Annotated in this window: 104 protein-coding genes, 3 tRNA genes and 1 pseudogene (2 of these 108 running past the window's edge); 62 read left to right on the forward strand and 46 right to left on the reverse strand. The window is 59.3% G+C overall.

Annotated features, from left to right (window positions below):
* On the reverse strand, positions 1–2254 hold the 5' portion of the coding sequence (locus TSACC_RS08535; protein WP_075078915.1) for a response regulator. 254 nt of this gene lie to the left of the window's left edge; the window shows 2254 of its 2508 coding nt (coding positions 1–2254); the start codon lies at positions 2252–2254; the stop codon falls past the left edge of the window.
* Between the two features lie 131 nt (positions 2255–2385).
* On the opposite strand from TSACC_RS08535, the gene TSACC_RS08540 reads away from it, so the two are divergent.
* Complete coding sequence (locus tag TSACC_RS08540) at positions 2386–2784, forward strand: allophanate hydrolase-related protein (protein ID WP_075078916.1); 399 nt, start codon at positions 2386–2388, stop codon at positions 2782–2784.
* Between the two features lie 3 nt (positions 2785–2787).
* On the opposite strand, the gene TSACC_RS08545 is transcribed toward TSACC_RS08540, so the two are convergent.
* Positions 2788–3804: an NAD(P)H-dependent glycerol-3-phosphate dehydrogenase gene (locus TSACC_RS08545; RefSeq protein ID WP_075078917.1), complete on the reverse strand. Its 1017-nt coding sequence runs from the start codon at positions 3802–3804 to the stop codon at positions 2788–2790.
* Between the two features lie 11 nt (positions 3805–3815).
* The gene (plsY, locus tag TSACC_RS08550) at positions 3816–4460 is read right to left on the reverse strand and encodes a glycerol-3-phosphate 1-O-acyltransferase PlsY (RefSeq protein ID WP_075078918.1); all 645 of its coding nucleotides are present in this window, start codon (positions 4458–4460) and stop codon (positions 3816–3818) included.
* Between the two features lie 59 nt (positions 4461–4519).
* On the opposite strand from plsY, the gene msrB reads away from it, so the two are divergent.
* The 3 genes from msrB (at position 4520) to TSACC_RS21230 (ending at position 6395) form a co-directional block, all read left to right on the forward strand.
* Entirely contained in the window at positions 4520–5071 is a 552-nt protein-coding gene (gene msrB / locus TSACC_RS08555) for a peptide-methionine (R)-S-oxide reductase MsrB (RefSeq protein WP_169809582.1), read from the forward strand.
* A gap of 51 nt (positions 5072–5122) precedes the next feature.
* Positions 5123–5380, forward strand: a complete 258-nt coding sequence (locus tag TSACC_RS08560) for a GlsB/YeaQ/YmgE family stress response membrane protein (RefSeq protein ID WP_075078919.1) — start codon at positions 5123–5125, stop codon at positions 5378–5380.
* 91 nt (positions 5381–5471) lie between these two features.
* Positions 5472–6395, forward strand: a complete 924-nt coding sequence (locus TSACC_RS21230) for a DUF5069 domain-containing protein (RefSeq protein WP_084400321.1) — start codon at positions 5472–5474, stop codon at positions 6393–6395.
* Between the two features lie 21 nt (positions 6396–6416).
* On the opposite strand, the gene trpS is transcribed toward TSACC_RS21230, so the two are convergent.
* The 5 genes and pseudogenes from trpS to rplS form a co-directional block, all read right to left on the reverse strand.
* Positions 6417–7379, reverse strand: a complete 963-nt coding sequence (trpS, locus tag TSACC_RS08575) for a tryptophan--tRNA ligase (RefSeq protein ID WP_075078920.1) — start codon at positions 7377–7379, stop codon at positions 6417–6419.
* Between the two features lie 177 nt (positions 7380–7556).
* The gene (locus TSACC_RS08580) at positions 7557–8003 is read right to left on the reverse strand and encodes an ASCH domain-containing protein (protein WP_153811344.1); all 447 of its coding nucleotides are present in this window, start codon (positions 8001–8003) and stop codon (positions 7557–7559) included.
* Positions 8004–8139: 136 nt separating this feature from the next.
* Positions 8140–8490 (reverse strand): annotated as a pseudogene (locus TSACC_RS22685) (YraN family protein); the annotation flags it as partial.
* Positions 8393–9001 (reverse strand): ribonuclease HII, encoded by a 609-nt coding sequence (gene rnhB, locus TSACC_RS08590; protein WP_075078923.1) that lies wholly within the window; start codon positions 8999–9001, stop codon positions 8393–8395. The gene rnhB and the pseudogene TSACC_RS22685, both read right to left, overlap by 98 nt.
* A 16-nt stretch (positions 9002–9017) precedes the next feature.
* Positions 9018–9377 carry a 50S ribosomal protein L19 gene (gene rplS, locus TSACC_RS08595; protein WP_075078924.1) on the reverse strand — a complete coding sequence of 120 codons (360 nt, stop codon included), beginning with the start codon at positions 9375–9377 and terminating at the stop codon, positions 9018–9020.
* Between the two features lie 306 nt (positions 9378–9683).
* Between rplS and fbaA the strand changes: the two genes are divergently transcribed.
* From fbaA to TSACC_RS08640, 9 genes are all read left to right on the forward strand, one after another.
* The gene (gene fbaA / locus TSACC_RS08600) at positions 9684–10757 is read left to right on the forward strand and encodes a class II fructose-bisphosphate aldolase (RefSeq protein ID WP_075080642.1); all 1074 of its coding nucleotides are present in this window, start codon (positions 9684–9686) and stop codon (positions 10755–10757) included.
* A gap of 113 nt (positions 10758–10870) precedes the next feature.
* Positions 10871–12061, forward strand: a complete 1191-nt coding sequence (locus tag TSACC_RS08605) for an efflux RND transporter periplasmic adaptor subunit (protein ID WP_075078925.1) — start codon at positions 10871–10873, stop codon at positions 12059–12061.
* Between the two features lie 17 nt (positions 12062–12078).
* Positions 12079–15252, forward strand: coding sequence for an efflux RND transporter permease subunit (locus TSACC_RS08610; RefSeq protein WP_075078926.1), 3174 nt, complete (start codon positions 12079–12081; stop codon positions 15250–15252).
* A 13-nt stretch (positions 15253–15265) separates the two neighbouring features.
* On the forward strand, positions 15266–16399 hold the full coding sequence (locus TSACC_RS08615) for an efflux RND transporter periplasmic adaptor subunit (protein ID WP_169809583.1): 1134 nt from the start codon (positions 15266–15268) through the stop codon (positions 16397–16399).
* Positions 16400–16411: 12 nt separating this feature from the next.
* On the forward strand, positions 16412–19564 hold the full coding sequence (locus tag TSACC_RS08620) for an efflux RND transporter permease subunit (RefSeq protein WP_075078928.1): 3153 nt from the start codon (positions 16412–16414) through the stop codon (positions 19562–19564).
* A gap of 160 nt (positions 19565–19724) precedes the next feature.
* Positions 19725–20093 (forward strand): RNA recognition motif domain-containing protein, encoded by a 369-nt coding sequence (locus tag TSACC_RS08625; RefSeq protein WP_075078929.1) that lies wholly within the window; start codon positions 19725–19727, stop codon positions 20091–20093.
* A gap of 103 nt (positions 20094–20196) precedes the next feature.
* On the forward strand, positions 20197–21186 hold the full coding sequence (locus TSACC_RS08630) for a phospholipase D-like domain-containing protein (protein WP_075078930.1): 990 nt from the start codon (positions 20197–20199) through the stop codon (positions 21184–21186).
* Positions 21179–21742 carry a chromate transporter gene (locus TSACC_RS08635; RefSeq protein ID WP_075078931.1) on the forward strand — a complete coding sequence of 188 codons (564 nt, stop codon included), beginning with the start codon at positions 21179–21181 and terminating at the stop codon, positions 21740–21742. The genes TSACC_RS08630 and TSACC_RS08635 overlap by 8 nt, the downstream gene beginning before the upstream one ends.
* Complete coding sequence (locus tag TSACC_RS08640) at positions 21739–22266, forward strand: chromate transporter (RefSeq protein ID WP_075078932.1); 528 nt, start codon at positions 21739–21741, stop codon at positions 22264–22266. The genes TSACC_RS08635 and TSACC_RS08640 overlap by 4 nt, the downstream gene beginning before the upstream one ends.
* Here TSACC_RS08640 and TSACC_RS08645 read toward each other — a convergent pair.
* A complete protein-coding gene (locus tag TSACC_RS08645) occupies positions 22199–23914 on the reverse strand; it encodes a hypothetical protein (protein WP_075078933.1) in 1716 nt (571 codons plus the stop codon). The two genes, TSACC_RS08640 and TSACC_RS08645, sit on opposite strands and share 68 nt — an antisense overlap.
* Entirely contained in the window at positions 23911–25449 is a 1539-nt protein-coding gene (locus TSACC_RS08650; protein ID WP_075078934.1) for a flippase activity-associated protein Agl23, read from the reverse strand. Before TSACC_RS08650 ends, TSACC_RS08645 begins: the two co-directional genes overlap by 4 nt.
* Positions 25450–25472: 23 nt before the next feature.
* On the opposite strand from TSACC_RS08650, the gene TSACC_RS08655 reads away from it, so the two are divergent.
* From TSACC_RS08655 to bioF, 3 genes are read left to right on the forward strand one after another with little or no spacing between them, the layout of a single operon-like run.
* Positions 25473–26201: a dolichyl-phosphate beta-glucosyltransferase gene (locus tag TSACC_RS08655; RefSeq protein WP_075078935.1), complete on the forward strand. Its 729-nt coding sequence runs from the start codon at positions 25473–25475 to the stop codon at positions 26199–26201.
* Positions 26202–26207: 6 nt separating this feature from the next.
* Entirely contained in the window at positions 26208–26945 is a 738-nt protein-coding gene (locus TSACC_RS08660; RefSeq protein WP_075078936.1) for a pyridoxine 5'-phosphate synthase, read from the forward strand.
* A complete protein-coding gene (gene bioF, locus TSACC_RS08665; protein WP_075078937.1) occupies positions 26942–28099 on the forward strand; it encodes an 8-amino-7-oxononanoate synthase in 1158 nt (385 codons plus the stop codon). The genes TSACC_RS08660 and bioF overlap by 4 nt, the downstream gene beginning before the upstream one ends.
* A gap of 115 nt (positions 28100–28214) precedes the next feature.
* Here the strand turns inward: bioF and TSACC_RS08670 are convergent.
* Positions 28215–28305: transfer RNA gene (locus TSACC_RS08670), tRNA-Ser, on the reverse strand.
* 141 nt (positions 28306–28446) lie between these two features.
* Here TSACC_RS08670 and TSACC_RS08675 point away from each other — a divergent pair.
* Both TSACC_RS08675 and lpxK read left to right on the forward strand, forming a co-directional pair.
* Positions 28447–29292: a homoserine kinase gene (locus tag TSACC_RS08675; protein WP_075080643.1), complete on the forward strand. Its 846-nt coding sequence runs from the start codon at positions 28447–28449 to the stop codon at positions 29290–29292.
* A gap of 1 nt (position 29293) precedes the next feature.
* Entirely contained in the window at positions 29294–30487 is a 1194-nt protein-coding gene (lpxK, locus tag TSACC_RS08680; RefSeq protein ID WP_075078938.1) for a tetraacyldisaccharide 4'-kinase, read from the forward strand.
* Here the strand turns inward: lpxK and TSACC_RS21235 are convergent.
* On the reverse strand, positions 30484–31188 hold the full coding sequence (locus TSACC_RS21235) for an outer membrane lipoprotein-sorting protein (RefSeq protein ID WP_169809584.1): 705 nt from the start codon (positions 31186–31188) through the stop codon (positions 30484–30486). The genes lpxK and TSACC_RS21235 overlap by 4 nt on opposite strands.
* 24 nt (positions 31189–31212) lie before the next feature.
* On the opposite strand from TSACC_RS21235, the gene TSACC_RS08690 reads away from it, so the two are divergent.
* From TSACC_RS08690 to TSACC_RS08700, 3 genes are read left to right on the forward strand one after another with little or no spacing between them, the layout of a single operon-like run.
* The gene (locus tag TSACC_RS08690) at positions 31213–31860 is read left to right on the forward strand and encodes a phosphatase PAP2 family protein (protein ID WP_075078940.1); all 648 of its coding nucleotides are present in this window, start codon (positions 31213–31215) and stop codon (positions 31858–31860) included.
* Positions 31857–33347 (forward strand): ArnT family glycosyltransferase, encoded by a 1491-nt coding sequence (locus TSACC_RS08695; protein ID WP_075078941.1) that lies wholly within the window; start codon positions 31857–31859, stop codon positions 33345–33347. Before TSACC_RS08690 ends, TSACC_RS08695 begins: the two co-directional genes overlap by 4 nt.
* Positions 33344–34042: a glycosyltransferase family 2 protein gene (locus tag TSACC_RS08700; protein WP_075078942.1), complete on the forward strand. Its 699-nt coding sequence runs from the start codon at positions 33344–33346 to the stop codon at positions 34040–34042. Before TSACC_RS08695 ends, TSACC_RS08700 begins: the two co-directional genes overlap by 4 nt.
* On the opposite strand, the gene TSACC_RS08705 is transcribed toward TSACC_RS08700, so the two are convergent.
* The gene (locus tag TSACC_RS08705; protein ID WP_075078943.1) at positions 34029–35249 is read right to left on the reverse strand and encodes an AI-2E family transporter; all 1221 of its coding nucleotides are present in this window, start codon (positions 35247–35249) and stop codon (positions 34029–34031) included. The two genes, TSACC_RS08700 and TSACC_RS08705, sit on opposite strands and share 14 nt — an antisense overlap.
* A 107-nt stretch (positions 35250–35356) precedes the next feature.
* On the opposite strand from TSACC_RS08705, the gene TSACC_RS08710 reads away from it, so the two are divergent.
* Positions 35357–35611: a hypothetical protein gene (locus TSACC_RS08710; protein WP_075078944.1), complete on the forward strand. Its 255-nt coding sequence runs from the start codon at positions 35357–35359 to the stop codon at positions 35609–35611.
* Here the strand turns inward: TSACC_RS08710 and TSACC_RS08715 are convergent.
* Positions 35608–35988: a hypothetical protein gene (locus tag TSACC_RS08715; RefSeq protein ID WP_075078945.1), complete on the reverse strand. Its 381-nt coding sequence runs from the start codon at positions 35986–35988 to the stop codon at positions 35608–35610. The two genes, TSACC_RS08710 and TSACC_RS08715, sit on opposite strands and share 4 nt — an antisense overlap.
* A 102-nt stretch (positions 35989–36090) precedes the next feature.
* Between TSACC_RS08715 and TSACC_RS08720 the strand changes: the two genes are divergently transcribed.
* Both TSACC_RS08720 and mntR read left to right on the forward strand, forming a co-directional pair.
* Positions 36091–36816 (forward strand): phosphatase PAP2 family protein, encoded by a 726-nt coding sequence (locus TSACC_RS08720; protein WP_084400327.1) that lies wholly within the window; start codon positions 36091–36093, stop codon positions 36814–36816.
* A 62-nt stretch (positions 36817–36878) separates the two neighbouring features.
* Entirely contained in the window at positions 36879–37337 is a 459-nt protein-coding gene (gene mntR / locus TSACC_RS08725) for a manganese-binding transcriptional regulator MntR (RefSeq protein ID WP_075078947.1), read from the forward strand.
* On the opposite strand, the gene TSACC_RS08730 is transcribed toward mntR, so the two are convergent.
* Genes TSACC_RS08730 through TSACC_RS08755 form a run of 6 tightly spaced genes read right to left on the reverse strand, consistent with a single transcriptional unit; the run spans position 37338 to position 43906 of the window.
* The gene (locus TSACC_RS08730) at positions 37338–38051 is read right to left on the reverse strand and encodes a C40 family peptidase (RefSeq protein ID WP_075078948.1); all 714 of its coding nucleotides are present in this window, start codon (positions 38049–38051) and stop codon (positions 37338–37340) included.
* A gap of 7 nt (positions 38052–38058) precedes the next feature.
* Entirely contained in the window at positions 38059–38937 is an 879-nt protein-coding gene (gene folD, locus TSACC_RS08735; protein WP_075078949.1) for a bifunctional methylenetetrahydrofolate dehydrogenase/methenyltetrahydrofolate cyclohydrolase FolD, read from the reverse strand.
* Positions 38924–39556: a lysophospholipid acyltransferase family protein gene (locus tag TSACC_RS08740; protein ID WP_075078950.1), complete on the reverse strand. Its 633-nt coding sequence runs from the start codon at positions 39554–39556 to the stop codon at positions 38924–38926. Before TSACC_RS08740 ends, folD begins: the two co-directional genes overlap by 14 nt.
* Positions 39553–40554, reverse strand: coding sequence for an inositol monophosphatase family protein (locus TSACC_RS08745; protein ID WP_075078951.1), 1002 nt, complete (start codon positions 40552–40554; stop codon positions 39553–39555). The genes TSACC_RS08740 and TSACC_RS08745 overlap by 4 nt, the downstream gene beginning before the upstream one ends.
* Complete coding sequence (locus TSACC_RS22530; protein WP_084400328.1) at positions 40551–42056, reverse strand: glycoside hydrolase family 75 protein; 1506 nt, start codon at positions 42054–42056, stop codon at positions 40551–40553. The genes TSACC_RS08745 and TSACC_RS22530 overlap by 4 nt, the downstream gene beginning before the upstream one ends.
* Positions 42057–42058: 2 nt before the next feature.
* The gene (locus tag TSACC_RS08755; RefSeq protein ID WP_075078953.1) at positions 42059–43906 is read right to left on the reverse strand and encodes an acyl-CoA thioesterase; all 1848 of its coding nucleotides are present in this window, start codon (positions 43904–43906) and stop codon (positions 42059–42061) included.
* 125 nt (positions 43907–44031) lie between these two features.
* On the opposite strand from TSACC_RS08755, the gene TSACC_RS08760 reads away from it, so the two are divergent.
* From TSACC_RS08760 to tsf, 10 genes are all read left to right on the forward strand, one after another.
* Positions 44032–45252, forward strand: a complete 1221-nt coding sequence (locus TSACC_RS08760) for an MFS transporter (protein ID WP_075078954.1) — start codon at positions 44032–44034, stop codon at positions 45250–45252.
* A gap of 77 nt (positions 45253–45329) precedes the next feature.
* A complete protein-coding gene (locus TSACC_RS08765) occupies positions 45330–46439 on the forward strand; it encodes an LptF/LptG family permease (protein WP_084400329.1) in 1110 nt (369 codons plus the stop codon).
* Positions 46440–46515: 76 nt separating this feature from the next.
* Positions 46516–46941 carry a 50S ribosomal protein L11 gene (gene rplK, locus TSACC_RS08770; RefSeq protein ID WP_075078956.1) on the forward strand — a complete coding sequence of 142 codons (426 nt, stop codon included), beginning with the start codon at positions 46516–46518 and terminating at the stop codon, positions 46939–46941.
* A 55-nt stretch (positions 46942–46996) separates the two neighbouring features.
* Positions 46997–47698, forward strand: a complete 702-nt coding sequence (gene rplA, locus TSACC_RS08775; RefSeq protein ID WP_075078957.1) for a 50S ribosomal protein L1 — start codon at positions 46997–46999, stop codon at positions 47696–47698.
* A gap of 12 nt (positions 47699–47710) precedes the next feature.
* Positions 47711–48232, forward strand: coding sequence for a 50S ribosomal protein L10 (gene rplJ, locus TSACC_RS08780; RefSeq protein WP_075078958.1), 522 nt, complete (start codon positions 47711–47713; stop codon positions 48230–48232).
* A 138-nt stretch (positions 48233–48370) separates the two neighbouring features.
* Positions 48371–48748, forward strand: a complete 378-nt coding sequence (gene rplL / locus TSACC_RS08785) for a 50S ribosomal protein L7/L12 (RefSeq protein ID WP_075078959.1) — start codon at positions 48371–48373, stop codon at positions 48746–48748.
* 263 nt (positions 48749–49011) lie between these two features.
* Positions 49012–52806 carry a DNA-directed RNA polymerase subunit beta gene (gene rpoB, locus TSACC_RS08790; RefSeq protein ID WP_075078960.1) on the forward strand — a complete coding sequence of 1265 codons (3795 nt, stop codon included), beginning with the start codon at positions 49012–49014 and terminating at the stop codon, positions 52804–52806.
* Between the two features lie 40 nt (positions 52807–52846).
* Entirely contained in the window at positions 52847–56950 is a 4104-nt protein-coding gene (gene rpoC / locus TSACC_RS08795; RefSeq protein ID WP_075078961.1) for a DNA-directed RNA polymerase subunit beta', read from the forward strand.
* A gap of 9 nt (positions 56951–56959) precedes the next feature.
* Positions 56960–57709 carry a 30S ribosomal protein S2 gene (rpsB, locus tag TSACC_RS08800; RefSeq protein ID WP_075078962.1) on the forward strand — a complete coding sequence of 250 codons (750 nt, stop codon included), beginning with the start codon at positions 56960–56962 and terminating at the stop codon, positions 57707–57709.
* Positions 57710–57814: 105 nt separating this feature from the next.
* Positions 57815–58447, forward strand: a complete 633-nt coding sequence (gene tsf / locus TSACC_RS08805) for a translation elongation factor Ts (protein ID WP_075078963.1) — start codon at positions 57815–57817, stop codon at positions 58445–58447.
* 58 nt (positions 58448–58505) lie between these two features.
* Here the strand turns inward: tsf and TSACC_RS08810 are convergent, their stop codons facing one another.
* On the reverse strand, positions 58506–58943 hold the full coding sequence (locus TSACC_RS08810) for an NYN domain-containing protein (protein WP_075078964.1): 438 nt from the start codon (positions 58941–58943) through the stop codon (positions 58506–58508).
* 112 nt (positions 58944–59055) lie between these two features.
* Here TSACC_RS08810 and TSACC_RS08815 point away from each other — a divergent pair, with 112 nt between their 5' ends.
* From TSACC_RS08815 to TSACC_RS08835, 5 genes are all read left to right on the forward strand, one after another.
* Positions 59056–59478: a hypothetical protein gene (locus TSACC_RS08815; protein ID WP_153811346.1), complete on the forward strand. Its 423-nt coding sequence runs from the start codon at positions 59056–59058 to the stop codon at positions 59476–59478.
* A gap of 75 nt (positions 59479–59553) precedes the next feature.
* Positions 59554–59802 (forward strand): hypothetical protein, encoded by a 249-nt coding sequence (locus TSACC_RS08820; protein ID WP_075078966.1) that lies wholly within the window; start codon positions 59554–59556, stop codon positions 59800–59802.
* Between the two features lie 82 nt (positions 59803–59884).
* Positions 59885–62275: a copper-transporting P-type ATPase gene (locus TSACC_RS08825; RefSeq protein WP_084400330.1), complete on the forward strand. Its 2391-nt coding sequence runs from the start codon at positions 59885–59887 to the stop codon at positions 62273–62275.
* Positions 62272–63909: an efflux RND transporter periplasmic adaptor subunit gene (locus tag TSACC_RS08830; RefSeq protein ID WP_075078968.1), complete on the forward strand. Its 1638-nt coding sequence runs from the start codon at positions 62272–62274 to the stop codon at positions 63907–63909. Before TSACC_RS08825 ends, TSACC_RS08830 begins: the two co-directional genes overlap by 4 nt.
* Positions 63906–67088, forward strand: a complete 3183-nt coding sequence (locus TSACC_RS08835; RefSeq protein ID WP_075078969.1) for an efflux RND transporter permease subunit — start codon at positions 63906–63908, stop codon at positions 67086–67088. The genes TSACC_RS08830 and TSACC_RS08835 overlap by 4 nt, the downstream gene beginning before the upstream one ends.
* On the opposite strand, the gene nadA is transcribed toward TSACC_RS08835, so the two are convergent.
* The 3 genes from nadA to TSACC_RS08850 are packed head-to-tail and all read right to left on the reverse strand — an operon-like array spanning position 67085 to position 70123.
* Complete coding sequence (gene nadA, locus TSACC_RS08840) at positions 67085–68023, reverse strand: quinolinate synthase NadA (RefSeq protein WP_075078970.1); 939 nt, start codon at positions 68021–68023, stop codon at positions 67085–67087. The two genes, TSACC_RS08835 and nadA, sit on opposite strands and share 4 nt — an antisense overlap.
* Positions 68024–68066: 43 nt before the next feature.
* Positions 68067–69002, reverse strand: coding sequence for an ACP S-malonyltransferase (fabD, locus tag TSACC_RS08845; RefSeq protein ID WP_075078971.1), 936 nt, complete (start codon positions 69000–69002; stop codon positions 68067–68069).
* Entirely contained in the window at positions 68999–70123 is a 1125-nt protein-coding gene (locus TSACC_RS08850; RefSeq protein WP_084400331.1) for a glycerate kinase, read from the reverse strand. Before TSACC_RS08850 ends, fabD begins: the two co-directional genes overlap by 4 nt.
* Before the next feature lie 84 nt (positions 70124–70207).
* Between TSACC_RS08850 and TSACC_RS22280 the strand changes: the two genes are divergently transcribed.
* Positions 70208–70591, forward strand: a complete 384-nt coding sequence (locus tag TSACC_RS22280) for a YXWGXW repeat-containing protein (RefSeq protein ID WP_075078972.1) — start codon at positions 70208–70210, stop codon at positions 70589–70591.
* 7 nt (positions 70592–70598) lie between these two features.
* Here TSACC_RS22280 and TSACC_RS08860 read toward each other — a convergent pair whose 3' ends face one another.
* Together TSACC_RS08860 and TSACC_RS08865 are read right to left on the reverse strand one after the other, a co-directional pair.
* The gene (locus tag TSACC_RS08860; protein WP_169809585.1) at positions 70599–71720 is read right to left on the reverse strand and encodes a L,D-transpeptidase; all 1122 of its coding nucleotides are present in this window, start codon (positions 71718–71720) and stop codon (positions 70599–70601) included.
* On the reverse strand, positions 71680–72111 hold the full coding sequence (locus TSACC_RS08865; RefSeq protein ID WP_075080645.1) for a DUF5069 domain-containing protein: 432 nt from the start codon (positions 72109–72111) through the stop codon (positions 71680–71682). The genes TSACC_RS08860 and TSACC_RS08865 overlap by 41 nt, the downstream gene beginning before the upstream one ends.
* A 303-nt stretch (positions 72112–72414) precedes the next feature.
* Here TSACC_RS08865 and gloA2 point away from each other — a divergent pair, with 303 nt between their 5' ends.
* Complete coding sequence (gloA2, locus tag TSACC_RS22690) at positions 72415–72816, forward strand: SMU1112c/YaeR family gloxylase I-like metalloprotein (protein WP_075078974.1); 402 nt, start codon at positions 72415–72417, stop codon at positions 72814–72816.
* Here gloA2 and TSACC_RS21730 read toward each other — a convergent pair.
* From TSACC_RS21730 to TSACC_RS08895, 5 genes are all read right to left on the reverse strand, one after another.
* Positions 72804–73103 carry a hypothetical protein gene (locus TSACC_RS21730; protein WP_075078975.1) on the reverse strand — a complete coding sequence of 100 codons (300 nt, stop codon included), beginning with the start codon at positions 73101–73103 and terminating at the stop codon, positions 72804–72806. The two genes, gloA2 and TSACC_RS21730, sit on opposite strands and share 13 nt — an antisense overlap.
* Before the next feature lie 44 nt (positions 73104–73147).
* A complete protein-coding gene (locus TSACC_RS08880; protein ID WP_101927834.1) occupies positions 73148–74734 on the reverse strand; it encodes an OpgD/OpgG family glucan biosynthesis protein in 1587 nt (528 codons plus the stop codon).
* A complete protein-coding gene (gene serA / locus TSACC_RS08885) occupies positions 74731–76329 on the reverse strand; it encodes a phosphoglycerate dehydrogenase (protein WP_075078976.1) in 1599 nt (532 codons plus the stop codon). The genes TSACC_RS08880 and serA overlap by 4 nt, the downstream gene beginning before the upstream one ends.
* Before the next feature lie 108 nt (positions 76330–76437).
* Positions 76438–77394, reverse strand: coding sequence for an SRPBCC family protein (locus TSACC_RS08890; protein WP_075078977.1), 957 nt, complete (start codon positions 77392–77394; stop codon positions 76438–76440).
* The gene (locus tag TSACC_RS08895; protein WP_075078978.1) at positions 77378–77749 is read right to left on the reverse strand and encodes an ArsR/SmtB family transcription factor; all 372 of its coding nucleotides are present in this window, start codon (positions 77747–77749) and stop codon (positions 77378–77380) included. The genes TSACC_RS08890 and TSACC_RS08895 overlap by 17 nt, the downstream gene beginning before the upstream one ends.
* Positions 77750–77907: 158 nt before the next feature.
* Here TSACC_RS08895 and TSACC_RS08900 point away from each other — a divergent pair, with 158 nt between their 5' ends.
* The 10 genes from TSACC_RS08900 (at position 77908) to TSACC_RS08945 (ending at position 86328) form a co-directional block, all read left to right on the forward strand.
* On the forward strand, positions 77908–78987 hold the full coding sequence (locus TSACC_RS08900) for a site-2 protease family protein (RefSeq protein WP_075078979.1): 1080 nt from the start codon (positions 77908–77910) through the stop codon (positions 78985–78987).
* Positions 78988–79117: 130 nt separating this feature from the next.
* The gene (atpB, locus tag TSACC_RS08905) at positions 79118–79984 is read left to right on the forward strand and encodes a F0F1 ATP synthase subunit A (RefSeq protein WP_084400335.1); all 867 of its coding nucleotides are present in this window, start codon (positions 79118–79120) and stop codon (positions 79982–79984) included.
* A 147-nt stretch (positions 79985–80131) separates the two neighbouring features.
* Positions 80132–80305, forward strand: a complete 174-nt coding sequence (locus TSACC_RS08910; RefSeq protein ID WP_075080648.1) for an ATP synthase F0 subunit C — start codon at positions 80132–80134, stop codon at positions 80303–80305.
* Between the two features lie 63 nt (positions 80306–80368).
* Positions 80369–80878: a F0F1 ATP synthase subunit B gene (gene atpF / locus TSACC_RS08915; RefSeq protein ID WP_075078980.1), complete on the forward strand. Its 510-nt coding sequence runs from the start codon at positions 80369–80371 to the stop codon at positions 80876–80878.
* A 5-nt stretch (positions 80879–80883) separates the two neighbouring features.
* On the forward strand, positions 80884–81276 hold the full coding sequence (gene atpH / locus TSACC_RS08920; RefSeq protein ID WP_075078981.1) for an ATP synthase F1 subunit delta: 393 nt from the start codon (positions 80884–80886) through the stop codon (positions 81274–81276).
* 12 nt (positions 81277–81288) lie between these two features.
* Entirely contained in the window at positions 81289–82824 is a 1536-nt protein-coding gene (gene atpA, locus TSACC_RS08925; protein WP_075078982.1) for a F0F1 ATP synthase subunit alpha, read from the forward strand.
* Between the two features lie 6 nt (positions 82825–82830).
* Entirely contained in the window at positions 82831–83700 is an 870-nt protein-coding gene (gene atpG, locus TSACC_RS08930; protein ID WP_075078983.1) for an ATP synthase F1 subunit gamma, read from the forward strand.
* 13 nt (positions 83701–83713) lie between these two features.
* Entirely contained in the window at positions 83714–85126 is a 1413-nt protein-coding gene (gene atpD, locus TSACC_RS08935; protein ID WP_075078984.1) for a F0F1 ATP synthase subunit beta, read from the forward strand.
* A gap of 73 nt (positions 85127–85199) precedes the next feature.
* Positions 85200–85610 (forward strand): F0F1 ATP synthase subunit epsilon, encoded by a 411-nt coding sequence (locus tag TSACC_RS08940; protein WP_075078985.1) that lies wholly within the window; start codon positions 85200–85202, stop codon positions 85608–85610.
* Between the two features lie 100 nt (positions 85611–85710).
* Positions 85711–86328: a DR2241 family protein gene (locus TSACC_RS08945; RefSeq protein WP_153811347.1), complete on the forward strand. Its 618-nt coding sequence runs from the start codon at positions 85711–85713 to the stop codon at positions 86326–86328.
* Between the two features lie 19 nt (positions 86329–86347).
* Here TSACC_RS08945 and TSACC_RS08950 read toward each other — a convergent pair whose 3' ends face one another.
* From TSACC_RS08950 to argC, 4 genes are all read right to left on the reverse strand, one after another.
* On the reverse strand, positions 86348–89296 hold the full coding sequence (locus TSACC_RS08950; RefSeq protein WP_237763924.1) for a PAS domain S-box protein: 2949 nt from the start codon (positions 89294–89296) through the stop codon (positions 86348–86350).
* A gap of 162 nt (positions 89297–89458) precedes the next feature.
* Positions 89459–90340, reverse strand: a complete 882-nt coding sequence (gene argB / locus TSACC_RS08955; protein ID WP_075078988.1) for an acetylglutamate kinase — start codon at positions 90338–90340, stop codon at positions 89459–89461.
* An 8-nt stretch (positions 90341–90348) separates the two neighbouring features.
* Entirely contained in the window at positions 90349–91530 is a 1182-nt protein-coding gene (gene argJ / locus TSACC_RS08960) for a bifunctional glutamate N-acetyltransferase/amino-acid acetyltransferase ArgJ (RefSeq protein ID WP_075078989.1), read from the reverse strand.
* Entirely contained in the window at positions 91527–92555 is a 1029-nt protein-coding gene (gene argC, locus TSACC_RS08965; RefSeq protein ID WP_075078990.1) for an N-acetyl-gamma-glutamyl-phosphate reductase, read from the reverse strand. The genes argJ and argC overlap by 4 nt, the downstream gene beginning before the upstream one ends.
* 94 nt (positions 92556–92649) lie before the next feature.
* On the opposite strand from argC, the gene TSACC_RS08970 reads away from it, so the two are divergent.
* Positions 92650–92726, forward strand: a tRNA-Pro gene (locus tag TSACC_RS08970).
* Positions 92727–93023: 297 nt separating this feature from the next.
* Positions 93024–94319 carry a class II aldolase/adducin family protein gene (locus TSACC_RS08975; RefSeq protein ID WP_075078991.1) on the forward strand — a complete coding sequence of 432 codons (1296 nt, stop codon included), beginning with the start codon at positions 93024–93026 and terminating at the stop codon, positions 94317–94319.
* A gap of 91 nt (positions 94320–94410) precedes the next feature.
* Here TSACC_RS08975 and TSACC_RS08980 read toward each other — a convergent pair whose 3' ends face one another.
* Positions 94411–94890: a Crp/Fnr family transcriptional regulator gene (locus TSACC_RS08980; RefSeq protein ID WP_146177135.1), complete on the reverse strand. Its 480-nt coding sequence runs from the start codon at positions 94888–94890 to the stop codon at positions 94411–94413.
* Between the two features lie 199 nt (positions 94891–95089).
* Between TSACC_RS08980 and TSACC_RS08985 the strand changes: the two genes are divergently transcribed.
* The 5 genes from TSACC_RS08985 (at position 95090) to TSACC_RS09005 (ending at position 101832) form a co-directional block, all read left to right on the forward strand.
* On the forward strand, positions 95090–96556 hold the full coding sequence (locus TSACC_RS08985) for a sugar porter family MFS transporter (RefSeq protein WP_075078992.1): 1467 nt from the start codon (positions 95090–95092) through the stop codon (positions 96554–96556).
* Between the two features lie 129 nt (positions 96557–96685).
* Positions 96686–98494 (forward strand): DNA primase, encoded by a 1809-nt coding sequence (dnaG, locus tag TSACC_RS22290; RefSeq protein WP_202815935.1) that lies wholly within the window; start codon positions 96686–96688, stop codon positions 98492–98494.
* A gap of 37 nt (positions 98495–98531) precedes the next feature.
* The gene (gene rpoD / locus TSACC_RS08995) at positions 98532–100400 is read left to right on the forward strand and encodes an RNA polymerase sigma factor RpoD (RefSeq protein ID WP_202815936.1); all 1869 of its coding nucleotides are present in this window, start codon (positions 98532–98534) and stop codon (positions 100398–100400) included.
* A 128-nt stretch (positions 100401–100528) separates the two neighbouring features.
* Positions 100529–100855, forward strand: coding sequence for a YbjQ family protein (locus tag TSACC_RS09000; protein WP_075078995.1), 327 nt, complete (start codon positions 100529–100531; stop codon positions 100853–100855).
* A gap of 65 nt (positions 100856–100920) precedes the next feature.
* Positions 100921–101832, forward strand: coding sequence for a PfkB family carbohydrate kinase (locus TSACC_RS09005; protein ID WP_075078996.1), 912 nt, complete (start codon positions 100921–100923; stop codon positions 101830–101832).
* A gap of 171 nt (positions 101833–102003) precedes the next feature.
* Here the strand turns inward: TSACC_RS09005 and TSACC_RS09010 are convergent.
* A tRNA-Ser gene (locus tag TSACC_RS09010) sits at positions 102004–102091 on the reverse strand.
* Between the two features lie 169 nt (positions 102092–102260).
* Here TSACC_RS09010 and TSACC_RS09015 point away from each other — a divergent pair.
* Positions 102261–102785, forward strand: a complete 525-nt coding sequence (locus TSACC_RS09015) for a pyridoxamine 5'-phosphate oxidase family protein (protein WP_075078997.1) — start codon at positions 102261–102263, stop codon at positions 102783–102785.
* Positions 102786–102865: 80 nt separating this feature from the next.
* Here the strand turns inward: TSACC_RS09015 and TSACC_RS09020 are convergent, their stop codons facing one another.
* Positions 102866–104530, reverse strand: coding sequence for a putative transporter (locus TSACC_RS09020; RefSeq protein ID WP_075078998.1), 1665 nt, complete (start codon positions 104528–104530; stop codon positions 102866–102868).
* 153 nt (positions 104531–104683) lie between these two features.
* Between TSACC_RS09020 and TSACC_RS09025 the strand changes: the two genes are divergently transcribed.
* Positions 104684–105565 (forward strand): helix-turn-helix domain-containing protein, encoded by an 882-nt coding sequence (locus TSACC_RS09025; protein WP_075078999.1) that lies wholly within the window; start codon positions 104684–104686, stop codon positions 105563–105565.
* On the opposite strand, the gene TSACC_RS09030 is transcribed toward TSACC_RS09025, so the two are convergent.
* The 3 genes from TSACC_RS09030 to mbfA are packed head-to-tail and all read right to left on the reverse strand — an operon-like array spanning position 105562 to position 107981.
* On the reverse strand, positions 105562–106149 hold the full coding sequence (locus TSACC_RS09030) for a hypothetical protein (protein WP_153811349.1): 588 nt from the start codon (positions 106147–106149) through the stop codon (positions 105562–105564). The two genes, TSACC_RS09025 and TSACC_RS09030, sit on opposite strands and share 4 nt — an antisense overlap.
* Positions 106150–106184: 35 nt before the next feature.
* Entirely contained in the window at positions 106185–107003 is an 819-nt protein-coding gene (locus TSACC_RS09035) for a CbiX/SirB N-terminal domain-containing protein (RefSeq protein ID WP_075079001.1), read from the reverse strand.
* Between the two features lie 15 nt (positions 107004–107018).
* Positions 107019–107981, reverse strand: coding sequence for an iron exporter MbfA (mbfA, locus tag TSACC_RS09040; protein WP_075079002.1), 963 nt, complete (start codon positions 107979–107981; stop codon positions 107019–107021).
* A gap of 288 nt (positions 107982–108269) precedes the next feature.
* Here mbfA and TSACC_RS09045 point away from each other — a divergent pair, with 288 nt between their 5' ends.
* Positions 108270–109076: a sigma-70 family RNA polymerase sigma factor gene (locus TSACC_RS09045; RefSeq protein ID WP_202815937.1), complete on the forward strand. Its 807-nt coding sequence runs from the start codon at positions 108270–108272 to the stop codon at positions 109074–109076.
* Positions 109077–109178: 102 nt separating this feature from the next.
* Entirely contained in the window at positions 109179–110588 is a 1410-nt protein-coding gene (locus TSACC_RS09050; protein ID WP_075079004.1) for a cryptochrome/photolyase family protein, read from the forward strand.
* On the opposite strand, the gene TSACC_RS09055 is transcribed toward TSACC_RS09050, so the two are convergent.
* The 5 genes in view from TSACC_RS09055 to aroF are tightly spaced (at most 40 nt apart) and all read right to left on the reverse strand, a layout consistent with a single transcriptional unit that may run on beyond the window.
* The gene (locus TSACC_RS09055; RefSeq protein WP_075079005.1) at positions 110572–111726 is read right to left on the reverse strand and encodes an aminotransferase class V-fold PLP-dependent enzyme; all 1155 of its coding nucleotides are present in this window, start codon (positions 111724–111726) and stop codon (positions 110572–110574) included. The genes TSACC_RS09050 and TSACC_RS09055 overlap by 17 nt on opposite strands.
* The gene (locus TSACC_RS09060) at positions 111723–112082 is read right to left on the reverse strand and encodes a type II toxin-antitoxin system RelE family toxin (protein WP_075079006.1); all 360 of its coding nucleotides are present in this window, start codon (positions 112080–112082) and stop codon (positions 111723–111725) included. The genes TSACC_RS09055 and TSACC_RS09060 overlap by 4 nt, the downstream gene beginning before the upstream one ends.
* A 40-nt stretch (positions 112083–112122) precedes the next feature.
* Complete coding sequence (locus tag TSACC_RS22535; RefSeq protein ID WP_269084887.1) at positions 112123–112803, reverse strand: C40 family peptidase; 681 nt, start codon at positions 112801–112803, stop codon at positions 112123–112125.
* The gene (locus TSACC_RS22385) at positions 112728–114266 is read right to left on the reverse strand and encodes an ArnT family glycosyltransferase (protein WP_237763925.1); all 1539 of its coding nucleotides are present in this window, start codon (positions 114264–114266) and stop codon (positions 112728–112730) included. Before TSACC_RS22385 ends, TSACC_RS22535 begins: the two co-directional genes overlap by 76 nt.
* Positions 114267–114537, reverse strand: partial view of a 3-deoxy-7-phosphoheptulonate synthase gene (gene aroF / locus TSACC_RS09070; RefSeq protein WP_075079008.1) — the end only. The gene runs 749 nt beyond the window's last position; 271 of the gene's 1020 nt are visible here — the last part of the coding sequence; the start codon falls outside the window, past its right edge; the stop codon is at positions 114267–114269.

Here is a 114537-nt window from a genome sequence, read left to right on the forward strand (position 1 = left end):
CTGCGATCAGGTCGAGCGCCTCGCGACCGTTGGACGCTTCCTGGTAGCGGATTTTTTCCTTCTCGAGGATGCGGCCTATCAGCGTGCGATTGCTCTCCTCATCCTCCACGACGAGGATGTAATCCTTTGGATGTCCTCCGAGCTTTAGCAGCACCTGTCGGAGTTGTTCCTGGTTGACCGGCTTGGTGAGGAACTCCGAAGCACCCAGGCTGAAACCCAGGTTTCGATCTTGAAGCATCGTCACCATGATCACCGGGATGGAGCTTGTTGCCGGGTCGGATTTCAGTTTGCTCAGGACCGACCAGCCATCCATGCCGGGCATCATAACGTCGAGGGTGATCGCGATTGGAGGTTGCTTCCGCACGAGTTCCAGAGCATCCGCACCACTTTGGGCCACGACCACGGAGTATCCGGATTTTTCCAGCGTCCGCTTCAGGATCTCGGCGGAATCCTGGTCGTCATCCACGATCAGGACGTTTTGCTGTTGCTGAGCCTTTGCCGGGGTCGGGGCGGCTCCCGGTGTGGTGAACTCCTGCGGCACCTTGGGAGCTGTGACCGGAAGATCAACCGTGAACTCCGTGCCCTTGCCCGGTTCGCTCGTCACGCGGATGTCCCCCCCGAGCATCGTGCAGAACTTGCGGCTGATGACAAGGCCGAGACCTGTGCCGCCGTATTTACGCGTCGTGGAAGCATCGGCCTGACTAAAGGCCTGAAAGAGCCTGCCGAGCTGTTCCTGGGTCATGCCGATGCCTGTATCCGCCACGGCAAAAAGAATGCGCTCTTCGGGTGCCGGGGTGCGTCGGACGGTCAGGGATATACGACCATTCTCGGTGAACTTTGCCGCATTGCTTAGCAGATTGAAAAGCGTCTGCCGGACCTTTGTTAGGTCGGTATGAATGATCCCGCAGTCGCTGGCGATATCGAGATCGAGCGAGTTGCCATTCTTTTCCACCAGAGGCTGTATGGTGGCCACGACATCTTCCACCATTCCCTGGACCGCAAAATCCTCGAGGAAGAGTGTCATCTTGCCCGCCTCGATCTTCGACAGATCGAGGATGTCGTTAATCAAAGCCAGAAGGTGTTTACCTGCCCCGCGGATTTTTTGCAGATCGGGAGTGAATTCTTTCAGGTCCATGTCCTCCGCCTCTTCGATCAGCATCTCGCTATAGCCGATGATGGCATTCATCGGAGTGCGAAGCTCATGGCTCATATTGGCCAGGAAGGTGCTCTTCGTGCGGTTGGCAGATTCTGCGGAGTCCCGCGCCCGTAGAGCCTCCTGCCGGCTGGCTTCCGTCTGGGTGAGTGCATCGGAAAGCCGGGAGGCCAGCCAGAAGGAGACGATCAACACGCCGAGGATAATGGCGCTCGCGAGCCCGTAGACCTGCCAGATGATGGCGATCGTACGGGCCGAGACGTCAGGCAGATACATCGCCGCCACCACATCGTAGTCCCATGGCTGGAAGGTCGCGATGCGAACATGCCATTGCGACGAGAGCCTTTCGTGTTTGGCGACGCGCTTGGCGAGGGCCGAGACATTCTCACCCGCAGCATTTTGCGTATGAAAAACCACCTCGTCGTCGTGATCGAGCAGTGCGAAGAATCCATTCTCCAGCACTCCCCGGGTCTCCAGCGCATCGCGGATCGTCGAAAGCGTCTCGAGAGCGTAACCGACATAATAAATACCGATGATCTCGCCGTTTGCCGCGCGTATTGGCTCGTACCCGGTGATGTAGGGCTTGCCCAGGATTTCCGTGACTCCGAAAAAGCTCTGCCCCTTGAGAATGGTCTCGATCACAGGACCGGTGGGGTCGAGGACGGTGCCGGTGGCGCGGGTTCCATCCTTGTGCAGGACATTCGTGCTGACACGGACAAACTCATTGCCGCGTTTCTCAAAGATCGTCGCGGTACCGCCCATGATGGCTCGCACCTTGTCCACCAATGAGGTGTCCATGCCGACGAGATGGTCTCCAAAAGACAGTCGGAGTCCCTTTGGGGTTTGTGCCAGGTGGGCCGGTCCCATTTCGGAGCCGAGCAGCTTCAGCAGGCGCATGGAGGAGTGCACCAGCTCGAGGTAAATGCGGTTGATGGCGTCGAGCACATCATCGACATGATCCATCTTGGCCATCATCTGCTCCTCGGCCTCGTGGCGGATGTAATTCGACAATCGCTTGAAACCGACCAAGCCCGCACCCGCGACTGCGAGCGCCACAAAAAGGAACCAAAGGACAACGTTGGTGCGGAGAGAGCGTTGCATGTCAGGTCGTTGCAGACGGCTTCGCCTGCGTGGCGCAACCTTACGAGACGGCTGGGAGGGAACAAGTCGAAATCTTTTTCCGCGTTCGCTCGCCAAGTTGCTATCCTGCGATTATAAGTAAATTAAATATCATGCACGACTCTGAAACGGTACGGCTCGGTGTAGTGGGAGCCCATTTGCGAGGTTTGCCGCTGAATCATCAGCTCCTTGAGCTGGGAGCCCAGTTTGCCGAGCAGACGGTTACTGCACCGGAATATCGATTCTATGCTCTCCCGGGAACTACCCCGCCTAAGCCTGGACTCGTGCGTTCGCTCCAGAATGGCGGTTCAATCGAAATCGAGATCTGGAATCTGGGTTTCACCAGTTTCGGTCGCTTTGTGGCCGCCGTTCCCTCGCCTCTCGTGATCGGCAACGTGAAGCTCGCCTCCGGCGTCTTTGTGAAAGGGTTCCTTTGCGAGGAATACGCCATTGCCGGTGCTCAGGAAATCACGAGCCTCGGTTCCTGGCGGAACTTTGTCGCTGGCTCTTGAGCTTTACCCCTGGCGGTGATCCCGGTCAGATTCCGGCTTGGGAGGGCGGCCCAGCAGTCCCCACATCGCCTCGTGCGGTGGCTTGTTCTCGTAGAGGACGGAATAAATCTCGTAGGTGATCGGGGCCTCGATGCCCAGCTTTTGAGCGACCTGCCAGGCGCTGAGCGCGGTCGGTATTCCCTCCGCCACCATCTGCATGGACTCCTGGATCTGGGCAGGGGATTCCCCCCGGCCGAGACGCTCGCCGACCTTGCGATTGCGGCTATGGCGGCTGAAGCAGGTCACCATGAGGTCGCCCACGCCACTGAGGCCGAAAAACGTCTCCCGGCGACCGCCCATTGCGATACCGAGGCGCATCATCTCGGCGAGCGCACGGGTTACAAGGCCTGCCTTGGCGTTGTCACCCATGTTGAAGCCATCCGACACTCCCGCTCCGATGGCGAAGATGTTTTTCAAAGCACCGCCGAGCTGGATACCCATCACATCATCGCTCGTGTAGGCGCGAAATGTCGGCAGGGAGAATACCCGCTGCAGAGGCTCGAGCAGTTCCGGCGATTTTGAGCCGAGTACACCCGCTGCCGGAATGCGCTGGGCCACCTCCTCGGCATGATTTGGACCGGAAAGCACCGCCACCGGATTCTCGGGAAGGATTTCCTCGATGATCTCGCTCATCAGCTTGCCGGTGTCGTGCTCGAGTCCCTTCGTGCACGAAACGATGACGGCTTCCTTAGGCAGCCCGAGGCCAGCGAGCTTGCCGCATACCTCGCGGAGGGCCTTGGAGGGAGGTACGAGCAGCATCAGGTCGGCATCCAAGGTGTCGGCCAGATTCCCTGTGGCATAGACGTTGGGAGGGAGCCGGACGCCCGGCAAATAGTCCTCATTGGTTCGCTGGGAAACCAGTTCCTTGGTGACCTCGGGGTTATGCGCCCAGAGGCGAACCGCGGTGCGGTTTTCCGCTAGGAGGAGTGCCAGAGCCGTGCCCCAGCCACCTGCTCCAATGATGGAAATCTTTTTGTACATCGTGAACCTCGTCAGGTTTGGGGGCTGGGACGCTTCTTTTCGAACTTTTTCTCCGTTCCGGCCAAAAGTCTTTGAATATTCGGTCGGTGACGCCACAGCGCCATGATGCAAAGAATCCCCGCAACCGAGACGCGCAGCCAGTCACAATGCCCCATCAAAGTCAGCACAGCGGATGCGGTTGGCAGGGTGATCGATGCGCCGATCGAAGCGACCGAGACATACCGGGTGACAAAAAAGAGAATCAACCAGACGGCGAGACCGCTGATGAAGACCATGATCGGGAACAGCCCGAGCATCACTCCGGCGGAAGTCGCGATACCTTTGCCTCCTTCGAAGTTCAGCCAGACGGGGAAATTGTGTCCCACCACGCAAAACGCAGCTGCCACGACCCCCATGGGGATGGCATAGGCCGGGGCGATCGGCTCAACGATGGCCACCGTACCGGCGGTAGCCACGAACCCCTTGAAGGCATCTGCGGCAAAAACCAGGTATCCCCACTTCTTTCCGAGCACTCGTAGCGCATTGGTGGCACCGATATTTCCGCTACCCTCCTTGCGGAGGTCAACCCCCCGGGCTCGGCCTACGAGAAAGCCGCTGGGTATCGAGCCCAGCAGGTATGCACCCACTATGGTGCTGAGTAGCAAGATCCAAAGCATCGGGTGGTAAATGGATGGATGGGCGGTTGCTCTCAAGCAAAAATGATGCACCTTTTCGTATGACCAAGGCCTTCGCGGCGATAATCCTGAGCATCACTCCACTTTTTTCCGCCATGTCATCCAGCATTTCCGATTCTCTTCCCGATCAGGTTACTGTCGTTCTTGCCGACGAAAAAGGGCAGCCTTTGCCACCAAAATCGGTTCCCACCGTGAAAAAGACCGATGAGGAGTGGCTGACGCAACTCGGACCCGAGCGGTACAAGATCCTCCGGGCTCAGGGAACCGAGATTCCTTTCTGTGGGCTCCTGCTCGATAACAAAAAGAAAGGGATATATTTCTGTGCGGGTTGCGACCTTCCGCTTTTCAGCTCGGATGCGAAATTTCATTCCGGCACGGGATGGCCGAGCTTTTTCCAACCGTTTGCAAGGGAGAATGTTCTGGAGTTGCGAGATACCAGTCATGGGATGATCCGCACGGAGATCAGGTGCGCCCGATGTGGCGGCCATCTGGGACATGTCTTTGAGGATGGCCCAAAGCCGACGAATCTGCGGTATTGCTTAAACTCCGAATCCTTGGTTTTCCGCGAGTTTCCGGCCAAGGGAGAGCACTGAGCGACCCATAAGGGAAAGGCCGGGAATGGGGATGCCCGCGAATCTTCGGGCATGGGAATACTCTCTGCAATCATCATTGGGCTGCTCGTCGGAGCGATCGCGAAACTTTTGATGCCGGGTCGTGATCCGGGTGGGTGGATCATCACCATCCTCTTGGGAATAGCCGGTTCCTTCGTGGCGGGATTTCTGGGCCGTTCTCTCGGCTGGTATCAGGACGGCGAACCGGCAGGATTTCTCGCCTCTGTCGGCGGAGCGATCATCATTCTCGTCCTTTACCGTTTGATCGGCGGCCGCCGCCGCTCGGTGTAACGGAGGTTTTCATCAATCCGAAAGCGGGGAGCGTGTCGATCGGCCAGGTTTGGCGATTGACACGCTACAGCGTAGTGGGGATTTACTGGGAATGACGATTATCCCCGAGTTGCGCAGTCCCTCGGACCCCGTGGGTGGACTGGTTTTCTTTGGCCGCACCTGCGACAAAATCCGGCTTCTCGGCGCAGGGAAGCTTCCCGAGCTGTACCTGCCTTTCCTGGGTAAAAACTCCGACCGCGGGATGGACTCTCGGGTCTGCCGCCTGCTTCAGGTAAACTATCGCGATCTGGAGAAGGTTGTTCTCGATGGAGCAAGTGATGAGGCTGCGCTTGCCTGGGCTTTTCAGAACGGCACCAAGCCGACGGATGAGGAGATCGAAATTTTCAACGCGTTCGTTCAAAAGCGCGGCTGGAGGGACGAGGCGACGTCTGTGCTTCGGAAATCCGTAGCCGAGGCAGGCTATCCCGCTGATCAGATTTCCACCTTTGTCGATTACATCGACTACGACGAGGGACGTCCGCTTAAGTTTGCCCCGGACCCAGCCCCGCCGACAAAGCAATTACCCGCAGCGAATCCGTTGCCGGAGTTGATCAGCCCGCATACGAAGCTCGGCGGCGTCGTCTATCTCGCCCGCATGATCAGCAAGATCCGCCTGCACGAGAAGGGCGGGCTGCCGCCAGCCTGGGTGGAAAATCTCGGCGCCAAGGGGAGCTATTTCGACGGCCGCATCTGTCGCTTTCTTGGGGTGGAGTTTGAAGATCTGGCTGCACAGGTCAAAGCCGGAGCCTCGGATGAGGAAGTGCTGGCCTGGACGCGAGCCAATGGTCGCAAGTTTTCCGAGGATGCGCTGACGATCTGGAACGCCTTCATGACGAAGCGCGGCTGGCGCGATGCCGGTACGGCGACGCTGACTCAACGCCTTGAGGAAGCCGGTTACCCGGCTGGCGCGGCGTTGACCATGTTTGACTTCATCGACCTCGATGAAGGACGTCCTCTGGTCTCGCAGGGAGCGTAACGATGAACGTACGCGGTCGGCTTAGGTCAGGCCGACCGCTTTGCGCACCCGCTGCATGACCGGCGTGGCGAGGGCATTGGCCTTCTCCGCGCCTTCCTTGAGGACACGGTCGACATATCCCGGATCGGCGAGAATCTCGGCGCGGCGCTCCCGCATCGGGGCAAAGTACGTCCAGATCGCCTCAAACAGACGCTGCTTGAAGGTGCCATAGCCCACTCCGCCGCTCTGGAACTCGGCGACCATCTGGTCGTAGTCCGCTCCGCTGGCGACGAGCTTGTACAGGGCGAGTATGTTGGAGTTTTCGGTCGGCTTGGGAGCCTCGATGGGCGTGGTGTCTGTCTTGAGGCCCATGATCTTCTTTCGGAGAGGCTTTTCCTCTTCAAACATCCCGATCGTGTTCCCATAGCTCTTGCTCATCTTTTCGCCATTCACCCCAGGAACGACCGCGGCTTCCTCGCGGATGCTGGGCTCGGGGAGCTTGAGGGTATCGCCGTAGGCTTCGTTGAACTTGATGACCAGATCACGCGCGACCTCGATATGCTGCTTCTGGTCCTTGCCCACCGGCACGAGATCGCTGTCGTAGATGAGGATGTCCGCCGCCATCAGCACCGGGTAGGCGAAGAGGCCATGCGAGGGAATGAACCCTTTCGCCAGCTTATCCTTGTAGGAATGGCAGCGCTCGAGGAGGCCCATCGGCGTCAAGACGCTGAGAATCCAAGAGAGTTCGGTTACCGCCGGGACGTGCGATTGACGGAAAAAGCAGGCCTTTTGCGGATCAAGCCCGCAGGCGAGAAAATCGATGGCGACATCGCGAATGTTTTTGCTGAGGTCGGCGGCATTGCGGACCGTCGTCAGTGCATGGTAGTCCGCGATGAAGTACAGGGCCTCGCCCTGATCCTGGAGCTCGATGGCAGGACGCATCATGCCAAAGTAGTTGCCGAGATGCAGGGTGCCCGAGGGCTGGATGCCGGAAAGAATGCGCATGGGAAGAAGGAGAAAAAGTTAAGGTCTCGCGGTAGGCCGAGCGAGAGAAAATTCCGCCCGGTAAATGTCCAGGCAGAACGAATCACTCGCCAGCAATGGCTCGGCAGCGGCGACGGGCGTCCTGGCGCGTCGGTCGCCCGGGCGGTCGAGCGACACAGGCTCGCCTTGCCCCTGCCTTCACGGCTCAGTGGTTGCGTCTTTTTCGAGACCGCTCTGGGATTCCTCGGGATAGACGTAATTGTATGCACCGTCGGGGAGCATGAGGTACTTGGGATTCACTTCGAGTTCGTAAACGCCGAGCCGGGCGGGAACGAATCGATTGTAGGCGGCTGGGCGCACGTTGGTGAGTTCCCAAGCTTGAAAACCATTCTGGTATGTCTCCATGCGCGATTTTTCCAGATCCTCGGGAGTCCAGTCTCGGACGGCGACGATGTCGACCAGTGCCACGATGGCGCCGGCATCATCCGCTGGAGTTTCGTCACTGAGCGGCACGCTGTTCTGGACGATGAGCAGATTGTGCAGGGGCAGGGTGGGGGGCTGCCAGTCGCGTACGTCGATCGTCTTGCGACCGGAGCGAATGAGACTGCCTGCGGGAGAGAGGACCGAGAGTGCCTGGAAAATCATGGAGATCAGTAGATGTAGTTGTCCGGAATCGAAAAGGCATCTCAATATGACGAATCTCCACCGGGTCGGTCATGACGACCTCGATCACATCGAAGCGGTAGGTGATATCGGGCATGTCGAGCATGCGCAGCCAGGCCATCGCGCCGCGCAGGATCAGGCGGCGTTTCTTGCGATCCACTGCGTCCAGCGGGCGGCCTCGCTCTTCGCTCGAGCGGGTCTTGACCTCAATGAAGACGAGCTCGTCGTGCGGGACGTCGCGGGCCACGATATCGACCTCTCCGCCGCCGGGAGCGCGGAAGTTGCGATAAAGGACCTTGTGCCGGTTGCGGCCGAGATGACGGGCGGCGAGGCGCTCACCCTTCCGGCCGAGCAGGATGTGCTCCGGCTGCTCAGAAGAGATACTGCTGCGCCACCGGCTCAAAACTCTGGCGATGGATCGGGCAAGGGCCATGCTCCCGGAGCTTAGCGAGATGCTCGGCGGTCGCATAGCCTTTGTGCTTGGCGAAGCCGTATTGCGGGTAAATCTGGTCCATCTCCTCCATGATCCGGTCGCGCGTGACCTTGGCGATCACGCTGGCGGCGGCGATGGATTTGCTGAGTGAGTCGCCTCCCACCAACGCGGTATGGGGAATGGGAAAGCGGGGAACGGGCAGACCGTCGATGAGCGCATGATGAGCGGGCAGGGCATGCTTCGTCACCGCATCTCGCATCGCTTCGTGGGTCGCGCCCAGGATATTCAGCCGATCGACCTCTTCATGGGTGAAGACAGCCACGGTCCACTCGACCTCCCCGACCAGAAACGAGTAAAGCTCGTCGCGTTTTTTCGCGGCGAGCTTCTTGGAATCGTCGAGTTCCTTGAGTCGGAACTTCTCGGTGAGGATGACGGTGGCTACCACCACCGGGCCGGCGAGGGGACCCCTGCCAGCTTCGTCTATTCCCGCTACTCTCTCGATGCCCTGTTGCCAGAGCGTGCGCTCGTGTTTGAGCGAACAAGGCATCGCAGAGACGGAAATACTAGGAGCGGGACTGCGGAGACTTCTCCTTGACCGTCGTGGCGCTCTTGCCCTTGCGGCTGCGGAGGTAGTTGAGCTTGGCGCGGCGGACTTCGCCGTGGCGCTCGATCTCGATCTTGGCGATACGGGGCGAGTGCAGCGGGAATACTCGCTCGACACCTTCTCCGTAGCTCACGCGGCGCACGGTGAAGTTCGAGTTGATACCGGTGCCTTTGCGGCCGATGACGATACCGCTGTAAACCTGGATACGCTCCTTGTCGCCTTCGATAACGCGCGTGTGGACCTTCACAGTGTCGCCAACATTGAAGGCCGGGATCTCTTTCTTGAGCTGCTCGCTCTCGATTTTGTCAATAATGCTCATGGCGTTAAAAAGTAGAACGGTCCAGATTGCCGCATCGCTCCCGCTCTGGCAAGCAGGGAATGACGAAAATACATCGCAAGTCCTTCCTGGCTCTCTTCGCACCTGCACAAAAGTCGTGAAGGAATCACGCGGGGTCTTCAAGGTTTTTGCAATGTTGCAAAAACTGAAAATCTTCAGGGAATACCAAGAATCCTTACGAATTCTCCGAGGAACGGCGCAAATAATGCTGCCCCTGCCATGCCGATCTATGACAAGATCGGACCGCTGCTCACGCCATGTGAGCTCGTGCAACTCCAACAAACATCTATGCCAACTTCTACTTTCCGTCCCGGCGTTCTCTTCGGGGAAGAGGTCAAGGAACTCCTTGATTACGCCAAAGCCAATGAATTTGCCCTCCCGGCCGTCAATTGTATCAGCACGAACTCCGTGAACGCGGCTTTGGCCGCCGCTCGCGAGGTGAAGTCGCCGATGATGGTCCAGTTCTCCAATGGCGGAGCGCATTTCTTCATCGGCAAGGGCATCTCGAAGGAAGGCCAGAAGGGCGCGATCCTCGGCGGTGTGGCCGGCGCGCATTTCGTCGACGCGGCAGCCAAGGCCTACGGCGTGCCGGTGATTCTCAATACCGACCATTGCGCCAAGAAGCTCCTTCCCTGGGTGGACGGAATGCTCGCCGCCAGCGAGGAGCAGTTTGCCAAGACGGGCAAGCCCCTTTTCAGCTCCCACATGCTCGACCTTTCCGAGGAATCCCTCGACGAAAACCTCGAGACCTGCGCCAAGTACCTCGCCCGCATGGCCAAGATGGGCATGACGCTTGAGATCGAGCTCGGCGTGACTGGCGGTGAGGAGGACGGCGTCGACAACTCCGGCGTGGAAGAGTCCAAGCTCTACACCCAGCCCGAGGAAGTCGCCCAGGCCTATACGACTCTCAACGCGATCAGCCCGAACTTCACGGTCGCTGCCGCCTTCGGCAATGTGCATGGCGTTTACAAGCCGGGCAACGTGAAGCTGAAGCCCTCGATCCTCCGCGATTCGCAGGAGTATATCGAGAAGACGCTCGGCACGGGACCGAAGCCGGTGAACTTCGTGTTCCATGGCGGCTCCGGCTCCTCCCGCGAGGAAATCCGCGAGGCGATCGGGTATGGCGCGATCAAGATGAACCTCGACACCGACCTCCAGTGGGCGTTCTGGGACGGCATCCGCGCCTACGAGGCCAAGAATCACGGGTATCTCCAGGGACAGATCGGCAATCCGGAAGGTCCCGATTCGCCGAACAAGAAGTACTACGATCCGCGCGTGTGGCTCGCCGCCGCCGAGGAGTCCTTCACCAAACGGCTCATTTCTTCGTTCGAGGATCTGAACTGCATCAATCGCAACGCCTAATCCGCTAAGCGGATCGCTATCTTAACGGGCGGATGGTGCGAAAGTGCGCCATCCGCCCGTTTTCGTTTGCGCGCGATTGACAGATGGCTCCGGGCCGCCTACGACCGGGGGCAATGAAGAGTGCGCGTGCATTTGCCGCCCTGGGTCTGGTGGCGCTCCTGGTTTCGTGTGAGAAGAAATCCGAGAAGGGAGCGACTCCCCCGGTTCCGGTGACCGTTACCCCGATCACACAAAAGGATGTCTATGTGTCCCGGACGTGGGTCGGCCTGCTGAATGGTTATCAGAATGCGGATATCCGTGCTCAGGTGAATGGCTATCTGCTGACCCAGAACTATAAGGAAGGTTCTCTGGTCAAAAAGGGTACGATCCTCTTTACCATAGATCCGCGCCCCTTCGAGGCCGCTCTCGCCCAGGCTCAGGCCGACTATGCCAAGGCCGTCGCCCAGGCCACTCTCGCCAAGGTCACTCTTGATCGCCAGACGCAGTTGTATAAGACCAAGGTCATTAGCCAGCAGGAATACGATACCTCCTACCAGCAGGCACAAGCCGACTTCGCTGCCGTGGCTGCACAGCAGGCTCAGGTCGATACCGCACAGATCAATCTGAACTACTGCACGATTACCGCTCCCTTTGACGGTATCGTCGGCCTTGCCCAGGCGCAGATCGGTGATCTCGTTGGCCCCAGTGGCTCTGAGGCTGTGCTTACACAAATGTCGCAGGTCAACCCGATCAAGGTGAACTTCTCGATCACGGAGGAGCAATATCTGGAAGCGGCTCCGCTGCTGAAGAAGTTGCAGGATACCGCTGCGGCCGATCTGGAGGCTCGCATTCAGTTGCGCCTCGCCGACGGGAAGGAGTATCCGCAACTCGGAAAATTTGACTTCGTCAATCGTCAGGTCACCACGAGCACCGGCACGATCCAGATCACGGCGTTGTTTCCCAACGATGATGACGTGCTTCGGCCCGGCCTCTTCGGGCGTATCACGGCTCCGGTGCAGATGATTCCCGACGCGCTGGTCGTCCCGCAAGCATCCCTGGTCGAGTTGCAGGGCAAGTACTTCGTCGGCGTGTTGAAGCCGGACAACACCGTGCAGTTCGTACCCGTCAAGCCCGGTCCCTTGGACGGTGATTATCAGGTGATCGAGCCGGTGGTGAAGCAATTCAAGCTGGCAGCTGGGGACAAGGTCCTGGTTGGCGGCGTCGAGAAAGTGCGCGGAGATGTGACGGTCAGCCCTTCTGCCTGGCAGGCTCCCGCGGCAAGCCCGACACCAGGTGCTTCACCCACGCCCACTCCGGCTTCCTAATCTTCTAAAGGACCAGCATGTCGAATTTCTTCATCCGGCGGCCGATCGTGGCGATGGTCATCGCCATTATCACGGTGATCGTGGGTATTGTCTCGATGCTCGGGCTTCCCGTGGCCCAGTTCCCGAACATCGTTCCTCCCCAGATTCAGGTCCAGACGACCTATGTGGGTGCTGACGCCTTGACTGTCGAAGCCTCGGTGGCGACCCCCATCGAGCAGGAGATGAGCGGTGTCGAGGGCATGGAGTACATGTACTCCATCAATGCCAACAACGGCATGATGACGCTGAATACGATCTTCGGCGTTTCGACCATTCCCACGACAGACCAGATCCTTGCCCAGATGCGGCAGACCCAGGCCTCGCCGCAGCTCCCGAGCGACGTGCGCAACTACGGTGTCACCGTCGAGCAGGCTCTTTCTTCCCCGCTGGGCGTCTTCGTCCTTTACTCGCCCAACGGTACCTACGACCCGACCTTCCTCGCCAACTACGCGTACATCAACATCAATGACCCCATGACCCGCGTGAACGGCGTGGGTAGTGTCACCATCTTCGGTGCGGGTGAATACGCGATGCGCATCTGGGTAAAGCCCGATCGCCTGGCCACGCTCAATATCACGGTCCCGGAGGTCATCCGCGCCGTGCAGACCCAGAATAACGTGAATCCCGCCGGCCAGATCGGTGCCGAGCCGGTTCCGAAAGGCCAGGTCTTTACGTTCACGGTCAATACCACCGGCCGTCTCGTCACCGAAGACGACTTCAAGAACATCGTCATCCGCGCCAACAAGGACGGCTCCATCGTGAAGGTGGGGGATGTCGCCCGTGTCGAGCTCGGCGCCCAGGTCTACAACCTCAAGGGACGCTTTAACGGGCAAAATGCCGCCATTATCGCGGTTTACCAGCTCCCGGGCTCCAATGCCGTCGATACGATGAAGGCGGCTCGCGCGCTGATGGAGCAATCTTCCAAGCTGTTCCCGAGCGATCTCAAGTACGCCGTTGCTCTCGACACGACTCTCGCCGTGACGGAAGGCATGAAGGAAATCGTGAAGACGCTCTTTGAGGCGATGGTGCTCGTTATCATCGTGGTCTTCATCTTCCTGCAAGGCTGGCGCGCCACTCTCATTCCTCTCATCGCCGTGCCGGTTTCGCTCATTGGTACTTTTGCCGTGTTTCCGATGCTCGGTTTCTCGATCAACACACTTTCGCTGTTTGGTCTGGTGCTGGCGATTGGTCTGGTCGTCGACGACGCCATCGTGGTGGTGGAGGCGATCGAGAGTCATATCGAGGAGGGGCTGTCGCCCCGGGATGCTGCCATCAAGGCGATGTCCCAGGTGCAGGGCCCTGTCGTTGCCATCGCGCTCATCCTGGCGGCTGTCTTCATCCCGACGGTGTTCATTCCGGGCATCACCGGCCAGATGTATCAGCAGTTTGCGGTCACGATGGCCGTATCGGTGTTGATTTCGGCCTTTAACGCGCTCACCCTCAGCCCGGCGCTCGGCGCTCTGCTTCTGCGTCCCAAGAAGGAGTCGCACGGCTTGCTGTCGAAATTTTTCGGCGGCTTCAACAAGTTCTTCGGCGTGGCGACCAATGGCTATGTGAGCGTCTGTCACGGCCTCATTCGCAAGCTCGTGATCAGCCTCATCCTGATCGTCGGCATCGGCCTGCTCGGCGGAGGCATTGCTTCCAAGATGCCATCGGGCTTCATTCCCGAGGAAGATCAGGGTTATCTCTTTGGCGTGGTCCAGCTGCCGCGAGCCTCCTCGCTCCAGCAGACCAGCGAGGCGGCGACGGATATCGAGAATATCCTGATGAAGACTCCCGGTGTGGAATCCGTGACCACGATCGTTGGTTTTAACCTCCTCAGCACGGTGCAGAGCACCTACACGGGATTCTTCTTCATCACGCTGAAGCCATGGGCCGAGCGCACGACGCCCGAACTCCAGGTGGATGCCATCCAGCAGCATATCAATCGCGAGGTGGCGGCTTTGCCCAAACCTTCGGCTGCCTTTGCCTTCCCGCCGCCGGCCATTCCGGGTATCGGCACCTCTGGCGGCGTAACCTTCATTCTTGAGGATCGCACCGGCGGGCCGGTGGAGTTAATCGCCAAAAACACACAGACCTTCATGGAGGCTGCGCGCAAGCGGCCCGAACTCGCTTCCCTTTTCACGACGGCTCTATGGGACGTGCCGCAGATTTACCTCGGTGTCGATCAGGCGCAGGCGATGGTGCAGGGTGTCAGCCTGTCGGACGCCTATCAGACGGTACAGACGTTCTTCGGCGGATATTTCGTCAACTATTTCAATCGCTTCGGTCTCCAGTGGCAGGTCTACGTCCAGGCAGAGGGCGACTATCGCACGGATATTTCCAACCTCGGCTTGTTCTACGTCACGAACAAGGATGGTCAGGCTGTGCCGGTGTCGTCCTTTGTGACGCCAAAGAAGACCTACGGACCGGAGTTCACGATGCGTTACAATATGTATCGCTGCTCGCAGATCAGCGCCTCGGTGGCTCCGGGATACAGTACCGGTCAGGCCATGAAGGCGTTGGAGGAGGTCTTTGCGCAGACGATGCCGCAGGGGGCAGGATACGATTACTTCGGTATGTCGTATCAGGAGCAACAGGCTGCACAAGGCGTGCCGCCTGCCGCCATCTTCGGCCTCTCGCTGCTCTTCGTCTTCCTCATTCTCGCTGCGCAATATGAAAGCTGGTCGCTGCCCTTCAGCGTGCTGCTCACGACGCCGATCGCGGTATTCGGAGCATTCGCTGGTCTGGCCGCTCGCGGCATGCAGAACAACCTCTATGCCCAGATCGGTCTTGTCATGCTGATCGGTCTCGCGGCGAAGAACGCGATCCTTATCGTGGAGTTCGCCAAGGATGAGTACGAGAAAGGGAAACCCCTCTTTGAGGCAACGCTGGCAGGCGCCAAGCTCCGTCTGCGTCCCATCCTGATGACTGCCTTTGCGTTCATTCTCGGTACGGTGCCCCTGGCCATTGCCACCGGCTCCGGGGCTGTTTCCCGGCGTATCCTGGGCACCACGGTGATCGGTGGTATGCTTGCAGCCACACTGATCTCGATTTTCCTTATCCCGGCGTCGTTCTACTTCGTTGAGAAATTCTTCGTCGGCAAAAAGTCGGAGGATGAGGGGGGAGAGACCGCACCCAAGGCTCCAGAGGCTCCCGGGGCATCTGCCTGATATCGTCGACGCCATGAAGTGTTGGGAATTACGGACTGTTGCGTCAGTGTTGATCGTGATGGGCCTGGTCGGTTGCGGTCCCAAGCCGGTAGCTACTAAACCACTGCCCCCGGCGACCTACGCGGTCGCTGCGGAGCAGAATGTCCCTCTTACGATCAACACCTTTGGGAATTGCGTCACTGTCGCCGACGTGACGCTTCAGGCGCAGGTGACGGGAACCTTGACCCGCTTTGCCATCCAGCAAGGCGCTCTGGTCAAGGAGGGAGACCTCGTCGCGGAGATCGATCCTTCGCCTTTCCAGGCGGCGTTGCAGGAGGCCAAGGGTAGTCTGGATTCCGCCCAGGCGCAGCTGGCGAATGCCGATGTCACGCTTCAGCGTCAGCAGCAGCTTTACAAAACGAAGACCATCGATCTGGCTGACCTCCAGAGCGCCGAAGCCAATCAGCTTCAAGCCCAGGGCAACGTGCTATCGGCTCAGGGGCAACTGGCCAATGCCCAGATCAATCTCGCGTACTGCACCATCAAGTCGCCGATTACCGGCAAGGCTGGCATTTACATGGTTGATGCAGGGAATCTTGTGACGGCCAGCAAGACCGAGCTGATCAACATCCAGACGATCGATCCGATCTATGTCGATTTCACTGTTTCGGAAAACGACTTCAATACGATCCGGAAGTATTTCACCAATGGAGAACTCCCCATCGAGGTGACCATTCCCGGAGCGCCTGACAAAGTCATCCCCGGCAAACTGACTTTTATTAACAACAGTGTCGCCAGCGACACGGGGACGCTTTCCCTCAGGGGAACTTTTCCGAATGCTGATGCACTCCTCTGGCCGGGGCTCTTCGTCAATGTCAGCCTGATCCTTACGACGGTCGAGAAGGCGGTGACCGTACCCTCGATGTGCGTGATGGTTGGCCAGACCGGCCCGTATGTTTTCAAGGTCAATGCGGATGATACCGTAGCGCTCCAGCCGGTGACTCTCGGCCAGAGGCGCAGTGATTTCGCTGTCGTGACCAAGGGCGTTTCGGCTGGCGACCGGATCATCACGGCGGGACAGCTGGGACTCGTCACCGGCAAGAAGGTGACCCCCACACTCTGGCAGCCCCCGGCTCCGCTGCCCTCCCGGCAGGACGCGGCGAAATAGTCGCCTCATTCGATGAATCTCTCCGAGCCGTTCATTCGCAAGCCGGTGATGACGACGCTTTGCGCGTTTTCCGCCGCGATCTTCGGCATTGCTGCATATTTCCTCCTCCCGGTCAGTGATCTGCCGGATGTGGCGTATCCCGTGATCACGGTGACTACGAACTATCCGGGCGCCAGCCCGGAGATCATGGCCGACAACGTGTCGACCCCCTTGGAGATCCAGATGATGCAGATCGAGGATCTGAATCTCATCACCTCCAAGAACCAGGAGGGTACGAGCACGATCGTTCTGCAGTTTGGCTTGGACAAGCCGATGGGGCAGGCGGAGGCGGAGGTACAGGCGGCCATTCAGCGCGCCATGGGCAATCTCCCCAGCGACCTGCCAGCCCCTCCGGCATTCCAGACGACGAACCCCAACACCCAGCCCATCGTCTACATCGCTCTCGCGACGGACACGCTCACGCTCGGGGATCTGTACGACTACGCAAACACCATGGTCGCGCAGCGCATGATGATGCTCGATGGCGTGTCCAATGCACAGGTCTACGGCTCACCCCGCGCCATTTGCGTCCAGCTTGATCCCAACGCGCTCTCCGCCCGCCAGATGACGGTGACGGATGTTTCCAACGCGATATCCGCGGCCAACGTCTTTACTCCCGGCGGCGAGATTTACGGGAAATCGCTGCAGTTCATCATCAACCCCAAGGGGCAGCTGCTTCATTCGGCGGAGTACAACGATCTGGTGATTTCCTACAAGAATGGCGCTCCGGTGCGTCTGCGCGACATCGGCCATACCGTGGACGGGCTGCAAAAGCAGTACTTGAACATGAAGTTCTGGTCCGCCATCGAGCCTCCTCGCTCTGCCTACACGGTGGTGGCGGTAACGCCCGCTCCGGGGGCCAATGACGTGCAGGTGGCGCAAAGCGTTCGAAAGACGCTGAACTCCCTCAGGTCCTCGCTCCCGGCCTCCATCGACACTTATATCACTTTTGATCGTTCGGTGCAGATCGTCGAGAGCATCAATGACGTGAAGCTGACCATCCTGATCGCTTTTGCTCTGGTGGTGCTCGTCGTGTTTCTCTTCCTCGGTCGGGTGCGGGAGACCGTGGTGCCGGCGGTGGCTCTGCCGCTCGCCCTCCTGATGACCTTTGCGGTCATGTTGCTGCTGGGGTACAGCCTCGACAACCTCTCGCTCATGGCACTCACGCTTGCCGTGGGTCTGCTCGTGGACGATGCTGTTGTCGTCCTGGAGAATACCGTGCGCCACCTTGAGGATGGCAAACCTCCCACGATGGCGGCCCTCCTCGGAGCGAAGGAAATCAGTTTCACCGTGCTCTCGATGACGCTGTCGCTGGCGGCGATCTTCATTCCGATTGTTTTCATGCCGGGAATCATCGGGCGCATGTTTCACGAGATGGCGATCACCATCGTCGTCGCGATCGTGCTCTCGGGCGTGGTGGCTATCGTCGTCTCTCCGATGCTATGCGCTCGCATGCTGCGGAAGGCCGAGAAGGAGACAGGCTATCAGCAATGGTTCAATAAGTATTTCGACGGCTTCAAGCGTCACTACAAGACGTCCCTCGGCTGGATGATGCGTCACAAGCCTGTGGCCATCGGAATCTGGGTTCTCTCGCTGGGTGTCACGATCTACCTCTTCATCACCATTCCCAAGGGCTTTCTCCCGGTAGGTGATAGCGGCATGATACGAGGGGTGTTTTTGACCTCGGAGGGGACGTCGCCTGCCCAGATGCAGGACTATCAGGATCGCCTCATGCAGGTTGCGGAGTCCGTTCCAGGGGTGCGCCAGGCGATCACGGTGACGGGACTGCAAAACAACCAGCTTACTACCTCGATGGGATTGGCGGTGATTTTCTTGAAGCCTGAAAATGAACGGGCACCCATCAATGAAATCACCCGCGAGATTATTGCCAAGGTCCGCAGCTCGATCCCGGGCGTGGTGCCGCTCTTGCAGCCATTTCCGACGCTCAACATTGATACGGGGGCGACCAACAACACCCAGGGCCAGTTTGCCTACCAGTTGACCGGTACCGATCCTGCCCTGCTTTACAAGGCTGCGGGCGACCTTATGGACAAGATGCGCCAGATCCCGGGCTTCGTTGGCGTTTCGAGCGACATGCGTACGAATACGCCCATGCTCGATCTCGAGATCCTGCGGGATCAGGCTTCTTCGTACGGCGTGACAACCCAGCAGATCGAGCAAACCCTGGCCATAGCCTTCACCCAGGGGCAGGCAAGCCAGATCAAGACTCCGCTCAACGTGTACTGGGTCATCGTCGAGCTGCTGGATAAATACCGTGCCCAGCTCGACAACCTCGCTCTCCTTTGGGTGAGAAACTCCGCCGGAGACATGGTCCCGCTCAAGTCCCTGGTCAAGGCCAGCGTCAAGACGGGGCCGGAGTCGATCAACCACATCAACCAGGTGACATCGGTGACCATTTTCTACAACCTGGACCCCAGCTATCCCACGAGCACGGCTACGAGTGACATTCAGACTGCTGCGGCTCAGGTGCTCCCACCTGCCGTGGCCGGAGCTCCCGCTGGCTCCAGCGCGCAGTTTATCCAGACGGTGCGCGCGATGGTTGTTCTCCTCATCATCGCCATCTTTGTCATGTATATCATCCTGGGCGTGCTCTATGAGAGCTACATCCACCCGATCACGGTGCTCTCGACTCTGCCGGTCGCAGGGCTGGGGGGATTGATCACCTTGCGCCTGTTTGACATGACGCTCGATCTCTACGGCTTCATCGGCATCTTCCTCCTGCTGGGCCTGATCAAGAAGAACGGCATCATGCTGGTCGATTTTGCCATCATGCGACGCAAGGACGGCCTCGGCATCGAGGCTGCGGCCGAGGAAGCGGCTATCGAGCGTGTGCGCCCGATCCTTATGACGACATTTGCGGCCATCTTCGGCGCATTGCCGATGGCATTCGGGTTTGGGGCCGACGGAGCCTCCCGCCAGCCGCTGGGACTTTGCATTGTAGGCGGTCTGATCGTGGCTCAGGTTTTGACCCTATTTTGTACTCCGGTGTTCTACGTCTACATGGAGTACTTTCAGGAGCGATTCCTCGATAAAATCTCCTTCTTCAAGAGAGGAGAGGACGAAAAAAATGGGCCTGCGGAAGGCGATTCCAAGGCGATTGCCTAGGGGGAGGCATCATTTGCACTTGTCTGGCGAGCAAAATCGTTCTTATTTACCGCGAAACGCTCAGGTCATTGAACTCTTCGGATAGAAAGCTCGGTTCCCCAGACACAGTCAGGTCCTGCTCCTACCTAGGTTTTTGATCCCTCTGCAAAGCACTCCACATATGAAACTCTACGTAGGCAACCTCTCCTTCAAAACCACTGAACAGGCTCTGGAGGAACTCTTCGCCAGTGTTGGCACTGTTACTGACACCCACCTCGTCATGGATCGTATGACCCAGCGCCCTCGCGGCTTTGGTTTTGTCACCATGAGCACGGAGGAAGAAGGACAGAAAGCCATCGAATCGCTGAACGGAAAGACCTTCGACGGTCGTCCGATCTCGGTGAGCGTAGCCCGTCCCAAGGAAGACCGTCCTCCGCGGCGTGACTTCGGCGGTGAGGGCGGCGGCGGCGGTGGATTCCGTGAGCACCGTGACCGTGATCGCGACCGCGATCGCCGTGGTGGTGGCGGGTACGACCGTCGTCGTAACTGATCCACGATTCCGGACCTGTCTTAAAGAAAGTTACTTGCGAAAGCGCCCGTTGCAAAACGGGCGCTTTTCTTTGTGAAATTATGTGTTAAGCGGAGTGGAAAGAATGTTTCTTCCCATCCCTCACCTCATAGTTGAGCCCGACGATGGAGTCAGTCCCGTTCGGGAGTTCATTCGGACAGCCAAGCACTCGCTGCTGATCAAGCAATTCACCTTTTCCGAGCCATCGCTCCTTCAGGCCGTGGTGGACCGAAAGAACGCAGGCGTCGATGTGCGGGTCATGCTGAACCCGAAGCGGTCGGGTGGGGATCGCGCCAACGACGCCACTTTCGAGTATTTTCAAAACAACGGCGTAAACATTCAGTGGGCCAACCCCAAGTTTTACGTCACGCACGAGAAGTCGATCGTGATCGACAAGGAGGCCGCCCTTATCGCGACCTTCAACCTCTGCGAGAAGTACTTCACCCAGACCCGCGACTACGGTGTCGTCACCCAGGACCCTGAGCGCGTGGCCCAGGTCATCGAGGGCTTTGAGGCCGACTGGGAGCATCGCGACTGGCTGCCGAGCGAGGAGACCGGCTTGCTTTGGAGCAATGCCAACTCCCGCCTGCACATGGCGCGCTTCATCGATGCCACCGAGAAAACGCTGTGCGTACAGCACCCGAAGTTCGTCGATGCCGTAATCCTCGATCGTCTCATCGATGCAGCGGATCGCGGCGTGCATGTGCGCGTGCTCTGCGGCGGTCGCCACGGCATCAGTGACTGGGATATTCTGGATACCTTCTCCTCGCTCCGCGTCCTCAAGCGCTTCGGGGTCAAAGTCCATAAACAGAAGAATCTCCGCCTCCACGCGAAGCTGATCTTGTCTGACAACAAGCACGCGCTGGTCGGATCGATGAATATTGATCGTAGTGCTTTCGACCTTCGCCGCGAACTCGGCACGACCATCACCGATGCCTCGATCGTCTCCCGGTTGAGCGAGGTGTTTGAGTCGGACTGGGATGGATCGCATCACTACGATGCCCCGGACCCGCTCGCGCCGGAGAAACACACGGAGACCGATTTCCCGCACGATCACGATCTGCGTCATGAGTGAGGCCGTGGCCGAGACGCCATCGATCTCCCTGCTTGATCTGGCTTTTACCTTCAACCATATCGCGCTCGCCTCCTTCGGGGGCGGCCTCTCAGCCTGGTCCCGAGAGGTATTGGTGGTTGAGAAAAAGTGGATGGGGGAGGAGGAGTTCCTCAGTGCCGTCACGATGTGCCGCATCCTCCCCGGGGCCAATCAGGTCAACCTGGCGGTTTTTGTCGGCACAAAGATGCGTGGCATCCCGGGAGCCATCTCGGCGATTATCGGGCTGACCACCATACCCGTGGTGCTCATCCTGATCCTTGGTTACGCGTACTTCAAATTTCATGAGGTTCCCGCCTTGCAGGGCGTCCTGCGCGGAGCCACGGCTGCGGCAGTCGCGCTCACGCTTTCGATGGCCGTGAAAACTGGAAAGAAATGCCTGGGCAGCGTGGTGGCCGTTGCTCTTTTCCTGGGAGCGTTTCTGCTCAACGGGCTGATCCGCTTCCCGTTGCTCGGTACCGTGGCGCTCATCGGGCCCCTGGCTCTACTTTGGGCCTGGCCCAAGCCTGCGAAGAAATGAACGTCAAGACCCTCATTCAGATCATCGCCTTGTTCAGCTCGCTCTCCCTGCTGTCCATTGGCGGAGGCAATACAGTCTTGCCCGAGATGCATCGCAAGACGGTGCAGGTTTATCACTGGATGAGCGACTCGCAGTTTGCCGATGTCTTTGCCATCTCGCAGGCTGCACCCGGGCCCAGCATCCTGATCGTGACCCTTATAGGCTACAAGGCAGGGGGCATCCTGGGCGCGATCATCGCAACGATCGCGATGATGCTGCCGGCAGGTTTGCTCGTCTACATGGTGACCCGGTTTTGGCAGAATGCGCAAAACTCTCCGCTTCGTCATGCCATCGAGAAAGGCTTTGCACCCCTCACGGTCGGCCTCGTGCTGGCGAGTGGCTATGTGATGAGCCGTGCCGCCGACCATGGATGGCACGCATACATCCTGACGGGCCTCTGCACGATCATCTTTGTCTTTACCAAGGTAAACCCACTGATCGTGGTGGCTGTGGCTGGCCTGATTGGTTACCTGGGCTTGGTTTGAGATAGGGCGAGAGGTCGTAAAGCATGCCGATGCCCGAGCTGTCGGGAGCGGGCATTGTCCCTGTCACGATCGGATCGAAGCTTCGCCGGGCTAGCCAGTCTGCCTGGAGAAGCGCATTGGCCTCCGCCCACGAGGTCTGGCCGGCAAGAGCTGCCGTGAGCATGGCGTATTTCTTCTCGTATGGGAGTCCATGGCTCCAGAGGTGGCCGTCGTAGCCGCATACCACCTTGCGTCCCAGGAGGATCAGCGGATGGTTGTAATCCGGTGTGATGGCAAATCGTGCGTTGGCCGGCAGGTCGATCGTTGCCATTTTCCAGGCAGCCAGTTCGGACTTGCGGGCGAGAAAGTATCCATGCCGGGAATCCAGCCCTCCGATGAGCGAAATCGCCCCGGAGAAGAATAGCACAAAGCACAGGGCGGAGCGGCCCAGCCAGTGAATCTGCGAAAGGAGGTTGGTCCAGAGATAAGGCGCCACCACCAGCCATGACCAGATCACGAGCTTGAGGTTGTCCCAGGGCCAGACGGCAAAAACCACCACCGAGCCGAGCAGAAAGACGGCGGCTGAACTCCACGCAAAAAAACGGGCCTCGGCATCCTTTTTTCGGGCGACCAACACACAGAGAATGACGACCAGTGGAAGGCTGATCCCAAAGTCGTACCAAAGGACGCGGGCACCTTCCTTCTCCATCATCCAGCCCGGCAACCAGCGCATTGCCGAGGTGGCGGAAAAGAATCCCGTAATCAGCGCCACCAGGATCGAGGCAGGGATTACGGAAGCTGCCACAAGCTGGAAAATGGACATTCTCTGACCAGGACGGAACACAAACAGGCCAAGAAGGATCAGGCTGAGAAAGAGAAACGCATGGATGTTGAAGAGAGGCATCGACGCATACAAAAGCCACTCAACCCAACGGGGCAGGCTGGGGTGAGCACGGAAATAACGGTCGCGCCACGCGCAGAGAAGCACCAAACCGGCGGGGATCGCGATCAGCAAACCTCGCTGCGTGACAAACATGGACAGGAACAGGCTCTTCCACACCAGCTCTGTCTGGAAGTCATCAACCGCAAATGTGCGGAAGAAGACGAAGCCTGCCAGCCCTCCATTGAAAAGAAAGGCCGCAATGGCGAAGGCCCGTCCCCACATCCACAAGGCGCCCGCTGTGAGGGCCGAACCGATCAAGCCGGCCACGATGAGACCGCGGAACGTATCGACTCCCAGCACCTCGCCAATGGCATTTACCAAGTCCGCGCCGATGGGATAAGTCAATGGCACGCCTGTAAGGATAAGACTGTCGGGCCAGAAGGGCACTCCGCTGGCCAGATACCGGATGAGTCCAATGTGAAGGGAAAGGTCTCCGAGGTTATTGGGAGACAGGATGAGGAGGTTGTCTCCTGCGGAATAGATCAGCCAGACGAAGGCGCGTAGAGAAACGAGGGAAAACACTGCGATCATCGCCCAGTCCCAGGCATTGAGCTTGCGCGGCTCCATGGCCGGAGTGGTGATCCATGCGGCGATGCCTGCAGCCAGACCCGCCATCGTCGCGACGATGGCAGGCATATAAAACAGCCCCCCTGCGAGCCAGCCGGCGGCAAGCGCGGTGATGGCGGCGGTAACGATGGCGGCAAGGGAAGCCGAGAGAGTCTTCATCGCGGCGTGATCTCCTTCACCTCAAGCGGCTGGTTCCCGAACCACCTGGAGAAGACCGACCCACGGAAAAATACAGTGCAGAGATCCTGCGAATCTCTCAATCGGAAGTCTCGCCGATAGTAAGGTTCGGTCAGTTTCGATCGCACGGTATCGGCTCGACTCGCCTCCACGACCACGACATCGGCGTCGTGGGTTTCCGGGGAGTTATTTTTGTTGTAGTAGCCGAACTGCGGGAAGTCCCCGAGCATCCAGGGCAGGGGGTAGTAGCTGTCGATGAGGATCTGGCCCGTCACGCCGTAGTAGCGAGGGTCTTCCTTGGCGAGATCGAGCAGGGGTTTTGTGAGCGTCTCCACCTGGCGGTAGGTCTGCACGTAAACGTACGGCTCTTTTGCGTCGGTGAAGTGGTAGAAATTCAGGCGTAGTGACTGGTAAAGACTTGCGCCGAGCACGATCGCCGACATCGAGACGGTCGCGAGGAAGTGGCGCTTGGAAAGCCATGCGATAGCGGCGCCGAAAAGCAGGAGAAACGGCCATTGAATCGAGATGATGCACCAGGGTGTTTTGTAGGGGACGAGCGAGTAGGCGACCAGTGCACCTGCTCCGTAGATGGCGATGAAGCGCAGCCGGGCATCGGAAGGAAACGCCAGTATCACCGCCATGACAAAGCCGATCAGGGCGGGCCACTCGTAACGAGCAAACAGCATGAGCCAGTAGGCGTTGATGACCTTGTGGCCGAAGATGGAGACATCGTAGAGGGGTTTGTCGTGGCCCGCTGCGTCAACGCCAGTGTGTGTCCAGGCGGCGAATGTCTGATAAAGCCCCTTCAGCCCAGGGAAATCGAGGAAGTTCCCCGAGTAGAAAAAGACAATGGCCAGGACAGCGAGCCCCACGCTGGCCCCCAGATCGCGCTGGGTCCAGCTTTGCCTTGCGATGGGATAAGCCGGTCGGGAGGGAGAGATGTATTGCCAGCCCCAAAGGGTGAGCGCCGCAAGGCCAAAGGCGGCGACGTGCATGACATAGGTTTCCTTGGTCAGGATCATGCCGCAGATACCGGCGACGAGGGCAAAGAGGTATTGTCGTGTGCCATCCCTCCAGAGGCCCAGGATGCCCCAGCAGGTCAGCAGAAGGAAAAGGACCAGCCACGACTCATGGATGGTGTAGCGGCCATAAAACACATAGGCAGGGGAAATCGCCATCGCCAGAGCGGCCCAGCGGGTGGCAGGAGCGCCGAGGAATCGCGAGAAACGAAGAGTCATCCATACGCAGGCAATGCTGACCAGGATGATCGGAAGCCGGATGGCCCAGATTTCCCGGCCAAACAGCGTCTGGGCTGCAAAGACAGCGTAAAAATGCAGAGGACCATGGTAATTTGTCGGGTCGTAGTGGTAATACCCGAACTTCGCCATCTGATCGGCGAACCAGCCATTGACTCCTTCATCGAAATGAGGCGGCTTGATGTCGAGCAAAACGAACCGTAGAAGAGCGGCCAACACCAATATGCCAATCTCAACCCAGGGAATTTTCCGTTCGTTCACGCGATTGGGATAATGTCGTTAGGATGACTGTTCAAGCTCAGCGAGTTTCGATCGTCATTCCGTGTCGGAATGAGGAGTCCCGCCTGCCTCGGACCCTTGCGGCTTTAGGCCAGTTTATCGCCCGGGTCAGCTATCCTGTCGAGGTCCTGATCGTGGTCGAGCCGGGTCAGGACGGGACGGCGGATCTGGCCCGTTGGATGGAGGAGCAGAATCCTGCCTTCCGGGCCGTCATCCAGCCCGTTCAGCGCGGGAAGGGATTCGCCGTGAAAACCGGGATGCTTGCTGCCTCGGGCGACATCGTTTTCTTCATGGATGCCGACCTCAGTGTACCTCTGCGGTGTGTGGAGGAGTTTTTACCCTGTTTTAATCAGGCAGACGTCGTTTTTGGCAGCCGTCGGCATCCGCAGAGTGTGATTGGGCAAAGTCAGCCTTTCTTCCGGGTTGCCTCGGGGCGGGCGTTCAATCTCGCCCTGCGCATCTGCGGTGTGACCCGGTTCCGCGATACACAATGCGGGTTCAAGGCTTTCCGGGCCGAGGCGGCCCAGGCTGTTTTTTCCCGGCTGACAGTCGATGGCTTCGGCTTCGACGTCGAGGCGCTGGCCTGGGCCGATGGCCTCGGATACCGCCTGCTGGAACGACCCGTCGAGTGGAACGATGCCCCGGGCACAAAGGTTCGGGCGCTTTCCGACGGGTCCCGTGCCTTTTTTGAAGCCGTGCTTGCCGCGAGGCGGGCTCGGGCGGAGAATATCTGATTCCCCATGATAAAGCTCGGAGTAAACATCGATCATGTCGCCACCCTGCGGCAGGCGCGGTATCGCGACACGCACGCTTCTCCTCTGGCCGAACCCAACCCCATCGATGCCGCGGAGATCGCCGAGGCAGCCGGCGCACATGGCATCACTGCCCACCTGCGCCTGGATCGTCGGCACATTCAGGACAGTGACATTTTTGAACTGCGCCGCCGCATTTCCACGAAACTCAACCTCGAGATGGGAAACTCCCCGGAAATTCTCGAAATCGCTCTCAAGGTAAAGCCCGCCGACGTGTGTCTGGTACCGGAGAATCGCAGGGAGGTCACCACCGAGGGAGGGCTGGACTGTGCGGGGCAGAAAAGCTCGTTGCGCCCGACCATCCAGCGCCTCCACGAGGCGGGGATCGTTGTGAGTCTTTTCATCGATCCCGACGAGGAGCAGATCGATGCGGCGGCGGACCTGGGTGCGGAGTTTATTGAACTTCACACCGGAGCCTTTTCCAACTCGCAGGGCGCAGAACGCGATATGGAAATCGTGCGCCTGATCCACGGAGCGGAGCGTGCTCATGCCGCCGGACTCAAGGTCAACGCGGGACATGGCATCAACTACGAGAACATCTTTGAAGTGTTACGCATCCCGCATCTCCACGAGCTGAACATCGGCCATTCGATTATCTCGCGAGCGGTCTTCACGGGCCTTAGTCAGGCGGTGAAGGACATGCTCAGCCTGATGAAGGGAGCGTGAGCGAGTTTGACGCATACCTCTTCCAGAAACTGGAGGAGGTTGAGCAGGCCGGCCTGCGCCGGTCGCTGCGCGTCCTGGAATCCGCCCAGGGCGCGGAGGTGAAGATCGACGGTCGGTCGCTGTTGAACTTCTCCTCGAATGATTATCTCGGCCTTGCCAATCATCCTGCGCTGGCCAAGGCCGCGGGAGAGGCCCTGGCGACCTTCGGTACAGGGGCCGGAGCCTCGCGATTGATCTGCGGCACCTCCCGGCTGCATGAGGATCTGGAGAGTGCGATCGCCCGCTTCAAGAAGACCGAGGCGGCGCTGAGCTTCTCGACAGGCTACGCTGCCGCCGTGGGAGCCATCCCGGCCATCGTTTCTTCCGAGGATGTAGTGATCCTCGATAAACTCTGCCACGCCTCGCTGGTCGACGGCGCCCGTCTGAGCGGTGCGACGATCCGCGTCTTTCCTCATAACAATCTCGAGAAACTGCGGAGCCACCTGGAGTGGGCACGCCGCGAGCATCCCCAAGGCAGGGTGCTGGTCGTCGTGGAATCCGTCTACAGCATGGATGGCGATCTCGCTCCTCTGGCCGACATCGTCAGCCTCAAGGAACACCATGGAGCTTGGCTCATGGTGGATGAGGCCCATGGGGTCGGGGTGCTGGGGGCAAAGGGGCAGGGATTGGTCGATCTGCTGGGCTTGACCGACCGTGTTGAGATCCAGATGGGGACTCTGGGCAAAGCGCTTGGTTCCGCCGGAGCATACCTCTGTGGCAGTGCCATCTTGCGCGATTATCTGATCAATCGCTCGCGCAGCTTCATCTACTCCACCGCACCTCCGCCTTACGTGGCAGCTGCTGCTCAGGCTGCGGTGGAGCTTCTTGAGACCGAGACAGGACAAGGCCTGGTCACACGCCTGCGCGACAATATCCATCGGTTTGCCGAGGAGGCCGGGTGTGAAAGTCCTACTGCCATCTTCCCGATCGTGATCGGAGATGAGCGTGAGGCGATGGCCGCGGCGGGCGCGCTGCTGGAAGCGGGGTTCCTTGTCCCCGCGATTCGATACCCTACGGTCTCTCGCGGCTCCGCGAGATTGAGGATCGTGGTTACCGCAACTCATTCTGCGGAGCAGATTTCCTTTCTCGCAAAGACTCTGCGCGAGCTGGACTAGGTTCCCGCGATCGGCGGGTATTTCCGGTCCGGATGGAGATGTTGACAGGGAGAAATGGGGTGCGCTTCTGGCGGCGAGAACGGGAAAAAGCCTGCCTGGCGTTTTGGGAAAAAACTGGCGGTGAGGGGGGGATTCGAACCCCCGGAGCCCTTTTGGAGCTCGGAGCTTTAGCAAAGCTCTGCTTTCGACCACTCAGCCACCTCACCGTGGTCAGCGAGTGGGGGAGTATCCGGGGAAGTTGGCGAAACGTCAAATGCGGATTTTCATGAAGTGCGATTTCCTTGCGGCCCGGCGAGCTTCTCCCTTTCCTTCGAGGGGCTTGCCCTTTTATGGTGATTCGCTCATTCATGAAAGAAGTCCGCACGAAAGTACCTGCTACGACGGCCAACCTCGGTCCGGGATTTGACTGCCTGGGAATAGCCCTCCGTATTTACAACGAGGTGATCGTGCGCGCTGCGCCGGGACATCCGGATGGGATGGCGGATCAGGCGGCCGAGGCCTTCTTTACCCGAGCGGACATCGCTCCCTTTGATTTCGACTGGTCGGTGAAGGGGCAGGTGCCGCGTTCGCGCGGGATGGGCAGCAGCGTCACAGTGAGGCTTGGTTTGCTTCATGGGCTCAACGAACTCGCGGACGGCCCTCTGAGTGATGTGGCGCTCTACCAGCTGTGTTGTGATCTCGAGGGCCATCCCGACAACGCCGCGCCAGCGGCTTTCGGCGGGTTTACGGTCGCTCGGAAGGATGCTTCCTTTCAGCGCTACAAGGTTTCCAAGAAGCTGCGCTTCGTACTCCTGGTTCCCGACTTTGAGGTGGAAACCCCGGCCGCGCGGAAGGCCCTGCCCGAGAGGATTCCTTTCAAGGACGCCGTCGTATCCGCCTCCAACGCTGCGGCGATCTCCGCGGCCTTTGCCAGTGAGGAATATGAGAACTTGCGAGGGACCTTTACGGACTATCTGCATCAACCCTACCGCCTTCCCCTGATCCCCTGCCTGAATGATGTCATCGCCGCGGGCGAAAAGGCCGGAGCCATCGGCGGTTGGCTCAGCGGCTCGGGCTCCACAATTGCCTGTGTCACGCTGGCCGATCCTGAGAAGGTGGCCAGAGCCATGCAGGAGGCGAGCGGATTAAAAAACACGAAAGTGTTCATCACCCAGGCGGATAACAAGGGCGCGCGGGTCAAGGTGCGTTCCTGATATGCGGCGCTGGCTGGAAGGTCTCGAAACCTTTGCCATCGACGTCATCCTTGAGCGTCGCTACGGGCGGCGTGCGGATATCCTGCGGTGGTTCCTCTATGGATTGTCGCGGATTTATCTCTCGATCGTCCAGTCGCGCCTGTCACTTTATCGCAGCAGAGTGATGCGTCCGCGCACGGTCGGATGTCTCGTGATCAGTGTCGGCAATCTGAGTGTCGGCGGCACTGGCAAGACGCCGGTGGTTGAGATGCTGGCCCGGGCATTGCACGCCGGGGGGCGCAAGGTGGCCATCCTGAGCCGTGGTTACAAGAGTGTGCCGCGTCCCTTGTTGCTGCGTCTTTGGGACAAACTCGCGAAAAAGAAAGCCGTGTTTGTTCCCCGAGTGGTTTCCGACGGCCAGACTCTGCTGCTGGATTCCCGCACGGCGGGTGACGAACCTTTCATGCTCGCAAACAACCTGCGTGGTGTCGTCGTGCTCGTCGACCGCGACCGCGTGAAGAGCGGTCAATACGCCGTGGAGCATTTCGGTACGGACACGCTTCTGCTGGATGATGGATACCAGTATGTGAGGATGAAGCGGGGGATCGAGGTCGCGTTGGTGGACCGACAGGCTCCGTTCGGCAATGAATACCTGCTTCCGCGTGGTACGCTCCGCGAGCCTCCGGAGAATCTCCGACGTGCCACCCATATCTTTATCACAAAGTGCACCGGCGCTGATAATGCCGACCTCATCGATCGCATCCGGAGTTACAACCGGACGGCGGATATTATCGAGTGTTCGCACCGGCCGACCCATGTGACCAATGTCTTCACCGGGGAGAATGAACCGCTGGATTTTCTCAAGGGCATGACCGTTGGATCGATCTGCGGCATTGCGATGCCGACGAGCTTCGAGGACGCCTTGCGAAAGCTCGGCGCGAAGATCGAAATCGCCAAATCCTTTACGGATCACCACCGCTATACCAAGAGGGAGATCGAACAGTTCATTCGTCGCTGTGCGCGCCGCGACATCCAGGCCATCCTGACGACGGAAAAGGATGCCGTACGTATTCCCCGTATCATCGACCCCGAGGTGCCGATGTATTACCTGCGCGTCGAGATCGAGATATTGGCCGGGCAGGCAAACTGGGAGCGATTCGTCAACCGGCTCACCACGCAGCAGCCGGTGATGGCTCCGCAGCGGTTCTTTGCCTAGGAGTCGGCGGCCTTCCCGAGCACCTCGAGGTAGGTGCGGTCGGTGACTTTCCTCGTGTCCGGGTTGAGAGCCTCAAAACGCATCTGCTTGAGCATCCACTGGCCGTCGATTTTCTGGGCGGATACGACTTCAAACCGGCGGATCATTTTGCCCGACATATCGTAGCCTTCCACACGGACGAGGGCACCGGAGTCCTTGTCGATCCACATGCGGGCGACGCCGTACTGTGAGGCTCCACGCGGAGCCTGCGCCTCGATTTTCCACGCTGGACGGGCGTTGATCCGGTCTTCCCCGATCAGTTTGGGGTTCTTCCAGTAGAGAAACTGGAGGGAGAGATCCTCATAGGTCACTCCCGAGCCACGGATCTTCTCGTCGAATCGAGCGGGTTTGACTGCCGCTGCCTTGCCTCCAATGCGCTCTGTGAGCTTCGGGGCATCATCCCCGAGCTGCAGGATGATCTCCTGGTCGGGGGCCTTGAATTGAAAACGGACCGCGCCATCGACAACGATGGTGAATGGGGTGGACTTTGACTCACGGCGGAGTTGGGCGTCCAAGGCGATCTGGTTGCCCAGGGGATTCACCCGGGCCGCCTCGAGGATTTCCTGGGCGGTGGGATCGGCCGCGCTGGCGGTCCCGATGAGGCAAAGAATCCCCAATCCTGCAGCAACTAGCTTGCGTAAATGGCCCGAACGGAAAATCATACGCCACGCTACTTGCCTTTCAGGATGGATCAACAGCTTCTTTTTCTCATCAATCGCAGCTGGACGCATCCTGTCCTCGACCGGGTGATGACCATCGCTTCCAGTTTTGATTTCTGGCTGCCATTTCTTGTGGCGGGAGGGATTCTGGCAGCGATCTTCGGGGGATGGCGGGCGAGGGCGATGCTGTTGGCCATTGGGCTGGCAGTCGGCGTTACCGATGCGCTTGTGGTGGATACGATCAAAGGCCTGGTAGGCCGCCCCCGGCCTCATGATATGGTGGCAGGTGTGCGCACTCTCGACCTGGCCAGAGCCAAGCCGCGCTTCCTTGCCGCCGTACAACCCTTGCAGGAGGAGATTTCCGTCGCAAAAATTCGCGGGTCTTCCGGGAACTCATTTCCGTCCGGGCATTCCTCGAATAACTTTGCCGTGGCGGTGGTGATTTTCTGCTTTTACCGGCGATGGGGCTGGGTCGCATTTCTCCCGGCGGCCTTGGTTTCCTACAGTCGTATCTATGTCGGGGCGCATTGGCCGCTTGATGTCATCACATCGTGCCTCATTGGAGCGGGAATCGGTTTTCTCACAGTGGCATTGCTGGAAGCGATCTGGCGGCGCTGGTCCGGAAGGTTCCTGCCCCGTTTTTCTGCGCAACACCCCTCTCTGCTCACCGCATGAAATCTGCACGGCTCGTCCTTTTTTTTGTCATCGCGTTGACGCTCGTGCGAGTAGCGATGGTTTGGCTGCAAAACCCATCGCCTGATGAGGCTTATTACTACCTTTGTGCGCAACACCCGGCGCCAGCCTACTTTGACGGGCCACCGGCCACGGCATTTCAGGTCGGTCTGATCAATGGCGTGAGCGCGGGGGATTTCCTCTGGAGGGCGGCTGCGCCGGCTTGGGCGATGGCCGCGTCGATTCTTTGTTTTCTCTTCGTGCGTCGGCTCTCCAATGAGTCCGTTGCCTCCATTTCGGTGGTGGTGCTCAATCTGCTGCCGGGATTCAATGTGCAGGCCTTGCGTGTCGGCCCGCAACTTCCGGCCCTGGCACTGTTGATTCTATGCCTGCTCTGGGTCTGGATGGCTTTTGAAGCAGAAAAAAACTCGCTTCTCTGGTGGGCGCTCTCGGGTATCGCGCTGGGTGGGGCGTGCCTGTATTCCTATGCGGCGGTTTTTGTGATTCCGCTGGTGATCATCTTTGTCCTGTCGAGCGCCAGGCACCGCCGGGGTCGGGATTTTGGCGGGCTGGTGATCTGGATCGTCCTGCCCGCAGCATTTCTGTTCCCTGCTTTGATCTGGAACGCCAGACAGGAATGGATTCCCATGATGCCCGGCACCCTTCGCAGTCTGTGGCATTTCGATAGTGGAGGCTTCCTGGCGTCGCTCGTATCGCTGCTTTACTTCATTTCTCCACTCGTGGCCGTCACATTGCTCGGGACGTGGGCGATGCTGGCCGGGGGAGCGCACTCCCACATCCGCGCCCGATTCCTGTTTCTCGCGGCCATGCCGTTTGTGTTACTGAGCTTTTACATGCTGTATCATGGTGGCGACGCCGCGTTTTTCTTCCTGCTTGCGGTGCCACTCCTTTTGGTGAGAGCTCGGGACTTTCTCGATCTCATCCCGGCAGGTCGCTGGGCGGGAGGCACGGCGATTGCCCTGGCTCTCGGGTTTTCCCTCCACGCGGCAGCGGCATCGATGGACGACGGCCGGGCTTGGGACGCGGCGGCGGCTCATGCTCGGAATGTCTTCACGGAGGAGTTGAAGAAGGGAAATGAAAGCCTCTTCCTCGTGGCCGAGAATCCCGCTCTCGCCTCGGTGCTCGGCTACTATCTCAAGGACAGCCTCATCCCACCATCCGGCCATCCCGTGGTCTACGTGGGAGAGTCGCAGGATATTTCCAGTCAATACGCACTCTGGCCGACGTATGCCGACTTCGTCGACAGCACGCGTGTCGCTGACGAGTACTATACCGAGCAGAAGGGGGAGAATCCCTTCATTGGTCGGAGCGCCCTGTACATCACCGAGGAAAAAGCCGACGAGGTGCCGCAAACGATCAAGGCGGCGTTTGAGTCGGTGACCCTTCTTGAGGAGTACCCCTTGCGTGGCGCCCACCGAAACCCGCTATACATCTATCTTTGCAAGAACTACCAGACGTTGCCTTTGTGAATACCCCTGACTTTTCCGTGGTTATCCCGCTTTTCAACGAGGAGGATAACGTCGCCATCCTCCAGCGGGAGATCGGCGAGGCCCTGGCCGGGCGCAATTACGAACTCATTCTCGTCGATGATGGGTCTTCGGACGCCACCGTGGCGCGTATCAATCGCAAGCCCGAGGTGAGGGTGCTGGAGTTTGAAAAGAATGCCGGTCAAAGCGCCGCGATGATCGCAGGGATAACGGCGGTGCGGGGGAGCGTGATCGTTCTCCTCGATGGCGATCTGCAAAATGACCCGAAGGACATTCCCCGCTTGCTCGATGAGATCACAAAGGGGGCCGACCTCGTATGCGGTTACCGGGCCAAGCGTCGAGATACCGTGGTGAAAAAGATCACGAGCCGGGTGGCAAATTTCGTCCGTAGCCGCTTCGTCGGAGACGGTGTTCGCGATACGGGCTGTACGCTCAAAGCCATGCGGCGCGAGTGCGCTACAGCGCTTGTCCCCTTCAAGGGCGTCCACCGGTTCATTCCCGCGCTCGTGAAGAACGCAGGCTTTCGGATTGTGGAGATTCCCGTCAACCATCGCGCCCGCCAATACGGCGTGAGCAAATACGGGTTGGGGAATCGCGCCATCAAGGCGACCACCGACATGCTCGGGGTGCGCTGGCTGCAATCCCGCTATATCGATTACCGCGTCAAGCAGGGCTAGCCGGAGGCGCTTCAGGAGTCTCGGGCTCAAGCTGCCAGGTCTCAGGCGCGGCCGGGCGATCCCAGAAGTAACGCTTCAGCAGCACCTTGATCGAGGCAGTCAGAGGTACCGCGAGCAGAGCGCCGAGCAAGCCGCCGAGAATCAAGCTCCAGGCCAGCACGGAGATGATGACCGTGAGCGGGTGAAGCCCCACGGATTCGCCGACGATCTTCGGGGCGATAAACAGGCCATCCAGCTGATTCACCGTGATGAAAATGATCGTCACGGCGAGCGGATGCCCCCAATCGCCAAACTGGGCCGCGGCGATGATGACGGCAGGAATCCAGCAAATGATCACCCCGAGATACGGGATGAGCCCGAGGATTCCCACGAAAAGGCCGATGACCAGGGCAAACTCCAGCCGAACCACCAGCAGGCAAATCGCAATGAGCGCTCCATCGATCAGACTGACGAGCAACTGGCCTCGGAAGAAGTTGATGAGATAGCGGTTGATCTCGGTGAAAAGAGAAACGATCTCGCTCTTCAGTGGCGATGCGCGGAGGGGAAGGTAATTGCTCCAGTTTTTTGAAATGGCGCGGCCCTCCTTGAGGAAGAAAAAGAGGAATATCGGCACCAGCACAAGGCTGAGGAGGAATCCGAAGACGCCGAGAAATCCGCCCACGCTGCGATGGAGGAATCCTCCCGTCGCCACCGCCATGTTGGGAACCTCCTTTTGTAGCCAGCCGATGCCATTGTCGACGGTGGTCGAGATGTAGCTGGTGATCGGGTCCACCGGCGTTTCGGGATCCGTCTGTTTTTGCAGCCAGGGTTTTTCGCTAAGGCGCTTGACCTGCTCGAGCGTCTGGTTGAAGAGCGCCTGGGCTTTCGCCGTATAGGCAGGCATGTTTTTCGCCAGGACCCCGGCCTGGTGCGATACCGTGGGAACGATGCCGAGAATAACGGTGGCGCCGATAAGGACAAAGGCGAAGAAAACCGTCAATACCGCCCAGGTGCGTGAGAAGCGCCACTTCTCCAGCAACCGTACCACCGGATCGAGGAGAAAGGCCAGGATTGCCGAGATGGCGATCGGAATCAACACAGGCTGCAGATAGGAGATGGCACTGACGATCAGCCATCCGGCAAAGGCGATGACCGCAAAGATCACTACGCAGGAAAATGCGGTGATGGCAGCCCACAGGGTTTTTTTCTGAAACAGGGACGGAACCACGGCTCATTCCTAGTGAGGGACTCCCAGTCTGGAAAGGCCAAACAGAGTGAATCCTTCAGGCGAATTCGACTTTGCGATTCGACAGCTCACGCGTACGGTGTGCGAGGATGTCGAGCGCGATCATCGATTTCTTCCGCAGCAAGTTTGGTGCACCTCCCCCTGTGGCTCCCATCGAGCGAATGATGGCCAAGCGCTGGGTAAAGGAGCGCCTGAAGCATATGTATCCCGAGCTGAGGCACGACCCAAAGGCGCTGGAGGAGGTTTATCAATCCTTGAGCCTGGAGCCTCGTCCGGGTCTGGGCAAAGGCGGCGAGATGATGTTTGAAGTCGTTCTTCCCGGCCGACTGGATTCCGACTCCTAGTAGGCCACGTAGCTCATTCCCATCGGCTGGATCAGATGGTAGACCGAGAAAACCGTCACCGATAGCCCGAGGGAGACATAGGCGCTCGGTAGGGAGTTTCGCCGAACCGCATGGACTGCGAGCACGATGGCCGCGACGAGCATGGCTATGGGGATCACGCAAAAAGCATGGCCGATCAAAGGCTGGCGAAACATGGCGGTGACCAGCCAATGGTTGAAGGGATCGGGGAGTAGCCTCACATAGATCAGCGGAGAGAGCATCCAGGTGCCGAAACTCTCAAAAGCAAACCGTTCCGGCCCGATGAACAGGATGTAGATACCGATGAGGGCTGCAGTAAATACAACGACTCGCCGAGCAGTGACGAAGCCGGGGGACATGCTTCAAGAGTCGTTCTTTGGCGATGATTTGGCAAGGCGTAATCAGGAGTGTCCCCCAGCTTGACCTGTCATGCGGGATGCTGTTAGCAGGGCGGGAGCCATATGTCTGGTTTTACCCCCCTCCATGCATTTCTTTGTTGTCTGGCGCTGACCACGGCCTCGTCCATTGGCGCTCCGCCCTCGGCTACTCCGTCTCCCACACCCCAGTGGCATTTGCCTGCGCTCGAGTATTTCATTGAGAAACTGCCGGCTCCGCCCCGTGAGGGATCGTTCCGCGACCGGCTCGACCTGCAGGATGCCCGTGCCCGGCAGGCAAGTATGTCGCCAGAGCAGCTGGCTCATGCCCGGGTGACCTTTCGGCTGACGGTCTTTACCTTTTCCGAGGCCATGGGAGATGGGTTCAATCCGACGAACTATCCCCAGACCGCCGCCTTTTTTGCCAGGGTGGCAAACGATGCCAATCTCATCATTACCGGCCTGAAAAACCACTATAAACGGGTCCGTCCCTTCCAGGCTCATCCCGGCAAGGTCTCGATCTATGTCCCAGCCGAGGCGGGATACTCTTACCCCAGCGGGCACAGCACACGGAGCCGACTTTACGCGATGCTGTTGGCCGAGCTGGACCCATCGAAGAAACGAGAGATCTCCCTCTGCGCCCAGAAAGTGGCTACCGACCGCATCCTGGCTGGAGAGCATTACCTGACCGACCTGGAGGCAGGTCGCAAGCTGGGTAAGTTGATCTTTCAAAGCCTCATGCGAGACCCCAGTTTCCATGCGTCTCTGGAGGCGGTTCGTCAGGCGGAATGGACGAATAGTCCGCAAAAATAGACCCCGTACAGCCGTCAGCATCGGATTTGTCAACGTTCCGATCTTGTGGCACAAGAAGAAGGATGCCCGTGCAGAAAACGAAGTCCTCGACCGCGCTGGTTCCTCAGAGCGACGAGAGCGCCCTCCATCAACGCCGCACTCGTCAGCAGCACGCCCAGGAACGAGCGCAGGACTACGTGGAAGCCATTGCCGATCTGCTCGCGACTCGGGGAGAGGCGAGGGCGACCGACCTGGCTCGTAATCTCGGGGTGACCCATGTCACCGTCATTCGCACGGTACAGCGGTTGCAACGTGACGGTTTGGTGACGACCCAGCCTTACCGTTCGATTTTTCTTACGGATGCAGGGAAGCGGCTTGCCATCAAGGCCAAGGCGCGGCATCAGACCGTGGTTGCGTTTCTGGAAGCGCTGGGTGTGTCTTCCGCCACGGCGCGAGCGGATGCCGAAGGCATCGAGCACCATGTGAGCGCGGAAACATTGGCTGCCTTTGAGCGATTCGTCGCGGAGCGGACGGGCAGGTAGCTAGAAGCCGACTCGTCGCGCGATGATGCATGGAGTCGATAACCACACATCCGGCTGGCGTTTATTCAGGACGAGGACCTTGTCTTGAGCTGGATCGGCTTCGATCCAATCTCCGTCCCCCAGATAAACCAGGCAGTGAACGCCGGAACTCGTCACTGCGAGATCGCCTGGTTGCAGTTGTTCATAAGGCAGCTTGGCGAGCGGGCCTTTGATGTCCAGTCGACAGTAGTCTGCCGAAATCGGCAGGTCTCGCGCTGCCGCGTCATTCCACCAAGAGAGAAAGGATTGCCGGATCAATGCCGGATTCATCGTGCGTAGCCCCTCCTCGAAGAGTGTTTTCCTCCAGGCTGTTCGTGGAAGCCCAGAGCAGTCGATGCCCAGGCGACCTTCTCCTCCCCAGACGTAGGGGGTACCCTCAAATGTTCTTAAATTGGCGACGTAAGCGGCACGCAAGTTTTCCGGCGAAGCCGGAGACCAGAGAGCGATCGCTGTAATGAGGATCAGCCCCATGCCAATTACGCACTGGAACCAGCGGCGGCGCCAGAAAATCGCGGCACCGGAGATCAGAGAAAGCAGGACGAAGGCGCAGGCGGCATAACGCACCAGACCAGAGTTGATCGGCTGTATCAGCAGCCCGATCAACATCGCCAAGGAGAAAAGAAAGAGCGACGTGAAGCTCAGCGGAATGAGCCGCCGGAGGTTCAGTCGCTCCATAAACGAGCTACTTCGTAAGCTGCTCGCAGGCCTGCACGGTATTGGCCATGAGCATGGCGATCGTCATCGGGCCTACGCCTCCGGGGACGGGCGTGATGGCGGCGCATCTTTCTGCCACCGCGTCATAATCCACATCGCCGACGAGGCGGGTGCCCTTGGGGGAGGTGGGGTCGTCAATACGGTTGATGCCCACGTCAATAACGACGGCGCCGTCGCCGATGTGTTCGGCTCCGAGAAAATGCGGGCGGCCCACGGCGGCAATCACGATTTCTGCCTGGCGCGTGATGGCGGCAAGGTTCTTCGAGCGTGAGTGCGCCACGGTGACCGTGGCGTCGCCGCCCTTGCCGCGACGCATGAGGAGCAGCGCCATGGGTTTGCCCACGATCATGCTGCGGCCCACGACGACGGCATTGGCTCCAGCGGTGGAGACTCCGGCTTCCTCCAGCAGGCGGATGCAGCCCAGTGGGGTGCAGGGCACAAAGCCCGTCGGATCTTCCAATGCGAGCTTGGCGACATTTACGGGATGAAAGCCGTCGACGTCCTTGTTGGGATCGATGGCGCGCACAATGGCGGCCTCGTCGATTTGTTTTGGCGGAGGAGACTGGACGAGGATGCCGTGAATAGCCGGGTCATGGTTCAGTTCACGGACCACCGCGAGGAGCTCCTCCTGGGATGTCGTGGCGGGCAGCTCTCTTTTGACCGAGTGAAAGCCGAGTTCTGCGGCGCGCTTGTCCTTGGAACGAACGTAGGCGCGGGAGGCCGGGTCATCCCCAACCAGCACGACGGCGAGGCCCGGCTGGATGCCGCGGGCGGCAAGCGCCTCAATGCGCTGGCGCGTTTCCTGATGAACCTTCTGGGCTACGGCTGCTCCGTCAATCTGCTTCATTTTTTAAAGTGTTTTCCAAATCAAGGCGTACCTTCTCGAACTCCTCGGCGGTGAGTTCGGAGGGCACGGAAATCGGTTCGCCTACTTTGATCGAGATGGTCGAGAAGGGCAATGGGATGATGAAGCGATCCCAGCTTTTCAGCCGGACGCATCGGGAAAACTTTGCATGCAGTGGCAGGATGCGCGTTCCGGTGGTCTGCGCGAGGAAGACGACGCCAGGGCCGAGTTTGTAGCACGGGCCTCGCGGTCCATCGGGCGTGACCGCAATGTCAATGCCCTGCTCGACAGCGCGAACGAGTTCGCGCATGGCCTGGGAACCTCGACGCGAACTGGAACCGCGGATGGCTCCCATGCGAAATCCTGCCATGATCTGGGCAAGAATCTCGCCATCCTTGCTCGGGCTGGTGAGTACAGTGACGCCCTTGCGCTGTTTGGGATATCGCCGCAGAAACGAAACCGTGATGCCCAGGATGCGATTGTGCCAAAAGCACAGAATGATCGATTTTCCCGACATGTCGTTCTTGATGATCGAGTCATCGTCCACCTTGAGTCGGATGGTGCAGAAAAGGAGGCGGAGTATGGCTACGGCGATGCCGGCCAGCAGGGATTCCCGGGTCATGCGAGGAATTGATTCAGGAGCTTTTGCAGCACGGGCCTGGCCTTGGCGGCTATGGTGGGATTGGCGTAGATCACCCAGGCCATCGGGTGCGTCGTGTTCAATGGCGCATCCGGGAATCCACCGAGGGGGTGCTCGTAGATGATTCCGGCCTCGGAAAGGACCAGCGCGGCGGAAACATCGTAGGGATGACAGACGAGGGCGGCATCGAGCCCGAGTCGAGCGAAGACCAGCGGGCGGATGTCGCCGCCAAACCGGTCATGCCCGGAGAGCATTTCATAAAACGCCCCTCCGGTGCTGATGTATTGGTCGTCAAAAACCTGGAGGGGAGCGGTGCCCTTGTAATCCGTCAACTCCTCCCAGAGGGCCTCCTCGATCTGCGCGGTGAGTGTACGGCCCTCAGGCAGGTACTTTGCCAGCCAGGAGAAGCCGTGTTCAAACTGCGTGGCTTGCGATGCCTGGAGAAAAAGCGGAGCAGTGCTCCCGTCGAGCACATTGCGGGAGGTGAAGACGCAGCCGCCTCCCCGGGTCGCGCTGATTTGATCTGCCCGCCATTGTTTGGTGACGGGTAGCTCAGTCATCGCGGCGGCGATGATGCCGGAGAGACGAGTATCGTCTCCTCTCTGTGGAGCGACGCCTGCGAGCGTCCATGCGCTACGCTTGTCATGCATGATTCCCCGTGTTCCATCAATCGGGTCGATGATGCACTTCCAGCGGGTGGCGGAAACGTCGGTACCTGCTGGAAAGCACAGGGGATGGTCGTCCTCGATGCCTTCCATCACGACCTGCACAGGTTCGTCGTGAGGCCAATGTGCGGAGAACCACTCTGAGATGGCGTCTTCGCTCAGGCGGTCGATCTGATAGATCGTGTCCGCCGCAGTCTCGGCAGCGATGCCCGAGAGATCCTCGATCGATCTGGATGCTCTTCCGCTCAGGAAACGCGACTGGATGTGGTCACCCAGCGCGCAAAGAAGCTGGCGGATATCTTCGGGTGCGATCACGGATTTGAGGGGGGCGCCGACGCGTCGGCGGGCGTAATAACGGCTGGCTGCGGAGCGGTTGGACTCGGGCTGGGCGATGCCGCAGGAGTCGGCGAGCCTGACGGCATGGGAGTCGCGGAGGGTTGGGGAGTTTCGATGATAAAGTTGGGATTAACCGTTGCTGCCGGGGATGCTCCCGCAGCCGGAGAACCTTCCGGTGATGAACTCGGAGCGGGGCTTGGCGAAGGTTCGGGCGTGGGGGTAGGCGTAGGTGTCGGGGTGGGAGTTGGCCATGGAGGCACGATGTCCGGCCAGGAGAAAAGCTCCGGTGCGGTGCCGCCGATTTCGTCGAGATACTTTTTACACTTGGCCCGCCAATCCGCCAGATTCGGCTGCGTGGCGGGATCCGCCGTTCCTGGGAACACAAGATATGCCACCTTGATGTTGCTGACCGGGCGCGCGATGGAGGAAGCCTTTGGATTGATCTCCCTGGCCAGGCGGATCGATGCCTCACCGATTTTGGCGGAAGGCCCTGCATCTCCGACGATAGCAGGGTAGACCACACCGTTGTAGATCACGGCCGCGTAGTCTCCGACCTTGGGGGCAAACGGATCTTCCTTGTCATTAATCATGAATGTCGGGATCACGATCGAGGGGTCGGTGGACGAGATCAGAAAACTGTAGGTCTTGAGATCGTTGATCGTCCGGGTGGTCTGGTCGATGGCCTGCTGGAGTTCCTTGTTGCGGGCGGCGGTGAGGCCGGGTACGGCATACTCACGCTTGAAATCCGCCAGCTTTTGCTGATAGCGCGGCAGCAGAGGATTGATCCGGTCGGTGGTGCGTTTCCAGCGATAGCTCGTTTGTGGCTGAAAGAACCGACCGGAGTCATCGACCGGGACGTTGCGATCGCCGTCAGTGCCATCGACATTGACGTCCATGTCACCAATGAGAAGCAGGGCTTTCCGTCCTGTATCGGGCGACGTGAGCTCCAGCATTGTCTCGCAGTCGTAGAAGTTGTGGCGTGAGAGCACTTCGTCCAGCTGGAAGAGCTGGCTGCGGATTGACTCAATCTTGTTGCTATAGAGCTTCTCGAAGAACGGGGATACCTTCGCATTTTCGACCAGCGACGGCATCTGATTCAGCACATGAGGGAGCTTGGGGTCATTTTTCGCCAGATCTTCCAGGCTCTTGCTAGCCCGTGGGAGCCTGGCTGTGAAGGTAACCTGTACCTCGTAGGCGTTGTCCTGGGTGCGTTCGATGGAGGCGAGTTCGTCGCTGGCGGGAGTGGCGAATTTTGTCTGGAAGGTGATGCCGTTGAACATCCGGCCGAGTTCCACCGGTTTGCGAGGCAGCGCGGGCACGGGGATCGGCGTAGGGGATGGAGTCGATGTCGCGACTACTGGGGTGACCTCCGGGGTCGGAGCAGGAGTCTCCTTTGGAAGGACAGGCTTGGTGCTCGGTGGTTGGCATCCAGCCAGGACAGCCATCGCACCGGCTCCGGCCAGTAGTCGGACTCGCTTCATTCCTATGTGTAGACCATGAAGGCCGCTGTCACCTCGGCCGGGAGATCAATGAGCTTGTAGTCGGTGGAGGCTACGAAAAGCAGCGACTGTTTGCCGTGTCCGAGGAGCTTCTGGGCGGAGTCGTAGATCTCGTGCTCGAGGATCACGAACTTGCGATTGTAACTCGCAATGCGAATGCGAACGCTCACCGTCTCGAACTCGCGCGTCTCGCGTACGAACTTGTGCTCGAACGAACGGGTGAGAATGTAGAACGGCGTGTTCTTCAGGTCGAACTTTGGCATGACCTGGTTGAAGAACAGTTCGCGGGTCTTGCCGACCCACATGGCGTACATGCCGAAGTAGACGTTACCCACCGAGTTCGTATCCGCGTAGGTCGCGACGAAGGAGTGGATGAACCACTTGCCCTCGAAATGTCCGCCGACCGGATAGCCGCCGGTGACGGGAGCGGCTCCTGTGGCGGCAGGCATCACCGCAGCCGTGGCGGGGCCGATATCCTGCGACGGCGCAGCGAGTTCCTCGGAGTCGCTGACAAACTCCTGCGGGGAGCCCGGCTTCAGCAGCAGCCATACGACATAGGCCAGAGGCAGAAGTGATCCAATGATCTGGAAAAGCGGGAGGCGCAGGAAATACCCGTAAGCAAAGATGACCACGGCGAGGCTGCCGATACAGAACATCTTGACCTGCGGAATGGCATTGGCCGGGGTGATGACGTAGCAGCGGGCGATCGAGAGGACGGAATACCCGACGAAGAACGTCGCATAGAAGATCATGAAGTACTCGAGCTCCAGCCTGAGCACAGCCGCGATGAGGGCGATCACACCGGCAAAGATGAAGATCGGGATGGGCGATGTGATGAGCCGCTTCGGGATGAGTGCAAAGAGCGGATTGTTTGACAGCGCGGCATTGTCCTGAAGGAACCAGCGGAGCGAGATGTAGCCACTATCCAGCGTCGTCAGGATGCAGACACAGATCCACACCGCGTAAGCGCCAAACACCCATGGCGAGGCGTGCTCGAAGAACTGGAGAACCAGCGTCTCGTGCCCGTAGGTGTAATGTCCTATACCCTGGCGCAGGTAGTGGCTGGCTCCATGGCTCAGCGCCCACAATGTCATCGTCCCATGGAAAATCAGCATCAGGGTGAACTGGATCGATCCCACCCAATATGCCGCAGCGATGGAAACCCGCTCGCGATGCATCTGGATGGCTCGCTGCCACTGCTGGAGGTCGAGCCATGGGCCGACGAGGAAGCCGATGATGATGGGGATGACATAGCCCCAGAAATCCCAGTCGGGAGCAAGCATCTTGGGCTCGCCCTGGGCGGTGGCTGGTCCCGATTGGATCGCGTTGACGATTAGCACTGCGACCGCAGCAGCGAGGATGAGGCCCAGTACGCCGTGGCTGTACTTGATCCTTTTGATGTCAAACTCCTCGCCAAACAGGATTGCCGCTGCCAGCACGATCAGAAGGGTGAGGGGGAGGTAAAGCAGCCACGGCTGCATGCCGAGCGAGAGCCATCCGTACCGAATAAAGGCAAAAATCGTAAGGGTGATCGCCAGGAGTTGATACAGGAAGAAGACCAGTCGAAACGGTCTGGACCACGTCGTAAAGAAACGGGCGAGCGATTCCGACCCCGGCTCACGACGCGCGATATGATGCGTGACCAAGCCAAAACACAACAGCCCGAGGCCGTTGGTGATGGCGAAAATCAGGAGACCAAACAGCCCAAACTGGGTGGAAAATTGGACGGAAAAGAACAAACCGAGGCCCCACATCCAGGAGAGCGCCACGGAGTTGCCCCAGAGGAGAGTTGGAAACCAGCGAGTCGGAGTCGAATTCGGGGATGAGGCCATGAACAAATAGTGAAGATAAACTTTTCAGATTTTCGCGCAATGTGCAACGCCAGCGCAACCATCCGACAAATCATGTCGCGCCCTTGCTTTTGCGCAGGAAGTCCTGTTGATTGTGATCCTCTCTCATGGACAGACGTCCGCTGCAATACCTCGCGATCTTTTTTACCGTATTTATCGACATTCTCGGCTTCGGGATTGTCATTCCGGTATTGCCTCTCTACGCCGAGCACTTCGGCGCCACCCCGTGGCAGATTGGCTGGCTGGTAGGGGTTTTTTCCCTGGCCCAGTTCTTCTTTGCGCCTATCTGGGGCAAAGTGTCCGACCGTATCGGGCGCAAGCCCGTCCTGTTGCTTGGAGTCATCGGGACGATTGCGGGATATCTTCTCATGGGCATGGCTGGATCGGTCCTCATGCTATTTGTGGCCCGGTTAATCGACGGAATTGCTGGAGCCAATATCGGCGCGGCGCAGGCATACCTGGCCGATATATCGTCGCCGGAGAATCGGGCAAAGGCGATGGGTCTCCTTGGCGCTGCTTTTGGACTGGGGTTTGTTTTTGGGCCAGCCCTGGGCGGATGGGCCGGGGTGAAGTTTAACTATTCCGCTCCCATGTTCATCGCGGCCGGGCTCGCTGCCGTAAATTTCCTCTTTATCGTCTTTTTCCTGCCCGAGTCCCGCAAAACCGGGGCTGCCGCTCCGGAGGCAAAGCGTATTTTTCCTGATCTCTTCCAGCATGTGCGGGTCCAGCAGTATGTCGCGAGCCTCGTGTGCTACTTTCTGGTGATTGCGGGTTTTTCGATGATGACGGCGCTCTTTGCGCTCTACCTGAAACACCGCTTCGACCTCGACGCCCTCCATACCGGCTACATCCTGGCGGGAATCGGTATCCTCGGAGTGATCATTCAGGGAGGACTCATCGGACGACTGGTAAAGCGATTTGGAGAGGGCCTGCTCGCGGTTGCCGGGAGTTCTCTGGTATTCGTCGGTTTGGTGGCGCTGGCGTTTGCCGGTACGTTTGGATTGATGCTCGCGGCCTCGGCCCTGGTTGGCATCGGTAATAGCCTGCTCATGCCCACGCTTTCTGCGCTGGCGTCCCGCAGTGCGTCGGCGGAGTGGCAGGGGAGGGCTCTGGGGGTCGTCCAATCTGCCGGCAGCCTGGCGCGCTTTGCCGGTCCGCTGACTGCGGGATGGTTGCTCGGGATGTCCGAGGCGGGCCACCGTTGGCCGTATGCCGCTCTACCCTTTGCCGTGGCGGCGGGATTCCTTGCCGTCGCGACGATTGCCGCAGTTGCCCTGGAGATACGGCGGGAGCGTCCGGAAGAAACTGCGTTGGGGCAAAACGCTTGATCGTACATGCCTCATCGCCTATTTGAAGGGATTCACCCCGCGCCCGGGCTTCCGCTCGTGCAGGGGCTTTTTAGTTCATGAAGATTATTGATCGTTATGTCGGGATGAGCGTGGTGGCGACCGCCTTTTTTGGCGTCGTGGTGCTCAGTCTGGTGCTTGTTCTCGGCAACCTGTTCAAGGAACTCCTGGATGTCATCATCAACAACCCGGATGTCCCCATTCTCACTGTCGTGTCCTTCATGGCGCTGGTGCTGCCGTTTTCCATGACTTTCACCATTCCGTGGGGATTCCTTACAGCGCTCCTCCTGGTTTTTGGTCGTATTTCTGCAGATAATGAACTAATCGCCCTGCGCGCCAACGGCGTGAGCGTTCCCCGCCTTTGTATTCCGGTTTTCCTCCTCGCCATCGTCCTGACGGCGATTTGCTTCTGGATCAATGTTGATGTTGCTCCGCGCGCGGAGCAAAAAATGAGCAAGGCGATCGTCGAAATCGCAACGAGCAATCCGGCCGCAGTGTTCCGGGCCGACGAGGTGGTCGACCAGTTTCCCGACCGACGCATTTACGTGGGCGGCAAGAACGGCGACAAGCTCGAGAATCTTATCGTTTTTGAGATCAATGACGATGGGGAGCCGACCAAGATGGTCTATGCCAGCGAGGGCATCCTCACCCCGGACATTCCCAACAAGCAGCTGATCCTGAAGCTTTTCGACGCCCGATTTGAACAGCGCGACGAAAAAGCTCCCCGGGATATTTCGAAAATTCACCAGGGCATCGTCGTGGCAGAGGGAGACTTTCCCATCTCTCTGCAGCAATTTTACGATGAATTTCTCACCGGCCGCCGCTTGAGCTCGTACACGTTGCCGGAGTTGCTCAACTTCATGTCCCAAGGGGCTGATGGCAAGATGCTTGAGGCGTCGGTGGAACTGAACAAGCGCTTTTCGGCCTCCTTGGCCTGCCTGGCATTTGCCCTTATTGCGGTGCCACTCGGTATCACCACACACCGCAAGGAAACGTCGGTCGGTTTCGGGCTGAGTCTGGTCGTTGCGTTTACCTACTTTTTCTTCATTATCATGGCCGACACCTTCCGGGGAAATGCCGGAGCGCATCCCGCCTTGTTAATCTGGATCCCGAACATCCTTTTCATCACTCTGGGGGCGGTGCTCTTCTACAGGCTCTCCAAAAAGTAAAGTTTCTTCTTGCCCGATTGGGCAATTCGTGGTTGCTTCTTGACCCTTTCCGCCCGAGCGGCGGCTCTCTCATTTTATGGCAAAAGAAATCGTCGGACAGATCAAATTGCAGATTCCCGCCGGGCAAGCGAATCCCGCGCCTCCGGTCGGTCCTGCCCTCGGCCAGCAGGGTGTCAACATCATGGCCTTCTGCAAGGAATTCAACGCCGCCACGCAGAAGCAGGCGGGTGATATCCTTCCCGTAGTCATCACCGTCTACAAGGACAAGAGCTTCACCTTCATCACGAAGTCGCCCCCGGCCTCGATCCTCCTCAAGAAAGCTGCTGGTCTCGCCGCTGGTTCCAAGGAGCCGAACAAGACCAAGGTCGCCAAGCTCACGAAGAAGCAGGTCCTCGACATCGTCAAGATCAAGATCAAGGACATGAATGCGCGCACCGAAGAAGCCGCATACCGCTCGATCTGTGGTACCGCCCGTCAGATGGGCATCGAAATCACCGAATAAACCCAAACCGCAGGAGATTTGCCGTGAGGCGGATCGTCTGTACTGCAAACCCTAAATGGCTAACAAACGCAGCAAACGTTATCGTGCCGCCGCCGAGCAGGTGGATGGCAATCGCAAGTATCCGCTTTCCGAAGCGATCAAGACTCTCAAGGGTCTTCCTGCCCCGAAGTTTGACCAGACGGTCACGCTTTCCTTCAAGCTGGGTGTGGATCCCAAGCAGAGCGACCAGATGGTTCGCGGCACCTGCCCGCTCCCGCACGGCAGCGGCAAAAATGTCCGAGTCCTCGTTTTCGCGACCGGCGCAGCCGCTGAGGCCGCCCGCGAGGCTGGTGCGGAATTCGTTGGTTATGACGACCTCCTCAAGAAGGTCACCGGCGGTTTCTCCGACTTCGATGTCGCCATCGCCACTCCGGCCGCCATGGCTGAGGTCAAGAAGCTTGGTAAGGTCCTCGGACCGCGCGGCCTCATGCCGAACCCCAAGACAGGCACCGTCACCGACGACACCGCCAAGGCTGTCAAGGAAGTGAAGGCAGGCCGCGTGGAGTTCAAGCTCGACAAGAACGCCAACATCGCCGTCCCGGTCGGCAAGTTCTCTTTCGACGAGACTGCTCTCGTGGAGAATGGCAGCGCCGTCATCGACGCCGTCGTCAAAGCCCGCCCGGCAACCGCCAAGGGCGCGTTTGTTGAAAACATCACCCTCAGCGCCACCATGAGCCCTGGTGTTACGGTGGACGCTGCTCCGTTCCTTAAAAACTAACCTGCACCTGCAATGAGACCCGAAAAAACCACTATCGTCGCCGACATCGAAGCCAAGCTTCAGAAGTCGCCGTTTCTCCTCGTTGCCGACTACTCCGGCATGCAGGTCAAGCATTTCGAGGAACTCCGCACCCGCCTCGCTGGCGTGGGCGCGACCTTCCAGGTCGTCAAAAACTCCTTCGTCAAGCGCGCCATCAAGGATCTCGGTCTTCCCGAGCTCAATGGTGCCCTCAGTGGCCAGACCGCGATCGTCACAGGCGAGAGCGACATCTGCGCTGCTGCCAAGGTCCTCAAGACCTTCGTTTCCGAGTTTGAGCGTCCTCCGGTCAAGGTTGGTATCCTCGATAACGCCCTTCTGACCGCCGATCAGGTCAAGGCCCTCGCTGACCTTCCTTCCAAGGAAGTTCTCCAGGCCAAGCTCCTCGGTCTGCTCCAGACCCCGGCCAGCCAGTTTGTCCGCATCCTCAACGAGCCCGGCGCCAGCCTGGCCCGCCTCCTCAAGGCCAAGGCCGAGAAGGACGAACAGGGAGCCTAAAGAAAAAAGACTTTCCCAAGGCGTTAGAAGCCGCGCCATGGGATACCCAAAAACACAACGGTTCCTCGTCGGGTCGACGGCTGTCGGCCTCAAATGCCCTGAGGCTTCTGGGCGCGACGACACCAAAAAATACATACCATGGCAGATACACAAGCATTGGTCGATCAGCTCAGCGGACTCACTGTCCTCGAAATCGCTGATCTCGTTAAGCAGCTCGAAGACAAGTGGGGCGTGAGCGCCGCTGCTCCGGTGGCAGTCGCCGCCGCAGGCCCGGCTGTCGCTGCAGCTCCGGTTGAGGAAAAGACCTCGTTCGACGTCATCCTCGCTGACGCTGGCGGCAACAAGATCGCCGTCATTAAGGAAGTGCGCGCCGCTGTTGCCGGCCTCGGCCTCGCCGAAGCCAAGGCCCTCGTCGAGAGCGCTCCGAAGGCCCTCAAGGAAGGTGTCACCAAGGAAGAAGCCGAAGAGATCAAGAAGAAGATCGAAGCGGCTGGCGCCAAAGTCGAGATCAAGTAGTTCCTTTCCCCGCCAAGTGCGGGAACGCGGCCAAAAGTTTACCAAAACTTTTGGCTTGCGTTCCCGGGGCGGGCGATCAAAATTAAAAATTCCGCCGAATTTCGTCCCACTTATCTGCGTCGACTGGAAAAGCTTTAACATTTTGCGTCCCCGCACGAGCCAAGAGATGACTCTTGCCTCGCGTGAGGGCGTTTTGCTTTTCCCGTATCTCGCCGCAGGAGCTGGACGTTAACTCGGCTCCCCATACTGAATCTATAACCGCCATGTCTGAACGCATTCACTTCGGCAAACTCAAGGAGGCCATCGAGCCGCCAAATCTCATCGAACTCCAGATCAACTCGTACAACGAGTTCTTCCAAAAGGACGTAGATCCGTCGAAGCGTAAGAATGTCGGCCTCCAGGCGGTCTTTCGCGAGTTTTTCCCGATCTTCGGTTTCGAGGAGAAATCCAGCCTCGATTTCGTCAGCTACGAGCTGGGCGATCCGAAGATGTCTGCGATGGAGTGCCAGCGTGAAGGGCAGACCTTCAGCGCGCCGCTCTATGTGACCTTCCGTTACAAGGACGAGAAGAGCACCAAGGAAGAAAAGGTGTACATGGGCGAAATCCCGCTCATGACCCCGCAAGGCACGTTTGTCATCAACGGTGCCGAGCGCGTCGTCGTCAGCCAGCTGCATCGTTCGCCTGGCATCTGCTTTGAGACGAGCGTTCACCTCAATGGCAAGCTTCTCCACGGCTTCCGCATCATCCCGGATCGCGGTTCCTGGATCGAAGTTCAGTTCGACACCAGTGATCTGCTTTACGTCTACCTCGATCGTCGCAAGCGCCGCCGCAAGTTCCTTGCCACCACGTTCCTGCGTGCTCTCGGCTATCCGTCCGACGAGGACATCATCAAGCTTTTCTACAATATCGTTGACCTCAAGCTCGCCGAAAACCTCGACGAGGAGGAGATCGCGACCAAGGTTCTCATCGAGGACATCCGCGATGGCGAAATCACTGTGGCACGCGCATTCGAGCCGTTGAACGCCGCCACCATCCGCCAGCTCATTTCCCTCGGCCACAAGACCGTCAAGGTGGTCGACACGAAGGACGACGACACGATCATCAAGTCCCTCAAGAAGGACCCTGCCCACGACGAGGAGGAGGCCCTCAAGGACATCTACCGCAAGCTGCGCCCTGGCGATCCGCCGACCGTTCAGAACGCCCGCAGCATGCTCAAGCGTCTGTTCTTCGATCCCAAGCGCTACGATCTCGGTCGTGTGGGTCGTCACAAGATCAACCAGAAGCTCAACCTCGGCGTCAACGACGAGGAGCGTATCCTGACCAAGGACGACTTCATCGCCGCGATGAAGTACCTCGTGGAACTCCGCCGCGGGGAGGGGATGACCGACGATATCGATCACCTCGGCAGCCGCCGTGTCCGTACCGTGGGCGAACTTCTCGCCAACCAGTGCCGTGTGGGCCTGGCTCGCACGGAGCGTCTCGTCCGCGAGCGCATGACGCTGTTTGATGCCGGTGTCGACCAGATCACGCCGCAGAAGCTCATCAACCCGAAATCGCTGAGCGCGGTTGTGCGCGACTTCTTTGGTCGTTCACAGCTGAGCCAGTTCATGGATCAGACGAACCCGCTTTCCGAGCTCACCCACAAGCGCCGTCTCTCGGCCCTTGGGCCTGGAGGTCTGAGCCGTGATCGCGCTGGATTCGAGGTTCGTGACGTGCATCCTTCGCACTACGGTCGTATCTGCCCGATTGAGACGCCGGAAGGTCCGAACATCGGTCTGATCAGCTCGCTGAGCACCTTTGCCCGCGTCAACGAATTCGGTTTCATCGAAACCCCGTATCGCAAGGTCGTCGACGGTCGCGTGACCGATATCGTCGAGTACCTCAGCGGTGATCGCGACGAGAACTTCTGGATCGCCCAGGCGAATTCGCCGGTCGATGCCAATGGCGCCTTCACTGGCGAGAAGGTTTCCTCCCGCTATCGCGGTGACTTCGTGGAAGTCGAGCCCGAGAAGGTCCAGTACATGGACGTCTCGCCGAAGCAGCTCGTCTCCGTGGCCGCTGGCCTCATCCCGTTCCTCGAGCATGACGACGCAAACCGTGCGCTCATGGGCTCGAACATGCAACGCCAGGGTGTGCCGCTCCTCGTTTCCGACGCTCCGCTCGTCGGCACCGGCCTGGAAGGCCGCGTCGCCCGCGATTCGCGCGCTGTGATTTGCTCGGAGTCCGAAGGCGTCGTCGCCTCCGTGACCGGCAGCCACATCATCATCACGAATGATGGTGAGCTTCCCGAAGGCAAGAAGAAGATCAAGACCGACTCCGCCAATGGCGTGTGGGTGTACGAACTGCGCAAGTTCATGCGCTCGAATGCGAGCACCTGCATCAACCAAAAGCCCATCGTCAAGAAGGGGCAGGCGATCAAGAAGGGCGACGTCATCGCTGACGGCCCGAACACCGAAAAGGGCGAACTCGCTCTCGGCCGCAACGTGCTCGTCGCGTTCATGCCGTGGAACGGTTACAACTTCGAGGACGCCATCCTGATCTCCGAGCGCGTTGTGAAGGAGGACATCTACACCTCCATCCACATCGATGAGTTCGAAATCGGCGCCCGCGACACGAAGCTCGGCCCGGAAGAAATCACCCGCGATATTCCCAACGTCTCCGAGGAGGCTCTGCAGAACCTCGGACCCGACGGCGTCATCCGCATCGGTGCGGAGGTCAAGCCCGGCGACATCCTCGTCGGCAAGATCACGCCGAAGAGCGAGACGGAACTCGCCCCTGAAGAGCGCCTCCTGCGCGCCATCTTCGGTGAGAAGGCCGCCGACGTTAAAGACACCTCGCTCACCGTGCCCTCCGGCACCTACGGCATCGTCATGGATGTGAAGGTCTCCTCCAAGAAGGAAGTGACCCGCAACAAGATGACGCCGACCGAGTCGAAGCGTCAGCAGAAGATGATCCTCGAGGATTACAAGAAGCGCAAAGACGACCTGCACGAGCAGCTCACCGCCGCGCTCTCCAACATCCTCCTCAACGAGAAGATCCCGCTCGACGTGGTGAACGCCCAGACCGGTGAGATCATCATCCCGGCGAACCGCAAGATCACCAAGCAGCTCCTGCGCAAGCTGGCTGCCGTGTACGATCACGTCGAAATCGACCCGAGCCCGATCCGCAACAAGATCCGCGAGATCATCGGCCAGTACGAGCATCGCTTCGAAGACCTCGAGCGCGAGAAGGAGCAGAACCTCGGCCGCATCGAGAGCGGTGATGACGTCGATCCCGGCATCATCAAGCAGGTGAAGGTCTACATCGCCAGCAAGCGCAAGCTTTCCGTCGGTGACAAGATGGCCGGACGCCACGGTAACAAGGGCGTCGTCGCCAAGATCGTGCCTGAGGAAGACATGCCGTTCCTTTCGGACGGTACCCCGGTGGACATCGTGCTCAACCCGCTCGGCGTGCCGAGCCGAATGAACGTGGGTCAGGTGCTTGAGACGCACCTTGGCGTTGCCGCCAAGGCGCTCGGCTTCAAGGTTGCCACCCCGGTCTTCGACGGTATCCCGGAAGAGAAAATCAAAGAGTATCTCCGCGACGCCAAGAGCCAGGAGAATTTCACCTGGGTCACCGAGACGGGCAAGTCGACCGTTTACGACGGACGCACCGGTGATGCCTTCGATCAACAGGTCGTGGTGGGTTACATTTACATGCTCAAGCTCGGCCACCTGGTTGCCGACAAGATCCACGCTCGTGCGGTCGGACCATACAGCCTGGTCACCCAACAGCCACTGGGCGGCAAAGCCCAGTACGGTGGTCAGCGCTTCGGAGAAATGGAAGTGTGGGCGCTCGAAGCTTACGGCGCCGCCTACACGCTCCAGGAGCTCCTCACGGTCAAGTCCGACGACGTGCAAGGCCGCACCCGTATTTACGAGTCCATCGTCAAGGGCGACAATTCGCTCGAGGCGGGGACCCCGGAATCCTTCAACGTTCTTATCAAGGAAATGAAGGGCCTGGGCCTCGATGTACGAGTCGGTGGAAGCGAACCTTCCCTCGAAGAATCCGCTGCCTAAGAGACAGCTGAAGTAACGTAGAAAGAATACGAAAGTTACTATGAAAGAAGTCAATATCGGTGAAATCTTCGGCGAGCAGAGGGAGCTTGGGTTCGACGAAGTCGGTATTACCGTCGCCTCTCCGGAAAGCGTTCGCAGCTGGAGCAAGGGCGAGGTCAAGAACCCGGAGACGATCAACTATCGTACGTTCAAGCCGGAAAAAGGCGGCTTGTTCTGCGAGCGTATCTTTGGCCCGACCCGCGACTGGGAGTGCTCGTGCGGCAAGTACAAGCGCATCAAGCACAAGGGCGTGGTCTGCGATCGTTGCGGCGTTGAGGTCACCCTGAGCCGCGTGCGCCGCGAGCGCATGGGCCATATCGATCTCGCCGTGCCGGTTTCGCACATCTGGTTCTACAAGTGCATGCCTTCGCGCATCGGCCTCATGCTCGACATGACCAGCCGCCAGCTCGAGCGCGTCATCTATTACGAGGATTACATCGTCATCGACCCGGGCAGCACGCCGCTCCAGCGTTGCCAGCTGCTCACCGAGGGAGAATTCCGCGAGGCTGAGGACCAGTACGGTGACGACTTCGTCGCCGGCATGGGTGCCGAGGCCATCCAGAAGCTCCTCGAGCAGACCGATCTGCAGAATCTCCACGACGAGATCGAGCAGCAGATGACGGCCACGCGCAGCAAGCAGCTCCGCAAGAAGCTCGCCAAGCGCCTGAAGCTCGTTCAGGGCTTCATGAACTCGAAGACCCGTCCCGAGTGGATGATCCTGAACGTGCTCCCGGTGATCCCTCCGGATCTCCGCCCGCTCGTTCCGCTCGAGGGTGGTCGCTTCGCCACATCCGATCTCAACGATCTTTATCGCCGCGTCATCAACCGCAACAACCGTCTCAAGACCCTGTTGCAGCTCAAGACACCCGAGGTCATCATCCGCAACGAAAAGCGCATGCTCCAGGAGGCCGTCGACGCTCTGTTCGACAATGGCCGCCATGGTCGCGCCGTCACCGGTGCGGCGAACCGTCCGCTCAAGTCCCTCAGCGACATGCTCAAGGGCAAGGGTGGCCGTTTCCGCCAGAACCTCCTCGGCAAGCGTGTCGACTACTCCGGTCGTTCGGTCATCGTCATCGGTCCTGAGCTCAAGCTCAACCAGTGCGGTCTGCCGAAGAAGATGGCGCTCGTTCTTTTCGAGCCTTTCATCATTCGTCGCCTCAAGGAGCAGGGACACGTCCATACGGTCCGCAGCGCCAAGAAGCTCATCGAGCGCCAGACACCGGAAGTGTGGGACATCCTCGAAGAGGTGACCAAGGGACACCCGGTGCTCCTGAACCGCGCTCCGACCCTGCACCGTCTTTCGATCCAGGCTTTCGAGCCGCAGCTCATCGAAGGAGAAGCCATCCGTATTCACCCGCTCGTTTGTACCGCCTACAACGCGGACTTCGACGGTGACCAGATGGCCGTGCACGTTCCGCTCTCGGTTGAGGCCCAGATGGAAGCGCGCATGCTCATGCTTGCGCCGAACAACATCTTTTCGCCGTCCAGCGGCAAGCCGATCACGACGCCTTCGCAGGACATTCCGCTCGGCTGCTACTACCTCACGCAGAATCCGCGTGGTGAGAAGGGTGACAAGCGTCTCCCGCTCTTTGCCAGCGCTGCCGAGGTGGAACTCGCCCTCGCCGAGGGTGCAGTCGTCACCCATACCCGCATCCGCTACAAGAACCCGAACTTCGGTGGCAAGCCGACCGTTTACGGTAACACGGAGACCAAGGTTCTGGAAACCACCGCTGGCCGCGTGATCTTCAACGAGATCTGGCCGCCGGAACTCGGTTTCTACAACAAGGTCTGCGGCAAGAAGCAGCTTTCCGACATCATCTGGCGTTGCTACAAGGCCGTGGGCCAGCAGCGCACGGTCGAGACTCTCGATCGCCTGAAGGAGATGGGCTTCCGCTCCGCCACGAAGGCCGGTATCTCGATCGGTATCACCGACATGATCATCCCGAAGGAAAAGTCTGCTCAGCTTGAGAAGGCTTACCGGGAAATCGCCGAGGTCGAGAAGCAGTACCGCCGCGGTATCATCACCGACGGTGAGCGAAAGAACAAGGTGCAGGATATCTGGACCCACACGGGTGAAGAGTTGGCCAACGCCCTCTTCCGCACGCTGGAGTTCAACGACGGCCGCAAGGACATGAACCCCGTCTTCATGATGGTGGATTCCGGCGCTCGTGGTAACCGCACCCAGGTCAAGCAACTCGCCGGTATGCGCGGTCTCATGGCCAAGCCCTCGGGCGAAATCATCGAGACGCCGATTATCTCGAACTTCCGTGAAGGTCTCTCCGTGCTCGAGTACTTCATCTCGACCCACGGCGCCCGCAAGGGTCTGGCCGATACGGCACTCAAGACGGCTGACTCGGGTTACCTGACCCGCAAGCTCGTTGACGCCGCTCAGGATGTGATCATCACCCAGGATGATTGCGGTACCATCAATGGTATCATCGTCCGCCCGATCTACGAGGGTGACGAAGAGGTGGTCAGCCTGTCCACTCGCATCATCGGACGCACCAGCTGCGAAACCGTCAAGGACCCCGTCTCCGGCCAGTCGATTCTCAAGTCGGGCCAGATCATCGACGAAGAAACTGCGGCCGCTCTGGAAAAGATCGGTCTCGAGCAGCTCAAGATCCGCTCGGCCCTGACCTGCGAATCCCGTCGCGGTATCTGCGCAAAGTGCTACGGCCGCAATCTGGCCACTGGCAACATCGTCAAGCTCGGCGAGGCTGTCGGCATCATTGCCGCCCAGTCGATCGGCGAGCCCGGCACCCAGCTCACGATGCGTACGTTCCACGTCGGTGGTACGGCCAGCCAGACCTTCAAGCAGCCCATCATCAAGGCGAAGAACGACGGTACGGTTCGCTTCAACGAACTCAAGGTCGTGGAAACGACCGAGAACAACTACGTCGTTCTCAACAAGAACGGTACGGTCAGCGTGCACAGCAAGGACGGTCGGGAACTCGAGAGCTACAACATCGTTGTCGGTTCCGTGATCGCCATCGCCGACGGCGCCTCGGTCAAGAAGGGCGAGACCTTCATCCAGTGGGATCCGTACAACGTGCCGATCATCACCGAGAAGGGTGGCAAGGTGGAATTCCGCGACATGATCCCGGGCGTCACCGTCCGCAAGGAGGTCGACGAAGCCACCGGCGTCATGGGCACCGTGGTCATCGAACACAAGGAAGACCTGCACCCGCAGATCGTCATCGTGGACGATGCCAAGGAAGTCCTGGCCAGCTACTCGATCCCGGCCGGCGCTCACATCGAAGTGAAGGAGAGCAGCAAAATCTCCGCCGGTACCCGTCTTGCGCGTACTCCGCGTAAGATCGCCAAGACCAAAGACATTACGGGTGGTCTCCCGCGCGTGGCCGAGCTATTCGAGGCCCGCCGTCCGAAGGACGCAGCGGAGATCGCCAAGATTGACGGTATCGTCGACATCGGCGGCACCGTCCGCGGCAAGCGCCGCCTGCTCGTTCGCGATCAGGCGACTGGCGCCGAAGAGGAACATCTGATTCCTCTCGCCAAGCACATCATCGTCTTCAAGGGCGATTTTGTGAAGAAAGGCCAGCAGCTTACCGAGGGGCCTGTCGTGCCCCACGAAATCCTCGAGGTCTGTGGACCCCAGGAACTCCAGGAGCATCTGCTCAACGAGGTCCAGGAGGTTTACCGTCTCCAGGGTGTCGAAATTAACGACAAACACATCGAAATCATCGTTCGCCAGATGCTTCGCAAGGTGAAGATCACCGATCCCGGTGATACCAGCCTGCTGTGGGGCGATCAGGTCGACCGCCTTGAGTTCGATGCTGAGAACGAGCGCGTCGTCGAGAAGGGCGGTAAACCCGCCGAAGCCAGCCCGGTGCTCCTTGGTATCACCAAGGCCTCGCTGGAGACCGACAGCTTCATCTCGGCAGCCTCCTTCCAGGATACGACCCGGGTACTCACCGAAGCCGCTACACTCGGCAAGGTGGACCGTCTGCGCGGGTTCAAAGAAAATGTCATCATGGGCCATCTCATTCCGGCTGGTACGGGCTTCCCAACCAACCGCGAAATCGATATCGTCCATCTCGGGGATGCTCTGCAGACAGACCCCGAACCGCAGCAAGCCGCGAGCTAACCCAAAACCATGCCCTCTCCTAACGTCGAATCAATGACCGAACTCCTGGAAGCCGGGGTCCATTACGGACACCAGACCAAACGATGGAATCCCAAAATGAAGGATTTCATCCTCGAAGAGAAAAACTCCATTTACATCATCGACCTGTCGATCACGGTGGATCAGCTCGCGAAAGCGGCTACCTTCCTCGGCGACATCGTGAAGGGAAATGGCAAGGTCCTCTTCGTCGGAACCAAGAAGCAGGCCCAGGAAGCTGTCAAGGAAGCCGCTGAGGCGACCGGTCAGTTCTTCGTCAACCAGCGCTGGCTGGGTGGCACGCTCACCAACCTGCAGACCATCCGTCGCAGCGTCGGCCGTCTCCGCGAGTTCCAGGAACTCGAGAAGACCCAGACCTTTGCCCGCATGAACAAGGCAGAGGCCTCCGCCCTCCGTCGCGAAGCCACCAAGCTTCATCGCAACCTCGAAGGCGTGCTCAACATGGAGCGCCTCCCGGACGCGATCGTCATCATCGACACCAACCGCGAAAGCATCGCCGTGGCCGAGGCCGCGCGCCTGAAGATCCCGGTGGTGGCCATCGTTGATACGAACTGCGACCCCGAGAAGATCGACTACCCGATCGCTGGCAACGACGACGCCATCCGCTCGATCCGCGTGATCCTGCAGAAGCTCGTGGACGCCATCGTCCAGGCCAAGGGTGTTCGTGGCAAGGTTGCCGCTCCGGCAGCTCCGGCCGCCGAGCTCGAAGCCGTCTCGGAATAATCCAGGTTCCAACTCCGATTTCACGCAGGGCCGGAAAAAGAACTTTTCCGGCCCTCTTGATTTCGGCACTCTCTCCGTTCCTCTTTATACATACATTTTTGACTCATGGCTGATATATCTCCCGCACTCGTAAAAGAACTCCGCGAAAAGACCAACGCGGGGATGATGGATTGTAAGAAAGCGCTCACCGAGACGGCGGGCGATCTGGTCAAGGCTGAGGAATACCTCCGCAAAAAGGGCATCGCCAGCGCCGGCAAGAAGGCCTCGCGCGTGGCCAAGGAAGGCATCGTCGCCTCCTACATCCACCTTCAGGGCAAGGTCGGCGTGCTCGTCGAGATCAACTGCGAAACCGACTTTGTCGCCAAGAACGAGATCTTCCGCGAGTTCGTGAAGGACATCACGCTGCACATCGCTGCCGCCAGCCCGCTTTACGTCTCCCGTGACCAGGTCCCTGGCACCCTCATCGAGACCGAGCGTCGCATCTATGCCGCGCAGGTGGTTGGCAAGCCCGAGAACATCGTGGAGAAGATCGTCGACGGCAAGATCGACAAGTTCTACGGCACGCTTTGCCTCCTCGAGCAGGCTTTCATCAAGAACCCCGACCTCACGATCAAGGACTATGTGAACTCCAAGATCGCCGAGCTCGGCGAGAACATCGTCATCCGCCGCTTCACCCGTTACATGGTGGGCGAGGAACTCTCGGGCGAGGCTCAGGCCGAAACTCCGGCAGAAGCCTAAGACTCGAAGTTGTCTTTCAAAAGCGCTTCCTGATTCGTCGGGAAGCGCTTTTTGTTTTTCAGGATCGGCGCAACTTTTTCAGGCGCTGGTCTAGCTCGCGCCCGGCGAAGTCAATTTCTTCGCGCAGTTGATGGGCGGACATGGAAATCGCGCCGAAGCTCTCGACGGTTGTTCGCTCGAGGATGTCGTCGGTGGCTACCGTGACGTCGTATTGCTGCGCGTACTTGGCCGTGAGACGCTCGATGATGGAGTCAGCCGTCTGGTCGGCCTTGGAGTAAAAGACCTGGATGCCATCGCCCTTGGATTCCTCGGAAGCTTTGACGCCTGTTCCGTCGAAGACAACGGCGACGTGCCAGTCGCTATTGTCCTGCAGGCCTGTCAGCATCTTTACCAGCGTCTCCCGCGCGACGACGCCGCGCTTGGCATGCTGGAGAGTCAGGTCAGGCCATTGAAAAATCATGCTATGACCGTCGACAATGAGGACACGCGGTTTCATAGGAGGAAAAGGGTTCAGGGAGAACCTACCTTCAAATGATTCGAGGCGAAAGGCCTGAGCGTCAAAAAATCTCGCCGTTGCAAAAGATGCCGGGGTGGGGTACAAAAGAAAGGTGAACGCAATCCGACAGTCGCGGCTGATCAAGCTGACGGCGTTTTGTTGTCTCGGATTGGCGTGGCTCGTGGCGAGTAATCACTGCGCCTGGGCGGCAATCATCGATTCTGCCGCCAAGCATCATGAACAGCGCGTTTGCTGCTCGCATAATACCGGCTCCAAGAAGACTCCTGTTCAAGAATCGACCGCCTGCTGCACGGCGCTGATCGCGCCGGTTCCTGGCTCCGTACACGCTACGGATGCACTTTTGCTCGCGGGCCCCGTGGACTTTGGGCCGACGATTTCCTTTGTCCATGCGGAGATCGTCACGGCTCCTACTGCGCTCGAGTATTCCTCTGGTCCGCCTGGCCTGTCTCTCTGGACCAGTCTGGTTTTTAAACGGAGCATGCCTGCGCATGCGCCGCCTCATGTCGTTGCCTGAAGCGATCCCTCGCAGAACGCAACTGTATCCAACCGGCAAGACCGGTTTTTCCAAACACATACACAAGACAACGACATGAAATTTCTGACTTTACTCGCAACGATCCTCGCTCCGCTCGGCCTCAAGGCCGCAGACGCCAAGCCTGCCTATCCCCTGACGACCTGCGTCGTCTCGGGCGAAAAGCTCGGCGGCATGGGAGACGCCTATGTCTTCACCTACGAAGGCAGGGAAATCCAGCTTTGCTGCCAGCACTGCAAAGCCATGTTCGACAAGGACCCGGCGAAGTACCTGAAGGTGCTCGATAACGCGGGAAAGACGCACTAGCACGTCGTCCGACGGCAATCTGTATCATTGCGTACCCGGCGTGTAATGACGCGCCGGGACGCCTACTTACGAGGATTTGAGGATGAGCGATCACCAGCATCATTGCTGCGGTCACAAGGAATCGTCGCGCCCGGCGCAGACCGAACCTTCCCACGCAGCACCCGACAGAAAGAACGAGCACGAGCCAGAGCACAAAGAGGCGCATAGTTGCTGTGGCGCGCACAAGGCACACCATGCTCCCGTGCAGTCGTCGACTGCGGCATACATCTGCCCGATGTGCCCGGGCGTGGAATCAGACAAGCCCGGAGCCTGTCCGAAATGCGGAATGGCCCTGGAGCGAAACCTGGCTGTTCCGCTTCCCGGAGCGAAGGCGGGATATACCTGTCCCATGCACCCCGAGGTGCATAGCGATACGCCGGGCAGTTGCCCCATCTGCGGGATGGCTCTGGAGCCTGTGGCGGCGTCTGCGGCGGAAGAGGAGGACCCGGAGCTACGCGATATGCGTCGCAGATTCTGGTTCGGCCTGCCGCTGGCGGCGATCGTTTTCCTGCTGGCGATGAGCGAGCATATCCCGGGTTTTCATCCTCTATCCGGGACGGTGTCCGCGTGGGTGCAATTCATCCTCAGCACCCCGGTCGTGCTCTGGTGTGGCTGGCCGTTCTTTGAACGCGGTGCGAGGTCGCTGGTTTCGCGGCATTTCAACATGTTCACCCTTATTGCCCTGGGAACCGGAGCCGCGTGGATCTTTAGCGTGGCTTCCTTGCTTCTGCCGGGATTGTTGCCCGGTCATGCGGGACATGGCGGCGCGCCGATCGTGTATTTCGAGGCGGCGGCGGTGATCATCATCCTGGTGCTGCTCGGGCAGGTGCTGGAACTGCGCGCGCGGGCGGGGACAGGCGAGGCGATCCGGGCCTTGCTCAAGCTCGCTCCCAAGACGGCCCATCGCGTGACTGAAGAGGGGGAGGAGGATATTGACTTGTCCCTCGTTCATGCCGGAGACCGCTTGCGGGTGAGGCCTGGCGAAAGTGTCCCGGTTGATGGTGTTGTCCTTGAGGGTTCTTCTTCGGTGGACGAGTCCATGATTACCGGCGAGTCGCTGCCGGTAGAGAAATCCGCAGGGGCATCCGTAACCGGCGGTACGATCAACGGCAGCGGCAGTCTGCTGATGGAGGCAAAGCATGTCGGTAATGAAACCGTGCTCGCCCGCATCGTGCAGATGGTGGCGGAGGCGCAGCGCAGCCGCGCACCGATCCAGCGTCTGGCCGACCAGGTGGCGGGCTGGTTTGTTCCCGCAGTTCTCGCGGTTTCCGCGGTGACGTTTCTCGTCTGGTGGCTCCTGGGGCCAGCTCCCGCGCTGGCCTTTGCCGTGGTGAATGCGGTCGCTGTGCTGATCATCGCCTGCCCATGCGCGCTTGGACTCGCCACGCCCATGTCGATCATGGTCGCGGTGGGGCGAGGAGCCGGGATGGGCGTGCTCATCAAGGATGCCGAGGCTCTGGAGACCTTGAGCAAGGTGGACTACCTCGTCCTCGACAAGACCGGAACGATTACCGAAGGAAAGCCCGCGGTGGTCGCTGTAAGGGCGGTGCCAGGGCAATCGGAGGAAGACGTCCTGAAACTGGCGGCGATCTTGGAGGGCCGGAGCGAACATCCCCTGGGACGAGCGGTGGTCGACGCGGCCAGGAGTCGCAAACTGATTATCGGAGAGCCGGAAGATTTCTCGGCCATTACGGGAGGAGGCGTAAAGGGGCGATGGAACAGCCAGGAGGTCGCCGTGGGCTCTCGCGAGTTCATGGAATCCGTTGGGGCGAAATTCGACGCTACTCTCGATCCGGAAGCTGCCTCTTTGCGTAAGACAGGCAGCACCGTGGTCTGGGTGGCATTAGGAGACCAGATTCTCGGTTTCCTCGCCATCGCGGACCAGGTAAAGGCCACCAGTGCCGAAGCCATCGCCCGGCTGCACGAGCTTGGCCTGAAGATCGTCATGTTGACCGGCGACCATGCCGATACGGCCAGCCATATCGCTGGTCAGGTCAGGATCGACACGGTCATTGCCGAGGTCACGCCGGAGAAAAAGCGCGATGCGATCTCGAAGCTCCAGGCTGAAGGCCATCGCGTGGCCATGGCTGGTGACGGCGTCAACGATGCGCCGGGTCTGGCTGCGGCCGATGTGGGCATCGCCATGGGCACAGGCGCCGATGTGGCGATCGCCAGTGCGGGAATTACCCTGGTGAAGGGCGACCTCCTCGGAATCGTCAATGCCATCTCGCTAAGCAAGGCGACTCTGTCGAACATCCGGCAGAATCTCGCATTTGCCTTCCTTTACAACACACTGGGCGTGCCGATCGCTGCGGGCGTGCTTTATCCCGTCTTCGGCCTGCTGCTGAGTCCCATTGTGGCCAGTGCGGCGATGTCCCTCAGCAGCGTGTCTGTCATCACCAACGCCCTGCGTTTGCGGAGGGTCAAACTATGAGAACGCTTGCTCTTCTTTTATGCGCCGTACTGCTGGCCGCCTGCAACAAGGCTCCTCAGGAGACGCGCAAGATCAAGATGTATCAGAGTCCTATGCATCCGTGGATCACCTCGGACAAGCCCGGCAATTGCACGATCTGTGGCATGAAGCTCGTTCCTGTCTACGAGGGCGACGAGGTGATGAGCGGCGATAAAAACCTGATCAGCCTGCATGATTCCTCGGTGGCGGCCCTGAGTGTTGCCACTGCGCCGGTACAGCGGGAGATGATGACGAAGAACCTGCGGTTCACCGGCATCCTGGAGGACGATGAGAATATCCACCGTGTCATTGCCGCTTTCTATGACGGCCGCATCGATCGCGTGTATGTCCACCATGTCGGCGAGTACATCGAGAAGGGCCAACCTCTGGCAGCCATCTACAGCCCGGAGCTGCTCTACATCGTCCGGGAATACCAGACCGCCATGCGGGGAGGAGATCAGGCCGTAGCCAGAAACTCCGCCCAGCGCCTTGTGCAGTATGGACTCAGCCCAGAACAGCTGGCCGGTCTGGCCAAGACACCCGAGGCCGTCTACACGATTGACCTCCTCGCCCCGATCAGCGGCACGGTAGTGACGAAAAAAGCCTACCTGGGACAGTTCATCAAGACCGGCGAGCCATTGTTTGAAATGGGCGACCTTTCCAAGCTCTGGTTCCACGCCGAGGTCTATGAACGCGATCTGCCGGATATCCGGATCGGCGAAAAGGCGATCATTCGCACGCCGACCGTGCCGGGGAGGGAATTCCCGGGTGTGGTGACATTCATCGATCCGAATTTTGATGCCGCGACGCGCAGCACCAAGGTGCGCATCGAGGTGGAGAATCCGCTGGCCGATGGCGATCAGAAGGGACTGCGCCGCTTGCTCCCGCATCGAGCCTATGCCGAGGCCGACCTGATCGCGGATCTTGGCGAACGTCTCGTGGTGCCGCGATCTGCGGTGCTGCGGGATGGACGCCGGGAGGTCGTCTATGTGGAGGAGGCTCCCGGCAAATACATTCAACGATCCGTGAAAACCGGGCGCGTGGCTGGAGATCGGGTGGAGATCCTCGCGGGCGTGAATGCTGGCGACAAGGTCGTCTCCAATGGCAACCTCATGATTGACGCCGAGGCGCAACTGCGCGGTGGAGACACTCCGCCGGTCGCGGTGCCGAAGAGCGCATTGCAGGCTGCGCCAGCCGAGATTACGGCTTTTCTACAAGGGCTGGCGAAGGTCTCCGATGCGCTCGCAGCAGATAATCCGACGCAGGCTGTCGCGGCGGGGCAGGCACTGCCTGAGCTGGCGAAAGCGCTACCCGTCGAGCATGCCATGATGGCGGAAATCCAGGCGGTTCAGTCGGTGCCGACGGCACTGGCTGGCACGACTCTGGATGAGGCGCGGAAAACCTTTCTCCCATGGAGCCAGGCAGGTTCGGCACTCGCGCTGGCGGTGGCCAAAGCGGGCTTGGACCCGGGCGTGCAGGTGCTGGAATGCCCAATGACGGGGGGCAGCTTCCCCGGAGCGCCGAACAAGGCGCAGTGGGTGCAGTCTGGTGCGGATACGCGCAACCCTTATCTCGGAGCGGCGATGCTAAGTTGCGGCGTTCCGGCCAAGCCATGAGCACGCACGAATCTCGCGGCGGTATTGGCTGGCTCATTGACTGGTCGCTGAACAATCGCTTCATCGTCGCCTGCGCCGTGCTCATCGTGGTCGCGCTGGGCTTTCGCGCGTTGCGCACCACACCTGTCGACGCCATCCCCGACCTGAGCGAAAACCAGGTCATCGTCACGGCGGACTGGGCGGGACGCAGTCCGCAGGAGGTCGAGGATCAGGTGACTTATCCGCTCTCGACAAACCTCCAGGGGCTGGCCGGAGTCAAGGAGGTACGGGCGCAGTCGATGTTTGGCTTTTCGCTGCTCACCGTCGTCTTCGAGGATGGGGTGGATAATTACTTTGCCCGCACCCGTGTGCTGGAGCGACTGAGTTTTCTTCAGGAACTTCTGCCTCCGGGTGTAACGCCGCGGCTCGGCCCCGACGCAACCGGGCTGGGGTGGGTGTATCAGTATTATCTGAAGGTCGATCCCGCCAAGGCTCCCGACGGGGGCTACGATCTCGGTGCCCTCCGCGCGGTACAGGATTTCTTTGTCCGTTATCAACTCGCTGCCGTCGATGGCGTGGCCGAGGTGGCGAGCGTGGGCGGGTTCGTGCGCCAGTATCAGGTCACTGCGGATTCCGGGAAGATGCGTGCGGCGGGCGTGAGTCTGCGGGAAGTGATGGATGCGTTGACGAACAGCAACCTCAATGTCGGTGGCAAGGTCGTGGAGGAGAACGGCATGGAGTTTGTCGTGCGTGGCATCGGGCTCGTGCATTCCGTCGATGACCTGAAGCAGATCGCCGTGCGTACGGTAAACAGGCTGCCGATCACACTCCAGGACATTGCCGAGGTTTCGCTCGGGGGAGATTTCCGCCGGGGCGCTCTCGATGTCGATGGAAAGGAGGTCGTCGGCGGCATTGTCATCATGCGTACGGGCGAGAATGCGATGCGAGTCATCGAGCGCGTAAAGGAGAAGATCGCGCAGATATCTCCGTCGCTTCCAAAGGGCGTCAGCATTGTGCCGTTTTACGATCGCAGTGGATTGATCGAGCGCACCATCGACACGCTGAAGCATGCGCTCGTGGAGGAGATCATCCTGGTCACGCTGGCGCATATCATCTTCCTCTGGCACTTCCGCAGCATCCTGATCGTCACTCTGCCGCTGCCGATTTCGATCCTGATCTCGTTTATCCTGATGAAGGAATTTGGGATCAGCTCAAACATCATGTCGCTGGCAGGCATCGCCATCGCCATCGGCGTGCTGGTCGATGCGGGCATCGTGATGACTGAAAACGTCCTGCGCCATTGCGAGGAGGCGGAGCGCAAGAAAGGCTCTCGTTTGACGGCGCTGGAAACGCTGGAGGTCACGCGCACTGCAGCGCACCAGGTGGGCCGCCCCATCTTCTTTGCCATGGCGGTGATCATTCTCGCGTTCCTTCCGGTCTTTGCGCTGACCGGACAGGAGGGAAAGCTCTTCCATCCGCTGGCGTTCACGAAAACCTTCGCCATGGTTGGCGCGACCATCCTGGGTGTGACGCTCGTGCCGGTGCTCTGTACGTGGCTGGTCAGGGGGCCATTCCATGCCGAGAAGGAAAATATCGTTATGCGGTTCCTGATGGGGCTGTATCGCCCTGTGCTCGGGTGGGCGCTCCATCATGGGAAAACCGTGATGATGCTGGCCTTTGCACTGTTGGTCGGGGCGCTGTTTCTCGCTTCGCGCATCGGCAGCGAATTCATGCCTCCGCTCAAGGAGGGCAGTCTGCTATTCATGCCCGTCCTGCTGCCGAGCACTTCGCTGACCGAGGTGAAGCGCGTGATGTCGTGGCAGGATCGCGTGATCAAGTCTGTTCCCGAGGTGGAATCCGCCGCAGGCAAGCTGGGCCGCGCCGAATCGGCGACCGATCCCGCGCCGGTGGAAATGATCGAGACAACCATCATCCTCAAGCCGCAGGAGCAATGGCGGCCGGGAATGACAAAGGACAAAATCGTCGCCGAGCTTAGTGAAAAACTCAGCGTCATTCCTGGCTATGTTCCCGGCTTTCTCCAACCCATTGAAAATCGCATCCTGATGCTCAGCACGGGCATCAGGGCTCAGGTCGGAATCAAGATTCTCGGCTCCGATCTCGATGTGTTGCAACGCACTGCCTTCCAGGTGGAGGAGCTTGTGCGAAAAATTCCGGGCGCGGTTGGAGTGGCGGCGTCGCGGGTGCAAGGCAAACCGTACGTCGAGGTCATTCCCGACCGCTTCGCCATGGCGCGATATGGACTCAATATTCGCGAGGTGATGGATGTGGTCGAGATCGGCATCGGCGGTCTCAATGTCAGTACGACCATTGAAGGTCGCGAGCGGTATCCGATTCAGCTCCGGCTGGATCGCGGAGAGCGCGACGATATTGAGAATCTCGGCAACATCCTCGTTCCTCGCCCCGGTGGAGGCAGCGTGCCATTGGGGCAGGTGGCGCAGATTGTGCGCGCCTCAGGTCCGAGCGAAATCGCCAGCGAAGACGGTCTGCTGCGGGTCTTTGTGCAGACCAACGTGCAGGGGCGCGACCTGGGCGGATTCGTCAAGGAGGTGCAGCAACGGATCGCGGAGAAGATCCAACTCCCGCCGGGAGTGACGATTAAATGGAGCGGGCAATACGAAAATCAGCTCAGCGCCCAGCGTACGCTGATCATGATCGTCCCGGTCGTCCTGCTAATCATCTTCATGCTCCTCACGGTCGTGTTTCGTTCAGCGTTGGAAGCCTCGCACGTATTGCTCGCCGTGCCATTCGCTCTCACGGGTGGCGTGTTACTCCAGTACCTGCTGGGCTATAACTTCAGCGTGGCTGTGTGGATCGGTTACATTGCGCTTTTTGGCACGGCGATTCAGACCGGCGTGGTGATGGTCGTTTACCTGGAAGAGGCTTTGAAGCGCCGCATGGAGGAGAGGGGAGCTAGCTTCTCGCTCCGCGATCTCAAGGAGTCCGTGCTGGAAGGCGCGATGCTGCGCCTGCGTCCCAAGGTGATGACTGTTGCGACGGTGGTGGCGAGTCTGCTGCCCATCATGTGGAGCGCGAAGACGGGAGCCGAGGTGATGAAGCCGCTGGCTACGCCCGTGATCGGCGGCATGGTGAGCAGCCTGCTCCACGTGCTCGTGGTTACGCCGGTGATCTTCTATTGGATTCGCCGACGGGAACTGAAAGGCCGGATGATCGAGGATTAACAACTCAGCTCCAGCATGCGCCGCACGGAGCGCTCCGCCTTTACGCGGATGTCTTCCGGGATGATGATCTCCGGCGAGCGGTAGTCGAGGCAATCCCTCAGCTTCTCGAGAGTGTTGAGCTTCATGTACCGGCAGTCGTTGCAGGCGCAGAGTTCGGTAGGGCCGGGGATGAAGGTCTTGCCCGGCACCTCGCGCCGCAGGCGGTGCAGCATGCCGCTCTCAGTGACGATGATGAAGCTGTCTGCCTTGCTGTCGCGGCAGTAAGAGAGCATCTTCTCCGTCGAGCAGACCTCGTCGGCGAGCATGCGCACGGCGTAGGTGCATTCCGGATGCGCCACGACTTCGGCTCCGGGATACTCCGCGCGGATCTTGTTGATGCTGTCGCGGGTGAACTCGACATGGACGTAGCAGTTACCCTGCCAGAGATCCATTTTGCGGCCCGTCTTTTCCATCACCCACGCGCCGAGGTTTTGATCGGGGACGAAGAGAATATTGCGGTCCTTGGGCGCGCTCTCGACGATCTTGAGCGCGTTGCCGCTGGTGACGATCACGTCGGCCAGGGCCTTCACGCCCGCGCTGCAGTTGATGTACGCGATGACGTAGTAGTTCTTCTCCCGATGCTCCTGGAGGAAGGCGTCGAGCTTGTCGGCGGGGCAGGAGTCCGAGAGCGAACATCCTGCCTCCATATCGGGAATGACCACGGTCTTCGTGGGATTGACGATCTTGGCCGTCTCTCCCATGAAGTGGACGCCGCAGAAGACGATCAGCTCGGCATCCGTCTCCGCCGCGTGGTAGCTCAATCCCAGCGAGTCCCCGACATAGTCGGCCAGATCCTGGATTTCACCCACCTGGTAGTTGTGGGCCAGGATGACGGCGTTGCGCTCTTTTTTGAGGGCAAGGATCTCTTCAACGATGTCGGTCGCGACAGTAACCATCGGTAAACAATCGGTGGAACGCTGGGATTTGGCAAGCGGACGCCTAGGCCGAAAGGGCGGCCACCGCGTCGTTGAGCGAGGCGGCGTTGGAGATCGAAATCACCGGAGTGCCCTTGCGGATGCGGCCCACGAGACCAGCGAGAACGCCGCCGGGTCCGAGTTCGATGAACTGCGTGATGTGCAGATGGTCGATCATGTACTCGATGCTCTGCGTCCAGAGCACGCTGCCCGTCACCTGGTCGGCGAGGGAACGGCGGATCGTGTCGGCATCGGAAACCGTGCAGGCATCGACGTTGCAAACCACCGGAACGGCGGGTTGCTTGATCTCGGTCTCGGCGAGCGCGATCGAGAGCTTTTCGTAGGCGCTCTCCATCAGGCGGGAATGAAATGCTCCGGCGACCTGAAGCTCCACGGCCTTGCGCGCGCCGTATTCCTTGGCGAGGGAGACTGAGAGGGCGATCTTGGCGGCTTCGCCGGAGAGAACGATCTGGCCGGGGCTGTTGAGGTTCGCCACGTCCACATCGGCGGCGGCGGCGAGCTGGCGGATGTCGTTTTCCTCACCGCCGATGATGGCAGCCATGCCACCCTCCGTGCTTTCACAGGCTTCCTGCATGGCCTGGGAGCGCTTGGCGACGAGACGCAGGCCGGTTTCAAAGTCAAACGTGCCCGCTGCGGCGTGCGCGGTGAATTCACCAAGCGACAAACCCGCCGTGGCATGGAACACCAGACCCGGAACGCGTTCCTTGAGCGCGCCGAGCAGGGCGAGGCCATGCACGTAGAGCGCGGGCTGGCAGACTGATGTCTTGGTCAACTCCTCCGCCGGGCCATTGAAGGCGACATTGGAAAGGGAAAAGCCCAGAATCTCATCCGCCTTCTGAAACAGGCTGGAGGCGGAGGGATATTCAGCGGCCAAATCATGGCCCATGCCGACGGCTTGAGCTCCCTGACCGGAAAACAACAGTGCGATTTTTTTACTCATAGGGAAATGTGTATCAGGCGGGCTGCCCGGGCAGCCGCGGATTCCAGTAGTTGTGACGCACGGGACCGGCTTTCATCAAGCGTCAATGGCCGGTCGGCGATCGGAATGCATGCGGTAAATACCTCCGACTCGTCTTCGAGGCAACCGGTAAAGGCGAGGATGGGCTTCCCCTGGCTCCGGGCGAGTTCGGCAAGGGCGGCTGGGCCTTTGCCATGGGCGGTCTGGGTATCGAGGCGACCCTCGCCAGTAACGACCAGATCGGCTGAAGCGACACGCTCGCCGAGTTTCAGCATCCGGGCGATGGTGGCGAAACCGGGTTCCAGCCGACCGCCTGCAAAGGTGAGCAGGCCGAATCCGAGCCCGCCTGCCGCGCCTGCGCCGGGATGCTCGCGATGGTCGACACCGAGGGTTCGCGCACAAACATCCGCGAGATGGCGCAAGGAAGCTTCCATGAGGGGCTGCAATTCCCCGGTCACCCCCTTTTGCGGGCCGTAAACAGCCGTTGCGCCTTCGCGTCCCAGCAAGGGATTACGCACGTCGCAAAGCCCGGAAATTTCCGGAATAGATGTGTCGGGGGGGCGAATCTCGGAAATCTCCCGGAATTTCCCGGGAAGGGCCACGATTGGGTTGCCGCTCTCATCGAGGAACTGCCAGCCCAGGGCGCTCGCCATACCCGCCCCCCCGTCGTTTGTCGCACTGCCGCCGAGTCCGACGATGATCTTTTCCGCGCCCCGGTGGATGGCGTCACGCATCAGCTCGCCTGTGCCGAACGTCGAGGCGCTGGCCGGGGACAACTCGCTCTCTGCGATACGCCACAATCCGGAGGCTGAACTCATGTCGATCACAGCGGTGCGGGTTTCGGGCAGCCAGGTGTAGGCGGCCGAAATCGGGCGTCCGAGAGCATCGTGGGCTGGCGCGGTGATTTCGTCGCCCGCGAAATCGTGACGAAACACCTCGGCGGTTCCTTCGCCGCCATCGGCGATGGGAGCGGAGTCGAAGGTGGCGGTTGGCCAGACCTTGAGGAATCCTCTCTGAAGCGACTCAGACACCTCGGCGGCAGAAAGAGAGCCTTTGAATTTATCAGGAGCCAGGAGGATGCGCATCAGGGGATGCGCGAGCATGGCAGAACCCGGGGTGCATCGCAATGGCGGCGCGGGGGGACAGGCAACCTCCGCAACGGTTTCTTACGTTGTTTTTATATATATATGAAAAAGTCCCTCCTGCTTTCCCTCGGCGTGGCTCTCGGCCTCGTCGGGTGCACAGACCAGTACGGCAATTTCGTTCCTCCCGATCCGATCGGACAAGCCTTGTTCGGGCGGACGAGTTCTCCGCCGCCGAGTTATTCTTCCCAGCAATACTACGTCACCCGTGACATGCCGCCGCAAAGGTATAACCAGCGTCGGCCTCCTTCTCCGCGCCGATACGCCGACCCGGTGTGGGTCGACGGCTACTGGGCGTGGAGCCGAGGCGACTGGGTCTGGGTGCCGGGACGCTGGGTCGAGCGGCCGCGGCAGAATGCGTATTGGATGAACAGCCAGTACTACACCACGCCGCAGGGTCGGGTGTGGAACTCCGGCTACTGGCGGTAACTCCTGCTCAACGCACCTCCACCTGGGTGCCTTTCTCGATCATTTGACTCAAGAGGAAGGCATCCCAGTTGGCGGTGCGAATGCAGCCGTGGCTTTCGTTACGTCCAATCTGGTCGGGCGAGGTGGTGCCATGGATGCCGACGCTTGGGCGATTGATCCCCATCCAGACGATGCCGACCGGGTTGTTCGGTCCCGGCGGCAGGTTGAAGGAATTGTCGCTGCGCTTGCCGCTTTCCAGGACGGATTTGTCCCAACGGTAGTAGGGCATCAGGATATTGGAGGTCACCTTCCATGTTCCGGTCGGCACCGGAACGTCTTTTGAACCCGGAGTGCAGGGGACGCAGGCAACCATCTTGTCGCCTTCGTACACCTCAATCAGCCGTTCGGGGCGGAGGAGGATCAGGTGATAACGCGGCGGAGCCGGAGTGGGAGTCGGACTCGGAACGGGCGTTGGTGTGGCCGAAGCATCCGGGGAGGCCGACGGCGAAGCGGAAGCTGCAGCTGCATCTTTGGCGGCCTGTTCCTTTTGCTTCTTCTCGTCGCGGCGCTGCTTTTCCAAGGCCACGACATCCGCCATGGCAAACTCGGGCGCATCCGGCACCTTGACCGTGTCGCCGACCTTCAGATCCGAAGGCTGCGGGTTCAGCTCGTGAAGGAAATTCAGACTGCAATGGAACTTCTCCGCGACCAACTCCCAGAGATCTGAGTACGGCAGAGCCTTGAGCTTTTCCTGCTCGGCGGGAGATTTCGCCAGGGGACCGACCCATTTGGCGTCCTCCTCGGTAATGACATACTCGCGATAGGCATTCGCAACGCTCGCGAGATCCGGGAGTTCACCCTGCGGCTTACCGTTGACCTGGTTGTACCGGTCGAGCGCCTTTTGGGTAAACTCACCGCCGAGGCCATCGATCTTGCCCGGACGGAAGTTCGCACGATCCAGAAAGATCTGGAGACGCGTCATCGTCGTGCGCTCTGCGGAATCCGGCGGACCTTTATCCGGCGGTACGGCGTTGACCTCCCTCGGCTGGGCACAGACGAGGGAGCAGGAGACGAGAAGTGATGCCAGGGCGAGAAGCCCCCGGCCTGGATTATTTGAACGACGCGGTGTCGTCAGCTTCGAGATAATCAAAAAGAGTCGTTGTTGCGGGATCGAGTCCCAGCTTCCTGCATTCACCCTCAAACCATTCCTTTCTATCGGCGTCAAGGGAGGGATTGTATTCTTCTAGGTCATTGCTCCAGTCGGCAATTTCGTGCGGAGTGCGATGGATGCCAGCCTGGTCGACCCAGAGCGCGATCGGATCATCCGTGTCGTTGGAGGAAACCGTCAGCTTGAAATCTTCCGGATCGATGCCCTTGAAGGAAAAGAGCTCCTGATCCAGCGGGCAGTTGAAATGATACTCGCCTTCCGTGCCCGCCAGATGCGCACGGCATTTGTCGATGGCACGAGCCAGAATGGCGTAGTCGCGAAGACGAACGCGAGGGCTGCGTGGGGGCTCCTTGGAGAGGTCGTAGGTTTTCATTGGAGATATTCGTGGAGGTAACGAACTGATGGTCCAGTTCGGTTGCATCACAAGATAAACCCACCTGGGACGGAAGCCAAATTCGGCGAAAAGCGAAGAATCATTCATCCCGGAAATGATGCAGGCCACCGCGACGAGTGCCACGGTGGCCTGCTGTTCCCCCCAGAACAGTTTCAACATTGCCATATCTCTCTGGCTTGGCAACAGAAATCTGCGTTTTTTTTGAAAAATGTCGGATTCCCCCTCTGTTTTCCCTCTGGAGGAGAGGGTTGCCCGGGCGGAAGCTGCCGTCTAGAAGGAGGTATGTTTGCCGGAACTCATCACGTGGCCGTGATCTGCTCGGACTATCCACGTTCAAAGAGATTTTACACGGAAGTCCTTGGCTTCAAAATTGTTGCAGAAACATATCGCGAGGAGAGACGCTCGTATAAACTCGATCTTGCAATTCCGGGAGGCGTGCAGATCGAACTGTTTTCGTTTCCGGATACTCCGGCTAGACCGAGCAGGCCGGAGGCTTGCGGTTTGCGTCATCTGGCTTTTGCTTCCGATGATTTCGATGCGGATGTCGCCCGTTTATTGGCGGCGGGCATCGCGGTGGAGCCCGTGCGGATCGACCCGGTTACCGGGCGGAAGTACACATTTTTCCAAGACCCCGACGGGTTACCCCTGGAAATCTGCGAGGGCTTTCCGGTTCAGGCCGCGTAGGCCTTGCAGCGGAACCCAGTGGGCCGCTTGCGGATCCATGCGATAAACCGGCTGAGTTCCGGATGGGACCGGAGTTTCTCAATGGTGTTCCATTCGCGTTCGAGTTCCTTCTCGGTGAGAAGGGCATGGACCTGCTTGTGGCAGGGCGGGCAGAGGCCGATGGTCTCGTAGGCTTGTTCGCGAGGAACATCGCGTTTGTTGCGGCGATTATGGTGCCGGCAACGGGGAATGAGGTGATGACGAGTCAATACCTCCTCGCGTTCGCACAGACTGCACCGGCCTTGCATGGGCTGGAATATCTTCCAGCCCGTTCCGATGTGCAATAGCCCCGCTACTTGCTCCCGACGAACTCGGGGAAGAACTGATAGAGCCAGGTCTCGGAGATTTGCTTGCCGTCCTTTTGCAGGGTCAGGCGCAGCTCCGTGGGCTGATCCTTCGGGAAATCCTCCAGCGTGAACTGGACGCGGTACCAGTTCTTCCCGGCGGCGGGCAGCGGCAGGATCGATGTGCCGAAGATCTTGCCCTTGGATGACCAGACGTCGACCTGCGGAAGCTCGCCTGCCTTTAGGTCAGCCAGCGGACCACCTTGGAACTCCACGATGAAGCGCTGCTGATTCTCGGGCCAGCGTTTTTGCGGTTCGCGGACGAGGCGGGTCGCGACGCAGCGGGCGAGGTTGGGGTGATTCGGCTCCTCGGCCGCCCAGGTGAGGCGGTACTTGAGGTCAAATTCCGCGCCGGGTTCGGCGGGTTGTTCCGGCACCCAGAAGGCGACGATGTTGTCTTCGTCCTCGGCATCGGTCGGGAGTTCCAGCAACTGCACGGCGCCCTTGCCCCAGTTGCCATCGATGTCGACCCACAGGCTCGGTCGGCGTTCGTAGGCTCCGTCTTCCAGGTAGTTGTGGAAGTTGCGGTCGCGCTGGAGCAGGCCGAAGCCCTTCGGGTTTTCGTCGATGAAAGCGGAGATCGCGAGGCGCGGGGGATTGTTGAGCGGACGCCAGATGAATTCGCCATTGCTCTTCTCGATGGCGAGGCCGTCGGAATCGTGGACCTCCGGCCGCCAGTCCGTGATCGGGAGGCGGGCGGTTTCCGAATACCAGAACATCGAGGTGAGGGGAGCGAGGCCGAGGCGGGCGATGCTCTTGCGTACGAAAATCTTCGCCTGCACGTTCATGATGACGGCCTTTTGACGGGAGACGTCGAAGCGGAATGCTCCGGTCACGCTGGGGCCTTCCATCAGGGCGTAGATCGTTACCGACGTGGAGGGATCGGTGGGCGACTCAAACCAGAACGAGGTGAACATGGGGAACTCCTCGTTGAAGGGCGGATTCGGGTTCGCCGTGTTGACGGCGATACCACGGGCGGAAAGGCCGTACTGGTAAAGCTCGCCGATGCTCCGGAAGTACGATACGCCGAGAAAGGCGAGCCAGTCGTTCGAGCGCCAGTCGAGCTTGCCGTTCTTATCCTCCTGGATCTTGAAGCCCGCAATGCGTCGCTGCCCCTTCATCTGGGCGGCGGGAGAATCGGATGGAATCTCAAAGGCGTTTGGCCCGGCGAACATCTCGCGCGCCTGCCCCTTTTCCACCACGTTCATGCGCACGGGGACGCGGAAGAAGCGGCCGACGTGGAAGAACGAAACGGCGAACTGCTTGTTCGGTCCCAGCCAGAGGTCATCTTCCTGCTTGAACCGGATGCGGCCGTGCTGCAGGTAGTCGATGGCGTGGACGAGATCCTCCTCGGGGATCTCCGGGGTCTGGTATTCGCTCTTGGCCAGCGTGCGAGCGTTATCGACGAGCGTGTCGAAGCTAAACGGCACGGGATCGCTATACGTCAGATCCGAATCCGCCGCACGCAGGTCCATGAGCAGAAACGCCCCCACGCTTAAGGCGAGGAGGCGCTTGAGATTCCGCAAGGGTGTCACAATTGTATGATACGTGCCGCAGAGATTTCAGGATGGGAAAGAAGTTCCTGAATCACTTCCGAGGCCGGTGCGCTGTCGAGGTTCAGCACGGTGAGCGCCTGGCCGCCCGCCTCATCGCGGGAGAGCGACATGGAGGCGATGTTGACCTTGTGCTTGCCGAGGATGGTGCCGACCTTGCCCACGATGCCGGGGACGTCGTTGTTTTCGAGCAGCAGGATCACGCCTTCCGGCTCGGCCTCGATCGAGCGGCCATTGAGACGCACGATGCGGGGCTCGTTCTTCGCGCCGAAGAAGGTGCCGCCAAGCGAGACCTTCGAGTCGCCGCTCCACACAGCCACATGCAGCCATTCGTTGAAATCCGTCTGCTCCGTGGACTTCACTTCCTCGACGAGGAGGCCGAGGGTGGAAGCCATGGTGCGGACGTTGACGCTGTTGACCTCTTCTCCGCCGGCGGTCTTGAGGAAGCCGGTGAGGGCGGCGCGGGTGACGCCTTCCGTCGGGAGTTCCACGGCTTTGCCGCCGTAGGTGATGACGATGCGGTCATTGCGCTTCGGCGCGAGCTGCGCGGCAAAGCGACCGAGCTTGTCGGCGAGGGTGAGGAAGGGCTTCACGACCGCCGCCGTCTTGGCGTCGATGCTGGGCATGTTCACCGCATTGCGGATTTCGCCTTCGAGGAGGGCGGCGCGAATAGCCTGGGCGATTTCGATGCCGACGTTTTCCTGGGCTTCCGCCGTGCTGGCGCCGAGGTGCGGGGTGAAAACGATGTTCGGGAGGCTGCGCAGGGCAAAGTCGGCCGGAGGCGGCTCAACCTCGAAGACGTCGAGGGCGGCAGCGGCGACCTGGCCAGACTGGAGAGCCACGCCGAGAGCCGCCTCATCGATGAGACCGCCACGGGCGCAGTTGACGATGCGGACGCCCTTGCGGCAGAGGCCGAGACGGCGCTCGTCGAGGATGTGATGCGTCTCGTCGGTGAGAGGCATGTGCATCGTGATGAAATCGCAATGGGGGAGCAGGTCGTCGACATTCTCGACGAGTTCGACCTGAAGGCTGCGGGCCTTGCTGGAAGAGAGATAAGGATCGTAGGCAAACACGCGCATGCCGAAGGCGATGGCGCGGCGGGCGATCTCGCTGCCGATGCGGCCCATGCCGAGGATGCCGAGGCTCTTGTTATACAGCTCCACGCCTTCGTACTTCTTGCGGTCCCACTTGCCGGCTTTCACGCTGGCGTCGGCCTGCGGGATGCTGCGGGCGATGCTGACGAGGAGGGAAAAGGCGTGCTCGGCGGTGGAGATGGTGTTGCCGCCGGGGGTGTTCATCACGATCACACCGCGCTTGGTGGCTGCGTCCACGTTGACGTTGTCGACGCCGACACCGGCGCGACCGATTACTTTCAGCTTGGAAGCTGCTTCGAGAACATTGGCCGTGACTTTCGTCTGGCTGCGGACCACGAGGGCGGAGAACTCCGGGATAATCTTGATGATTTCAGCCTCGGGGAGACCCGTCTTCACGACGACCTCCAGTGCGCCGCCGGCGGCGAGTTCATCCACGCCGCGTTGTGAAACTGGGTCGGCTACCAGGACTTTGGGAATTTCCATAGAGCCCTGCAGAATATCCGGGAACCCCTCGCGCTGTCAAAGCTGCTTGCGAGGGGGCGCACGGAATTGCCGTACGCCTTTCTCAGGGCAATATCGGATGTTGATTGGTTACTCTTGCGATCCTGCGATCTTGGCCTCGAGCTTGTCGAAGGAGCCGGTCCAGCCCTGGGTCATGCCGCCTCGAGCCTGCTTGAAGACCTCGATTTCCTCGGGTTTTACCTCCCCACACGGCTCCCAACGCACTGTTACGCGGGTCTCGTTCGGTCCTTCGGACGTAAAGAGCACCTCGGTGCGCATGGTCTCCGGCCAGACCGGAGCGAGGGGATGGCGCGAGACATTTCCCTGCTCGTCGCAGAATTGCTGGGTGTAGACGATCCGGCTCGGTTTCTCGATTTCCTGGTACTCAGCCCGCCCGTACATGGTGAGCTGGCCGTTTGTCATGGAATAGAACGTCGAGCCTCCCGGGCGGATGTCGGCATCGTGGAACTCCATCGTGAAGCCCGCTGGAGCCAGCCACTGAGAAAAGTGCCCGGGCTCCGTCCACATGGCGAAAAGGACGTCGATCGGCGCCCGGAAGCTGCGAGTGATAAAGAAGCTCTCGCGACCGGATTGCGTTTTGTCGATGTACTCGGCCAGACGATCCCACGTTCCATTGCCGCCTGCCTTCTTGATGAATTTGGCGGTCTCTGCGGCGGCTTCCGGGGAAGGGAGAGTCATGGTCATGTCCATGGTGGTCTTTCCATCGCTCTCGCTAAACAGAACCGTCACCCGAAAAAGTGGCGGGCGGTCGTCGTTGCCACCGTGGTCGTAGACCAGTCTGGCGCATTCCTCGACCTCGTAATAAAGCGTCTTGTTCTCGTAATCCGTGCCGTCCGGACCGTGCATCGTGTAGCTCCAGTGGCCGCCGGGGCGGAGGTCCTTGCTGTGCGTCGTGATGGTAAAGCCGCGCGGTCCCCACCATTGGGCAACCTGCGCGGGGTCGGTCCAGGCCTCCCACACGGCACGCACGGGGGCATCGTAGACTCGGGTGATCTTCAGTTCGTTGGCATTAGTTGCTGTGCTCATCGGTGTCTCCTGTTTTCGGTTCGTTGGTGTTGGCGGTTACGGTTTTCAGGTAGGCATCCAGCCGGTCAAAACTCTCCTCCCAGTATTGCCGATACTGCTCCATCCAGTTCGCCACGTCCTTCAGCGCTTCCGGGTTAATCTTGCAGGGACGCTGCTGGGCGCGGCGGGCCTTGGTGATCAATCCGGCGCGCTCGAGGACTTTGACGTGCTTGGTAATGGCCGGAAGACTCATCCGTTTCCGGAAGGGCTTTCCGAGGTCCGAGATGCTGGCTTCACCCCGGGAAAGGTGGGCGAGCATGGCGCGACGGGTGGGATCGGCCAGCGCGGAAAAGGTCTGACTGAGGGTGTCTGGCATGATGGAATACCTATAGATTAATTAACTGATTGGTTAAATAAAGCGCGAAAGTCTCTTTCGTCAAGCGGCGAAGAAGGGCGGGGTGCGCGGGGTGGCATTTCAGCGGGGTTGCGGCAATTCGGCTTGAGTGCCGGGGCTGATCAGCGAAGGTTCCCGGCGTGAAGTGGTCATTTCGCATAGCCAGCGTGGCGGGGATCGAGGTGAGGATTCATGTCACCTTTTTGCTGATCCTTGGCGTATTTGCGTTGCTCTTTGCCAATGATGGCGGTCTGGAGGCGGCTGTCTTTGGTACGCTCTTTTTTCTAGCGCTGTTTTTTTGCGTCGTCCTTCATGAGTTTGGCCATGCCTTTGCGGCCCGGGCCTATGGCATTCGTACTCCCGACATTACGCTCTATCCGATCGGCGGCGTTGCGCGGCTGGAGCGGATGCCGACCTCGCCGTGGCATGAGTTCGTGATTGCCCTGGCTGGTCCTGCGGTGAATGTAGCCATCGCAGGCGTTCTCTGGCTGGGAGTGGTGCGGGGTTACTCGATCAAAGATCTCCTTTCTCCTCACCTGGACGGGGATTTCTGGTCAGCCCTATTGCGAATCAACATCGTGCTCGTGATGTTCAACATGATCCCGGCTTTCCCGATGGATGGCGGGCGTGTGGTTCGTGCGCTCCTTGCCACGCGTCTTCCCTACGCGATGGCAACCCTGATCGCAGCCCGTATCGGTCAGGCCATCGCCATCGCTTTTGTGGTCGCTTCGTTCACGGACTTTGAGTTTGCATCCCCGATGCTCCTCGTCATCGGCATGTTTGTCTTCATGGGCGCTCAGCAGGAGCTCAACTTTGCCCGGTTAAGGCAATCGGCCCAGTCGGTGCGGGTGGCGGATGCGATGCTGGGTCGGTTTGAGGTGCTGCCGGACGATCTCAGGGTGGGGGAACTGGCGTCGCGGCTGCTCATCAGCAATCAGGAGGTTTTTATTTTTGCTGATGACGACATGCTCTACCGTGGCCTCGCTCTGCGCGAAGAGCTTGTCCAGGGCGTGCGCCAGCTTCCTGAGGGCGCATTTGCGCAATCGCTCAGTCGCAATGTGAGTCCGGTTCGGGCAAATGCCTCCATGCATGAGGTGCTCGAGGTGATGCAAAAGTCTCAGGAACCCTTTCTTCCGGTGATCAACGGCGCGGGGCAGGTGGTCGGGCTGGTCGGTATAGACCAGATGCAAGAGTTGGTCCGACTTGCTAAACGTCATTAATATTTTCTTTTCCGATTTTTGCTTGCAGGCCTTCTAACGCCTGTTTACCACAAACCTTTCCGCCCCGTGAGGAGGCTGTACGCTATTTCCGTGGCGCAGTTTCCTCCCGGGGCCGAACACTTTCTCCCACATGCTATTGAATTTGATCATCGCCTCCTCGCTAACGCTGAATGCTCCGAACTTCAGCGAGTCCGAACTCGGCGTCGGATATTTTGAGTGGCTGACCAACTCCATCCTCGCCACGTTCCTTGTTGTCGCGGCGATCGTTTTTTGGGCCCGGCAGGCGACTCGCAACATGCAGATCGTTCCCGGTCCGACTCAGAATCTCTTCGAGGCAGTGGTTGAGTTTCTTTACGACATGCTCGAGGGCATCGTTGGCAAGCACATGGTCGGTCGCGTCTTCAGCCTGCTGGCGAGTCTCTTTATCTTTATTCTCATTGCCAACTGGTTTGGTCTGCTGCCGGGTGTGGGATCGATCGGCTGGGGGCATGCAGCCCAGAGTGGGCATGGGTTTGACATCACGGTCCCACTATTGCGCCCGACGACGGCGGATCTGAATATGACTCTGGGCATGGCCACTGTGTTCATGTTCTTTTGGATCTACTGGACCCTGTCCGAGGTCGGATTGAAAAACTTTCTGGCTCACATCTTTGGGGTCAAGGGCGGTCTCAAGGGTATCGCGGCTCTCTTGCTCGCGCCCATTTTCTTCTTTGTCGGTATCATTGAGGTGATCTCGATCCTCTTCCGTCCGGTTTCTTTGTCCCTGCGACTCTATGGCAACGTCTTTGCAGGTGAGAACCTCCTGACCTCGATGATTAATCTCGGTCGCGATCTCGGGCTGCCCGACCTGGTTTCCATGTGCATGAGTGTTCTCGTGCCGATTCCTTTCTATTTCCTCGAGTTGCTCGTCGGTGTTCTTCAGGCGCTGGTGTTCACGCTGCTTTGTGCGGTTTATATCCAGCTCTCCACCACCCACGACGAAGAAGAGGAACACTAACCCTTTCCGGTCGGGACCGTACAAGTTTGCGGGCGGCCGAGGAAAACACAAACACCTAATAGAGAACCAAGTATGACAAGCATGATCCTTCCCATCCTGGCAGCTGCTGCCGAGGCCGGCGGCCTCACCGGTAGCTTCACCCTCGGTATGGCGGGCGCTGGCGCCGGTATCGGCGTCGGTCTCGTCGGCGCGAAGGCGGCTGAAGCCGTCGGTCGCAATCCGGGAGCCTTCGGACGCGTGCTCACCGTGGCCATTCTCGGCATGGCGCTGGCGGAAGCCATCGCCATTTACGCCCTGATCCTGGCTTTCGGCGGTCGCTAAGAATCGCTTCTACGGCGTCGTCCGCAATACGGGCGACGCCGTAAACTTTGTTTTCCCGTTTTCATGGATATTATCACCAAACTTTTTCAGGATTTCGGCGTTACCTGGCCCAAGTTCATTGCCCAGGTCATCCTGTTTCTCATCGTTTACGGCGTTCTCAGCAAATTTGCCTTTGGGCCGATCCTGAAGGTTCTTAACGAGCGCCGTCGCCGCATTGAGGAAGGACAGCACAATGCCGAGCGCATCAAGAAGCAGCTCGCTGAGGCGGAACTCCGCTATCAGGAGGTGCTCCGCAAGGCCAACGACGAAGCCAATCACCTCATCGAGGAAGCCCGCCGCAGCAGCGATGCCATTTCCCAGAAGCAGCTTCAGAAGGCCATCAGCGACGCGGAAAACATCATCGCCAAGGCCAACCAGTCCATCGAGCAGGAGCGCCACAAAATGATCTCCGAAGTGAAGCACGAGATGGTCGGTCTCGTCGTCAACACCACGTCCAAGGTCGTGGGCAAAGTGCTTACCCCCGAGGATCAGAAGCGACTCACTGAAGAAACCTCGAAGGAAATCGCAGCCTAACTGCCATGAAAATCAGCCGGGAAGCTCGCCGCGCCGCCAGGGAAATGTTCCGTCTCAGCTTGGTAGACGGGCGTTTGGACAATGCACGGGTCAAGGACATCTCAGACCGTCTGGTCGCCGAGAAGCCGCGCAGCTTCCTGGAAATCCTCAAGGAATACACGCGACTCGTCCGCCTCGAACTCGCCAGCCGCCATGCGGTCGTCGAAAGCGCTGTGACCCTGCCCGATGAGCAGGCGAGCCGCCTCCTGGCAGATCTCCAGAGCCGCTTTGGCAACGACATCACCGCGGAATTCCGCGTACAACCCGGCCTTCTCGCGGGCATCCGCATCAAGGTCGGCAGCGACGTTTGGGACGGCAGCGTTCGCAATCGTCTCAACACCCTTTCTCAACAACTTTAATTCGGTCACTCCATGAGCAACATCCTGCAAGAACTCGAAGCGAAAATCGAAGGCATCCAGAGCGCTTCCACCAGCAAAACGAACGTCGGCATCGTCCGCGAGATCGGCGACGGCGTGGCCAAGATCGAAGGCCTGAGCGGCGCCATGCTCAATGAAATGCTGGAGTTTCCCGGCGGCCTCTACGGCCTCGCCCTCAACCTCGAGGAAACCGAGGTAGGTGCGATCATCCTCGGCGACTACACCAAGGTTAGCGAAGGTGATGAGGTCAAGACGACAGGACGCCTCCTTCAGGTGCCGGTCGGCAAGGAACTCCTCGGTCGTGTGGTGGACTCTCTCGGTCAACCTCTTGATGGCAAGGGGCCGATCAACGCCAAGGAATTCTATCCAGTCGAAAAGATCGCTCCCGGCATCATTAAGCGCAAGAGCGTGAACCAGCCGGTGCAGACGGGCATCATGGCCATCGATGCGATGGTGCCGGTGGGCCGTGGTCAGCGTGAACTCATCATCGGTGACCGCGCGACAGGCAAGACGACCATCGCTCTGGATACCATCCTCAACCAGGCCAAGATCAACCAGGCCGGTGAAGCCAGCGGTGATCCGAACTTCCGCCCTCTCTACTCGATCTATGTCGCAATCGGCCAGAAGAACGCCAATATCGCCCGCGTTATCGGCACCCTCGAGGAGCATGATGCGCTGAAGTATACGGTGATCGTGGCCGCCTCGGCCTCGGACAGTGCGACGAACCAGTACATCGCTCCGTTCTCCGGTGCCTCCATTGGTGAGTGGTTCATGCAGAACGGTCAGGACGCGATCATCGTGTTTGACGATCTTTCCAAGCATGCGAACGCCTACCGCCAGATCTCGCTCCTCCTCAAGCGCCCCTCGGGTCGCGAGGCGTATCCCGGCGACGTGTTTTATCTCCACAGCCGCCTGCTCGAGCGTTCCGCTCGTCTCGGCGAGGGGTACGGCAACGGTTCGCTGACGGCGTTCCCGATCATCGAGACGCAGGCGGGAGACGTTTCCGCCTACATCGCAACAAACGTGATTTCGATCACCGACGGCCAGATCTACCTGGAAGCCGACTTGTTCTTCCAGGGCATCCGCCCGGCCATCTCGGTCGGTCTGTCGGTGTCCCGCGTGGGTTCTGCGGCGCAGATCAAGGCGATGAAGCAGGTCGCCGGCAAGATCAAGGGTGACCTCGCCCAGTATCGCGAACTCGCGGCCTTCGCGCAGTTCGGCTCCGACCTCGACGCCCGTACCAAGGCGACCCTCGAGCGCGGCCAGCGTGTGGTTGAGCTCTTCAAGCAGACCCAGTACCAGCCGATGGATGTCCAGCTCCAGGCAGCGGTCCTCTGGTCGATGCAGAAAGGCTACCTCGATACGATCCCGGTCGAGCGCATCAAAGAGTTTCAGGCCAAGCTTCAGGAATTCCTTTCCACCCGCAAGGAGTCGACCCTCGCGAAGATCCTGGCCAAGAAGCAGATCGACGAAGAGGTCGAGAAGGAACTCACCGCGGCTCTGGAAGAGTTCAAGGTGATCTTCAAATAATCCGCCATGGCGAGCCTCCGCGACATTCGCCGACGCATCAAGTCGGTCAAGAACACCGCCCAGATCACCAAGGCGATGCAGATGGTCGCTGCCTCCAAGATGCGCAAGGCGCAGGAAGCAGCCCTCCACGGGCGTCCCTATGCGGTGACTCTCAACCGCGTGCTGGTCACCCTGCGTGATACCGTGGATGAGAACATCCACCCGCTGCTCGAGAAACGTGACGAGATCAAACAGGAACTCGTCATCCTCATCAGCACGGACAAGGGACTTTGCGGTGGTCTGAACACGAACCTCTTTCGCGAGGCTTCGGCCTACGACAGGGAAAAGACCCAGTTCATCTCGATCGGTCGCAAGGGAACGCAGTTCCTGGCCCGTACGAAACGTAAGATGATTGCAGACTTCGCCCTTAAGGATCATCCGAGCTTTCTCGAGGTGAAAGCCATTTCGCAGTTTGCCATCGATAAGTTCCTGGCTCATGAAGTCGACAAAGTGACGGTGCTCTTTCCGAGATTCGTCAACACGCTCAATCAGCTCCCGACCGCACTCCCGCTCCTCCCGATCACGAGCCTCGCAGAGTTGGGGCTGGCCGAGGAGGAGGGCGAAAAAACCTCTTCCGGAGCGGGTATGAACTTCGAGCCCAACGCGCATAGCGTCCTCGATGCCATCATGCCGTTTTACGTCCACTTTGAACTCTACCAGATGATCCTGGGATCGCGTGCCTCCGAGCACAGCGCCCGCATGGTGGCAATGAAGAACGCCACCGACAATGCCAAGCAGATCGTCAAGGATCTCACTCTCGAATACAACAAGGCCCGTCAGGCGGCCATTACCAAGGAAATTCTCGAAATCGCCACAGCGCAGCTTGCGCTCGGCTAATCTTCACCAACCCATGAGCACCACAGGAAAAATCGTCCAAGTCATCGGTCCCGTAGTGGACGTTGAGTTCAACCCGGAGGCCGGAGCGTTTCCCAAGATCTACGACGCCCTGGAAGTCGAGTTCGAATCGAGTGGGGAGAAAGTGAAGCTGACTCTCGAGGTCCAGCAGCATCTCGGTGAGAACTGGGTGCGCGCGATCGCCATGAGCACCACCGAGGGTCTCACCCGCGGCATGGCCGTGCTCAATACCGGCGCTCCGATTTCCGTACCAGTGGGCGAGGGCGTGCTCGGCCGTATCTTCAACGTCGTGGGTGAGCCTGTCGACGAGCGTGGCCCCGTGCCCCACACCAAGAAATATGCCATTCACCGCGCCGCTCCTCCGCTCATCGAGCAGGACACGAAGGCCAAGATCCTCGAGACCGGCATCAAGGTTATCGACCTGATCTGCCCCTTCACCAAGGGCGGCAAGGTTGGCGCGTTCGGTGGTGCCGGCGTCGGCAAGACCGTCGTCATCATGGAGCTCATTAACAACATCGCCAAGGGCCACGGTGGTTACTCCGTGTTTGCCGGCGTGGGTGAGCGTACCCGCGAGGGCAATGACCTCTACGGCGAAATGAGCGAAGCAGGTGTCATCGATCTGAACAAGATCGAGAACTCCAAGGTGGCACTGGTCTACGGCCAGATGAATGAGCCCCCGGGAGCCCGTCTCCGCGTCGCGCTGACGGCCCTCTCCATGGCGGAGTACTTCCGCGATGAGAAGAACCAGGACGTGCTGCTCTTCGTCGACAATATCTTCCGTTTCTCGCAGGCCGGCTCCGAGGTGTCCGCTCTGCTCGGCCGTACGCCGAGCGCCGTGGGTTACCAGCCGACCCTCGCCGCCGAAATGGGCGATCTTCAGGAGCGTATTACCTCGACCACAAAGGGGTCCATCACTTCGTTCCAGGCCGTCTACGTGCCTGCGGATGACTTGACCGATCCAGCCCCGGCCAACACCTTTGCCCACCTCGACTCGACCATCGTGCTCGAGCGTTCCATCGCCGAGCTTGGCATCTACCCGGCCGTCGATCCGCTCGCCTCGACCTCCAAGGCGCTCTCGCCCGAGGTGGTCGGTGATGAGCACTACGCAGTGGCTCGTGGCGTTCAGAAAGTGCTCCAGCGCTACAAGGACCTGCAGGACATCATCGCGATTCTCGGCATGGATGAACTCTCGCCCGAGGATAAGCTCACGGTGTACCGTGCTCGTAAGATCCAGCGTTTCCTCAGCCAGCCGTTCCACGTGGCCGAGGTGTTTACCGGCACTCCGGGCCAGTACGTCTCGATTTCCGAAACGATCCGCGGCTTCAAGGAAATCCTCGATGGCAAGCACGACGACGTGCCCGAGGGCAATTTCTACATGAAGGGCGGCATCGATATGATCCACGGCTAAGAAGCCGTGATGTGATGAGCCGGGCGGTCATGAAGGCCGCCCGCTTGTCAGTCCCGAAAAAACAAGCGCAGCTATGTCTACTCTCCGACTCGAAATCGTAACGCCCGAGGCAAAGACGTACTCCGACGACGTGGATTCCGTTGTGATTCCCGGCGTTGAAGGCGAATTTGGCGTCCTGCCGCAACACGTGCCTCTGCTCACGCAATTGAAGCCGGGCGAACTGCGAGTGATCAAGGGCGGCGAGGAGATCCGGCTTGCCGTGGGCGAGGGATTTGTCGAGGTGGCGGATGATATGGTAGCCGTCCTGACCGACATGGCGATCCGTGAGTCGGATATCGATGAAAGCGCTGCGGAGGAAGCGATGCGCCGCGCTGAGGAAGCCATGAAGGATAACACGCTCAGCGAAGAACAAAGTGCCGCCTTCCAGGCGACTCTGCAGAAATCCGTCGCGCAATTGCGCGTCAAGCGTCGCCGCTCTCTTTAGTTGTCTCCGGGCGCTCTCGCCGAGAGCGCGAAAAGAAGATTGCGCCCGACGCAGGGCGGGCGACGTTCCTTGTGGTGTAGTATCACATTGATCCATTCCCGTGCCTGCTTCTTCTCATGCCCGATTCATTGACTCCCTGTTGGAAAAGGGAGTCCTTCAGATTGGCGAGATCCTGGTTTTCCAGGATCTTTCGCTTTGTCATCGGGATGATGCTTCGCGAGAGGACATTTCAATATCGACCGATCCCTGGCATGCTGTGGAGATTGCCAGATACGACGACGCGGGGCGGTATCGCCCTTTGAAGACCGCTGGCAACCTGCGTCACGGCTGGCGATTGAAGCTTTCCAGTAGCGGGGAGGTATTGACTGCTCTTGATTTTTTGTATCCCGGAGCCGTCGGCATGGCAAGTGCCCTTGCTCACGGGAGAATCGTCCCTGCGAATTTGCGTGCCACGCTGGAACGACAGACTGGCATGTATGCTGTGGTCAAAAAAGTCACCGGAGACCAGGCCCGCCAGGTGGTTTCCGATTTGTGTTGCGGACCAACACCGTGCTTGCGGCGAAAACTATGGGGTATCGAGCCGACTGATCCTTCGCTTGATGTCGTGAGCGGCGCTCCTTCTGAGGGGCTGCCGTTGCTTTGTCCTGAAGCGTGCAACCTCTTCGTGGCCGCGGGGCGCAAGATCGTTAAAGGTGAGCGGGGTGCGGCGGCGGAGTAACCTCCGGCCTGGCGGAATTTTAAGAACGTTTGGCGGCAAGCCGGATGATCGCTTCGGTAAGGATGCGATTCAGGCTTTCTCCTGTAAAGGGTTTGCCGAGGAACAAGTCCATGCCCGCCTCGGTGCAGCTCTGCCGGTCAGCCTCTGAGACTCCTGCCGTGAGGGCGACGATCACGGCTGGTGGGATCTGCCTCTCCCTTTCGAGCTGGCGAACATTGCGGGTCGCCTCCAGGCCATCCATCTCGGGCATGCTGACATCCATGAAAATGATGTCCCGATGGACACTCTTTACCAATGCGACGCACTCGGCACCATTGTTAGCGACGCCGATGGTGGCTGCGGTCTTTTCAAGCATTCTGCGCAGGAGCTTTTGATTGAGCGGATTATCTTCTGTGATGAGGATTTGCATCCCTTTGGTCTGCTCCGCCATGTTGGAGTCAGAGTGCCGGGATGAATCGTCGGCATGAGGGTTTTCTTGGACCGTTTGCACTGAGATACGTGCGATGAAAGTTGACCCCTTGTTCTCTGCGCTTCGGACTTCGACGCTGCCACCCATCAGTTCGCAGAGGCTGCGTACGATGGTGAGCCCAAGTCCCGTGCCTCCATATTTGCGAGACAGGGAGGAGTCTGCCTGGGTGAATGGCTGAAAGAGCCTGCGCTGTTGGGCGAGGGATATGCCGATGCCAGTGTCGGTCACTGAGAAAACGAGCTCGCAGGTTCGCTGCGAAGGATTGTGAGAAGCATGGACACTGAGGCCGACATGACCGTGATCGGTGAATTTCAACGCGTTTCCGATCAGGTTTCCCAGGATCTGGTTGATGCGCAGGGAGTCGGCGAGGACAGTCTCTGGCAACGACGTGTCAATGTCGCTGTGAAAATCCAGCCCGTGCTGTCTGGCCTCTAGCTCCGCTCCTCGGCAGATGCTCTCGAGGTGCCGGCGTAGATTGATCGGACGGATCTCCAGGATCAGTCGACCCGCCTCGATACGAGACACATCGAGGACATCTGAGACCAATGCCAGGAGAAGACGGCTGCTCTGCTCCACGCTTCCAACGATTTCCTTTTGATCGGTTGAAAGATTCGTCTGCTTGAGGAGTGAGATGAAGCCGATCACGCCATGGAGTGGGGTGCGGATTTCATGGCTCATCGTGGCGAGGAAATCGCTCTTGGCTTTGTTGGCGCGTTCAGCCGCCTCTTTGGAGGCACGGAGCTGGGCATCTATCGCCTTGCGCAGAACGAGCGAACGGGCGACCGAGATGCACACTTTCTTGCCGGAAAGAGAGGCGAGACTCGCATGCATCTCTACGGGGATCTTGGACGCATCCACCGACACGAGTTGAGTTTCATAAGTTGCGGAGCCTGTGGTCAGCACCTCGGCAGAGATCTGGCTGCTGCGATAGGAGGGCGAGTCTTCGAGGCTGCTTATCCGTCGTTGGAGCAACTGATCTCGCGATAAGCCGAGCAGGCGGCAGGCAGCAGAGTTTACATAGGAAAGATAGCCGGGCTGCCCGTCCTCGTCGAAGCCATGGACAAAAATCGGATCCCCGATCGCTTCAAAGATCGATCGATCATTGGCCTGCGCTTCGCTCAGGATACGAGCGGTCCGTTTGCTCTCGTCGATGTCCAGTACCTGGGACACGAAGTATTTTGGCCGTCTGTCATCGTCCCGGATGATGGAGGCATTGAGCAGCGCCCACACGATGTGACTGTCTTTGCGCACGTAGCGCTTTTCCATCTGGTAACTGGTGATCTCTCCGGCGATGAGTTTCCGGACATGTTCCAGATCGAGCTCCAGATCTTCTGGAAAGGTGATATCCTGGAAGGAGAGGTCAGTCAGTTCCTGAGCGGAATATCCCAGGAAGGTTCGCAGGGCGGAGTTTGTTTCGCGCCAACGTCCATCGAGTTCCACGATGGCCATTCCCACCGGAGAATGTTCCATGGCTTCCCGAAAGCGGGTTTCGCTTTCTTTCAACCGCGCCGAGTATATGCGTTCCGAAGCCATCAGGCGGTTGATCGAGGCCGCGAGCCGGGAAAACTCATCATTACCAGTCACCACAAGCTCTCGGGCGCCTGGTTGGGAAAGCTCCTGAATCTCGTTGTCCAGTTGAGCAAGGCGGCGAAGGACTGACCATTCGAAGATTAGGAGCGGAAGGACGACAATGATAATGCCGCCGATAGCTCCCCAGAACAGGATGCGATTGCGAGCCGTTAAGGCTGATTCCAGAACCTCGACCGGGATGTCGACATCCAAGGCCGCCACCATTTTGCCATCGAGCGTAGGCAGATAAAAAGTGACGGTGTCTTTCGCCTCGTCATGGCGGACAACTCGGATAGGCAGGCCGCCCATTTTGGTCGAGAGGACATGATGTTCGCGACTTGCGACATGTAACTCGGAGTCCTTGAGCAACTGGAGATTCCGAATGCGGATGCCGATCAGATCAAATGTCTGGTTCAGCCACCCGATATCAAACCAGCGTCCGAGAACGACCCATTCAGGAGTCGGACCTTTCCGATCTATCTGCATGACAGGGGCCGCAGTCAGTAGCAGCAGCCGACCGTCATCCGAGATAATGCCCAACCTCGGACGATCAGATAGGATATCACTCGATGTGATGGTGTCGACGGCGACAGGGGAGAGCAGGGCGGAGCGGTTTGCTTCAGCCTTGAGCCAGCGAGTCGAGAGGAGTTTTTTGTTCGAGTCGAAGCAGATGACGACATCCTCACCTGTCGCGTTTTGGCCGAAGTCAAAGTGGTTGGACAGATAGTCAGGATCGGACCCTCCAAGATATCCATAGGTCTTGGTCCACTCGGCGTATTTGCTGATGAGGAGAAGCTCCAGCTCTCCGATATGACGAAACTGGATGGCAATACGTTCGATCTCCCCTTGGCGTAGCGATGACTCAATCGAGTCGAAGGTCGAGTGAAGTTGGTAAGACGTCAGCGCACTGCCGAGGAAAACCAAAGCCAAGAGGATACCGCCTGCGAGCAGGAGGGTCTTTGTCCGTAAGGACTGCCGGAACCTGACTTTTGATTTAGCCAAGACGGTGTATACATAAAGCAATCCGTCAGGAAATTTCACGCAAAAAGAGGAATTAACGCGATCCTCTTTTTGCGCGGCGGGAAAGGGAACCTAGCGGGTGAGTTCAGTACCGATGCCGTCCGAAGTGAAAATCTCCAGCAGGAGGCAGTGATGAATGTGGCCGCCGATCATGTGCACTTTGCCTACTCCGTTGCTCAAAGCCGCGGCAGCAGATTGGACCTTGGGAATCATCCCGCCATCGATGACCTTTTGTTTGATGAGGGTCTCGATCTGGGTGGCTTGAATCGAGGGAATGAGCGAGTCTTTGTCGCTCGGGTCACGCATGATCCCCGGCACGTCGCTTACATAAATCAACTTGGCCGCCTGGAGCGCGGTAGCGAGCGCGGCCGCGGCGATGTCAGCATTGATGTTAAGCACGATGCCGTCGGCATCTGCTCCGATCGGGCTGATGACAGGGACGATTTCCTGGTGGATGCAGTCGCTTACGGCTGCGGGATTGATCTTTGCCGCCTCACCGACAAAGCCGATGTCGATCTCCTCGCCGGAGTCAATGCGTTGAGGCCCCATCTTTCTGGCCACGAAGACGTCCTTTCCGGAAAATCCCCTGGCCTTGCCGCCGTACTGATTGATGACGTCGACGATGTGCGGATTGATCACGCCGTCGAGGGTTTGCTCGACGATCGTGATCGACTGGGCATCGGTCACGCGGAGGCCGTTGATAAACTGGGCCTTCAAGCCGGCTTCGCGCATGCGGGCCGTGATGGCCTTGCCGCCACCGTGAACGAGCACGGGGTTGATGCCAACGGCCTCGAGAAACACGACGTCGCGGAGGAAACGCTCAACGATCTGCTCCTCCTCCATGGCGGCGCCGCCGTATTTGATGACAAAGGTCTGGCCGCGGAATTTCTGGATGAACGGGAGCGCCTCAATCAGCGTCTCGGAACGGGCCTCAGGTGAAAGCAAACTGCTCATGGATGGATTTACTCTCCGAGATTCAGGCGGACGTATTCCTCGGTCAAGTCGGTCGTCCACACGGTGTGGGAAAACTTGCCGAGCCCGAGGTCGACGCCGATGCGGAATTCCTTCCTGGCCGCCACGGCCTGCACCTTTTTCCATGGCGTATCGGTGACGAGGCCGCCGCGCACGAGTGGGAGATCTTCGTAGTCGATGGAGACCTTTTCCTCCACAAGCTTCGCACCCGAGTAGCCCATGGCGTCCATGATGCGGCCCCAGTTCGGGTCACCACCTGCCCAGGCGCATTTGACCAGGGTGGAGTTGGCAATGGCTTCGGCAGCTTTGCGGGCATCTTCCTTGGAGGCTGCGCCGGTAAGGGCGATCTCGACAAATTTGGTCACGCCTTCGCCATCCTTGACGATCATGCGAGCCAGGGTTTGCGCCACTGCGTCAAAAGCCTCGCGCAAGAGGGCGAGGGGAGGGCGCACCTTGGATGCGCCATTGGCCAGGGCGATCACGGTGTCGTTGGTGCTCATGTCACCGTCGATGGTGATGCGGTTGAAGGAATCTTCCACAGCGCCGCCGAGGACCTTTTTGAGATCAGCCTGCGAGACCTTTGCGTCCGTGGTGATCACGCTCAGCATGGTGGCCATGTTGGGGTCGATCATGCCCGCGCCCTTGGCGATACCGCCGACATGGAAGACGCCCTTCGGCGTCTCGACGCGGACGGCGATTTCCTTCGGGAAAGTATCGCTGGTCATGATGGCCTTGGCGCATTTCAGGCTGGCCGTGTTGGAGAGCTTAATACGGGGAATCGCCTCCTCGATGCGGTCGATCGGCATGCGGACACCGATGCGGCCGGTGGAGCAGACGAGGACCTCCTCACCAGCCACACCGAGGACCAGCCCGGCGCTCACCGTCATGCGGCGGGCGTCCTTGAGGCCATCGGGTCCGGTGCAGGCATTGGCATTGCCGCTGTTCAGCACGACGGCGCGGGCTTCGCCGGAGGAGATGTGCTCCATGGAGACACGCACGGGAGCGGCCTTGACGAGGTTGGTCGTGAACGTCCCGGCGGCTACGGCGGGTAGCTCGGAGTATACCACGGCGAGATCCTCGCGCGGTGCCTTGGGGTTCTTGATTCCAGCCGATGTGCTTCCGCACAGGAAACCTGCCGCGGCTGTGACGCCGCCACGAATTTGTTCGATCATAAAAGTCCTTGGGTCTCGGGAAAGCCTGCCATGAGGTTGAAACACTGCACGGCTTGTCCCGCCGCGCCTTTTACCAGATTGTCCTCGGCGCTGAGAAGGATCAGTCGTCCCGTCCGCTCATCGAGCCGTGCGGCGATGTCGCAGTAGTTTGTGCCGACCACGTTTTTCGTATCGGGCAACGTGTCGCCGAATCGGACAAACGGCTCGTTGGCGTAGGCTTGTGTGAGGGTTTCCTTGATGGCGGCAAGGGATACGCCCTCCTTCGGTTTCGCGAAGGTGGTAGTGTGGATGCCCCGGGTCATGGGAGCGAGATGGGGGACAAAGGTGATGACCACCTTTTCGCCCGCTGCGAAAGTGAGTTCCTGCTCGATCTCGGAAAGGTGCCGATGCTTGGGCAGACCATAGGCGCGCAGACTCTCGTTGCACTCCGCATAGAGATAGGCGACATCGGCCTTCCTGCCCGCGCCGCTCACGCCGCTGGCGCTGGAGACGGCAATACTGTCGGTCACGATCTGACCCGCCCGGAGGAGGGGAACCAACGGCAGCAGGATGCTCGTCGGATAACAACCCGCCGAGGCGACCAGTGTGGCCGCCTTGATTTTCTCGCGCCAGATTTCCGGGATGCCATAAGCCGCATGGGCCAGCAACTCCGGAGCAGCATGCGCCTCACCGTAGAACTCCTGGAAAACATCCGCCTCCCGCAGCCGGAAGTCCGCGCTCAGGTCGACGATTTTCAGCCCGGCATTGAGCAGGGGCAGGGCAAACTCCGCCGCGAGGCCGTGCGGCAGGGCGAGAAAGGCGTACTTGGCACCCGTCTTGATGACGTCATCAGCCGTGGCGTTGGAAAACGCGAGGTCTCGGATGGCGGGATGACCTTTCAGGCGGGGCAGGATGCTGCCCACCGGCTTGCCGGCATGCTGCCGGGAGGTTACCCCTGCGATCCGCACGCCACCATGCCGGGCCAGGAGCGAACAAAGCTCCTCTCCCGAGTATCCATTGGCGCCAACTATTGCTACGTCAGTCATTCTCGCTGAGCGTATCGACCGCCAATCTTTTTCAAAGCGGAAATCTTATCTCTTGAAACCTGCACGCACTTTGAGCATCTTCTCCCTTCCGTTACGGGCCGTGGCTCAGCTTGGTAGAGCGCTTGAATGGGGTTCAAGAGGTCGTGGGTTCGAATCCCGCCGGCCCGACCACTTCGAAGATCACACTTGATCATTATCTCGAAGGGAAGGGGATGTAACGGCATAGATTCCGGTGGAATCGGTGGATTTCCGAATGCGGATAAAATTCACGGCGTTTGCGCCTGTTCTCGTTCCCGGCTGATGGAATTTCCCAAGGGCGCTTGAGGATTATAGGTTGTTTTTCTGTCCGAATGAATCGGTTTTGCTTTGAAAATGAGCAATCTGTGGGTGGTTTTTCTCAAATTCGGAGCAGATCGGGCATGGTTTTGAGGTAGAATGAAGGGCAGTTAACTTCGCAGAAATACCCTTATGTCATTCGCTCTCCTTCATCCCCGAGACCAGATCGTAGCCACCATGGACCGTATTTACGCCCACGACATGACGACCACGTCGGGAGGCAACATCTCCGTAAAGGACGAGAACGGCGATGTGTGGATCACCCCGGCCCGTGTCGACAAGGGCAGCCTGCGCCGTCAGGATGTCGTTCGCATTCGCCCCGATGGCTCGAAGGACGGCATTCACCCGCCATCGTCAGAGTTTCCTTTTCACCTGGCGATCTACGAGGCCCGGCCTGATGTGAAGGCGGTGATTCACGCGCATCCGGGGGCGCTGGTGAGTTTCAGTATGTGCGGTAAGGTTCCGGACACGCGTGTATTCCCTGAATCCTTCAACCTTTGTGGGGAGGTCGCCTTTGCCCCCTACGCCCTGCCGGGAAGCAAGAAGCTGGGCGAGCGCATTGCCGAGCAATTTGCGAAAGAGGCTCAGCCGACCTGCGTGGTGCTGGAGAATCATGGCGTCGTTGTCGCTGGAGACGATCTCGGCGATGCTTTTCGCCGCTTTGAAACCCTGGAGTTCACCGCCCAGGCGCTGGTGCATGCCAACCAGCTCGGCAGTGTGAAGTATCTCGACACGGCCATGCTGGAAAAGGCTCACGAGTCGCAGCATCAGGGGCTGGACGAGTATGACCCGTTCCGCCCGACGAGCGTGGGCAAGGAGGCGCGCAAGGACATCGTGGATTTCGTGCACCGTGCTTACGAACACCGGTTGATGAACAGCGGGTGGGGGAGCTTCTCCGCTCGCGTGGATGAGGATGCCTTTATCATTACCCCGCAGCACGTGGATCGGCGTGAACTCGATCTCGCGGATCTCGTCGTGGTACGGGATGGCCGCCGAGCCGCTGGGCAACTGCCCAGCCGCGTCGCGCGTCTGCACCGCGCCATCTACCAGGCGCACCCGGAGGTGAATGCCATCGTGAATGCCCTGCCGGTGCACGGCGCGGCTTTCAGCGCGAGCGAGTTCCCTCTCGATAGCCGCACGATCCCGGAGAGCTACCTCTTCCTCAAGGATGTGCCAAAGATCGCCTTCGATGATGTCTACGGCGACGGTGAGGCTGTGGCTTCCGTGTTGAGTGTGAAGAATCCTGTCGCTCTTCTGGAGAGCAACGGTGTGATGGTGGCGGGCCGCACGGCACTTGATGCCTTTGATCGCCTGGAGGTGCTTGAATCGACGGCAGCGGCGATCATTCGCAGTCGAGCTCTCGGCGCGATCAAACCGATGCCGGACAGCGTGATCGAGGAACTCCTCGCCGCCTTCCCCGGGGTGTAGTCAGTACAGGTTTCCCCTGAAAAGAGCAGCGGCTGGACTCGTCAAAGTCCAGCCGCTCTTGCTTTCTGGGCGGGGAAACTGACCTGGAGGGTCAGACCACCTCGCAGATGTTGAGGAGGCGTGACCGCGTGGCCTGAAGGCGTTCGGTTACGAGAGTGCCCACACGCATGGCGAGTTGGTAGCCAAAAGCCGGATCGGCGTCGGCCAACTGGCGCAGACGGGCGGCATCGAAGACGATGCAGCGGGTTGGCTCCACGGCGCGAGCGGTGAAGTGCCACTTGTGAGGAGGGAAGAACCAGGACCAGCCGAGCGGCTCTCCGGCCCCGACGTGCTGGACCGAAATCACACCCTCGCCGGGGACGAAGGGCGTTTCAATGGTCACGCGGCCTTCAATGATAAGATAGAAGTAGTCGGCATTCTGCCCCTTGGAGAACATCTTCTCCTTGGCGCGGAAATCCTGATACGTGGCATGTTCCTCGAGGATCGGGAAAAACTGCGAAGGCAGATTCTTCCAGAATGGATGCTGGGTCAACACGGTCGACATGGTTTGAATCGGGGAGAGAATACTCATGGAGAAACAATGCTCCTTCTTGTAACCCTCAGCTTCTCCCGGATTGTCCAAGACTGGCTCCCGTTTGCTCTTGTTGCTGGGAGAGTCTCAATAACCGGCGGATTTTAGCTTTTCAGATCGTAAAAATGATTCCCTTAGGGGCGCTTCCGCCTTGTTTCTTTGCCAAGGGAGTGACATCGTTCTTTTGGAATCTCTTCCCATGACATCCTCCCCTACTCCGAGTCGGCGTACACAACCCATCGTATACTTCATTGGTTTCACTGCGGCGCTGGCCGGCCTTTTATTTGGCCTCGACGTCGGCGTCATCTCTGGAGCCGAAGGGTTCATCAAAAAGGACTTCGACCTGACTGATCGACTCATCGAGTTCATCGTCAGTTCGCTTCTCTGGGGTGCCGCGGTCGGCGCTCTCGGCAGCGGCATCCTCTCGAGTCACCTGGGCCGTCGCAAGACGATCCTTATCAGCGCCGTCATCTTTATCATCGGATCTTTGCTTTGTGCTTATGCACCGAATGAGCACGTTCTCATCGGCGCCCGGTTCCTGCTTGGCCTGGCTGTCGGTGTAGCCTCCTTTACAGCGCCTCTGTACCTTTCGGAGATTTCTCCGCAGATCGTGCGGGGATCGATGATCTCGATGTATCAGCTTATGATTACCATCGGTATCGTCCTCGCCTTCCTAAGCAATACGTGGCTGGCGACCTATGCTACTTTTGACGGGGTGACCGGAGGTCACTGGAGGGTGATGCTGGGCGTCATCGCCATCCCGGCAGCTGTGATGTTTGCCGGTGTGTATTTCCTGCCGGAGAGTCCTCGCTGGCTGTTTCTCAAGGGCTTTCAGGAAAAGGCGAAGGATGTCTTTCGCAAGATGAAGCTCGACGAGGCGGAGATTGCCGCGGAAGTACAGGAGATCGAGGACAGCGTGAAGGTGAAGCAGAATGGCTTCCAGCTTTTCATGCAAAATGGCAACTTTCGCCGGGCCATCGCGCTTGGCGTGGGATTGCAGATCATCCAGCAGCTCACTGGCATCAACGTGATCATGTACTACGCGCCCCGCATCTTTGGCATGGCGGGCTTTGAGAGTACGAATGAGCAGATGTGGGGCACAGTGATCGTGGGCGTCACAAACGTCCTCGCGACCTTCATCGCCATCGCCTTTGTCGATCGGCTCGGCCGCAAGCCGATCATGTACGCCGGTTTTGTCACGATGGGTGTGGCCCTGCTGACCGTGGGAGGACTCTTCGCGATTGGCGGGCAGTCTCATACGGCTCCGAACGCTGCAGGCGTCATGGAAACCGTCACCGTGTTGACAAATCCCGATCTCGCGTATCCGGCGATCTTTGCCCTTCTGGTTTTCATCGTGGGCTTCGCCATGAGTGCCGGGCCGATCATCTGGGTGCTTTGCTCCGAGATTTATCCGCTGGCTGGTCGCGACCTCGGTGTCACCTTCAGCACGGGTACGAACTGGATCGTCAACGCCATCGTTGGCATGACCTTCCTGACGCTCATCAACAACTTTGGGCCGGGCAATACCTTCCTGCTCTACGGTGGAATGAACGTCCTGTTCATCATCTTCTTCCTGTTCTTTGTGCCGGAAACCAAGGGAGTGTCGCTTGAGAAGATCGAGCGCAACCTCCTCTCGGGTCTGCCGCTCCGCAAGATAGGTCGCTAGACCCCGGGAGTGTATTTTTACGGGCCGATGGAGCGATCTGTCGGCCCGTTTCTTTTTTGTCGGGAGGGGAAGTTACGAGTTCCTGTAGATTCCCCTTTTCCTTCCCCGCGACCTCGGCATTCTGGAGTGGTGCCCCGCATTGCCGAAGAATCCATCCAGCGTGTTGCCGAGACGTGTGACATCGTCGAGGTCATCGGTTCGTATTTTCCGCTGAAGCGCGCGGGCACGAGCTATCGGGCGATCTGCCCGTTTCACAAGGAGAAGACGCCATCTTTTCATGTAAACCCGCAGAGACAGACCTTTCACTGTTTTGGCTGCGGGGCGGGGGGCAATGTGTTCCGATTTGTCATGGATTACGAGCACATCGACTTTCCGAGTGCCGTGCGGCGTCTGGCCCAGCGGGCGGGAGTTCCGATCGTGGAGGAGGCCGGCGGGCCGGAGGATGATCGACGTGCCGATTTGCGGAAGCGTCTGCTGGGCATGCATGCGGATGCAGCCGCGTGGTTTCATCATCATCTCTTGAAGACACCCGCGGCGCAGGTCGCCCGGGATTACCTGAAATCTCGCGGGATCAATGGCGAGATCGCAAAATCCTGGCAGCTCGGGTTTGCCCCCGACTCCTGGGACGCCTTGCTCTATTTCCTGAAGGAAAAGCGCTACTCGACGGAGGAGATTGCGCAGAGCGGTCTGGTTTCCAGCAGGGAGGACGAAAGCGGTGAGAGCGATGGACATTTTTACGCGCGCTTTCGCGGGCGGGTCATGTTCCCGATCTACAGCGACTATGGCGAGGTGATCGGCTTCAGCGGGCGCGTTCTCGATGCGGAGGCAAAAACCGCCAAGTACGTGAATTCCCCGGAGACCCCGCTTTTTATCAAGGGCAAGGTGCTTTACGGCCTGCACAAGACCAAGCGCGCCTTGATCGAGGCTGGTTCAGCCATTGTTTGCGAGGGCCAGATCGACCTGATCAGTGCGTACGAAAGTGGCGTCCAGAATGTTATCGCGCCGCAGGGAACGGCCTTTACTCCCGATCAGGCGCGACTGCTTCGCCGTTTCGTCGAGAGCGTGACGCTGTGCTTCGACTCCGACCGGGCCGGGCAGGAGGCCGTGACCCGGTCGCTTCCGGCGTTGTTGGATTGCGGCATGGATGTGCGCGTGGCCCGATTGCCTGCCGGGGAGGATCCCGACTCAATGATTCGCAAGCTGGGGGCTGGAGCGTTTCAAACCGCCATTGGCGGGGCGCTGAACTACTTTGACCACGCCCTTGAGCGGATGGCGGAGAGCGGAGCCATGCTCGATCCGGCCAAGATCACCGCTGCCGCACGCAAGTTGGGTCCTTTTGTCGCCATGATCTCCGACCCGGTATTGCGGGAATCCACCGCCCGGAAGATCTGCAGCCGGATTGGAATCACGGAGGCGGCGTTTTCCTCCCATATGAAAAACGCCCCGGCGTCGCAATCTACCCCTGAGGCTTCGCCTGAGGCCACGGTGGCGCGTCCTCGCGAGATGGCCGAGGGCGTGCGCATGCTCGCCCGGCTGTCTTTGGCGTCTCCCGATATCCGGGCCTGGCTGAAAGGCCAGACCACGCCGCCACTCCGGGAATTGGGAGAGGGGGGGGACATCTTGGAAAAGATCGTATTTGCGTCGCAGGATATCGAAAATCCAGCGAGTCGGGCGGTCTTTACCGCCCAGTTGAATGCGTCGGAAGAGGCGACGATTAACACGCTCGACCTGGATCGCCTTCCCGAGAATCCCATGGATCTCGTGCGTAGCGGATGGGTGGGGCTGGCCTCTCATTCCCTCGTGGCGAAGCGCGAGGCGACCAAGATTCGCCTCCGGGAGGCGGGTCTGGGTTTGGAGGATCAAATCCGGCTCCAAGGCCTTATTGCAGAACTCAGTAAACAAATCCTTGACCTGCAAAGCTGTCTGTCGGACGGTTAACGGCTCGTCCCGAAGCATCGAAGAACGACTGGCCGCGTTGAAAACTTCTAGCAAACCAACCAAGAGCACGCCTGAAAAAGCCCCAAAAGCACAGGCTACCAAAACAGCCAAGAAAGCTGCCCCTGAAAAACCATCCAAGACCGCCAAGGCTTCCGAGCCTGATGGCGAGCAGGTGGTAAAGGGAGCAAAGGCTTCGGGCCAAACCAAACCTTCCGCCTCCTCCAAGAAGGCGGACAAGCATGATGTCGCTCCGGCGGCCGAGGCGGCGACGCCTGCGGCGCAGGATGCGCAGAAAGCCCTGCAGGAAAAAGTTCGCGAGCTGATCAAGCTGGCGAAGGAGCAGGGTTATGTCACTTTTGATGACCTCGATGAGGCCCTCCCCGAGGGTATCAACGATCCGGATAGCATTGAGTCGGTCATCACCCAGCTCCGCGCAGTGGAGATCGAGATCATCGACTCCTCCGATGTCGACCGCGTCAAGGACGTCCGCAAGGACAGCGACGACGACGAGGAAAAGGACGAAAAGTCCGACAGCAAGCTCGATATCCTCGACGACCCCGTCCGCATGTACCTTAAGCAGATGGGTCAGGTGCCGCTGCTCACCCGTGAGCAGGAGGTGGAAATCTCCAAGCGCATCGAGGAAGCCGAGCTCAAGGTGCAGGAGATTCTTTACCAGTTCGGGTTCATTTCCCGAGCCCACCTCGATCTCGCCCAGAAGCTGATCGACATGCGCGAGCGCTTTGACCGCGTGATCCTCGACAAGAAGATCGAGAGCCGCGAGCGCTACATGAAGACGCTCCCGCGTCTTTGCCAGCAGGTCAAAAAGCAGACCGATACCGTTGCAGACATCTACCGCGACGAAATCGCCGGTCACAAAGCCTCGCAGGATGCCCTGCGCAATTTCGAAAAGGCGCTGTCCGCCCTGCAGAAGCTCTATCCCAAGTTTTACTTCAAGCAGAAAGTCGTAGAGGACTTCGTCGGCCTCGCGGATGAGAACATCCGCGCGCACAACAACCTTGTGCACGAGCATGAAAAGCACGCCAAGGACCCCGAGTCCAAGGTGCGCCGCCACTTGAGCCAGCAGCTCAAGGACATGCAGCTCCGCAACTGGATGGGCGGCGAGGAACTCGTCGGCAAGCACAAGGAGCTCAAGAGCTGGCATCGCAAGGCGCTCAAGGCCAAGACCGAGATGGTCGAAGCCAACCTTCGTCTCGTTATTTCCATCGCGAAGAAGTACACGAACCGCGGCCTTTCCTTCCTCGATCTGATCCAGGAGGGGAACATGGGACTCATGAAGGCGGTCGAGAAGTTCGAGTATCGCCGAGGTTACAAGTTCTCCACGTACGCGACATGGTGGATTCGTCAGGCTATCACCCGATCCATCGCCGACCAGGCGCGCACCATTCGTATCCCGGTGCACATGATCGAGACGATCAACAAGCTGATTCGCGTGCAAAAGCAGCTCGTGCAGGAATACGGCCGCGAACCCGTGCCGGAGGAGATTTCCGAGGAAATCCAACTCCCGGTCGAGCGTGTCCGCGCCGTGCTCAAGATGGCGCAGCAGCCGATCTCGCTTCAGGCTCCGGTCGGCGATTCCGACGACACCAGCTTCGGTGATTTCATCGAGGACAAGGGCGCGGAAAACCCGGCGGATCAGGCAGCCATCGTACTGCTCAAAGACAAGATCAAGGACGTCCTCGACACCCTCACTGAGCGTGAGCGCCAGGTGCTCGAGCAGCGCTTCGGTCTCGTGGACGGCTATAGCCGCACCCTTGAGGAGGTGGGTCGCCAGTTCAAGGTCACCCGCGAGCGTATTCGTCAGATTGAAGCCAAGGCGCTTCGCAAAATGCGTCACCCGACTCGTATCCGTCAGCTTGAGGGCTTCCTCGAGCCGCAGGAGTGGTAGGGGATAGAAGTTTTAAAAGGGGCCTTGGTGATCCAAGGCCCCTTTTCTTTTTTTACAAAAACGGTGCGATTCCGGTGTTGTTGAAAGCTCTCGAGCCGGGTAAAAGTCGCCCAGATTTGTTCCACCCTATGATCACTACGACCACTTTTGACATCGATGGCTATCGCATTGCGGAGTACAAGGGCCTCGTCCGCGGCATCACCGTTCGTACTCCGACCATTGCTCAAGGGTTCGTTGGTGGTCTGAAGAGCATCATCGGCGGCAAGATCGGCGCTTATATCGAGATGTGTGAGCAGGCCCGTCAGCACGCATATGATGAACTGGTGGCTCACGCTGCCCAAGTTGGAGCCAATGCGGTCGTGGGTGTCCGCTATGAGTCCTCCGAGGTTGGAACTCAAGGAGGAGCTACCGAGGTGCTTTGCTACGGCACGGCCGTGGTGATTGTTCCCAAATAGCGACGGGATTGCCGGGCGCTTTTTCCTCGCGCTTCCCGGGGGATTGTGGGCAATCTCCCGGGCTTATGTCCGTTCTGATCGTTGGTTCGATAGCGCTTGATGACATCAAGACTCCTGTGGAGGAACACGCCAATCTCCTCGGCGGTTCCGCGTCCTATTCCGCCGTGGCGGCGAGCTTCTCCAGCCCGGTAAATCTTGTCGGCATTGTCGGTGAAGACTTCCCGGCCGAGCATGTGGAGCTTTTTGAAAAGCGGTCCATCGATCTCGCCGGTCTCCAGCGCGTCCCTGGCCAGACTTTCCGCTGGTCGGGCGAGTACCTTTGGGATCTCAACACCCGCGAAACCCGCTCTGTGGCGCTCAATGTCTTTGAGCACTTCACGCCGACACTCCCGGATTCCTACAAGGAAACTCCGATCATCCTGCTCGCCAACATCGCGCCGGACCTCCAGCACCATGTCCTCGATCAGGTGAAGCTCCCGCGCTTCGTTATCGCCGACACGATGGATCTCTGGATCAACATCGCCAAGGAGCGCCTGATCGAGCTCCTTTCGCGTGTCCATATGCTGATCCTCAATGACGGCGAGGCTCGCCAGCTCACCGGTCTCACCAGCCTGATCAAGGCCGGACGCAAGCTTCAGGAGCTCGGACCTCGCTATGTCGCTGTGAAGAAAGGTGAGCATGGCTGCCTGCTCTTCGGTGATGACGGCCAGTTCTTCAGCTGTCCGGCCTTTCCGCTGGAAGACATCCACGATCCCACCGGCGCGGGCGACACCTTTGCCGGCGGTCTCGCGGGTTATCTTGCGAAATCGGGCGAGACGGAAATCACCTTCTCGCAAATCAAGCAGGCCGTGGTACACGGCAGTGTGCTCGCGAGCTTCAATGTCGAGGCCTTCAGCCTGGAGCGTCTGAAAACGCTTACCCACGAGCAGATCGCCGAGCGCAAAGCGCTCTTCCATCGCATTTCGTCGCTCGACTAAACGAGTAGCGGAGCTTGTTCTTTCTGCGCGGGAATCGAGACAACGATTCCCGCGTTTTTTTTGTATAGAGCGAAAGAGGCGCAAGGCACTGTCCTTGCCTATATTGATCCAGACATCGCTCACAAGCCCCAGGTGTTTTCCTGGCGGGAGAGAGCGTGGGATATGGGAAACTGGCGGATGGGCAGGGATTCGAACCCTGGGTACCTTGCGGTACACACGCTTTCCAAGCGTGCGCAATCGACCACTCTGCCACCCATCCTTTACAGGGGAGGGGTTTGTATACCTCAGGCGGCGCGACTTGGCAACTGTGTGTACACCCCGTGAGGCGGTTTTTTTGTAATTTTCTGCCCGGCCTCAGATTTTCCAGGCCAATCTATGATTGGCTTATTACCGGATGAGCGGTAATATCCTCATAGAGGACTCGGCATATGAAAGATCCCATTTACCCCCTGTCGACCTGGAAGCCTGAAAAAGAAGGAAACTTCAATATTGAGGACAGCGACGATGTGCTCGGCATCGCTCGCCAACTGATCGACGGAAATCACCCCGGCATTCTCACCACGGTGGACGAGCACGGCGTACCACGTGCCCGCTGGATGGCGACGACGTCGTTTGAAAACTTTCCAGAGATCTACACTCTCACCGCACCGAAGAGTCGTAAGCTCCGGCATATCGAGAAGAATCCTTACGTAAACTGGATGTTCTCGAGCTCCGATCTGAGCCTTATTCTCAATCTGACTGGCAAAGCCGATGTGGTTGTCGATACGACGCTAATCAAGAAGATCTGGCGGTCGATCGAGGACAAGACGCACGCATATTTCCTAAACAACTTCACGGAGCGGCCCGGTGTGACTGTGGTACGTACGGTGGTGGAGTACATTGAGTGCTGCATCCCGCAATCCAGCCTGCGCTGGCAGGTGAGCGTAAAAGACCTCGCGCAGCAGGAAGCCTAGATCCCCGCCGAGATTTAAAAAAAAAGGCCCGCCCTTCGTCGGAAGGTGCGGGCCTTTTGTTTGAAAGCCTTTTCGCAGGTTTATTCGAAGACGAGCAGAATGACCTGCACGATGATGATGCGGCAGATCATCGTGATGGGATAAACCGTGGCGTAGGAGATCACCGGCGTATCGCTCCTGGTCATCGAGGTGGCGAAGGAAAGAGCCGGAGGATCGGTCATGCTGCCGCTCACGAGGCCGCAGATGCGGACGAAATTCATCTTGAGAACGATCGAGGCAAAGAGACCTACGACGAAGAGCGGGACAAAAGTGATGATCGCTCCGCAGCCCATCCAAACGAGGCCGGCACCGTCCATGAGCGTCTCGATAAATCGTCCACCAGCCTTGAGGCCGACCGCTGCGAGGAAAAGGGTGATGCCGAGATCCTTGAGCGCGTTGTTGGCGGCGGCGGGCATGGTCCATGACATGCGCCCGATGCAGCCGAAATGGCCGAAGATCAAAGCGGTGACGAGGGACCCGCCTGCGAGACCCAGCTTGATCGGGGAGGGAACGCCGGGCACAGGCACCGGAATCATCCCGATCAAGACGCCGATGGTGATGCCGATGAAGACGGGCACGAGGTTCAGGTGGTTGAGCGCCTCCTTGGAGTTGCCGATAACACGCTCCACCACGGCGAGATTTTCCTCATGACCGACGGCCTGGATCACGTCGCCGAACTGGAGCTTCAGGAGAGGATGGGCGACGATTTCGATGTCTTGGCGCTGGACGCGCGTGATGGTGACGTCGTCGCCGTATTCAAGGCGGAGCTCGCCCAAAGTCTTGCCCGAAAGATCCTCACGGGTGACCACCATGCGGCGGAAAACCACGGGTCCGGGCATGCTCATGAGATCGGCTTCGGACTTCCGGCCCGCTGCTGACACAAAGCCATCCAGCTTCTCCGGAGTGCCCACGGCAAGGACCACGGCGCCAGGGTGAATGGTTGTGCCGGGTGTGACGACGGTCGGCGATACTTGGCCGGGGAGAAGGATGCGCGAGATGGTGATCTGGTACTGAAGCGAGATCTTCTCCGCGCTGACGCCCTCAGCGGGGAGCGCGGTGATCTCGACATTCCGGCGCTCCAGGGCAGCTGCGAGTTTGTCCTGCTCGGTGACCTCGGCAATGTCGTCGTCGAGGTTCACCCGGCGGAGTGCCCGGAGAATCATCATTACCAGGATGATGCCGATAATGCCGAAGGGATAACACACGGCATAGCCGAGTGTCGGCAGGGTCGCCCGGTCGCCCACGATAGCAAGAGTCTTGAGCGTCTCCTGGGTGGCCCCGAGTGATGGCGTATTGGTGGTTGCGCCTGAGAAAATGCCCACCGCAGCGACAATGTCGATGCCAAGCACCTTACTGATCAGGACCGCGATGGCGGCTCCCGAAAGGACGATGGTGACCGCCAGGATGTTGAGCACCAGTCCCCTTTTGCGGAGGGAGCGAAAGAAGCCGGGCCCCACCTTGATCCCAATGGCGTAGACAAAGAGCACCAGCCCGAAGTCTCGAACGAACTCGAGGATGTGGGCGTTGGGTGTGGCTCCAAAGTGACCCAGGATAAGGCTGGAAAACAGGACGCCAGCGATGCCCATACTCAAACCTTTGAACCGGATGTTTCCGATCAGGATACCGATAAAGCAGGCTACGCTCAGGGCGAGAATGGTGAAAGGGACAGGATGGGAGGTCGAGAAGTGACTGATCCAGGAACTCATTGGGGGAGATTGAGTGGCAGGGGGTTAAGGGGTCGGAGCGTTCTCACGCTACAGGGGGAATGCCGTTTTTTTCTCCACGTGGATTGGCGCTTGTCAGCCATGCCTTGCCCTTCGCCGCTTGATCCGTAACGAAACGGGAGGTAGATTTCCGGGATGCTGCCGTCTCAGGAAGTCTTGCAAAAGCTCAGTAGGTCCAAGATCTACCGGGATTATGAGCGTGCTTTTAGTGAGGCGACGGATCTTCCTCTCGCTCTGAGAGCTCGCGATGGGTGGAAGTTTTTCCTGCACGGGAAGCCGAAAGAGAACCCGTTTTGCGCTCTGCTGGCCGATTCGAGCAAGGCGTGTGCGCAGTGCCTGCAGAGCCAGGATCTGATCTGTGATCCGACAGGAGAAGAGAGCCGCACGGTAAAGTGCTTTGCCGGTTTATACGATACCGCCGTGCCGATTCGCGTGGGCGACAAGGTGGTCGGGTATTTGCAGACGGGTCAGATCGCCATGCAGGAGCCGAACAGTGGCAAGTTCAAGAAGATCACCGAGCAGTTGATCAAGTGGGGGTCCGATGTGGACCTCGGCAAGCTCCACGAGGCCTACTATCACTCCCGCGTCCTGAAAAAGACGCAATATGAATCGATGATCCGCTTGCTGGAGATCTTTGCTAATCATCTCTCGGAAGTGGCCAACCAGCTCGTCCTGATCGAGGAGGAGAAGGAGCCGCCGATGGTTCGCCGGGCGAGGAGCTATATCAACGACAACCATTCGGATCCCCTGACGCTGACAAAACTGGCGGAGACGCTGCATGTCTCCACGTTTTACTTCTGCAAGATGTTCAAGAAGGCCACCGGGATGACGTTTACAGACTACCTTGGACGTGTCCGCATCGAGAAGGCCAAGGCGCTTCTGCTCCACGCCGATCTCCGGATCAGCGAAATCGCTTATCAGGTCGGGTTTCAGTCACTGACGCATTTTAATCGTCAATTCCGCGTCCTTACGGGCCAGTCACCTACGGAGTTCCGCAAGTCTGCCCAGGAAGTCTAGGGAGCTGCTGGCGCGAGTGATTGCAATGCTCCGGCGCCAGTCGAGACGGCTGGTGCGATAACAGAACCAGCAGCGCCAGCTCCGGGTACGCCGCCGAGTGTGGTGCCGGGGCCGGAAAAGAGACTTTGTACGGGAGCCAGGAAGTCGGTGTTCTCCGATCCGGGTTTGGGGGATTCGGGGGATTTCTTTTTATCCGCCAGGCTCTTCTCATAAGCATCGATGAGCGGTTGGAAGGCCGCAATCTCGCCGAGCCGAATCTCGATCTCGCCCGATTTCTCCTTGTTTTGGGATCGATTCTCCTCGAGAGCGGCTTTTCGTTCCGACCAGAGGCGTCCGTCCTGACTTCGGTCCTTGGTCCTTGTGAATTTCTCAAAGTCCGCCTGGGAGAGCAGCGCGATCGGGATCTTCTGCAATCCCGTCTCGCTTGAGATGCGTATGGTGTAGTCGTCGGTGATTTCGACGATTCCGAGGATCTTCCCGCCATCGAGTTTGGTCACCTCCTGTGGCTTGGCTTTTTCGTCCTGAGCCCACACCGGCAGAGACAGGCTGGCAAGGATGGCGCAAAGAAGAAGTAGCCTGACCATGAGAGGCAAGATATTCAACAGCCCGCCCGACTCAATCAGTCATTCTCCTCATACCACGCTTTCACCTGATCGAGGATCACCTCGGCGATCAGCGGCTCAGTGCCGATGGCGCTCGCGTAATAGAGTTGTTTACCATGGAGGTGGTAGGGATTGCGTCGGAAAACCTCAGCCTGACTCGCGGCTACGCCGCCCTCCTTTTCGATGCCGAGCAGGACGGGAATATCCTCATAGCTATGCAGGCCATCGGAGATGAAAAAAGGGACCACGACCACATTGGGCGCGCTGGCAAGGTTGGCCCACTCGGAGATGAGCGGAGCCTCCTCCATATAGGAAGAGATCACCTCGGCATACTCGCCGAGCGCCGAGATCATGCGGACCTGGTCCTTGGCGGCCTTGGCGGAGTTGTCGTTGAGGTTCGTCCCGTGACCGACGATGAAGAGGCTGGTTTCTGCTGGCCGCACCCCCGGCGCAACCTCTCGAGCCCGATGGAGCAGGGCATCTGTCATATGCGGATGGCTGCCGACCGGCTGGCAGTACCGAATGACCTTGCCATTGCGCTCCGTGACCGGGCCGACGAGGCCGAATTCACGAGGGATCACCGTCTGGGTGAAGTATCCCTCGCTGATGAAGTTGGGCACGATAAAAACCTCGTCGCTCTCCACCATCCAGAGTACCTCCCGCATGGAGGGTTCCTCCTTCCAGTAGCAGGTGTGCACCTCGCGAAAGATGCCTCTTTCGGCAATGGCGCGGGCGTGGTCGTAGGTCGGCGCGCTGGAGTCGGGGTTCAGCGTGGAACCATGGCCAACGATCACGAGAGCGGAATCGCTCAGGGCAGGTAGTGTGGAGGCGGACATGAAGGACGATACGCTCTATCCGGCCGAACCGATGAGAATTCCGGTGATAAATACCAGCACGCCGCCCACGACCACCTGAAAAGCGGCCTGCATGAGCGGAGTATCCATGTATTTATGGCGGATCCACGAGATGGCGGCGAGTTCCACTGCCACCACGAGAATGGCGACGAACGTGGCCAGCCGGAAGTCCTCGATAAGGAAGGGCAGGGTATGCCCGATGCCGCCCATGGTCGTCATCAGTCCGCACACGGCGCCCCGGATGTACGGGCGGCCACGTCCGCTCAGCACGCCGTCATCCGAGAGAGCCTCGGCGAAGCCCATGCTGATGCCTGCTCCCAAGGAAGCTGCCATGCCGACGATAAAAGCGTCTTTACTCTGCCCCGTGGCGAAAGCGGCGGCGAAGACCGGCGCGAGCGTGGAAACCGAGCCATCCATGAGGCCAGCCAGACCCGGCTGAATGACCTGAAGGACGAAGGCGCGGCGATTCGTGGCTTCCTCCTCCTTGAGCGCGCCGGAGGCGGAAAGCTCGTTGGTCAGCTTGACTGCCAGGTCCTCGTGATCCTGCTCGGCGCTAGCCAGATCATCGAGGAGGCGGCGGACGTCGAGGTTCGTCGTGCGCTTGGCGGCGGTTTGGTAAAAATTGAGCGACTCGTGCTCCATGAGCTCTACCTCGCGGCGGACTTGATTCACGGTGAGCACTTTATTGAGCCAGATCGGCTTTCGCTTGATAAATCCTTTGACCGCATCGCGTTGTACGAATGGAATGTGGTCGCCGTAGGCCTTCTTGAACATCTCCATCAGGCGGCGGGCATGGACGATCTCCTCCTGTTGCATAGTGGTCAGGAGCTTCGCTGTGTCGGGATAGCTGGTCTTGAGCCGATCCGCAAAGTCCCCGTAGATGCGTGAGTCGTCCTCCTCCAGCGAGATCGCCAGGGCCAGGATCTCCTGTTCCGTCAGTTCCGAAAAATTCCTCGCCATGCAGACCCTGTTGAATCCTTTTTTTTCTTTTCGCTCCAGCCTATTTTTGAGGGCGAATTTTTGTTTTAAGTGTCTGTTGGAAAGGGGGTTGCATGGAAGTAACAAATTTTTGAACGCCCGCGTTTCTTTTTTGAACGTCTGAGCGGCTGCCGTGTCAAATAGTTAAGTGAGTTAAGTAATGCGAAGGACCAAAAAAACCGAACCAAAACCCTTGGACCCAGCGTTACTTACAATAGAGGACCAAATACCATGGCTGTAGAAGACAACGAGACCGGCTTTCAGCTTTATTTGCGCGAAATCGCCCAGTTTCCGCTGCTCACCCCTGAGCAGGAGGTCAAACTCGCGCGCCGGATCAAAAAGGGCGACCAGCAAGCCCGTGCCGAGATGGTGCGTTCGAATCTTCGCCTCGTCGTGAAGATCGCGCGCGACTACGCGAATCTGGGCCTGCCGCTACTCGATTTAATTTCCGAAGGCAACATCGGCCTGATGAAGGCGGTGGAGCGCTTCGACCCGAAGAAAGGTGGAAAACTCAGCACGTACGCCGCCTGGTGGATCAAGCAGTCGATCAAGCGCGCCTTGGCGAACCAGAGCAAGACGATCCGTCTGCCGGTTCACCTCGTCGACAAGATCGGCAAGATGCGCCGTGTCGCGATGCAGATGACTGAGGAACTCGGTCGCGAACCGACCGATGACGAACTCGCGGAAGAGATCGGCCTTTCCTCGTCCAAGATCACGCAGCTCAAGAGCGCGGCGGTGAGACCCGCTTCGCTTGACCAGCCGATCGGCGACGATGATTCGACGGAATTTGGCGAAATCGTGGGCGATGAGGAAGCGGACGATCCGTTCGAGACCCTGCGCGACAAGGATATGCGCGAAGAGGTGGGTGAACTGCTCGACGTCCTCGACGACCGCGAACGCAAGATCATCAACTCCCGCTTCGGGCTCGACGGCCAGAAGCCGAAGACGCTGGAAGAAGTGGGAGAGAAGTTTGGAGTGACCCGCGAGCGCATCCGGCAGCTGCAGAACATCGCGCTGCACAAGCTGCGCCGCGCGCTCAGCAAGAAGGAGCGCCCGAAGGTCGAGGCTCTTGTGTGAGTTTTTGGTGTAAAGTTGGTTGGTGATGAGAGAGGCGGGGCCGTGTCAAAAGCGGCCCCGCTTTTTTTGTCTCCAGATCCCGGCTAGAAGCGTAAACGGGATATGAAGCGAACTCTCCACTGGTTTCGGCGCGATCTGCGCCTGCACGACAATACGGCCCTGCGCCAGGCGGTGGATTCGGCAGAAGAGGTGATACCCGTCTATGTCATCTCCGAGTGGAAGGGAGAGCATCGCTGGACGGGGCCGAATCGGCAGGAGTTTCTCTGCCAGTCGCTCGCAGAGTTGGCGGAGCGGATCGAACAAGCGGGCGGGAGGCTGATTTTCCGCCAGGGAAATGCGGTGCGGGAACTCGCTCTGCTTGTGAAGGAGACGAAGGCGGAGGCCGTTTATTTCAACCGTGATCCCGATCCATTTGGCCGGGAGGTGGAAGAGGAACTGGTCCGCGTCGGAGCGGCGCAGGGTTTCGAAGTGAGGGCCTGCAAGGATGCGTGTCTCCACGAGCGGGACGAGGTGCTAACGGGATCTTCGGAGCCGTACCGGGTTTTCACACCATATTCCCGAGCGTGGGCGAAGCTGCCGAAAGACAAGCCTGTTGCGAGAGTGTCAAAGTTGCGAACTCCTGGGGGCATTCGCAGCGAGTCCGTACCCACGCTGGAGACATGGCGTATAGCGCTGGATGCGCAGGTGATTGCGGGAGGTGAGGATGCGGCGCGTAAACGCATGGCGGCCCTTGTCGCTTCCGGTCTTGCATCGTACGGGGCAGTGCGCGACCGGCTCGACCTGTCGGGCACCTCCCGACTCTCGCAGGATCTGCGGTATGGACTGATCTCCATTCGCGAGCTTTTCGGGAGGTGCCGGGAGAAGATGGAGACACTCCCGGCGACGCAGCGGGACAACGCTGCAAAGTATGTCGGCGAATTGATCTGGCGGGAGTTTTACCAGCAAATCCTCTGGCATTATCCGGAAGTGCTGGAGGATTCGTTTAATCCGAAGTTTCGCGGTATGCGTTGGAAAAGCGATCCTGCGGCCTTTGACCGGTGGTGTGCAGGCGAGACAGGGTTTCCCGTGGTGGATGCGGCCATGCGGCAGCTGGCGCAGACGGGCTTCATGCACAATCGTGCCCGCATGATCACGGCGATGTTTCTGACCAAGGACCTGCACATCGACTGGCGCGAGGGGGAGGCGTATTTCATGCGGCAGCTCACGGACGGCGAGATCGCCAGCAACAATGGTGGCTGGCAATGGAGCGCGGGAACAGGAGCAGATGCCGCACCGTATTTCCGCATCCAGAATCCCTGGACGCAGTCAGCACGCTTTGACCCCGATGCGGCCTATATCAAGCAATGGGTGCCCGAACTCCGCGATCTACCTGCTGAGAAGCTGCACGTGGCGCCTGCATCCGGCCTCCCCATCGCGCTCGGCTATCCCGCGCCCATGATCGATCATGCGACGGAGCGGGAGTGGACACTTCAGATGTTTGCGAAGCACCAGGGCGCTACAGCGCTGCGCTGAGCACCTCAAGTACGCGGTCCATCTCGGCCCGAGTATTGTAGAAGTGCGGGCTGAAGCGCAGCCACTCGCCGGAGTTGCGCTCCATGCGCAGGGACGCGGTAATACGATTCTTCTCCAGTGCCAAGAAAAGCTCCGCTCCCTGAACTTTTTCGTGCCTTGCGGTAAGGATGCCGCTGCGCATCGGCTCGGAGGCCGGAGGCGAGAGAAATTCAAAACCGAGTTGCGTCAGGCCAGCCTCCAGATAATCGCGCACGTCGAGGATCAGGCGTGAAACGGTTTCCGCGCCGACCTCCTCCAGCATCTTCAGGCTGGCGTGCATGCCATACATACCGGTGGCATTGAGCACCCCAGGTTCATAGCGCTGGGCGGTCTCGGGAAAGCTGAGATCAGGCTGGGTGAGGAAATTGGGCGAGCGGACATTCCACGCGCCGAGGAGCGTGGGCTGGCAGATCGCGAAGTTGCGCTTCGCGACATAAACGATGCCGATGGCCATGGGCCCGAGCATCCACTTGTGGGCGTCGGCGCTCAGGAAATCGACGTGCTCCACGGGGGTCGGGAAGGCTCCAATGGTCTGGATACCGTCGACGGAAAACAGGATGCCGCGGGCGTGGAGCATCTGGCCGATGGCGTTGATGTCGATGCGCCAGCCGGTGAGGAAATGACAGGATGCGAGGGCGACGAGCTTGGTACGCTCGGTGAGAGCGTTTTCCACATCGGCGATGGTGATATGGCCCGGGCGGTCGGGCTGGACAAAGCGAACGACGACACCTTTTTCGCGGAGCGCGGTCCACGGGTAGACGTTGGAAGGGTAGTCGTCCTGGTAGCAGACGAGTTCGTCTCCGGCTTCCCATTTCAAGCCATTGGCAAACAGGCTGAGCCCGAGCGAGGTCGGGCCGAGTAGCGCGATCTCGGACTTGTCCGCGCCGATGGTGCGGGCGCAGAGGGCGCGGCAGGCATCGATGTCGCGCAGGACCTCGCCAAATTCCTGGTGATTCTGGCAGCTCGCATGCACGTGTGCGATCATGGCATCCGCCGCACAGCGGGGCAGGGCGGTCACGCCGCCGTGGCCGAGGAAAATCTGGTGGCGGGCGACGGGGAAGAAATCCTGACGCTCGGCTTCGCTGGCGAAGATGCTCACGCTTTTTTCTCCGCCTCCTCGATGAGCTTCCAGAATTCCTTCGCTTCGCCCAGTTGGGCGTCCTCTTCATCCACGGGGAGGTTTGAGCGATAGAGAAAGTCGCGGATCGTGTTCTTGTGGAGCACGCGGTGGATCAGGATGCCGTCGGGGTGTTTCTCGAAATAAATCCGGTAGTCAGTCGCACGGTAGCGGTGGAGACTGCGTCCGTCGCGGCGCACCTTGCCGAAGCGACTGCGGTCGAGATCCTCGAGATCGCTCGGGAGGAAGTGAAACTCCGCCAGCAGGTCGAGCTGCAGCTCCTTTGGGAGGGCTGCCATCTCGGCGGCGCTGATCGAGTTGAAAATTACCTGAAACACCCGGCGATGATACGTCGGTTTCGGCGCAACTTTGCAAGTCCTATTGCAATCCCGGGATGCGCGCATAGCCGATGAACCGGCTCTTGCTGCCGGGTTTGGGCAGGCGGAAGTCAAAGACACTGACGCCATCGCGGCGCTTGTCCCGATATCGCCGGCCGTCGCTAGAGCCGACCATCAACGGTAGGCCGTCGGATTTTGCCTTGCCGAGGTAAAACATGGCGTGGGTGGCCGGAAGGTCTTTTCCAGCGTTGTACGTACCATTCCAGAAGAGCAGGTCGCCGGGTTTGAGATCGGCAAACTCGGGCGCGGAGAGGTCGGTGCCGGTCACGGGGTGAAAGGTGCCCGCCTTGCGCGCCCATTCGTATTGCGCGGCGGAGGAGCGAGGGGGTTCCTTGATGCCGTTCTGCCGCAGCACGTAGTACACCGCGCCGGAGCAGTCCATTCCCTTCTGCGCGGGATCGGCTGATCCGTAAAGATAGCCGAGGTTCTGTCGAGTGAGCGTGAGAGCGGACTCGATCAGCTTTTGAATGTTGGGAGGATAGGTTTCAAAGTCCGCGATCTCGGAGGAGTTGATGCTCGAGACCGCTGCCGGAACGTACTTTGTGCTCTGCTGGGCCGGACTCTCCGGAGCAAGCAGAAAGAGCGCTACGAAAACCGTCGCAAGACCAGCCGATAAATACCGTCGAGCGGAATGGCGAGGAGCAGGAGAATTAACGCCCAGAGCGGAGTGAAGTAGCGGTGCAGCTCCACGCCCAGCAGGAAAACGGCCAGTCCATAGCCCCACAGGGCGATGGACCACACCCCGATGGTGTTCCGCCATGGGCTGAAGAGCGACAGGATCGTGCCGAGAACCACCCACCAGCCGAGAAGGCTCGGTCGGGATTCCAGCATGGTCGAGGGCTTGCCCCTCGGGCGATAAATCAGGTCGCCCGCACGTTGATAGGCGTCGGAATAGGCGACCAGGAAACGGGCTCCGGCAAAATCGGGATGAGGATTGATCCATGTGCGTACGGTCGAGTACGGCGGCATTGGCTCATCCTTGGGAATCCCCAGGGCGATGCGCAGCATGCTCGGCGTGTTTCTCTTCGATCCATACTGTTTTTCGAATTTCTCATCGTAATAGGATGTCTCAAAGCGATCCGTGTCGAAATCTGTCTGGTTCGCGGAACCGGCGAGGCGGGTGAGCGCGATGTAAAGGAAGAGGTGCGGGCTGGAGGTGAGAGCCTCCTTGGACAGTTCATGGTAGAGCTTGTTCAGCCCCTTGTCGTCTTCCTTGGCCAGCTTTTGCCAGAGAGGATACTCCGGGTGGTCCTCCGGGCTCCGGAGGAAGTCGTGCACGTCCATTTCGGTGCGGTGGTAGTCATCCAGCTCGGCGCGGGTCTTTTGTACCCAGTCCTTGATCTCGGCCTTGTACTCGGCATGGAGAGGAGTATCGAGCCGGGTGAGGGGGAAGTTGGAGGTGTAAAGCAGCCAGGAACTCTGATCCTCGTCGCCGATGGTGAGACTGACGAGAAAGAGAGCGGCGATGGCGGCCCACTGCGGCCACCTCAGAACCCGCCAGCCCAGTACAAGCAGGATGCCAATAGCCAGCCCCGGCCAGAGAAATTTTCCGGACGGCTTGGTGAGCAGGAACATGGCGAAGGGCACGAAGAAACACCACCAGAGCCGGCGAGCGCGGACCGGATCTTTTTGCGAGGTCCAGGCGACCCATCCGGCCATGATCCAGACCGTGTAGTTAAAGGTCAGCGTATCCGCGAGCAACTCGTGCTCATACCAGATCAGCACGGGCATTCCCGCATAGAGCACGGTGACCGGAATGATCCACCATTTCCAACCCGTGAAGACCCTGCGGACGATGTAGGCGAGCGGGAGCACGGTCAGCAGCCCGATAGCGGCTTGTATCCAACTCAGCCATCGCAGCGTCCCGCCCGGCAGGAGCGAAATGGGCAGCATGAAAATCGGGTAAAGATACCGTCGCTTTTCGTTGATGCTGAAATACCACTCCGTCATCACGCCATTGGTGAAGCCCATGAAGGAACGCGAGTCGGCATTCCAGAACGCCAGCGGCGAATAATAGAGCAGGATCAACCGCAGCGCTGCCCCAAAGAGCAGGGCCGGGATGCAGAAAATGATCGCGTCGCGCACCAGCGGATGGCGCGCCAGCCAGTCGTGAAGGCGATTCATCTAGGCGGCGGATTTATTGACCGCCTGGAGGAAGGGCTGGATGGAGGCTACGAGTTTCTGGAATCCGGCGAAATCCACCTGCTGCTGGCCATCGCTGAGCGCCTCGGCAGGGTTCGGATGCACCTCGATGAGGAGACCGTCCGCGCCCATGGCGACGGCGCCGATGCAGAGCGAGATTACGAGATCGGCGCGCCCGCACCCCTGGCTCGGATCGATGACGACCGGGAGGTGGCTTTCCTTCTTGGCGATCGCCACGGCGGCGAGGTCGAGG

It is taken from the genome of Terrimicrobium sacchariphilum (genome assembly GCF_001613545.1).
GTDB lineage: Bacteria > Verrucomicrobiota > Verrucomicrobiia > Chthoniobacterales > Terrimicrobiaceae > Terrimicrobium > Terrimicrobium sacchariphilum.

Excerpts from the sequence above, each read along its gene's own strand:
- TSACC_RS08975 (WP_075078991.1), top strand. The coding sequence starts at position 93,024 with ATGTCATTCGCTCTCCTTCATCCCCGAGACCAGATCGTAGCCACCATG.
- TSACC_RS21235 (WP_169809584.1), bottom strand. The coding sequence starts at position 31,188 with ATGATTTTCCGTTCGGGCCATTTACGCAAGCTAGTTGCTGCAGGATTG.
- serA (WP_075078976.1), bottom strand. The coding sequence starts at position 76,329 with ATGGAAATTCCCAAAGTCCTGGTAGCCGACCCAGTTTCACAACGCGGC.
- TSACC_RS08720 (WP_084400327.1), top strand. The coding sequence starts at position 36,091 with ATGTCTGGTTTTACCCCCCTCCATGCATTTCTTTGTTGTCTGGCGCTG.
- TSACC_RS08825 (WP_084400330.1), top strand. The coding sequence starts at position 59,885 with ATGAGCGATCACCAGCATCATTGCTGCGGTCACAAGGAATCGTCGCGC.
- plsY (WP_075078918.1), bottom strand. The coding sequence starts at position 4,460 with ATGCTTTGGATCTTGCTACTCAGCACCATAGTGGGTGCATACCTGCTG.
- TSACC_RS08660 (WP_075078936.1), top strand. The coding sequence starts at position 26,208 with ATGATAAAGCTCGGAGTAAACATCGATCATGTCGCCACCCTGCGGCAG.
- TSACC_RS09025 (WP_075078999.1), top strand. The coding sequence starts at position 104,684 with ATGCTGCCGTCTCAGGAAGTCTTGCAAAAGCTCAGTAGGTCCAAGATC.
- TSACC_RS08625 (WP_075078929.1), top strand. The coding sequence starts at position 19,725 with ATGAAACTCTACGTAGGCAACCTCTCCTTCAAAACCACTGAACAGGCT.
- TSACC_RS08910 (WP_075080648.1), top strand. The coding sequence starts at position 80,132 with ATGGCGGGCGCTGGCGCCGGTATCGGCGTCGGTCTCGTCGGCGCGAAG.
- TSACC_RS08560 (WP_075078919.1), top strand. The coding sequence starts at position 5,123 with ATGGGAATACTCTCTGCAATCATCATTGGGCTGCTCGTCGGAGCGATC.
- TSACC_RS08610 (WP_075078926.1), top strand. The coding sequence starts at position 12,079 with ATGTCGAATTTCTTCATCCGGCGGCCGATCGTGGCGATGGTCATCGCC.
- tsf (WP_075078963.1), top strand. The coding sequence starts at position 57,815 with ATGGCTGATATATCTCCCGCACTCGTAAAAGAACTCCGCGAAAAGACC.
- TSACC_RS08730 (WP_075078948.1), bottom strand. The coding sequence starts at position 38,051 with ATGGAGCGACTGAACCTCCGGCGGCTCATTCCGCTGAGCTTCACGTCG.
- TSACC_RS09030 (WP_153811349.1), bottom strand. The coding sequence starts at position 106,149 with ATGGTCAGGCTACTTCTTCTTTGCGCCATCCTTGCCAGCCTGTCTCTG.
- atpA (WP_075078982.1), top strand. The coding sequence starts at position 81,289 with ATGAGCAACATCCTGCAAGAACTCGAAGCGAAAATCGAAGGCATCCAG.
- rplJ (WP_075078958.1), top strand. The coding sequence starts at position 47,711 with ATGAGACCCGAAAAAACCACTATCGTCGCCGACATCGAAGCCAAGCTT.
- TSACC_RS08980 (WP_146177135.1), bottom strand. The coding sequence starts at position 94,890 with ATGAGTATTCTCTCCCCGATTCAAACCATGTCGACCGTGTTGACCCAG.
- fabD (WP_075078971.1), bottom strand. The coding sequence starts at position 69,002 with ATGAGTAAAAAAATCGCACTGTTGTTTTCCGGTCAGGGAGCTCAAGCC.
- lpxK (WP_075078938.1), top strand. The coding sequence starts at position 29,294 with ATGCGGCGCTGGCTGGAAGGTCTCGAAACCTTTGCCATCGACGTCATC.
- TSACC_RS08760 (WP_075078954.1), top strand. The coding sequence starts at position 44,032 with ATGGACAGACGTCCGCTGCAATACCTCGCGATCTTTTTTACCGTATTT.
- TSACC_RS22530 (WP_084400328.1), bottom strand. The coding sequence starts at position 42,056 with ATGAAGCGAGTCCGACTACTGGCCGGAGCCGGTGCGATGGCTGTCCTG.
- argB (WP_075078988.1), bottom strand. The coding sequence starts at position 90,340 with ATGAGCAGTTTGCTTTCACCTGAGGCCCGTTCCGAGACGCTGATTGAG.
- TSACC_RS08755 (WP_075078953.1), bottom strand. The coding sequence starts at position 43,906 with ATGGCCTCATCCCCGAATTCGACTCCGACTCGCTGGTTTCCAACTCTC.
- mbfA (WP_075079002.1), bottom strand. The coding sequence starts at position 107,981 with ATGGCGAGGAATTTTTCGGAACTGACGGAACAGGAGATCCTGGCCCTG.
- TSACC_RS08615 (WP_169809583.1), top strand. The coding sequence starts at position 15,266 with ATGAAGTGTTGGGAATTACGGACTGTTGCGTCAGTGTTGATCGTGATG.
- TSACC_RS08985 (WP_075078992.1), top strand. The coding sequence starts at position 95,090 with ATGACATCCTCCCCTACTCCGAGTCGGCGTACACAACCCATCGTATAC.
- TSACC_RS08605 (WP_075078925.1), top strand. The coding sequence starts at position 10,871 with ATGAAGAGTGCGCGTGCATTTGCCGCCCTGGGTCTGGTGGCGCTCCTG.
- TSACC_RS08630 (WP_075078930.1), top strand. The coding sequence starts at position 20,197 with ATGTTTCTTCCCATCCCTCACCTCATAGTTGAGCCCGACGATGGAGTC.
- TSACC_RS08820 (WP_075078966.1), top strand. The coding sequence starts at position 59,554 with ATGAAATTTCTGACTTTACTCGCAACGATCCTCGCTCCGCTCGGCCTC.
- fbaA (WP_075080642.1), top strand. The coding sequence starts at position 9,684 with ATGCCAACTTCTACTTTCCGTCCCGGCGTTCTCTTCGGGGAAGAGGTC.
- TSACC_RS21730 (WP_075078975.1), bottom strand. The coding sequence starts at position 73,103 with ATGCAAGGCCGGTGCAGTCTGTGCGAACGCGAGGAGGTATTGACTCGT.
- atpF (WP_075078980.1), top strand. The coding sequence starts at position 80,369 with ATGGATATTATCACCAAACTTTTTCAGGATTTCGGCGTTACCTGGCCC.
- TSACC_RS08580 (WP_153811344.1), bottom strand. The coding sequence starts at position 8,003 with ATGATTTTCCAGGCACTCTCGGTCCTCTCTCCCGCAGGCAGTCTCATT.
- TSACC_RS08940 (WP_075078985.1), top strand. The coding sequence starts at position 85,200 with ATGTCTACTCTCCGACTCGAAATCGTAACGCCCGAGGCAAAGACGTAC.
- TSACC_RS09050 (WP_075079004.1), top strand. The coding sequence starts at position 109,179 with ATGAAGCGAACTCTCCACTGGTTTCGGCGCGATCTGCGCCTGCACGAC.
- TSACC_RS08710 (WP_075078944.1), top strand. The coding sequence starts at position 35,357 with ATGTCGAGCGCGATCATCGATTTCTTCCGCAGCAAGTTTGGTGCACCT.
- TSACC_RS08810 (WP_075078964.1), bottom strand. The coding sequence starts at position 58,943 with ATGAAACCGCGTGTCCTCATTGTCGACGGTCATAGCATGATTTTTCAA.
- atpH (WP_075078981.1), top strand. The coding sequence starts at position 80,884 with ATGAAAATCAGCCGGGAAGCTCGCCGCGCCGCCAGGGAAATGTTCCGT.
- rplA (WP_075078957.1), top strand. The coding sequence starts at position 46,997 with ATGGCTAACAAACGCAGCAAACGTTATCGTGCCGCCGCCGAGCAGGTG.
- msrB (WP_169809582.1), top strand. The coding sequence starts at position 4,520 with ATGACCAAGGCCTTCGCGGCGATAATCCTGAGCATCACTCCACTTTTT.
- rnhB (WP_075078923.1), bottom strand. The coding sequence starts at position 9,001 with ATGCCTTGTTCGCTCAAACACGAGCGCACGCTCTGGCAACAGGGCATC.
- gloA2 (WP_075078974.1), top strand. The coding sequence starts at position 72,415 with ATGTTTGCCGGAACTCATCACGTGGCCGTGATCTGCTCGGACTATCCA.
- nadA (WP_075078970.1), bottom strand. The coding sequence starts at position 68,023 with ATGGTTACTGTCGCGACCGACATCGTTGAAGAGATCCTTGCCCTCAAA.
- TSACC_RS09000 (WP_075078995.1), top strand. The coding sequence starts at position 100,529 with ATGATCACTACGACCACTTTTGACATCGATGGCTATCGCATTGCGGAG.
- argC (WP_075078990.1), bottom strand. The coding sequence starts at position 92,555 with ATGACTGACGTAGCAATAGTTGGCGCCAATGGATACTCGGGAGAGGAG.
- TSACC_RS08620 (WP_075078928.1), top strand. The coding sequence starts at position 16,412 with ATGAATCTCTCCGAGCCGTTCATTCGCAAGCCGGTGATGACGACGCTT.
- TSACC_RS08895 (WP_075078978.1), bottom strand. The coding sequence starts at position 77,749 with ATGCCAGACACCCTCAGTCAGACCTTTTCCGCGCTGGCCGATCCCACC.
- TSACC_RS08850 (WP_084400331.1), bottom strand. The coding sequence starts at position 70,123 with ATGCTCGCGCATCCCCTGATGCGCATCCTCCTGGCTCCTGATAAATTC.
- TSACC_RS22280 (WP_075078972.1), top strand. The coding sequence starts at position 70,208 with ATGAAAAAGTCCCTCCTGCTTTCCCTCGGCGTGGCTCTCGGCCTCGTC.
- TSACC_RS09015 (WP_075078997.1), top strand. The coding sequence starts at position 102,261 with ATGAAAGATCCCATTTACCCCCTGTCGACCTGGAAGCCTGAAAAAGAA.
- TSACC_RS08640 (WP_075078932.1), top strand. The coding sequence starts at position 21,739 with ATGAACGTCAAGACCCTCATTCAGATCATCGCCTTGTTCAGCTCGCTC.
- rplS (WP_075078924.1), bottom strand. The coding sequence starts at position 9,377 with ATGAGCATTATTGACAAAATCGAGAGCGAGCAGCTCAAGAAAGAGATC.
- TSACC_RS08655 (WP_075078935.1), top strand. The coding sequence starts at position 25,473 with ATGACTGTTCAAGCTCAGCGAGTTTCGATCGTCATTCCGTGTCGGAAT.
- TSACC_RS21230 (WP_084400321.1), top strand. The coding sequence starts at position 5,472 with ATGACGATTATCCCCGAGTTGCGCAGTCCCTCGGACCCCGTGGGTGGA.
- TSACC_RS08835 (WP_075078969.1), top strand. The coding sequence starts at position 63,906 with ATGAGCACGCACGAATCTCGCGGCGGTATTGGCTGGCTCATTGACTGG.
- rpsB (WP_075078962.1), top strand. The coding sequence starts at position 56,960 with ATGCCCTCTCCTAACGTCGAATCAATGACCGAACTCCTGGAAGCCGGG.
- TSACC_RS22385 (WP_237763925.1), bottom strand. The coding sequence starts at position 114,266 with ATGAATCGCCTTCACGACTGGCTGGCGCGCCATCCGCTGGTGCGCGAC.
- TSACC_RS08690 (WP_075078940.1), top strand. The coding sequence starts at position 31,213 with ATGGATCAACAGCTTCTTTTTCTCATCAATCGCAGCTGGACGCATCCT.
- TSACC_RS08715 (WP_075078945.1), bottom strand. The coding sequence starts at position 35,988 with ATGTCCCCCGGCTTCGTCACTGCTCGGCGAGTCGTTGTATTTACTGCA.
- rpoC (WP_075078961.1), top strand. The coding sequence starts at position 52,847 with ATGAAAGAAGTCAATATCGGTGAAATCTTCGGCGAGCAGAGGGAGCTT.
- TSACC_RS08645 (WP_075078933.1), bottom strand. The coding sequence starts at position 23,914 with ATGAAGACTCTCTCGGCTTCCCTTGCCGCCATCGTTACCGCCGCCATC.
- atpD (WP_075078984.1), top strand. The coding sequence starts at position 83,714 with ATGAGCACCACAGGAAAAATCGTCCAAGTCATCGGTCCCGTAGTGGAC.
- TSACC_RS08675 (WP_075080643.1), top strand. The coding sequence starts at position 28,447 with ATGAAAGAAGTCCGCACGAAAGTACCTGCTACGACGGCCAACCTCGGT.
- TSACC_RS08545 (WP_075078917.1), bottom strand. The coding sequence starts at position 3,804 with ATGTACAAAAAGATTTCCATCATTGGAGCAGGTGGCTGGGGCACGGCT.
- trpS (WP_075078920.1), bottom strand. The coding sequence starts at position 7,379 with ATGCGCATTCTTTCCGGCATCCAGCCCTCGGGCACCCTGCATCTCGGC.
- TSACC_RS08695 (WP_075078941.1), top strand. The coding sequence starts at position 31,857 with ATGAAATCTGCACGGCTCGTCCTTTTTTTTGTCATCGCGTTGACGCTC.
- rplK (WP_075078956.1), top strand. The coding sequence starts at position 46,516 with ATGGCAAAAGAAATCGTCGGACAGATCAAATTGCAGATTCCCGCCGGG.
- argJ (WP_075078989.1), bottom strand. The coding sequence starts at position 91,530 with ATGATCGAACAAATTCGTGGCGGCGTCACAGCCGCGGCAGGTTTCCTG.
- TSACC_RS08890 (WP_075078977.1), bottom strand. The coding sequence starts at position 77,394 with ATGAGCACAGCAACTAATGCCAACGAACTGAAGATCACCCGAGTCTAC.
- TSACC_RS08830 (WP_075078968.1), top strand. The coding sequence starts at position 62,272 with ATGAGAACGCTTGCTCTTCTTTTATGCGCCGTACTGCTGGCCGCCTGC.
- TSACC_RS09020 (WP_075078998.1), bottom strand. The coding sequence starts at position 104,530 with ATGAGTTCCTGGATCAGTCACTTCTCGACCTCCCATCCTGTCCCTTTC.
- TSACC_RS08635 (WP_075078931.1), top strand. The coding sequence starts at position 21,179 with ATGAGTGAGGCCGTGGCCGAGACGCCATCGATCTCCCTGCTTGATCTG.
- rpoB (WP_075078960.1), top strand. The coding sequence starts at position 49,012 with ATGTCTGAACGCATTCACTTCGGCAAACTCAAGGAGGCCATCGAGCCG.
- rplL (WP_075078959.1), top strand. The coding sequence starts at position 48,371 with ATGGCAGATACACAAGCATTGGTCGATCAGCTCAGCGGACTCACTGTC.
- atpG (WP_075078983.1), top strand. The coding sequence starts at position 82,831 with ATGGCGAGCCTCCGCGACATTCGCCGACGCATCAAGTCGGTCAAGAAC.
- TSACC_RS09005 (WP_075078996.1), top strand. The coding sequence starts at position 100,921 with ATGTCCGTTCTGATCGTTGGTTCGATAGCGCTTGATGACATCAAGACT.
- mntR (WP_075078947.1), top strand. The coding sequence starts at position 36,879 with ATGCCCGTGCAGAAAACGAAGTCCTCGACCGCGCTGGTTCCTCAGAGC.
- atpB (WP_084400335.1), top strand. The coding sequence starts at position 79,118 with ATGCTATTGAATTTGATCATCGCCTCCTCGCTAACGCTGAATGCTCCG.
- folD (WP_075078949.1), bottom strand. The coding sequence starts at position 38,937 with ATGAAGCAGATTGACGGAGCAGCCGTAGCCCAGAAGGTTCATCAGGAA.
- TSACC_RS08540 (WP_075078916.1), top strand. The coding sequence starts at position 2,386 with ATGCACGACTCTGAAACGGTACGGCTCGGTGTAGTGGGAGCCCATTTG.
- TSACC_RS08740 (WP_075078950.1), bottom strand. The coding sequence starts at position 39,556 with ATGACCCGGGAATCCCTGCTGGCCGGCATCGCCGTAGCCATACTCCGC.
- TSACC_RS08765 (WP_084400329.1), top strand. The coding sequence starts at position 45,330 with ATGAAGATTATTGATCGTTATGTCGGGATGAGCGTGGTGGCGACCGCC.
- TSACC_RS08865 (WP_075080645.1), bottom strand. The coding sequence starts at position 72,111 with ATGAAAACCTACGACCTCTCCAAGGAGCCCCCACGCAGCCCTCGCGTT.
- TSACC_RS09035 (WP_075079001.1), bottom strand. The coding sequence starts at position 107,003 with ATGTCCGCCTCCACACTACCTGCCCTGAGCGATTCCGCTCTCGTGATC.